Source organism: Halorientalis brevis, from assembly GCF_042678165.1.
Classification (GTDB): Archaea; Halobacteriota; Halobacteria; order Halobacteriales; family Haloarculaceae; genus Halorientalis; species Halorientalis brevis.
Genome location: NZ_JBHUDJ010000009.1, coordinates 27,508 through 119,752, shown reverse-complemented (window position 1 = coordinate 119,752; position 92,245 = coordinate 27,508). Strand labels below are relative to the sequence as shown.

General features: G+C 57.9%; 81 protein-coding genes, 1 pseudogene and 2 CRISPR repeat arrays. Of the genes and pseudogenes, 32 read left to right on the top strand and 50 right to left on the bottom strand.

The features are described 5' to 3' along the window. Window positions 1-589 (bottom strand): helix-turn-helix domain-containing protein (locus ACFR9U_RS14825; RefSeq protein WP_379814643.1); only part of this gene is annotated, 589 nt, incomplete at its 3' end. 89 nt (window positions 590-678) lie between these two features. Here ACFR9U_RS14825 and ACFR9U_RS14820 point away from each other — a divergent pair. After that, window positions 679-1,788, top strand: coding sequence for an MBL fold metallo-hydrolase (locus ACFR9U_RS14820; protein WP_247381547.1), 1,110 nt, complete (start codon window positions 679-681; stop codon window positions 1,786-1,788). Window positions 1,789-1,791: 3 nt separating this feature from the next. Further along, a complete protein-coding gene (locus ACFR9U_RS14815; RefSeq protein ID WP_247381548.1) occupies window positions 1,792-3,081 on the top strand; it encodes an MFS transporter in 1,290 nt (429 codons plus the stop codon). Window positions 3,082-3,439: 358 nt separating this feature from the next. Here ACFR9U_RS14815 and ACFR9U_RS14810 read toward each other — a convergent pair whose 3' ends face one another. The 4 genes from ACFR9U_RS14810 to ACFR9U_RS21395 form a co-directional block, all read right to left on the bottom strand. Further along, complete coding sequence (locus ACFR9U_RS14810) at window positions 3,440-3,673, bottom strand: HalOD1 output domain-containing protein (protein ID WP_247381549.1); 234 nt, start codon at window positions 3,671-3,673, stop codon at window positions 3,440-3,442. Between the two features lie 667 nt (window positions 3,674-4,340). After that, complete coding sequence (locus tag ACFR9U_RS14805) at window positions 4,341-4,739, bottom strand: hypothetical protein (protein ID WP_247381550.1); 399 nt, start codon at window positions 4,737-4,739, stop codon at window positions 4,341-4,343. A 316-nt stretch (window positions 4,740-5,055) separates the two neighbouring features. Beyond that, the gene (locus ACFR9U_RS14800; RefSeq protein WP_247381551.1) at window positions 5,056-5,469 is read right to left on the bottom strand and encodes a TRAM domain-containing protein; all 414 of its coding nucleotides are present in this window, start codon (window positions 5,467-5,469) and stop codon (window positions 5,056-5,058) included. An 84-nt stretch (window positions 5,470-5,553) separates the two neighbouring features. Then, the gene (locus tag ACFR9U_RS21395; RefSeq protein ID WP_465262022.1) at window positions 5,554-5,706 is read right to left on the bottom strand and encodes a DUF7837 family putative zinc-binding protein; all 153 of its coding nucleotides are present in this window, start codon (window positions 5,704-5,706) and stop codon (window positions 5,554-5,556) included. Window positions 5,707-6,332: 626 nt separating this feature from the next. Here ACFR9U_RS21395 and ACFR9U_RS14795 point away from each other — a divergent pair. The 3 genes from ACFR9U_RS14795 (at window position 6,333) to ACFR9U_RS14785 (ending at window position 8,345) form a co-directional block, all read left to right on the top strand. After that, a complete protein-coding gene (locus ACFR9U_RS14795) occupies window positions 6,333-7,052 on the top strand; it encodes a DUF2270 domain-containing protein (protein WP_247381553.1) in 720 nt (239 codons plus the stop codon). A 73-nt stretch (window positions 7,053-7,125) separates the two neighbouring features. After that, window positions 7,126-7,332 (top strand): DUF4177 domain-containing protein, encoded by a 207-nt coding sequence (locus tag ACFR9U_RS14790; RefSeq protein WP_247381555.1) that lies wholly within the window; start codon window positions 7,126-7,128, stop codon window positions 7,330-7,332. Then, complete coding sequence (locus tag ACFR9U_RS14785; RefSeq protein ID WP_247381557.1) at window positions 7,329-8,345, top strand: DUF7972 family membrane protein; 1,017 nt, start codon at window positions 7,329-7,331, stop codon at window positions 8,343-8,345. The genes ACFR9U_RS14790 and ACFR9U_RS14785 overlap by 4 nt, the downstream gene beginning before the upstream one ends. A gap of 72 nt (window positions 8,346-8,417) precedes the next feature. Here the strand turns inward: ACFR9U_RS14785 and ACFR9U_RS14780 are convergent, their stop codons facing one another. Together ACFR9U_RS14780 and ACFR9U_RS14775 are read right to left on the bottom strand one after the other, a co-directional pair. Next, window positions 8,418-9,413 carry a DUF7972 family membrane protein gene (locus ACFR9U_RS14780; protein ID WP_247381559.1) on the bottom strand — a complete coding sequence of 332 codons (996 nt, stop codon included), beginning with the start codon at window positions 9,411-9,413 and terminating at the stop codon, window positions 8,418-8,420. Then, window positions 9,406-9,591, bottom strand: coding sequence for a DUF4177 domain-containing protein (locus ACFR9U_RS14775; RefSeq protein ID WP_247381561.1), 186 nt, complete (start codon window positions 9,589-9,591; stop codon window positions 9,406-9,408). The genes ACFR9U_RS14780 and ACFR9U_RS14775 overlap by 8 nt, the downstream gene beginning before the upstream one ends. A 128-nt stretch (window positions 9,592-9,719) precedes the next feature. Between ACFR9U_RS14775 and ACFR9U_RS14770 the strand changes: the two genes are divergently transcribed. Then, window positions 9,720-10,811, top strand: coding sequence for an AI-2E family transporter (locus tag ACFR9U_RS14770; protein ID WP_247381563.1), 1,092 nt, complete (start codon window positions 9,720-9,722; stop codon window positions 10,809-10,811). 259 nt (window positions 10,812-11,070) lie between these two features. Here the strand turns inward: ACFR9U_RS14770 and ACFR9U_RS21390 are convergent, their stop codons facing one another. After that, the gene (locus ACFR9U_RS21390) at window positions 11,071-11,301 is read right to left on the bottom strand and encodes a DUF8106 domain-containing protein (RefSeq protein ID WP_465262021.1); all 231 of its coding nucleotides are present in this window, start codon (window positions 11,299-11,301) and stop codon (window positions 11,071-11,073) included. A 288-nt stretch (window positions 11,302-11,589) separates the two neighbouring features. Here ACFR9U_RS21390 and ACFR9U_RS14765 point away from each other — a divergent pair, with 288 nt between their 5' ends. Beyond that, window positions 11,590-13,398 (top strand): SLC13 family permease, encoded by a 1,809-nt coding sequence (locus ACFR9U_RS14765; protein ID WP_247381720.1) that lies wholly within the window; start codon window positions 11,590-11,592, stop codon window positions 13,396-13,398. Window positions 13,399-13,480: 82 nt separating this feature from the next. Here the strand turns inward: ACFR9U_RS14765 and ACFR9U_RS14760 are convergent, their stop codons facing one another. Continuing rightward, a complete protein-coding gene (locus tag ACFR9U_RS14760) occupies window positions 13,481-13,723 on the bottom strand; it encodes a hypothetical protein (protein WP_247381565.1) in 243 nt (80 codons plus the stop codon). Between the two features lie 267 nt (window positions 13,724-13,990). Further along, a complete protein-coding gene (locus tag ACFR9U_RS14755; protein WP_247381567.1) occupies window positions 13,991-15,199 on the bottom strand; it encodes a CBS domain-containing protein in 1,209 nt (402 codons plus the stop codon). Window positions 15,200-15,813: 614 nt separating this feature from the next. Here ACFR9U_RS14755 and ACFR9U_RS14750 point away from each other — a divergent pair. Next, a complete protein-coding gene (locus ACFR9U_RS14750) occupies window positions 15,814-16,623 on the top strand; it encodes a formate/nitrite transporter family protein (protein WP_247381570.1) in 810 nt (269 codons plus the stop codon). 910 nt (window positions 16,624-17,533) lie between these two features. Further along, window positions 17,534-17,803: a HalOD1 output domain-containing protein gene (locus tag ACFR9U_RS14745; protein WP_247381572.1), complete on the top strand. Its 270-nt coding sequence runs from the start codon at window positions 17,534-17,536 to the stop codon at window positions 17,801-17,803. A 161-nt stretch (window positions 17,804-17,964) separates the two neighbouring features. Here ACFR9U_RS14745 and ACFR9U_RS14740 read toward each other — a convergent pair whose 3' ends face one another. From ACFR9U_RS14740 to ACFR9U_RS14710, 7 genes are all read right to left on the bottom strand, one after another. After that, entirely contained in the window at window positions 17,965-18,297 is a 333-nt protein-coding gene (locus ACFR9U_RS14740; RefSeq protein WP_247381573.1) for a DUF5789 family protein, read from the bottom strand. 44 nt (window positions 18,298-18,341) lie between these two features. After that, window positions 18,342-18,545, bottom strand: a complete 204-nt coding sequence (locus ACFR9U_RS14735; protein ID WP_247381576.1) for a hypothetical protein — start codon at window positions 18,543-18,545, stop codon at window positions 18,342-18,344. A 186-nt stretch (window positions 18,546-18,731) separates the two neighbouring features. Beyond that, window positions 18,732-19,202: a hypothetical protein gene (locus tag ACFR9U_RS14730; RefSeq protein ID WP_247381579.1), complete on the bottom strand. Its 471-nt coding sequence runs from the start codon at window positions 19,200-19,202 to the stop codon at window positions 18,732-18,734. A gap of 425 nt (window positions 19,203-19,627) precedes the next feature. After that, a complete protein-coding gene (locus ACFR9U_RS14725) occupies window positions 19,628-20,380 on the bottom strand; it encodes a mechanosensitive ion channel family protein (RefSeq protein ID WP_247381582.1) in 753 nt (250 codons plus the stop codon). Window positions 20,381-20,433: 53 nt separating this feature from the next. After that, on the bottom strand, window positions 20,434-21,429 hold the full coding sequence (locus tag ACFR9U_RS14720; RefSeq protein WP_247381584.1) for a hypothetical protein: 996 nt from the start codon (window positions 21,427-21,429) through the stop codon (window positions 20,434-20,436). Window positions 21,430-22,717: 1,288 nt separating this feature from the next. Beyond that, on the bottom strand, window positions 22,718-23,011 hold the full coding sequence (locus tag ACFR9U_RS14715; RefSeq protein WP_247381586.1) for a PadR family transcriptional regulator: 294 nt from the start codon (window positions 23,009-23,011) through the stop codon (window positions 22,718-22,720). Between the two features lie 354 nt (window positions 23,012-23,365). Beyond that, window positions 23,366-24,319 (bottom strand): ImmA/IrrE family metallo-endopeptidase, encoded by a 954-nt coding sequence (locus ACFR9U_RS14710; RefSeq protein ID WP_247381588.1) that lies wholly within the window; start codon window positions 24,317-24,319, stop codon window positions 23,366-23,368. 101 nt (window positions 24,320-24,420) lie between these two features. On the opposite strand from ACFR9U_RS14710, the pseudogene ACFR9U_RS14705 reads away from it, so the two are divergent. Then, window positions 24,421-24,519: pseudogene (locus ACFR9U_RS14705) on the top strand (PadR family transcriptional regulator); the annotation flags it as partial. 31 nt (window positions 24,520-24,550) lie between these two features. Here the strand turns inward: ACFR9U_RS14705 and ACFR9U_RS14700 are convergent. Both ACFR9U_RS14700 and ACFR9U_RS14695 read right to left on the bottom strand, forming a co-directional pair. Continuing rightward, on the bottom strand, window positions 24,551-24,823 hold the full coding sequence (locus ACFR9U_RS14700; RefSeq protein ID WP_247381590.1) for a hypothetical protein: 273 nt from the start codon (window positions 24,821-24,823) through the stop codon (window positions 24,551-24,553). Between the two features lie 96 nt (window positions 24,824-24,919). Beyond that, window positions 24,920-25,768, bottom strand: a complete 849-nt coding sequence (locus ACFR9U_RS14695) for a hypothetical protein (RefSeq protein ID WP_379814635.1) — start codon at window positions 25,766-25,768, stop codon at window positions 24,920-24,922. A 392-nt stretch (window positions 25,769-26,160) separates the two neighbouring features. Between ACFR9U_RS14695 and ACFR9U_RS14690 the strand changes: the two genes are divergently transcribed. From ACFR9U_RS14690 to ACFR9U_RS14670, 6 genes are all read left to right on the top strand, one after another. After that, complete coding sequence (locus ACFR9U_RS14690; protein WP_379814633.1) at window positions 26,161-26,526, top strand: hypothetical protein; 366 nt, start codon at window positions 26,161-26,163, stop codon at window positions 26,524-26,526. A gap of 58 nt (window positions 26,527-26,584) precedes the next feature. Further along, window positions 26,585-28,135, top strand: coding sequence for a hypothetical protein (locus ACFR9U_RS14685; protein ID WP_247381597.1), 1,551 nt, complete (start codon window positions 26,585-26,587; stop codon window positions 28,133-28,135). Between the two features lie 6 nt (window positions 28,136-28,141). Continuing rightward, window positions 28,142-31,453: a VirB4 family type IV secretion system protein gene (locus tag ACFR9U_RS14680; protein WP_247381599.1), complete on the top strand. Its 3,312-nt coding sequence runs from the start codon at window positions 28,142-28,144 to the stop codon at window positions 31,451-31,453. 1,603 nt (window positions 31,454-33,056) lie between these two features. Continuing rightward, entirely contained in the window at window positions 33,057-33,578 is a 522-nt protein-coding gene (locus tag ACFR9U_RS14675; RefSeq protein WP_247381601.1) for a DUF7342 family protein, read from the top strand. 3 nt (window positions 33,579-33,581) lie between these two features. Beyond that, window positions 33,582-34,025, top strand: coding sequence for a toxin-antitoxin system TumE family protein (locus ACFR9U_RS21385; protein WP_465262020.1), 444 nt, complete (start codon window positions 33,582-33,584; stop codon window positions 34,023-34,025). Between the two features lie 858 nt (window positions 34,026-34,883). Beyond that, window positions 34,884-35,879: a methyl-accepting chemotaxis protein gene (locus ACFR9U_RS14670; protein ID WP_247381603.1), complete on the top strand. Its 996-nt coding sequence runs from the start codon at window positions 34,884-34,886 to the stop codon at window positions 35,877-35,879. Between the two features lie 11 nt (window positions 35,880-35,890). Here the strand turns inward: ACFR9U_RS14670 and ACFR9U_RS14665 are convergent, their stop codons facing one another. From ACFR9U_RS14665 to ACFR9U_RS14650, 4 genes are all read right to left on the bottom strand, one after another. Further along, window positions 35,891-37,789, bottom strand: coding sequence for a PAS domain-containing sensor histidine kinase (locus tag ACFR9U_RS14665; protein WP_247381605.1), 1,899 nt, complete (start codon window positions 37,787-37,789; stop codon window positions 35,891-35,893). Next, the gene (locus tag ACFR9U_RS14660; protein WP_247381607.1) at window positions 37,786-39,246 is read right to left on the bottom strand and encodes an ATPase domain-containing protein; all 1,461 of its coding nucleotides are present in this window, start codon (window positions 39,244-39,246) and stop codon (window positions 37,786-37,788) included. Before ACFR9U_RS14660 ends, ACFR9U_RS14665 begins: the two co-directional genes overlap by 4 nt. Before the next feature lie 894 nt (window positions 39,247-40,140). Beyond that, complete coding sequence (locus tag ACFR9U_RS14655; RefSeq protein WP_247381609.1) at window positions 40,141-41,244, bottom strand: single stranded DNA-binding domain-containing protein; 1,104 nt, start codon at window positions 41,242-41,244, stop codon at window positions 40,141-40,143. A gap of 1,031 nt (window positions 41,245-42,275) precedes the next feature. Further along, window positions 42,276-43,139, bottom strand: a complete 864-nt coding sequence (locus tag ACFR9U_RS14650; protein WP_247381610.1) for a hypothetical protein — start codon at window positions 43,137-43,139, stop codon at window positions 42,276-42,278. A gap of 53 nt (window positions 43,140-43,192) precedes the next feature. Between ACFR9U_RS14650 and ACFR9U_RS14645 the strand changes: the two genes are divergently transcribed. Next, the gene (locus ACFR9U_RS14645) at window positions 43,193-44,134 is read left to right on the top strand and encodes a hypothetical protein (RefSeq protein WP_247381611.1); all 942 of its coding nucleotides are present in this window, start codon (window positions 43,193-43,195) and stop codon (window positions 44,132-44,134) included. A 61-nt stretch (window positions 44,135-44,195) separates the two neighbouring features. Here ACFR9U_RS14645 and ACFR9U_RS14640 read toward each other — a convergent pair whose 3' ends face one another. From ACFR9U_RS14640 to ACFR9U_RS14630, 3 genes are all read right to left on the bottom strand, one after another. Further along, entirely contained in the window at window positions 44,196-45,620 is a 1,425-nt protein-coding gene (locus tag ACFR9U_RS14640; RefSeq protein WP_247381612.1) for a hypothetical protein, read from the bottom strand. 399 nt (window positions 45,621-46,019) lie between these two features. Then, on the bottom strand, window positions 46,020-47,012 hold the full coding sequence (locus ACFR9U_RS14635; protein ID WP_247381613.1) for a hypothetical protein: 993 nt from the start codon (window positions 47,010-47,012) through the stop codon (window positions 46,020-46,022). Window positions 47,013-47,429: 417 nt separating this feature from the next. Beyond that, window positions 47,430-48,215: a hypothetical protein gene (locus tag ACFR9U_RS14630; RefSeq protein WP_247381614.1), complete on the bottom strand. Its 786-nt coding sequence runs from the start codon at window positions 48,213-48,215 to the stop codon at window positions 47,430-47,432. Window positions 48,216-48,584: 369 nt separating this feature from the next. On the opposite strand from ACFR9U_RS14630, the gene ACFR9U_RS14625 reads away from it, so the two are divergent. Beyond that, on the top strand, window positions 48,585-48,857 hold the full coding sequence (locus ACFR9U_RS14625) for a winged helix-turn-helix domain-containing protein (protein ID WP_247381615.1): 273 nt from the start codon (window positions 48,585-48,587) through the stop codon (window positions 48,855-48,857). Here ACFR9U_RS14625 and ACFR9U_RS14620 read toward each other — a convergent pair. Next, window positions 48,836-49,063 (bottom strand): winged helix-turn-helix domain-containing protein, encoded by a 228-nt coding sequence (locus ACFR9U_RS14620; protein WP_247381616.1) that lies wholly within the window; start codon window positions 49,061-49,063, stop codon window positions 48,836-48,838. The two genes, ACFR9U_RS14625 and ACFR9U_RS14620, sit on opposite strands and share 22 nt — an antisense overlap. 159 nt (window positions 49,064-49,222) lie before the next feature. Here ACFR9U_RS14620 and ACFR9U_RS14615 point away from each other — a divergent pair, with 159 nt between their 5' ends. Both ACFR9U_RS14615 and ACFR9U_RS14610 read left to right on the top strand, forming a co-directional pair. Continuing rightward, complete coding sequence (locus ACFR9U_RS14615; protein ID WP_247381617.1) at window positions 49,223-49,552, top strand: class-II aminoacyl-tRNA synthetase family protein; 330 nt, start codon at window positions 49,223-49,225, stop codon at window positions 49,550-49,552. After that, entirely contained in the window at window positions 49,549-49,803 is a 255-nt protein-coding gene (locus tag ACFR9U_RS14610) for a hypothetical protein (protein WP_247381618.1), read from the top strand. The genes ACFR9U_RS14615 and ACFR9U_RS14610 overlap by 4 nt, the downstream gene beginning before the upstream one ends. An 80-nt stretch (window positions 49,804-49,883) precedes the next feature. Next, window positions 49,884-50,507: a CRISPR direct-repeat array (repeat unit 37 nt; unit sequence GTTTCAATCCCGTACTGGGTTTTCTGCCCGTCGCGAC). 115 nt (window positions 50,508-50,622) lie between these two features. Here ACFR9U_RS14610 and cas2 read toward each other — a convergent pair. The 9 genes from cas2 to cas6 are packed head-to-tail and all read right to left on the bottom strand — an operon-like array spanning window position 50,623 to window position 60,002. Beyond that, the gene (gene cas2, locus ACFR9U_RS14605) at window positions 50,623-50,895 is read right to left on the bottom strand and encodes a CRISPR-associated endonuclease Cas2 (protein ID WP_247381619.1); all 273 of its coding nucleotides are present in this window, start codon (window positions 50,893-50,895) and stop codon (window positions 50,623-50,625) included. 2 nt (window positions 50,896-50,897) lie between these two features. Next, entirely contained in the window at window positions 50,898-51,893 is a 996-nt protein-coding gene (gene cas1, locus ACFR9U_RS14600; protein ID WP_247381621.1) for a CRISPR-associated endonuclease Cas1, read from the bottom strand. Next, entirely contained in the window at window positions 51,890-52,498 is a 609-nt protein-coding gene (gene cas4, locus ACFR9U_RS14595) for a CRISPR-associated protein Cas4 (RefSeq protein WP_247381623.1), read from the bottom strand. Before cas4 ends, cas1 begins: the two co-directional genes overlap by 4 nt. Beyond that, on the bottom strand, window positions 52,495-54,600 hold the full coding sequence (gene cas3, locus ACFR9U_RS14590) for a type I-D CRISPR-associated helicase Cas3' (RefSeq protein ID WP_247381625.1): 2,106 nt from the start codon (window positions 54,598-54,600) through the stop codon (window positions 52,495-52,497). Before cas3 ends, cas4 begins: the two co-directional genes overlap by 4 nt. After that, a complete protein-coding gene (gene cas5d, locus ACFR9U_RS14585; protein WP_247381627.1) occupies window positions 54,597-55,304 on the bottom strand; it encodes a type I-D CRISPR-associated protein Cas5/Csc1 in 708 nt (235 codons plus the stop codon). The genes cas3 and cas5d overlap by 4 nt, the downstream gene beginning before the upstream one ends. Window positions 55,305-55,308: 4 nt before the next feature. After that, window positions 55,309-56,304 (bottom strand): type I-D CRISPR-associated protein Cas7/Csc2, encoded by a 996-nt coding sequence (gene cas7d, locus ACFR9U_RS14580; protein WP_247381630.1) that lies wholly within the window; start codon window positions 56,302-56,304, stop codon window positions 55,309-55,311. Further along, complete coding sequence (gene cas10d, locus ACFR9U_RS14575) at window positions 56,301-56,744, bottom strand: type I-D CRISPR-associated protein Cas10d/Csc3 (RefSeq protein ID WP_282594422.1); 444 nt, start codon at window positions 56,742-56,744, stop codon at window positions 56,301-56,303. Before cas10d (ACFR9U_RS14575) ends, cas7d begins: the two co-directional genes overlap by 4 nt. Continuing rightward, a complete protein-coding gene (gene cas10d / locus ACFR9U_RS14570) occupies window positions 56,741-59,248 on the bottom strand; it encodes a type I-D CRISPR-associated protein Cas10d/Csc3 (RefSeq protein ID WP_282594423.1) in 2,508 nt (835 codons plus the stop codon). The genes cas10d (ACFR9U_RS14575) and cas10d (ACFR9U_RS14570) overlap by 4 nt, the downstream gene beginning before the upstream one ends. Next, window positions 59,238-60,002, bottom strand: a complete 765-nt coding sequence (cas6, locus tag ACFR9U_RS14565) for a CRISPR system precrRNA processing endoribonuclease RAMP protein Cas6 (protein WP_379814625.1) — start codon at window positions 60,000-60,002, stop codon at window positions 59,238-59,240. The genes cas10d (ACFR9U_RS14570) and cas6 overlap by 11 nt, the downstream gene beginning before the upstream one ends. 274 nt (window positions 60,003-60,276) lie before the next feature. Here cas6 and csa3 point away from each other — a divergent pair, with 274 nt between their 5' ends. After that, window positions 60,277-60,924 (top strand): CRISPR-associated CARF protein Csa3, encoded by a 648-nt coding sequence (gene csa3, locus ACFR9U_RS14560; protein WP_247381634.1) that lies wholly within the window; start codon window positions 60,277-60,279, stop codon window positions 60,922-60,924. Window positions 60,925-61,033: 109 nt separating this feature from the next. Continuing rightward, window positions 61,034-65,016: a CRISPR direct-repeat array (repeat unit 37 nt; unit sequence GTCGAAGCAGGGAGAAAACCCAAGACGGGATTGAAAC). 584 nt (window positions 65,017-65,600) lie between these two features. Here csa3 and ACFR9U_RS14555 read toward each other — a convergent pair. Together ACFR9U_RS14555 and ACFR9U_RS14550 are read right to left on the bottom strand one after the other, a co-directional pair. Then, a complete protein-coding gene (locus ACFR9U_RS14555) occupies window positions 65,601-65,786 on the bottom strand; it encodes a hypothetical protein (RefSeq protein WP_247381636.1) in 186 nt (61 codons plus the stop codon). Continuing rightward, window positions 65,779-66,129 carry a hypothetical protein gene (locus ACFR9U_RS14550; RefSeq protein WP_247381638.1) on the bottom strand — a complete coding sequence of 117 codons (351 nt, stop codon included), beginning with the start codon at window positions 66,127-66,129 and terminating at the stop codon, window positions 65,779-65,781. Before ACFR9U_RS14550 ends, ACFR9U_RS14555 begins: the two co-directional genes overlap by 8 nt. A 1,452-nt stretch (window positions 66,130-67,581) precedes the next feature. On the opposite strand from ACFR9U_RS14550, the gene ACFR9U_RS14545 reads away from it, so the two are divergent. Beyond that, window positions 67,582-68,166: a hypothetical protein gene (locus ACFR9U_RS14545; RefSeq protein WP_247381641.1), complete on the top strand. Its 585-nt coding sequence runs from the start codon at window positions 67,582-67,584 to the stop codon at window positions 68,164-68,166. A gap of 206 nt (window positions 68,167-68,372) precedes the next feature. After that, window positions 68,373-69,020 (top strand): hypothetical protein, encoded by a 648-nt coding sequence (locus tag ACFR9U_RS14540; protein WP_247381643.1) that lies wholly within the window; start codon window positions 68,373-68,375, stop codon window positions 69,018-69,020. Between the two features lie 25 nt (window positions 69,021-69,045). On the opposite strand, the gene ACFR9U_RS14535 is transcribed toward ACFR9U_RS14540, so the two are convergent. After that, on the bottom strand, window positions 69,046-70,002 hold the full coding sequence (locus tag ACFR9U_RS14535; RefSeq protein ID WP_247381645.1) for a hypothetical protein: 957 nt from the start codon (window positions 70,000-70,002) through the stop codon (window positions 69,046-69,048). Window positions 70,003-71,146: 1,144 nt separating this feature from the next. On the opposite strand from ACFR9U_RS14535, the gene ACFR9U_RS14530 reads away from it, so the two are divergent. Both ACFR9U_RS14530 and ACFR9U_RS14525 read left to right on the top strand, forming a co-directional pair. Continuing rightward, window positions 71,147-71,911 carry a histidine kinase gene (locus ACFR9U_RS14530; RefSeq protein ID WP_247381646.1) on the top strand — a complete coding sequence of 255 codons (765 nt, stop codon included), beginning with the start codon at window positions 71,147-71,149 and terminating at the stop codon, window positions 71,909-71,911. A 268-nt stretch (window positions 71,912-72,179) separates the two neighbouring features. Then, on the top strand, window positions 72,180-73,751 hold the full coding sequence (locus ACFR9U_RS14525; RefSeq protein WP_247381647.1) for an ATP-binding protein: 1,572 nt from the start codon (window positions 72,180-72,182) through the stop codon (window positions 73,749-73,751). A 399-nt stretch (window positions 73,752-74,150) separates the two neighbouring features. Here the strand turns inward: ACFR9U_RS14525 and ACFR9U_RS14520 are convergent, their stop codons facing one another. Next, window positions 74,151-75,191 carry an ATP-binding protein gene (locus ACFR9U_RS14520; RefSeq protein WP_247381648.1) on the bottom strand — a complete coding sequence of 347 codons (1,041 nt, stop codon included), beginning with the start codon at window positions 75,189-75,191 and terminating at the stop codon, window positions 74,151-74,153. Window positions 75,192-75,847: 656 nt separating this feature from the next. Here ACFR9U_RS14520 and lrp point away from each other — a divergent pair. Next, window positions 75,848-76,303, top strand: a complete 456-nt coding sequence (gene lrp / locus ACFR9U_RS14515) for an HTH-type transcriptional regulator Lrp (protein ID WP_247381649.1) — start codon at window positions 75,848-75,850, stop codon at window positions 76,301-76,303. Window positions 76,304-76,496: 193 nt separating this feature from the next. Here lrp and ACFR9U_RS14510 read toward each other — a convergent pair whose 3' ends face one another. From ACFR9U_RS14510 to ACFR9U_RS14495, 4 genes are all read right to left on the bottom strand, one after another. After that, on the bottom strand, window positions 76,497-77,846 hold the full coding sequence (locus ACFR9U_RS14510) for a hypothetical protein (RefSeq protein ID WP_247381650.1): 1,350 nt from the start codon (window positions 77,844-77,846) through the stop codon (window positions 76,497-76,499). 1,242 nt (window positions 77,847-79,088) lie between these two features. Beyond that, complete coding sequence (locus ACFR9U_RS14505; RefSeq protein WP_247381651.1) at window positions 79,089-80,345, bottom strand: RNA-guided endonuclease InsQ/TnpB family protein; 1,257 nt, start codon at window positions 80,343-80,345, stop codon at window positions 79,089-79,091. After that, the gene (locus ACFR9U_RS14500) at window positions 80,329-80,463 is read right to left on the bottom strand and encodes a hypothetical protein (protein WP_282594424.1); all 135 of its coding nucleotides are present in this window, start codon (window positions 80,461-80,463) and stop codon (window positions 80,329-80,331) included. Before ACFR9U_RS14500 ends, ACFR9U_RS14505 begins: the two co-directional genes overlap by 17 nt. Window positions 80,464-80,700: 237 nt before the next feature. After that, on the bottom strand, window positions 80,701-81,633 hold the full coding sequence (locus ACFR9U_RS14495; RefSeq protein ID WP_247381652.1) for a transcription initiation factor IIB: 933 nt from the start codon (window positions 81,631-81,633) through the stop codon (window positions 80,701-80,703). 188 nt (window positions 81,634-81,821) lie between these two features. On the opposite strand from ACFR9U_RS14495, the gene ACFR9U_RS21380 reads away from it, so the two are divergent. The 6 genes from ACFR9U_RS21380 (at window position 81,822) to ACFR9U_RS14465 (ending at window position 88,002) form a co-directional block, all read left to right on the top strand. Beyond that, a complete protein-coding gene (locus ACFR9U_RS21380; RefSeq protein ID WP_465262019.1) occupies window positions 81,822-82,457 on the top strand; it encodes a DUF7342 family protein in 636 nt (211 codons plus the stop codon). Between the two features lie 3 nt (window positions 82,458-82,460). Next, the gene (locus ACFR9U_RS14485; protein WP_247381653.1) at window positions 82,461-82,940 is read left to right on the top strand and encodes a toxin-antitoxin system TumE family protein; all 480 of its coding nucleotides are present in this window, start codon (window positions 82,461-82,463) and stop codon (window positions 82,938-82,940) included. A gap of 334 nt (window positions 82,941-83,274) precedes the next feature. Beyond that, window positions 83,275-84,735: an ATP-binding protein gene (locus ACFR9U_RS14480; protein ID WP_247381655.1), complete on the top strand. Its 1,461-nt coding sequence runs from the start codon at window positions 83,275-83,277 to the stop codon at window positions 84,733-84,735. A gap of 74 nt (window positions 84,736-84,809) precedes the next feature. Beyond that, window positions 84,810-85,487, top strand: coding sequence for a hypothetical protein (locus ACFR9U_RS14475; protein ID WP_247381657.1), 678 nt, complete (start codon window positions 84,810-84,812; stop codon window positions 85,485-85,487). Between the two features lie 29 nt (window positions 85,488-85,516). Next, entirely contained in the window at window positions 85,517-86,158 is a 642-nt protein-coding gene (locus tag ACFR9U_RS14470) for a relaxase/mobilization nuclease domain-containing protein (protein ID WP_379814616.1), read from the top strand. 5 nt (window positions 86,159-86,163) lie between these two features. After that, window positions 86,164-88,002 carry a type IV secretory system conjugative DNA transfer family protein gene (locus ACFR9U_RS14465; protein ID WP_247381661.1) on the top strand — a complete coding sequence of 613 codons (1,839 nt, stop codon included), beginning with the start codon at window positions 86,164-86,166 and terminating at the stop codon, window positions 88,000-88,002. A 257-nt stretch (window positions 88,003-88,259) separates the two neighbouring features. On the opposite strand, the gene ACFR9U_RS14460 is transcribed toward ACFR9U_RS14465, so the two are convergent. The 6 genes from ACFR9U_RS14460 to ACFR9U_RS14435 form a co-directional block, all read right to left on the bottom strand. Continuing rightward, the gene (locus ACFR9U_RS14460; protein ID WP_247381663.1) at window positions 88,260-88,718 is read right to left on the bottom strand and encodes a hypothetical protein; all 459 of its coding nucleotides are present in this window, start codon (window positions 88,716-88,718) and stop codon (window positions 88,260-88,262) included. 3 nt (window positions 88,719-88,721) lie between these two features. Beyond that, window positions 88,722-89,261, bottom strand: a complete 540-nt coding sequence (locus tag ACFR9U_RS14455) for a DUF7342 family protein (protein ID WP_345893429.1) — start codon at window positions 89,259-89,261, stop codon at window positions 88,722-88,724. Window positions 89,262-89,564: 303 nt separating this feature from the next. After that, a complete protein-coding gene (locus tag ACFR9U_RS14450; protein WP_247381666.1) occupies window positions 89,565-89,993 on the bottom strand; it encodes a PIN domain-containing protein in 429 nt (142 codons plus the stop codon). Beyond that, window positions 89,990-90,298, bottom strand: a complete 309-nt coding sequence (locus ACFR9U_RS14445; protein ID WP_282594425.1) for an AbrB/MazE/SpoVT family DNA-binding domain-containing protein — start codon at window positions 90,296-90,298, stop codon at window positions 89,990-89,992. The genes ACFR9U_RS14450 and ACFR9U_RS14445 overlap by 4 nt, the downstream gene beginning before the upstream one ends. Window positions 90,299-90,597: 299 nt before the next feature. Continuing rightward, a complete protein-coding gene (locus ACFR9U_RS14440; protein WP_247381670.1) occupies window positions 90,598-91,848 on the bottom strand; it encodes a tyrosine-type recombinase/integrase in 1,251 nt (416 codons plus the stop codon). Continuing rightward, the coding region (locus ACFR9U_RS14435; RefSeq protein WP_379814613.1) for a hypothetical protein at window positions 91,793-92,245 on the bottom strand (453 nt) is incomplete at its 5' end. The genes ACFR9U_RS14440 and ACFR9U_RS14435, both read right to left, overlap by 56 nt.

The window sequence follows — 92,245 nt, the reverse complement described above, 5'->3', positions numbered from 1 at the left end:
GCGCGACGGCAGTTTTGTCGGCCAGATCCCGGAGTGACGTCTTCCGGGGCTGTTCGTAGTAGCCGCTTTCCAAAGCCAGGCGGAGCGCCGCCAGTTGCCGCTCGGTCACGTCCTCGAACAGTTGATCGACCGGGGCGAGCATACTGTGTGGAATCTGCTGTTCGGTGATCGCGGTTTTCGAGAGGACCTCGATGTCACGGTCAGCCTCCAGATCCTGCAGGAGTGCTCGGACGTCGCTCTCGTCGAAGGCGATCACCGAGTAGTGCTCCCATCCCTGGCGGTGAATCGTCGGCGGCTGGTACAGACAGTTGTACTCCTCGAAGCGCTCGATGATAGAGTCCTCCAGCGAACAGAGACAGGACTGGGTGACGACGTGGAGACCGGATTCGTCAACTGACTCGTGGAGAATCGTTCCGAGTTGATCGATTTCGTCGAGGAGTTGGTCGGTCGGCGCTCCTGGTGCTGTGAGTTCGATCACCTGGCAGTCGCTCAGATACCACTCGCGGATCGTGAGATCCGGATAGTGCTCCGAAATCTCCCGATACGGACATTCGTGTTTGACCCGGAACGAGGCCTCGTAGAGACTCATACGCGTGTAGATGGATTAGAGTAAATTAACGGTACCGGCCATGTCCGGCAGCACCTATATTCCCATACTGTTCTTACGAGTGACCACACATGTCGGAGATTAGTCCTGAGACACTCAGCAACCGATTGCAGGACGACGGAGACGACTTGCTCGTGGTCGATATTCGCCACGAAGCGGAGTACGACGACTGGCACGTTCCGGATAGTATCAACGTGGATCTCTACGACGAGTTGAAGGACGATCCTGACACGGCACAGGATGCTCTCGGAGACCTTCCTGAAGAGCAAGAGATCGTAACAGTCTGTGGTGCGGGTGCCGTTGCCGAGACCGCGACCGAACTCCTCGACGAGATGGACTACGACGCGGCGACGCTCGCGGACGGATTGAATGGCTGGAGTCGCGTGCATCGGCACGCGACAGTGCAGGCCGATCTCGACGGGACGCTCGTCCAGGTTGCACGCCCTGGCAAGGGCTGTCTCTCGCACGTCCTCGTTTCGGACGGGGAAGCAGCGATCTTCGACCCCTCTCACTACCTCGAGGAGTACGAGGCGATTCTCGCCGACGACGCTGATCTGGTCGGTGTCTTCGACACGCACGCCCACGCCGACCACGTCTCCGGCGCGGTGGACCTCGCCGAGAAACACGACGTTCCCTACTATCTCCATCCGAAGGATGCACTCGCGCTCGACGCGACCCCTGTCGAAGATGGGCAGACCGTCACGGTCGGCGAACTCGATGTCGAGGTAATCCACACGCCTGGGCACAGCGAAGGGAGCGTCTCGTTCGATGTCGACGGTGCAGCACTGATTACCGGCGATACGCTCTTCCACGAGAGCGTGGGCCGGGTCGAACTCGGCGTCGAAGCTGGCATCGAAGACTCAAACGTCGAACAGAACGCTGCGACGCTCTACGAGACCCTCCAGCGACTGCTCGACCGATCAGACGACGTCGTGGTCCTCCCGGCTCATCATCCGGGCTCGCCCGAACCGCCGGAGGCAGCGACTCTCGGAGAAGTCAGAGACCTGAACGAGGATCTCGAGCGCGACCGCGAGGAATTCGTCCAAGAGCTCGCGGCGGATATTCCGGATCATCCACCGAATTTCGAGCGCGTCAAGCGAACGAACGTGGGTCAGGAATCAGTCCCTACCGACGAACTGGCCGAGTTGGAACTGGGTCCGAACAACTGTGCAGCGGAGTAATCCATGAGTACGGCACCAGACCTCACACAAGGAATCCGTGAACACCTCGGACAGTTCTCGCTGCACGTCCTGCTCGTGTTCGCGACGGGGCTGACCATCGGCTCCGAACGCGCAGTCGTGCCCGTCCTGGGCGAGGAGGTACTTGGTGTCACGTCGTTCCTCGTCATCGGCTCGTTCGTCGTCTCCTTTGGCTTCGTCAAGTCGATCCTCAACCTCTACGCTGGCAAGTGGGGCGAAGAGTACGGCCGCAAGCCGGTGCTCATCCTCGGGTGGGCGACGGCACTGCCGCTGCCCCTCATCCTCATCTTCGCGCCGAGTTGGGGGTGGATCACGGCTGGGAACGTCCTGCTGGGCATCAACCAGGCGCTCACCTGGAGCATGGCGATCAACGCGAAGATCGATCTGGCAGGCCCCGAACAACGCGGGCTCGCGGTTGGAATCGACGAAGCGTTCGGCTACACTGGCGTCGCCGCCGGTGCCTGGATCACGGGCGTCATCGCTGCACGGACGAATCTCCGTCCCGAGCCGTTCTACTTCCTCGCAGCGGTGGTCGTGCTGGCGTTCCTCATCTCGATCTTCCTGATAAAGGAGACCGTTCAGTACGCGGAGGCGGAAGGTGACGACGACCACCACGACGCGAACCTCCCGTTCATGGACGTGCTGAAGCGGGCAACCTACGGCGACAAGACGCTGTTCGCTGCGGCCCAGGCCGGCCACATCGAGAACTTCGTCGACACGCTGTTCTGGATCGCCGTCCCGCTGTATCTCACGAGCCAGGGCCTCGGTATCGAGGCCGTCGGCGTCGTCGTCGGCGTCCACAGTGCGATGTACTTCTCCCAGATCGCGACCGGCGGCCTCGCAGACCGCATCGGTCGCCGCCCACCGGTGATCGCCGGCATGTTCCTCGCAGGTGGCGGTGTGCTCGGGATGGTCCTCGTCGAAGGCTATCTCCAGTGGGCAGCCTTAGCCGCCGCCTCTGGTCTAGGTATGGCGCTCCTCTATCCGAACCTGATGACTGTCCCCGGCGATGCCGCCCACCCGACGTGGCGCTCGGCCGGCATGGGCGTCTACCGCATGTGGCGCGACTCCGGCTATGGCGTCGGTGCAATCTTGATCGGCCTCGCAATGGAGTTCGTGAACGCCGAAGCCGCGTTCTATATGACTGCCATCTTGATGTTCCTCTCCGGAGCCGTCGTGTTCGTCTGGATGGAAGAGACCCATCCCGACTTCGGGACACACGAACCGCCTGAACCTGCTCCGGAGCAATCGGCCCAGACAATTCCACAGGATTAGGGCAGCAGAACCTTCGTGCCGTGGTAGCCGCCTTTATCAGCCGTTCTCGTGCTCTCAATACGAACAAGACCTGAGACAACCGTCTGCTGACCATGCGCTGTGTATGCAGCAACTAGCTCAGACGATTATTCGACTCTGACATAACTTACAGCGGTCAGTTGGTAGGCACAGTGAGCATGTTCCAGATCACATCCGATTCTTGGGCGAGGTCAGTCAGTAAAATAAATTTACAAAGCAGACAATTTGTGAATATTCCCTGTAGAAGAAAAGTACGCATCACGATGCATCTTCCGAGGTCGTGAGTTTTCAGCAGCTTTCATTGGGATAGATCCCACTCGTCTTATTTCTGTTACCGGCGTCATTCACTGGGGGTGATCTCTATGTCCCCATCTCTGGAAGCGGTCACGTCATACCCACAGCAGTGGAATGACACCTGCCCCTCGGTAGTTGCTAGGATTTTATTGAGGGCATCTGGATCAAGCACATCAAAGAGCCGCTGGGGGAGTGCTGACGGTTCGACCCCTTCCCGGCTGGCAATCTCTTGGATAATCTGTGTAGCTGTTGTCTTAGTTGGGTCGGTTCCGAGCGTCATCTCAATCGCAGTATCTAGTTGGGTGCAACCGTATTAAGGGTCGTTATCACGCCAACTGCCCATGTGAGTGAGTATTCTCACCACGTAATATTTGATAGTATAAAATTACGTCTTCTACGGGCCGTATAACAAGGTAAGTCCCCCATACAATTCTATGTGGAAGAGTGACCGAGGCTGGCTCCTACCACCACGCTCCATCGCAGATGGCTCCCCCACTCTTCCGCATGCACTCCGTTCACCCACCTAACTACGCGCCACGCATCCCTCATTCTGTACAGCGTATTTGAAGGGGTTGCTCATGCGACCCCTTCTCCTCCTCATGAGATACGGGATTATCGTGGAACAGAACGGTCTCTTTGGGCGGTAAGCAGTAACATGATCACATTGGTATACATGACTGTGATTAAGAATGGGTGACAACAAGGGTGCGCCAGAGAAGGGACGGATTCTCCACACGGTGGGTCAATGCACAGACTGCGGGAAGGTGTATACAGTCCAGCGATTTGCGGATGATGTGATCCATCCCATCGGCACAGACGGTACTTGTCTCTGTGGCAATGCGGAATTCAAGACACCGACCGGCCACTAAGTTATCTACTTAATTGGAACAGGCAGTCAGGAGAGTGAGTAACCGATTCTCTGCTCACTTTTGATCAGTCCAGGGGACTTAGTCATCAGTCCTTGTCTCAGACGGGAGACGTCTCCGCACCTCAAACTGTGCCTCACGGGTTAGCTCTTCACCAGTTTCGAGGGACCCTGTCACAGTGAATTTATACAGTCCCTCAAAAAGGTCAACAAATACGTACGTTGTCGTGCGGCCATGAGGTGTCGGATGTTCAAAGAGGGCCAGGTGCCAGGTGTGTTTCTCTTCACAGTCAAGCGTGCGTTTCCCATCTGTTCCTACACCGTCCTGTGTTGCAATCTGCTCCCAGCCATCAGATGAGTGTGCCGTGATCTCCCATCCATTCGTCGTCTCAACTGCCACAGCAGACTGGGTCTGATTGTGTAATGTGAACTCAAATCCTTCGTACCTCTCATCGACTGTAAATACTTCACTTTCAGCCATGAGAGACACGTCGCCAGAAGCCGAACACGATGGTTGTGGCGATGATGACGGAGATGTGGAGGTCGTGTCCTGTGTGGTTGTACCGGCCGGTGAACCACCAATACAGCCGGCAACCAACCCACTCCCTAGACTGGCAAGGATGGCACGGCGAGACCGTACAGGGGACATAATTACTAACCCATTACACTTCCATAAGTGTCTTCTGCTCAGTTGGCAAACACATTGAACAACTGGTTCACCATCACTCAACGTGAACGACTTCTTTTTCAGAAGTAGGGAACGTACCTATGTTTGCCAATTCCAGCTTCTGTAAGGCTCAGTCGTAGTAGCTAATGCGTTCAACTACGTCTGCAAAGGCGACGTTTTCACGGACATCAGTAATTTCGATGGTGACTCGTTCTCCCTGCTCGGTATCAGAGACAATGACAACGAAGCCACGTTCGACACGGGTGATCCCGTCGCCCTGATCGCCGATGTCTTCGATTTCGACGGTCCGTTGTTCACCTTCTGTAACCGGTGGTTCCTGTGGGTCTGGTTCGAACTGTGATCGTGTGTCGGTGTCGGCGGTTTCGGTGGTAGATGTCGAGGGAAGCACAGCCACGCGGTATGTCTCGCCCTGGTGGATGTCGCCACGTCGGAGCTCCTGTTTTGGGACTTCAACGACATATGAGCCGTCCCGCTCTTCAAGCGTGGCAGTAAACAGACAGCGAAGTTGATCAGGAATTTCCATCAGTAGTGTCTTCCGCGAAATACGCAACCGAGAACACTTGACTCTGCTGTCCGAATTCGCTCGAACATCGTCGGATTACAACTGTCACTCTGGCGCTACAACATCCTCACACGTCGGGCATTCGGCCCATATTCCATCGGTGCCGTCGTCTTTGGTGTATTCGACGAGCAGCCATGCTTCGGGAATCCGCTTGCTGCAGTCCGGGCACCGACCAAGAGACGATTCGTCGGTATTCATGCAAAGGGATGGAAGGAGCGTGTGACAGTGGTCCTTCCATTCGGTCTTGTGTCGTCATCGGTTGTAAGCTTTCGTCGGTCTTTCAGGGATCGAAATGCCTTATCTCTGGCTGAATGAACTGTCCACTACAGTTAACACACCGTCACCTGTAGCGCAGAGACGATGGGAGTTCACTCGCTCGTCGCGCGACTCCTCCCTGGTGGCGGCTCCGATGTCGTAGTCGAGTGCCGTCACTGCGGGACAAGTGTGTCGCCGAAGACTGAGGAGTGTCCGAATTGTGGGGGCAGTGAGATTTGTCGATATGATATCCCGGAGTAGTCTCGTGGTTTTGTACGAGGAGTGCCATCTCTGATGAGTTCAGAGCGATCAGATTCCGATTTGAGTTCTAATCTACTATGAGACTGTCAAAATCCACGTGCGAGACTTAGAGGCTGAGTTCATCGCTGAGAGTGCGTTCTATTCAGGCGTTTTTGGTTGAATCAGCTGTTAGGTACGCCTGTATATTTCTCGATGGACCATCGGTAAACGCGACATAAATACCACTATACGCGGGATAGTGCTCAATTGGCTGTGTCTCTCACGCCGTCACCGTCGCCGCTTATTGAGCGAGGAGGTGTTTCTCCTCTATGACCGATTCGAGTAGCGACGAGTTCGACCCAACAGCACCAGACCAACGGGAGATTGGCCGCGAAATGGTTGACGACAGTACGGGGCTCGGTTCGGTGATGGCCCACGCCTATCGCGGAGAGGTAGGCCGAGTGGGGACGTGGCGCCAGCGCCTTGACCAGACGACGACGTGGGCGGTGACGCTGATGGCAGCAATCTTGACGTGGGCGTTTTCGAGTCCCGATAACCCACATTATATTTTGCTGACCGGGATCGTTGCCGTCACCATCTTTCTAGGAATCGAAGCACGTCGGTACCGGGACTACGACGTCTTTCGTTCGCGCGTTCGGCTTCTCCAGGAGAACCTGTTTGCAAACGCCCTTGATCCGTCTGAGGGGGTCGAAAGTCACGACTGGCGGGCGGAACTAAGCAGAGACTATCGCAGGCCGACGCTGAAAGTCTCGGTATTCGAAGCACTCGTAAACCGGCTCCGGCGTGTGTATATCGCTCTGCTCGGTGTCCTCTTGGTTGCGTGGGTCTTCAGGATTACTGCGTTCACGCCGCGCAAAGACTGGCTGACAACCGCTGGAATCGCCCGTATCCCTGGGATTGCTGTAGTTGCCGTTGTGGGTGTGTTCTACGTCGTACTGCTGGGCGTCGCCTTCTGGCCCCACGAGCGCCATGCCAAAGGTGAATTCCGTGAAGGAGACACGGACGACTGGAAAGAGACAGACCAATAAATCCGTTCGCCGTATACTGTCCCATCTCGGTAGTGGAACGGGATATAGAGGGCTGCAGTACCTACTAGGAGTGATGCCCGAATCAGAGGCGACCCGCTGGGAGTACGAGACGCTTCGCCCGCCTCGCGATGAAACGAGAAAGGAAGCAGACGACCCGAAAGCAGAGCTGAACCGACTCGGTTCGGACGGCTGGGAACTCGTGGAGACCATCGAGTACGAGGGCGGCGGCACCAAGTATCTCGTTTTCAAACGCCCTGCCCATTCGAGTGATGGTGCATGACGGACGAACCAGACATCAGCACGGCAAATACGATGCGCGAGCGCGCTGGTGAAAGCCGGGTAAAACTCTGGCTACTGTTGCGCTCAAGCCGCCTTCTCGTCGCCAGCGTCCTGACAGTTGCCGTGTTCGCTACGTTCGTGATCGCCGTCGCCACGCTCGATCCGCCGTTCGTGCGGCAACTCGAATCCGGAGACATGATCGATACGATGTTCTCGACGATGATCACTGTCATCGTTACGGGGACGACGGTCGTCGTCACGATCGGCCAACTCGTCCTCTCACAGGAGAATGGTCCCCTCGGCGATCAGCGCGAGCGGATGGCGAGTTCGATGGACTTCCGTGACTACACAGAGGAACTCATCGGCGCACCGAGTCCCGTAGAACCAGCTGCGTTCCTCAGTGATATCGTCGACGTCACCGCGCAGCGAACCACGACACTTCGAGAAGCTATCGACGAGAACGATAACGGGGATCTTCGAACAGAGGTTGACGAGTTTGCCGAGAGCGTCACAGGGAACGCCAATGCGGTGCAAGACCAGCTCGACGGCGCGAAATTTGGTTCGTTCGACGTGTTGTTTGCCGCATTGAACTTCAACTACGCGTGGAAGATCTTCCAGGTCGAGCGGTTCGCGAACGAGTACGAGGACAGTCTTGGTGAGACCGAGCACGACCTACTTGACGATCTGAAAACGGCGCTATCGCTGTTCGGGCCGGCGCGAGAGCACATCAAGACGCTGTACTTCCAATGGGCGCTCATCAATCTATCACAGATTATTCTCTATGCGGCGATTCCAGCACTGGCCATTGCGGGGATTATGGTCGCAATCGTGGACGCGGGAACGTTCCCGGGGAGTACGTTCGGCATCGAGCACATCGTCCTGATCGTCGGTGGTGCGTTTGCAGTGACGCTCGTTCCGTTCATGCTGTTCGTCTCCTACATCCTTCGGATCGTCACCGTGGCGAAACGGACGCTCGCCATCGAACCGTTAATCCTGCGCGACTCACAGCGCTAGGGATCAAGGTCTGCCCGACGAGCGTCGCTCGCTCCGTTCGTGCCACCCCTCCGATGGGACACAGGAGTCCGGTCAGCTGAGAACGAGCGGCCCCATCGAGAGGGTTTGCTTCGCGATCGTGGCGAGTCGCAGGATGTAGGAGGTAAACAGCAGAAACGGCAGTGTCGAGACGGCGAAGGCGGCGCTGACGACCCAGAGAATGCGCTCGATTCCGAGGAAGGTTCCGGGAAACGTCGTCGGGTCGACGAAGACGACCATGCCACCGGCGACGGTGAGTGCGATCACTGCTGCGTACAGGATGGCTCGCGAGAGTTTCACCAGCGCCCACTGGATATAGAGGTCCTTGATGTACTCGCGGACGGGCCCGTACATCGTGAGCGCCTCCAGGAGGTCTCTGAATGCGTCCCGCTCTTCGTCCGTCAGGTCGGCCTCGTGCTCCATCCCGAGCCGGCGCAAGTCGTGCATCTTCCGGTCGTAGTTGTAATCGAGTGACGGTGATATCACGTCGAACGTCCCGAAATCAGCTCCTTCGAGGTGGTCGCGAGCGTGGTCGGCGTTCTCCAACAGGTCATCGACGTACTCGTCTACCTTCTCTTGGAGGTCCTGGTGTCCGGAGTCGGCGAGTGTGTCTCGGAGTGTCCTCGCTCGTTGTTCGCTCGTTTCGACGAGCGCGAGGAGGTACGCCGCAGGGTCGGCTGGCGTGACCGTACCGAGGAGGTCGTCGGTGTTCTGGCGGAAATCCATCGTCGTATCCATCCGACTCCGCTGGCTTCCGAGCGAACCGATTTCCTGGGAGAGCACGAGCTGATTGATCGTCACGACGAGCGTCGTCCCCGTGATGATCGCCCCGACGAGGCCGGCGAACACCGTCTCGACCATGTCGCCGGACTGCATGGTCGAGTGAAGTGGCACCGGCTTCATCACGCCCCAGAGCATGAATACGAGAAATATCAGGCAGGCGATACCACCGGCGACAGCCCACCGATTGGCTCCGAGCAGTATCCAGAAATAGTACTTGTTCACGTCCGTCCGCGCACGCAGCGTGTTGTCCGTCGAGAGATCACTCATGAGGGACAGGCCGTTTGAACACGAGGAGCTTCGTGCCGCCACCGTCGTAGCTGATCGTCTCCGTCAGTTCCCACCCGTCCGCGCCGAGGCGGTTGAGTTCGTCCGTCGGATCGACCGTTTCTCGTTTGGTCAATCCCTTTGGCGGTTCGAGCGTCTTGTACTCCCATTGCTGGGACATACTCAGTACCCATGTGAACAGTTGGCCCCCACGATGATGAGACTGCTGGCGGGGACGCCCGCTCGCAGTTAGTGAAACAGGTCCGGTGCCACCGCCGGACTCAATGAGCTAGCGGTCGATACAAGCCTATGGGACAGTTCGACCGACTCGAGTTCGGCCAAGCTGTCTGGATGCTTCTCGGGATCGCGATCGGGAGTGTGATCGTGGTCGGGTTGACGACCTACATCGGCGCGTTTCTCTTTGCTGTCTTTCTCTACTTCGCCACGCGGCCGCTGTACCACCGATTGAATGCTGCTCTCGACCATCCGAACCTCGCGGTGACACTCACGGTGCTGGTGGTCGTCTTGCCCATGTTACTCGTCGCCGGTTACGCGGTCATCATCGCGCTCCAAGAGTTGAACCAGTTCCTCGCGACGCATCCCCTCGACGGCATTCGGGCGTACCTGCAACCGTACCTCGGCCTCGTGCGTGAGCGGCAGTTCCAGCGGCTCTGGGAATTGCTCGTGACGAACCCCGAACAGCCGCTCCCCCCGGCGGCCAGACGGGTTATCCGACGCGTCCTCGGGCGAGTGAGCACGATCGCTGGGCTCGTCTTCGCCGTGCTCACACAGCTATTTCTGGTGAGTATCTTCCTTTTTTATTTCCTCCGCGACGACTACAAGGTACGCGACTGGTTTTTCGAGAGCGTCGACCACGACAAACGGGTCGTCGAGTTCGTTGCAAAGGTCAGCAACGACCTCGAGACAGTTTTCTTCGGGAACCTCGCTATCATCGCGGTATCGGGGGGTATCGCTGTCCTCACGTACTACACGCTGAACTTCGTCGCTCCTGGTGGCACAGTCGTCTCGATCCCCGTCCTCCTCGGTTTGCTGACCGGAATCGCGACGCTCATCCCGCTTGTCGGCATGAAGATCGTGTATATCCCCTACACCGCGCTCCTCCTCGGGACGACTGCGACGACAGAAACGCCGCTCTGGCATCCGCTCGTCTTCTTTCTCGTCACGCTGGTCATCGTCGATACGATCCCGGATTTCTTCATCCGGTCGTGGCTGGCTGCACGGAGCGGCGTCCACATGGGGCTCGTGCTCCTCGGGTACGCCCTGGGCACCCTGGCGTTTGGCTGGTCAGGACTGTTTCTCGGACCGATTGTTGTGGTGCTCACGGTCCATTTCGGCCACTCGATATTCCCACGACTCGTCAGCAATCTCTCGGCTGACTGACCAACCTCAGGTTACAGCTGGGAGCCGGTGCCGCGACGCTGACAGAGACTACCGCCCGGAGACGATTCCCAAAATAGATGAATCCTGATTGCTGATTACATGCTCGCAGTTTAGCTCAATACTTTTGGTAGATATAGGTAGGATTCAGTAATCCCGCAAGACACAGGGCGCAAATTCAGCGATCCAGTCCAAAGTGAATGAGGAAGATCGGACTGCTCAGTGGGTGGACAGTACTGCGCACAGAAAGACATCCGACATCTCAGTCACCAGGACAGCAGAACTGGTTTCTCGTGATCTGTGCGGCCGAATTGATGTTGGTTCGACGGGAAGTGATTTTTGTCCCGCACTCAGGGCACGTGTAATCGACATGGTCGCCGTGCGCTTGGACTCTCCAGTCCCCCTCAATGGGGCTTTCATGAGCGCAGTTGAGGCAGTAAAGCGTCGCCTTTCGAGACGGCTTAGACTCGCGTTTTTGTTGATAAGATGTCATCAACAACCTTACGGTCTTCACACGGATAACGGTGGGGACATCTGCCTCAGCGAATATCTAGTATCAGCAAGCGAAACCGATAGCCGATCACGTCAGACTGCAAAATCAGAGACAATGAAACTATAGTACTAGACACTCTTTGAATCGCACAAAGCGAGTCTACCAGGGCACAGAGAAGACGGTGACAATACCAGTTCTTTTCCGTTGTTAGCGTCTTTTTTCGGTATGTCTTTCTCGTTGAATCTTCTGGCAGTTCAGGGTCTGGCCTCAACACCGGTAACGGCCGAGATGCTCGTCGTCTTCGCCCTCATTCTCCTCGCACTCGTTCTCTTTGCGACCGAGCGGTTTCCGATCGACGTCACCGCCATCCTGATTATGGTGCTGTTGATGGTACTCGAACCGTGGACGCAGATCTCTCCACGGGAGGGGATCTCGGGGTTCGCGAACCCGGCGACGATCACGGTACTGGCGATGCTCATCCTGAGTACGGGGATCAATCGAACCGGCCTCGTCCAGTTGATCGGCCGGAAGATGGCCGAGTTCGCCGGGACCGACCGGCGCAAGCAGCTCGCCGCGACGGTCGGGGTCACTGGCCCAGTCTCAGGATTCATTAATAACACGCCGGTCGTCGCGATTTTGGTCCCCGTGATCGCCGACCTCGCACACGAGGGGAACACCTCTCCCTCGAAGCTCCTGATGCCGCTGTCGTTCGCGTCGATGCTCGGGGGGACGCTCACGCTCATCGGAACGTCGACAAACATCCTCGCGAGCGATATCGCGGCCCAACTCGGCGCGGAGACACCCGGCCTCGCGCTGGACGCGTTCGGGATGTTCGAGTTCACCAAACTCGGCGTCATCGTCTTCGCCGTCGGTGCGCTCTATCTCATGACGATCGGCGTTCGCCTCCTTCCCGAACGGATTCCGGCTGACGAGGACCTCGTCGAGGAGTACGCCCTCCAGGAGTACCTCGCTGACGTGGTGGTCCCGGCGAACTCGCCACTGGTCGGCCAGACTGTCGGAGAGGCGCTCGGCGACGACGACCTCGATATCGACGTATTACAGCTGATCCGCTACGGTGAGCGGTTCGACGAACCGCTCGCTCGCAAGGAGATCCACGAAAACGACACGCTCCGGCTCAGGACGAACCGAGAGACGCTCGAGTACATCATGGACGCGGAAGGACTTACACTGTCGGGCGGGCCGCCAACCGAGGACGACCTGCATCCGGAGGAGGACGAACCCGTGCTCGTCGAAGTCGTCGTTCCGTCGGGATCGTTCCTCGTCGGCGAAACCCTGGCGAGTTCGACCTTCCGACAGCGGTACGACGCGCACGTTCTGGCCTTTCGCACCCGTGGTGACGTCGTCCGGGATCGCTTCGAGGACATCCGTATTCGCGTCGGCGACACGCTCCTCGTGCAGGCACCGCCCGATAGCCTCACCCGACTCGTCGAGAACGAGGATTTCATCGTCGCCCACGAGTTCGACGAGGTGTCCTACCGGAGCGAGAAGATCCCGTTCGCTGTCGGCATCATCGGCGGCGTGGTCGCATTACCGGCACTGAACGTCCTCCCGATCGTCGTCTCGGCACTTGCCGGCGTCGTGGCGATGATCTTCACCGGCGTCCTCAAGCCGACCGAACTGTATTCGTCCGTCGAGTGGAACGTGATCTTCCTCCTCGCAGGCGTCATCCCGCTTGGGATCGCACTACAGCAGACGGGCGCTGCGGCGCTGCTCGGCGATGCCGTCGCTGCGACGGCGGTATTTCTGCCGCCGATCGGCGTCCTGTGGGTGTTCTATCTCGCGACCGGGCTGTTGACGAGTGTCATCAGCAACAACGCGAGCGTCGTGTTGATGATCCCGGTGGCTGCCAACGCTGCCCAGTCGATCGGGGCGAACGCGTTCGCGTTCGTCCTGGCGGTCACGTTCGCCGCCTCGACGGCGTTCATGACGCCCGTCGGCTACCAGACGAATCTCTTCGTCTACGGGCCTGGCGGCTACCGGTTCTCTGATTTCATTCGCGTCGGCGCTCCGCTACAGTTCCTTCTCTCGATCGTTACCGTCCTCGGGATCGCGTTCTTCTGGGGCGTCCGCGTGTGAGACGAACGGTTCTGCGCGAGTTGAGCTACCCACCGCGAAAGCGGTGTGAGTCAGCGAGGGAATCCCGCCGTCGACAGCGCGCTCAATACCACTCGCTACTGTCGCTCAGACTCGTCATCGGCGTAGCACCGGCAACGATGGTACCTGTTGCCAGTAGCGCGGCCGACAGCACAACGAAGTCGCCACTCGGTGCGTAGCCGGCCAGTCCAGCACCAACCTGCACGATGAACACCGTCACAAAGAAACTGAGAATAGCAAACGCCAGCATGATGAGTGCCGCGATGATACAACTCGCTAATGTCCCAAATGATTCAAGAAATCCCATCTAGTAAGTAACCTCCCTTGAGGAAAGGAGGATACTATGGATATCACTTGGATTCTGTCTACTTCGTAGAATAAGATTATCTGGTCACGACACTGGATGCAGTCATCGGGTGATTTACCACAAATCGTGTGGAATAAAATGAACTCCCGTGCTGAAACGGCTCTTCTGTCTTCAGCATGGGGTTCCTACCAGTCACTGATGTTTCGACGGAGCACACATTTCCAGCGGATAGGGAAGCTATCGGGAGGTGGGCTGGACGTCGTCTAGTCACCCACCGATCCACCAGCCGTAGAGCTGTTCCTGCTCCTCCGTGTCGGGGTGCTTCTTCGATTGGCCGTAGGTCTTCCCCTTGAGAAGCTGGCGTTCAACTGCGTTCGCTGCGAGCCGGAGGGCGTGGGATGCACCGTAGCCTTCCCCGTCGGCCGTGAAATAGCCGCGGTCGGTGACCAGTCGAATTCGAGCCAGCACCAGCGGCACGCCCCGACTTTGTTCTTTGTGCTCCTGCAGTTCGATGCTGGCCTTGATTACGCTCATGTCTCCGTACTTCGAGGTCATGTCCTCGATGAGCGCGGAGACGTCGTCGTAGGTCATCCCCTCTAGCAGGTCGGGCCCGAACACCTGCACGGCGTTCTGGTCGTCGCGCTCCCAGGTGAGCGCCTCGATGACGTCCGTTTTCGTGATGATACCGACCGGCTCATCGGTGTCGTCGGCCGTGACGACGAGAGAGGAGATCTCCCGGTCGAACATCGTCTCGACGACCTCGTCGAGCGGGGCGCTCCGTTCGACCGTCGCGGCCGCGTCGGACATCAGGTTCCGTACCGGAAGATCGAGCATCCGGTCAGCATCGCCCTCGCGCGCGCCGAACCCACCGCGGTTCTGTCCACCACCGCCTCGGCCACCGAACCCGCTCGACGACCCACCCTGGCTCTTGTTGCCGCCTCGCGTCGTGAACTCGATGACGTCGTACAGGCTCAACATTCCCGCGAGGTCCTCGCCGTCGACGACCGGGAGATGGGCGATACCGGCTTCTCGAAGCATATTGAGTGCTTTCCCGATCGTGGTGTCAGGAGTCGCACTGATCAACTCTTCCGTGTAGGCGTCGTCGACGGTCACCGCGTCGAGAAACGGACGCACAGCTTCGAGGACGGAATCGCCGGTCACCACACCGACGACGCGGTCGTCATCGAGCACGGGGAGCGTTTTGGCGTCGCTCCCGATCATGAGCCGTGCAACCTCGCGGACGTCCTCAGTGCGGTCGACAGTCGGGACGTGCTGTACCTGTGAGCCGACCTTCGCAGACGGCTGGTTAGACGAGGACGCCAGCTGTCGGCGACTGACGACGCCGCGATACTCGTCGCCGTCCGTTACGACGACGGCATCGAGTTCCTGATTCTCGAACGACCCTGCGACCTTCGAGAGCGGTGTGCCGATGTCGAACTCCGTGAACTTTGTCGAAAGAACCTCTGAGATGTCCATATGGTACCCTGTACAAGGAGGGGCGCTGGACGGTTATGCTTGTTCCCCTCGAACCTGGAAGCAGCGGTATGCTGAGTACTGCCGGGGTATAAGGCGCGTTTCTGTGACAGACTCGCTATGAATTGAGAGTCCCATTCTCACTGCGTCACAACCTCGGAGGATTGATGGGTATCTATGTTACGCCCGAATTGTGTGAAAATATATTGTCGCTACCAGAAGTGACCTCCTCCACGGCCTGACGGCCGTGGCATCCGGCTACCGGATGATCGGCCTGCGGAAACAGACCGTACCGGTTCCAACCCACACTCAGAGGGAACCGGCAGCATACCGGCGAAACTCTCGTTTTCTCCCTCGCTCTAGGGCTGTGGCCCGGTCACGCAGGTCGTTCGAAAATCGGAGATTTCTGGGGACGATGCTGAAACCCAGCAGGGGGTATGCGTCTTGAAACCAACAGGCCGCAACGCTGGGCCTGAAATCCCGTGGTAGGATTCCTCCGTGTCGCCGGCCTACGGCCGGCTGCCTGAGGGATCTTTGATCCCTCTCTGTTCACGCGGAGGAGGAGGTCAATCGCTTCGGTCACTATGCTTTTGCAGCGACGGACTCAGTGGAAGTGTGTGAAAGAATCAGGACCGGAAAGCAAGGACTCGGTTGATCCAACGCGAGTTACAGAGGTCCTCGATTCGTTGATTGAAAGCGGGTTCCACGAAATCAACCGCGAGACGAACGGATTGTTACTTTCTGGATTGTCTGCTGGTCTGGATATTGGGTTTGGTCCAGTATTGATGGCGGTGATACTCACCCTCTCACCGGGTGGGTATGGTGATCTCGGGACGGAGTTGCTACTTGCGAGTGTCTACTCTATCGGATTCATGTTTGTCATCTTGGGACGATTAGAACTGTTCACCGAACATACGACCGTGGCCGTGATGCCGGTCCTCGACGGACGAGCGTCACTCGCGGAACTCGGCCGTCTCTGGGGCTTGGTCTACGTCAGTAATATCGTCGGCGGTGCAGTGTTCGTCGCACTCATCGTTACGCAGCTGCCCGATCTGGGTGTCGCCTCGCCGGAAGCCTTCGAAACTATCGGTCTCTCACTCGTTACCCACGGTTTCACATGGCTATTCGTCGCTGGCGTGCTTGCGGGGTGGCTGATGGGACTGCTCGCGTGGCTGGTTACCGCTGCCCAGGAGACGACAAGCCGTCTCATTATCATCTTTATTGTCACTGGTGTTATCGCGATCCTCCACCTCCCCCATTCGATTGCCGGTAACGTCGAGGTGCTATTCGGCGTTTTTCTGTCGCCCCAGATATCAGTGATTGACTATGTATCGTTCCTCACGTTAGCCACGATGGGAAACGCGGTTGGCGGGGTTGTGTTCGTTGCCCTATTGAAGTACGGCCACGTTGTCCGGGGCGGGGAGTAGTGGCAAGTGGCCATGCTGAGCTATCGCATAGATGACGGGTATCGGATAGCGTGCTGAATTCCGGAAAACACCGAGTGCGGCACAGCTCGCCCCCCGCATCGAAGATTAGTTGAATCCACGCTACTGACTGATTGACACAAGGTACTTGCGGAGGTCTTTTACCGCGTTTGTGACCCGTCGCCGGCGACGCGAGTTGACATCGACTTCTATGCTGTGACTCTCGATCCATTCCCGCATTTTGCCACGACCGGCTTTCCGCTCGATGCCGACCTGTCGGAGGTGTTTGATCGGGTGTCGCAGCCAACTGTACTCCGTGTGGGCGAAAACGTCGATATAATCCGGCGAGTGGGCGATGAGGATGACGTGAATCTGTCTGTCAGCCAGCAAAGACTGTCGATACGTCCAGCTACCATTTGGTTCCGATCCAACTGCCGGCTGGTGATACCACGCTAGCGGGTCTCACTCGAATCCGTGTTTCTGGAGTGTCCCCGTGAACTCATCCAGCGGCTGCTGGACGGTGCCGACGTATTCGGTATCACGGAGACGGTACTCGGGCTCTCCGAGAGTTCGCCCAAGTCGGGTAATCAAGGGACCGAGCCGCGTTCTCACGCGGTAGGGAACATTGGGTTCGAGAGTCTAAACGATGGACTGCATTTGGTGGCCATTGGGCATCAAGCACCTCGAATGTATTGCAGACCCGGCAAAATGTAAGTAAGTGAGCGACATCCTCCACCGTGTTCTGAGCGGAATCACGCCGTGTTGAGTACAGGTTGAGTAGTCAACGTTAGTGGATGAACCGACCGTTTTCCAGATCTTCCTTTTGGAAGTCGCCTAAAAATAAGGTTAATAATGTGAAATCCCGTCAAATAATAGCAATAGCGGATTTTGCGTTGACTGTCCCACTAGCAGTATGGAAGAAACACAAGAGCTCTACTACGAGCCAGACGAGGACGAGACACTAAGCCTAGCAGTCGTCTCGGCGATTGCAGAGGCTCACGACGAGGATATAATCGACCAGAAATGGTGCATCAGTGAAGATATTAATACAGACGCCCTTGACGGGCTTTTTCAGGAACAGAATCTCAATATGGTCCTCCAGTTTGAGGCTGATACGACGACTGTAACAATTGTTGCCAACAAAAGAGGGAACCCGATTATCACAATCGAGTCACACCGCTAAGTACGCGCCCTGTATGCAGCATGGTCGCCAAACCTACTCGGGTTCTAGTAGCAACAACGTGCGGGATACAGGGAGTGGATTCAGCAGAGAGGTAACCACAGACGGAGTTTATCTCAGCGCGGGCGGTCCAATTTGCGAGCTGTGTATATCGGACCGTTGTGCTATCGCCCTATGAGCCCCAGTATCCGTCTGTGAGCGTCCTCAGCTGAGTCATATGTTTCGTCATTAGCTGAAGCGAGTACGTCCTCCAGGGAGTTCTTGCCGTCCTGAGTTTCGAGTTCATAATCGCCATAGGCCTCAACCAACTCATTTGTCGTGGCTGGATAGTCGTGCGATTTGAGCGCTTCGTCAAGATCACCAAGCCCCTCACCGGAGTTGACGCGCATCGGCTCTTCTTCATCGGCGCGGGTACGTGCTTCCTCTTGCATCCGCTCTCGCTGGCGACGTTTTTGATCATCCGCCTGCTCATCTCGGCCCTGTTCATCATCTGCCATATGCCACTGTAGGGGATTCAGGCGGATAACAGTAGGGCTGCCTGTCAGAGATGTGGGTCGAACTTCCCCTCCCGACTGACCCAGATCTCGAAGCCACTCCCCAAGACCAGGAAAACGACCCAGTCGCCAACGAACCCGGTCCCGGCGGCCCTGGCGCTGTTGCCGGTCTTCGGTTCCCACTGCTGGGTGTAGACCTCTTGGATCGAGAGGTCCTCCTGAGTCGCCAATGGCTCGAGAGCACGACCCATGTAGTTCGCGCCCGGTATTCGGTGGATTTAGCTACGGTTCGGGTTTCATCCCGAATCACCTTCCTAGAGCTTCTTGACCCACCAACGCCCGCCAATCCACCGCCCGGCTCACTACCGTCCGCCACTCCACCCTCCGTCTCACCCACGCCCACCTTACTACCGCCCGCGTTCCTCCGTTACCTCGCTCTACTCCTCGCGCTCGCCAAAGGGTTCCTCGTTCCGGTCGGAGGCGTCGCGGGTCCGCTGGAGGTAGTTCTGGAGTGTCTCGTGGACGGCCCGGCCGAGGTCATGTAATTCGCCGTTGATGGCCGAGACCGAACTCGAATCGAGCGAGTCGGTCACGTCGCGCTCGCGCCAGTCCTCAGGCACCGTCGGGGCGTCGAAGCGGAGGTGGTCGTCCGTTGGATCACGGTAGAAGTCGAAGGCCTGGAATAGGTCGAGGTCGTCGACGACTCGGACCTCCTCCTCGTCGAGATCCGTGTACTCCGCCCACTCCTCGAACCCCTCACGCCACGCGCCTTCCTGGAGGAGGTTCTCGAGATCCTCGCGGTAGAAGTCCTCGGATCCGAGGGTCTCCGATTCTTCCCAGTCGAAACCGCTCGGTCGCCCCCGGTTCGAGAGATCGGGTGGCTCTGGGATGGATACGTCGAGTGCCATACCGATAGTAGAGCGGGCACGACAATAAAGGCCCGTAGCGATTCCACGAGAAGGGAATCCGGGTGAAGTGGTAATCGACAGGTCGCTCCCCGACACGCTCTGCGGACACACCCTCCCGAGCACCGCTCCCAGTCCAGGGACGAACAGTCAAGGTGACTTGCCTGGCTGGCCAACGGACTCCCAATGCACGATTTGCGTTTCTATGTAGCAGACGCTGAAACGAAGTCCCAGGCTATCGTCAGAACAGGCGGTGCCGACTTAGAGCATCTATTCAGCAGAATCCAGTGTTCGTTTCGGGAGAGAAAGCGTGAGCCGAGTCGTTACAACGAGCAGGCATCCAGCCGGGCATGAGAAGTGATCAGCTCCAGGATCGACCTCCGTGACACAGACTTCGATCGGACGAAACCGAGAGGCGACACGCAGAGTCAGCGGTGCTCGGAGTCATGGAGGGGCGCCTCGGGCATTTCGATCCCTTCGCTGGCGAAGGCGGCCATCGAGCGCTCCGTCACGTCCGAGGCGAACGCAAACTCGTCGCGCAGGTCGGCCACATACGCCTTGCCGCGAATCGTCCGATAGTAGGTCTCGTCCTCGACAAAGACCACGAACGGGTGGTCGTCGTCGACGAAGACGTACTTCGAGGTCACCATGGCCTCCTTGACGATCACGCTCGCTCGCTCGACGTCCGCAGAGGCGGTGACCGCGAGTTCGACGACAACCATCATCTCCGGGTCGCCGTCGTTGGCGTTCGAGACGTTCTCGGTGAACATCGTTGCGTTCGGGATACTGACGATGCTGTCGTCGGGCGTCCGCAGTTTCGTCGCGCGGAGGTCGATATCGGTTACCTCGCCGTAGTCGCCGCCGATGGTGACCTTGTCGCCGATCTCGTACGGACGCTCGGAGACGAGCACCAGCCCACCGATTATCCCCCCGAAGAGGTCCTTGAGGCCGAGCCCCAGCGCCGCCCCGAACAGTCCCGATACTGCGAGCAACTGTGAGGGCGATAGTTGGAGCAACGGTCCCAGAATCAGATACGTCGCGGTTCCGTAAATGAGGACCCGCGCGATCGGATTGAAGATCTTGATGCTGAGCCGCCGGCGGGGAACGCGCTCGGCGACCAGCGTGAACAGGTACCCGACCACCCGAGTGGCCAGGTACGCGGCGACGAGCACACCCACCATTCTGGTGATCGTCCCCTGGACTGACCCCAGGTCTATCAGCGCCTGGAGCGCGGTCACATTATCTTCCCCCGTTCGATCGCCGGCGCGGCGGCCGGCACTGCCGCCGGTACCAGTTCCACGATATCGTCCTCGACCGTGACGAGACCGTCGCGCGCGAGGCGCCTGAGGACCCGGTCGAGTCCGTCGACGATTCCCGTGAGCTGTTCCCGGTCGACCCGCTCTTTCGCGAGCACGATCCGCAGACAGAACGCCTCCTCGCGGTCCATGTCCCGGCCGGAGGTGGGAACGGCGATGTCGCTCGGGCGCACCTCCGACCCGTGACGGGTCTCCAAGATGGCCGTGGCGACACCGAGGTTCCCGTTCGAGACCGCAGCAAGCCGGCCGAACGTGACGTCCTTTGGATCCAGATTTCCATCCGAAAACAGGGACTTGACTGCACCTGGACTCAGCGTAGGGACCGGCACCGATACCGACCAGTCCCGCCAGCCAATTTCGTGGCGCGTCGTGACGACCATGCCGCTCCGCTCGGAGTCGTCTGCGACGAACGTCGGCATCTCGTCGTACCGATCGAGCACGAGTTCCGCGATCCGGTCTGCGGAAAGGGGGTGGATCTCGACGGTGACGGGAAACTCCCGGTCGAGGTCCTGCATCGACTCGAGGTACGCCCACGCGTACCGGTTCCAGCCGGTCACCACAGTCGCGTCGACGCCCACCAGCTCGTCGAGAAACGCAGACAGCTCCTCGAAGCCGCCGATACGACGCTCGTACAGGTGGTGGCAGTCCTCTATCACGACTGGTCCCCGGTTGATCCGCGGCCGGATTCGGTCGACCCCGTCGCCCGGGTCAAGGCTAACCCGGGTTGCGTCCAGCTCTCGCACAGCACGGTCGAGGACGGACCTGCGTCCGGAGAAGGGATCGCCCACGACGGCAACCGGCCCGCCCTCCTCGCCCGAGAGGGCCGCCTCGAACGCCTCGTGGTCGGCACCGAGGAGCGTGGAGACATCGACGTCCGGCCACCGTTGTCCCCGTTCGACGGTACTATCCTTCATAGTATCCTCCCCTCAACGTCAAGCTGGTTGATGATACCGGATTCGGATCAATCCCCTCAGACGGTCTTCAGCACCCTCTCAATTCGTCTGGCTCGCGACTCAACACGGCTGTGAGACGATTATCCGAGTCACTGATTATTTGTCCTCCCGGCCCATCCACGGACTGTAGCGCTACCGCCGCTGAATACGCGCTGTGCATCTTGCAGGGTCACTGAAAACTCTCCACTTTCTGTCAGACGTGTCGTGCTGAATTCAGAGGATATAGTCAGCAGTCGGCCATCGTCGGTTTCACACCGATTCGGATGAATCAGCCGGTCAGTAGAACTGCCTACTGACCGTTGAGAAATCTAACAGCTTTCGTATGCTATCACAAAGGCGTTCAAGATATAAAACGCACACCTGGTGCGAGAACCTTTCCCGTTACTGAGTCTCGTGTATGGATAGATAGCAATGGGACCACTACTGCGGACAGAGAGAACACTTCGACGCTATCGTCGGATACAGCCCGATAAGTTGCCAGTCATTTCTGATCTGTTAACTAGATGGTCTCACTCTCTGGAGATCGAATCCACATGGTTTTGAGGTCCTCATCGGTCGCGTCTTTTGAATAAAAAAACGCAGATCGCTCATCCGTAGGTGATTGTTGATACTGCTGAGCGGTCGCTATAGAGTCGAACAAGACAAGCGCACCGCGTCAGCGGTGCCCGACACGAATGATTCCGCTAGATGTGTTCGGGTCGGGGTCGCTCGCAGCGGACCTGTTGCAGCAGGTTCGCTGGCGTGACGGTGTAACGTCGTATAACTTACTTGGCTCGCGTCCATCGTACTGATACACTGCTAATGAGTCCCTGCGAACTATCTGAGCATGAGCCAGAGAGTCCAGCGTCACGGCCACCGATCCACTGTGACGACTGTGCAGCAGCACTGGAATCGCAGGGGTGGGAGACAGTCAGCTACCTGCTCTTCGATCACCTGACAGTCCCGGTTATCGGGTGTGATGACCACCTTGACCAGTTTGCCGAACAATGTGGCTACACCACAGAGGATACCCCACGCATCATCCCACACCGACCAGCGGGCGGCATCGTCTGTCCAGGGTGTCGGCTTGCGCCACACAACCCACCACACCCAGTGCTGTCAGTCGGCGACGGCGTCGTCATCGTGCCAGCCTGTCCCCGCCACCAGTCAGCTATCGTCGACCGCTTCTATACAGGTGGGGACCTGCAACACCAGTTGACAAGCAGCCTCGATATAGCCTAGCCGGTCGTGCCGTCGACGGCTATCTGTCTCAGGCTGGCTGGACGGGGACGTCTTGGCAATACTGTTGTTCCCACTCACGACGATTTTCGAGCTCACGAGTTCCGCGGTCAGTAAGTTTGTAGATGTTGGTCCGCCGATCTTGCTTGCCCTTGTTGACCAGTCCCTTCTCGACCAACTCGTCGAGGTTTGGGTACAGACGGCCGTGGTGAATTTCGTCCTCGTAGTAGGACTCCAATTCGTCTTTGATGGCGAGGCCATGCGGATCGTCAAGGCCAGCGACGAGGTACAGGATATCGCGCTGGAAACCAGTCAGGTCGAACATGCGATACACTGAATCGATTCGTGTCCCTCATCAGTATGAGCTGATTACCGACGCCGAGAGTCCGTGACTGGCCTGTGACGCTGTCCTGCACTCGGTCAAACGGCCGTGGGTCTGGCTCTGATTGGATGCATCCAAGAAGAGTCCCCACTAGAACAATCGTCCGACACCACGACTAATAGCCGATGGAGACTCAAAATCCCTCCGCAGCCAGAGCAGTTCAAGGTTTGTACTGACTGAATCAGACGACCTCGATTCTCGGTGTGCGACGTGCTGCATACGCGCCGTGTATACAGCAGGATGGTCTTGTAGTTTTTCAGGGGTGAATTCAATTACTCAACTGCTGTCTATCTCCCCTCACTCATCGACAGCAGTGATCACTTCCTCGGCAGTCCGGGAAATTCGAGCGAGCCGATCATGGATCGTCTCGGGTGCATCCCCATCCCAGGCAGCCAGGTAGAACCTGGAGTTGTCCGCATCGAGGCCGAAATACCGACAGACGATGTAGGCGATAGCTTCGGCTTCAACTTCCAGTTTTGCTTCGTCTTCGTCGGCATCCGGCTCGAAGTGGAGGATCGCGTGTGCGAACTCGTGAATGAGCGTTCGTGCCAGGTCGGCACTGTTGTCCCGGTCAACCACTTCGATCACTGGACGGGTGGTGGTCGGACTCCGCCGTTCGCAGACCCCGTTGGCGTTCCCGTGTGTCCAGTCAGATGGGTCGACGATCTCGATATCGAATCCGAGCGCCTCGCCGGCGTCGAGCAACGCGTCGACGAGACCATCAGTTTCACCGTGAGTATCTGTGTTTAGCTTGGGCAGTGGCTCACCCTCGGTCTGGGAGATATCGAACACCGACGTCGGCTTGAACCCGACGAGCCCTTCGGACCACTCTTCGGGCTCAGTCTCGTCGTAGTCACAGTCGCTTCCTTCGTGATACGACGGCGAGTTTTCGCATTCGGGACAGCGGTTCGTGATGATCGGTGCCCAGATCCAGATCGCCGACTCGCCCTTCTTGACGGAGCGATCGAACTCGTTTTTCCAGGTCCAGAACCCAGCGACCTTCGTGGCCTCGGGGCACTGCAGCTTGATGAGCAATGTGTTCCGGTGGGAGTAGTCGTGGAACTTGCTCTGGACGTCCAGCCACTCCTGAAACTGGTCGCTCGCGAGTGCCTCGTCGGCGAGATCTGCGAGGTCTTCGACCCAGGCGTCCAGCTGCTCACGCATCTCATCGGCACGCTCGTCAGTATCGTCGAAGGACGTCGTCTGCTGGTGAGCCAGTTCGTCAGTCGTGTCGGTGTTTCTCGTCGACATTGGTAGTCCGCGGAACGCTCACTCTGGAACGCTCCCGCACCCGCAGCGGGGAGAATAAACTCTGCCTGGCGTGCTCTCAAAGCAGTAGTCGACAGCTACACGGTCCGATCGACAACCGAACGACCAGTCAACCGATCACCGGACGGGGTCGCCGCGAACTCGAAGCCCGCCGTGAGTGGGAACAGCAGTACGTCAACGATGGTAAGCTTGGGAAGACATTGACGGCGTCGGTCAGCTATCGCTGTCGTCTGCTGCTTGCCAGCCCCGGTGAAAGTACACCAGAGCACGATCGTCCTCGAACTTCGTTCCTGTTGGGGTGTGGATTAACAGCTGTCCTTCTGGTTGCACGTCGACGATGTGCTGCTCACGGAGGGCACGTACGATCTGTGCGGCCCGCTGCTCGTCGATGGAGAGTACACCCTGCCGTCGACGGTCCCGGTCTTGAGCTAGCTGACGGCGCTCAAATCGTTCGTGGTCGTTCAATGTATCATCGTAGTAGTCCATGCCTGCACCCCACTTGGGGAGAACAAACCGCTGGCTCCCGCTAGGGTTATATGTAATGATGTTGCCGCATTAATAACGATTAGTCCTGTTACGTGGCTAGTTCGGAACGACTGCAGCAAGTCGATCTGAATGATAGTCGACTCGATAGCGGCTGTGTGAGTTTCTGAGTCGGTAGGTCCGAACCGTCGCTACGCATTCGAGTGTGTCGCCCGGGTTTTCCCAGGTAAACTCGTAGCCGGCGATGATAGCGTCGTTGACGCGTTCACCAACCTGGTGAGTTGGCCCGTCCCATTCGACAGAGATCTCTCCAGTGCTGTTCGGTGGTTGAACCATTCGCTCTTGGGCGACTGGAACCGATGCTGGATCGAGTGCGATTCGACCGAGCGTCGCAAGGTCCTCGGCGCTGATCTTCCAGTTGGCACCACCGCCGTGGAAGATATGCATGGTCCGATTACGGATCTGGTCATACTCGGCTTCGAGGATTTCGACACCTTCTGCCTCGGTAAGCAACTCAACGAAGTGGCTGGCGCCGGCCAGAACCAGGGAGTTTTCTTCTTCGATCTCGATTGCTTGGCCAGCTGGCGTGATCGTGCTGGTTCGTCGTTGGTTCTCGTCAGATGGACGGTCGACGGGGAAGCAGCTGCACAACAGCGTCCCCTCTGGGCCCGAGAGAATCCAGGGCTGGCGACCACATGGGATCACAGAATAATCCGATGCATCGTAGCGGCCACCGCCGGTCAACGCACGGAACGCTTTTTCGAGACTCTGGCCGTCGATACCGTAGCCGTACTGCTCAGCCCGTCCGTCGACGTAGGAGACGTACGTCCCAATCTCGCTGAACTGGTCAAAGGTGTCCGGAATCCGCCATACCTCACCGTCGCCGTGGTCGTCGACGTAGGCTGCGACGTTCCCATCGGTGACCCATCGAACCTGCTGAGGACTCACTGGCCCAGCGCCGGTCCTGATCGGTGCGGTCGGTCGGCGGGTGGTGAGCCCCCATTCCTCATCTCCGCTTTCCCATCCGACAGTGTCGCGGTCTGGAACCGAAGTGAGTCGAGAGCACCGGGCGACGGCAACTGCTGAGGGATCAAGGTCGCTGTCGGTCTCGCTGAATTTCGCGAGTGTCGATCGCTTGCTGGTCATTGGACTGCTCCACTCTTCTCGAGGGAAACAAACTCGCTCTCACTCACCTCACGTGAGGCCACTCAACGACATGAACTAATTTTGAGCCACCAAATCGGGGAGAAACTACACTTTGACTGGAGAAATCTGACTTAAAACACAGTGTATAGCCGCGGTGAAAATTAACTAGGCAATTGGATTGAAATAAATACACGATGACAGTCTTGGCTTTGCCATCGATGCTGGGGGAGACAGTTGTCCTACAGTCAGGTGCGGATCAGGCGGGGACAGCAGTCTGTGAGACCGGATTCGGTGAGCTGATCGTGATCGGACTGGGGCTCATCACGATCTTTCTGGTCTTGCTTGCGGTCTACCGGGGGACGCTCGCCTTCAATAAGTATGGCAGCCCGCGGACGGAAAAGAAGCGCGAGGGCCAGGAACAGTTGAAGGGGGCTGGAATCACGCTGGTGGGGGCCTTCATGCCGGGAGTGTTTGCAGCGATCCTCGATCAGGTGGGCCTCGTTACGCTCTCGTGTGTGGACCTCTCGAACGTCCTGGTCCTCGCGCCCGTCATGTTCTGACGGGTGCTGTCCACGGAGCAGTAGCTCCAGAGATGACTTTGCGGAATATCAGTAATTGATGGACAACAATCGTCTGGTGGCTGCATTGCTGGCACTGGTAGTACTGTGTACGACAGTGCCTGGCGTCGCAGTGGCACAGAACGAGAGCGCTGACGGGAGAAGTGATGGCGTACTTAGCTCCATCCTTGACACCCTCGGGGGCATACAGAGCGGTATCTCGGATTTGCCCCAGAATATCTATGATAAATTACCACCAGCTATCACAGATCCGATCGCGACGGGCCATGAGGTGCTGAGTGGGATACTATCGTCGGCTGCCTCGGGATTCGTCGGTCTGTTCGGCGACACCGTTGAGTTGGCGACGTATGTGCCGGCTCCTGGTGACCCGACTGATCCGTCGACGTGGGTCCCCGTCGACAGCAGTGGGAACGCGAAAAACACGCTCTGGGGTGACGTGTACGAGGCGACGCAGATCAATATCGCCCTCGCCGTCATCATGCTGGCGTTCTCCGGGGCGCTCAACTTCCGGTATAGCAACGCCGTGCGACGTCGCCAGGCGTGGAAGACTTGGGGCCTGTCGTTCTCGATGGTCTTTCTCACGTGGTTCATCGCCCCCTTCGGGTTACACGTCGCCAGTACGTTGTCGGACGGGTTAGCGCCCGGTGCCAACGAGTTCCTCGATGTCTTCTCTGGTGGCTTCACCGACTTCGCCAAGTTCGGCTACGGCCTGTTCATCAACGCCGTTATCGTCGTGTTGTTCCCTGCAATCGGCTTCATTGGGTTGCTCGTGATCACGGTGCAGGTGTTCCTGCTGCTACTGGTGATTTACCTCTGGCCGCTCGGGTGGGCCGCAGTCTCGTTCAAAGAGGGGTATCTGCACAGTGTGGGACAGTTCGTCGTCAACCTGTACGGCGGGCTGCTCGTGTTGAACGTGGCTCAGGGGCTCATCCTTCGGTTGTTACTCTCAGTCGACTTCACGCAGGCGTCAGTCCAGGGCACGGTCATGTCGCTGCTGATGATTCCCGGCGGGGTGCTGTTCGCGACGGTTCTGCTCCCGTATGCGATGCTCAAACAGATCACGATGGGTGCCGGGGTCGACCTGGGGATGCGTGACCTGGGCCACAAGGCCGAGTACGCCGGCCGGCACTACAGAAACGCCGAACGGCGGTACGAGAAGCGAAAGGAGCAGGTGAAAAAGACGGGTCGCGATGTCGCGGCGACGCTGTCGGCGGTTAGCTCACGATTCCGGTCCGATGACGATGATCCGGACCCGGAAGGAGGTAGCGGGGGTGGCGGTGGGGTAGTCGCTCGACTCCCCCGAGGCCGCGCGACAGGGCCACCGGCCGAACGGGGGACGGCTGCAAACCCCATTGCGCTCCCGCGAAACAACCGGCTGCCCAGAGGAAGACTGACCGGAGATGACAGCGGTGCCGACGGGCGCGGTGGTGGTGACGATGGCGATGAGACTCCCGCTCAGAGCGGCCGTGCCAGCCGGCCCTACGACGAGCACGGGAATCGATCGCCCTCTCAGCGAATGAGTAGAGAGCGTCGCCGCCGAGAGCAGATTCGCCGTGACCAGATTCTCGACCGCGATGGCCGACGGAGGTAATCACTCATGCCACAGCAACAGATCGATCGCGATCCGACGCAGGTCGTACCGCCATATGTGAATACGGGCATCAAACTCGGTCCGATCCCAGCGGCCGAACTCGTGTTAGTGGTCCCGGGTGTGCTCGTGGCCGTCGCCGGCCTGTTCCTTCTCTCCGGCATGAGCAGCGCTCTCGTCATCGCGCTGGGTGTCCTGCTGGCGCTCACTGCCTTCCTCGTGGTACTCAGCAGTCACGACTTCACGAGTCCGAGGGACAAACTGTACGCACCGCGTCTGAAGCTCAAAAATTGGCTGCAGCTCCCGATGAGTCACGAGACCGCAGCCGAAGAGACGGTCCACGGCGTCGAACAGATCCATAGCAACGGCTTCGTTAAGATGGCTGACGGCCGATTGGTCGGGCTCGTCCGGCTCCACGGCCGGAATACGGACAAGGCCACCGAGTCGGAACTGAACCTGCTCGTCGGGCAACTCGCGAAGGGTATCGACGAAGACATCAAGGACTTCAATTTCGAGTTCTATTCGACGACGTCGCGGGTTGATCCAGCGGAGATCACGGAGCCCTACCGAAAGGCCGCCAATTCCGAGGAACTGGCTGGCCCCGAGTGGTTCGATCTCCGGAACCTGCTGTACGATATCGACCAGTGGCACGAGGAACAGGAGACGGTCTGGCAACCTCGCAAGTGGCGGCATTACGTTCGTGTGGAGGTCAAACCGGAGGAGGTCTCCGTCCGCAAACAGACAGTCCAGTCTCGCGGGCGTCGGCTGCTCGAACTGTTCGTGCCGTTCCTCACGGATGACACGCTCGAAGAACAGAAACGACGGAAAAAGATGGTCGAAACCCTGCACCGTCGCCTCTCCACGCTCGAACACGACGTGTTCTCGCCGATCGACGGTGTCTCCGTCGACCGGGTGTCACCCGAGGAACTGGCAGCGCTGGTCGCCGACAAGTGGACGGGAACGGAACAGTCGAATTCCCTCTCGCAGGAGCAGGTATGCACTGATTCGTCGGTGTCGACGTGGCCCCACATCCGGGAGTGGATGGACACCGGCGACGTCCCTGACCACGTCGAGGGTGACGTGGATCTGGAGTCGACCCAGACCGGGCCGGTCACTGTTCGTTCGAACCAGCCCGGCGGGAAAGCGGCTGACGGTGGCGCTACGCAGGTAGCGCCTGAAGAAGACTCAGATAGTGATGATCAGTCAGAAGATGAGTCTGACACCGCTGAAGGTGGTCCTGACCGCTCACGACTGGCGACGGCTACACAGGTCATGCCTGACCGATTGTTGGCTGCCGTCGAACGAATCCCATCCGTCGGTGACGAGGCTACAACTGCTGACGGCGCCAACCCGGAGGACCTGTACGAGCGTCACCAGTCTGTCGGGCTGCAGGATCGCCTGGCGCCGGAATCGTACGATATCGACACCGGATTCGTGCGTGTCGGCGATCAGTTCTGTAAGACGTTCTGGCTGGCGTCCTGGCCGGCGAACCCCGAGTCGATGCTCCTGCAGGACCTCTACACCATTCAGGGCGTCGACGTGGATGTCAACATCAAGTGCCGCCCACGCGACCGGGCGTCGACCATTCACGAACTCGAACATCTGATCGCCGAGATCGACGCTGAAGCGGTCGAACGCGAGGCCGAGACGGACGTGTCGTCGGTTGCGCTTACGGACGATCTCGACACGTACATGACGATGTACAAGCTTCTGCAGCAGTCCAACACCCAGCCCTGGGACATCAATGCCTACGTCACTGTCCGGGTGGGCAACGAGGCGGCCCTGGACAAAGCTGAGGAACGCATTGACGAACTGCTCGACGATCAGGCTTCGACGATGGACCTGTACAAGATCCGGGCGCTGGACGAGAAAGCCGACCAGGTGCACGATATCCTTGAATCGAAGCCAGCGGACATGATGGCGCTGGCGCCGGCCTCGAAGCAGAAGCTCATGTTCGAGTCCTGTGGACCCGTCGGTCGGGATGTCTACGACGACAACTCGTTCCGTAACCGGTATCGCATGACGCTCGGCGGGACGCCAGCAGCGACGTTCCCACCGGCGACCCGGTACATGCAGGAAGATTCCGGCGTCGAGTACGGGCGCTCTGTCCAGAACGGGACGGTGCTCAAGGCGGACCCGTTCAACCGCGGTGGAGCTCCCCACCAGCTGACGATCGCACCGAGTGGGTCAGGCAAAACCTATGCCGTCGGCAAGCGCGCCCTTCGCTGGTGGGCCGCGGATCCGGGGAACCGGACGCTGATCCTCTGTGATACGATGGGTGGGTTCGACGACATCGTCGACCTGTGTAACGGGGAGCACATCGTCGTCGACGGGGCAGATACGATCAACCCGCTCGATGTCGAAGAACCACCCGAAGCGGTGCTGGAAAACACCGATATCTCGGTTGACCCGTTCCGCATGGCCGTGGATAGTGGGCGGGAGTTCATCGCCAGGATCGTCAGTATCAGCGGACCAGACCCAGACAAATACTCCTCGACCATCGAAGAGTGCATCGAGCACACGTTCATCGACCACGGGATCACGCCCGATGATATCGAGGTCGATGAGCAACCCACCCTGGATGACTTCATCGAGACTGCCAAGGAGATGGCCCGCCACCCGGGGCGATTCACGATGGGTGATACCGAGCGGGAGAAAGAGCACAAAGCTCAGCAGGCTGCCGAGCTGCTCGACTACCTCTCGGGGTTCAAAGAGACGGGCAAGTACAACCATCTCCGGGGTGAGACGGAGGTGTCGATCGATCCGGGCGAGGTCACGTATCTCGACCTCCAGCAGATCGAAGGACAGGGCGACGCCGACAAGTCGGCGATGCTCCATCTGATGCTCACCCAGGCGTACCAGACGGTCAAACGCGCGCCCGGTCAGACGATGTTCGTGATCGACGAGGCGCACTACCTGCTGCACTCCGACGAGATGGTCCAGTGGCTTCAGCGAGCGGCTCGCCACTGGCGTCATCACGACGCGATGATGTGGTTCGTCAGCCAGGATCCCGACGAGTTCGTCGCGACGACTGACCAAGAAGCCGATAGCCATCGGGAGACGATTACCGGCCAGTGTTCAACTGTCGAATTCTTTAACACTCCGAAACTGGATCGGGAAATCGCCCGTGATGGATTCGGCATGAACGAGAAAGATATCACCTTCGTGAAACAGGACGCGACGCCCGGTGAAGCCGGTGTCGGCTACACCGAGGCACTCGTGGACTTCCGTGATGTCGAGGGCTGGCTGCGAACGCTCGTCCAGGCATCCCCGATCGAGGACGAGATCCTCTCGGACGACGACGAAGATGAAGACGAGTAACCTACGTTGGATCCTTCCAGTCTCGGCTGATCACTGAGTTTGGGTCGCAAGTCAGTCGCGTTGTTCTCGATGATAATTTAGCTATAGTGGCTCGACTACCGGCGATCATGGAGCGGGGACTCCACCGTTTGAAACTCCACCTACCAGCAGCCATTGCGAGAGTCATTCAGCCGTGAATCTGCTGGTGTGGAGAGCGGGAATCGACCACCGGAGAATACTGGTGTGGCTTGTGTCTCCAAAATAATCCACTTTTGACACTATGGGGCTGTGTTGCTTACTGTCCGACGGATTACGCGTCCTGCCGAGCGTGCGATCGGATCTCGATCCGGTCTATTTGTCTGCTATATTACGGTGGTGGAATCTAGCACAGATTTTTCGAAAACCGCAGGACTGCACCGGTCTAGCACCCAATCTAGCACAGATTTTGTGGTGTGTGGTAGATTGGATCGACTGCCGTCTTGCGATTTTGACTGTGGTGTGGTACCCCTTTATCTTGCCCTCCAGAATCGGCCCCCGAAATCGGATCTGCCACCTGAAAATCATACGCTCGCTGACCTACCTCTCGTCGATTTTCGATCCTCTCTACGCTGGCCTGGGTGCCCCACTGTCGCACTCACTCTGCCCCACAGCCACGTCTAAACTCACTGTTGGATCCACCGGCTCGCCACACCTGTTTCCCCACCTGCTCGTTGCCTGGCCGCCACAGCAGGTCCGGGTTCGATGCGCCCCGACTCGGATCGGTCGGTCCCAGCCTGACCCTAAGTCGACGCTCTCATCAAGACTAGCGTCGACGTCGACCCTCAAGTGCCGCCGGCGCAACGTCACAGCTGAAACTCGCGGCGCGGGATCGCGCGCAGGTCGGTCGCGACGTGTCGTGAGCGGCCGAGCACGATGGACCGATGCTCGGCGCGCGCAGCGCCGATGCAGCGACCCATCGTCCAGGCGGTGCCTGGACACCGGACACCGACCGCACAGTGGGCGGTGGCCGGTGGCGCCGCGCGCGGAGCACCGCCGTTTGCAACCGGGGAACGGTCGCTCGGCTGCCTGGCCCACTGAACCGCCGACGTACCAGAACTCCATCGTGTCTTCTGCGCAAAAAAAGAGCGGCGAGAGCGGGTTCGTCGAGCATGTCGAGTGCGCGACTGGAGTCGATCCGCGCGACCCACGCGTGGGTGTCTGCGTCGACCTTCCAGGGACTGTTCGATGGCGTGTCTAACTGGTTCCCTGATGGCCCACAGAATAGTCTGGCAACCCCCGCGACACCCGGTCAGAGAACAGTGCTCTCCTGCACGACCGAAGCATCGACGGTGGAACTCGATGCAGGATGACCAGAATGCAGACGTCAGTATCACAGTACTCAGTATCCACCGAATGACTTGCTCTGACCGGGAGGCCTAACTCGACGCACTCCACACACCGATCGAATCCCCCAGCGTCGGACGTCTTCACCGCCCCTCGTGACCAGTGCAGACTGTTACAGTAACTGATTCGTACGGATCCAGGCAGTGTGTTCGCCGTCGGAGAGAGCCGACTGTGGATAAGATATATTTCCGGTCGGAACCATATCTTAGCTACGCACTGGGAACGGAGACAGAGAGGATGCATGAAATCTGACCCAATCGAGGAGTACGACGACGTGAACGAGGCGGCAGTGGCTGACTGGAAGAGCGAGACAACGACACGAGAGCGAATTAAGGCTGTCATCACGCGAACGACCGAGCCCACGCCAGCATCCGAGATCGCCGAGCAAGCACGAGCGAGCAAGCCGGTAGTCCGTGATGAACTCACCGAGCTCACTGAGATCGGACTCGTCGAGAAAATCGAGGGTGGACAGGGCGCACTGTACAAGCGCAACGATCAGATGTATATCTATCAGCAGGTGCTGAAGCTTCACGACGAGTACTCCGAAGACGAGTTGATCGAGACACTGCAGGAACTGAAGCAGACTGTGAGCGAGATCCGGACGACATATGGCGTTGAATCACCGGCAGAACTCGCACAGCAACTCGATCCAGACGACCACGAGGGCTGGGATGACCATACGACGTGGCAGACCGCTCAGAAGAACCTCTATCTCACGAAAGCAGCGATCAGCTTCCATGACGCACGGAAAGTGGTTGTCTGAGAAATGTCGTATTTGACCGGGAATACGGGCCCAATCGACTACGGGGCCCTCCAACGCATCCGTGATATCTTTCTGCAACACGAGCCACTGGTCACCCATCACGATCTCAGTGATCGATTGGATCCGCGGCCGGAACTGAATATCACCGTCGACAAAGGGTTTGGCGAGAGCGCATGTGGTCGATTCGATATCGTCTGGACCGAACGCGACTGCTACAACTTCCACTATACCGAGTCAGATGGCATTGACTTTCGGTTCGACCGTCATCCAGAACCGCATGCTCCGGAGAATCACTTTCACGAACCTCCGACTGCGAACACACGAGTCCCCTCGTGTATCGAGGTCGAACCGGTCGACGTGGTCACGCGAGCGGTTTTGAAATGCTGGCGCACAGCGCTTACCCGTGATGACCCTTCGCTAGTTAATTCCCACTCAAATCCACCGTGAGATCTGCCAGCGAGCAGCGTGTCTCACCGACGCAAAAAAAAGAGCGGCGAGAGGGTTAGTCCGCGAGGTGCTCGAGCGCACGCTCGCTGTCCGCCGTCTCGATCCAGGCGTGGGTATCCGAGTCGACCTTCCAGGGCCCCAGACGGACCCTTGATGGGTTGAAACAGGACAACGTCAGAGAGCAGGACACCATCACGGACGGTTTCAGAGGGAACCTTAGCTGATTGAAGCGACATCCGACAAGGCGACTTTGTCGCCGGCAGTGGCGACAGGTCCTCAGAACAGACTGGCCCGGCACCACCGATCTTACCAAACACAGAAAGAAATCAGGCACGCACTGTTTGGTAAGACCACGCCGGGCTGGCCCAACGGCTGCGTCCCGGCGTGGTGCTCGCGACGAGCCCGCCACGCACACCACCCGACCCGACCCCCACACGTCACGAGTACGGGCCCGACACACACCGCGGTCGCCCGGGACATCTCCGTGTCGAGTGAAACTCCCCGCGACACCCAGCGCTCACGCCCAGGACCCGGGGAGCGTGCCCCCAGACGAGCCGACCGTGCGGGCGATCTCGCACAGCAGCGCGGCTGCCTACCACCGAACACACCCCCAGGGAGACCACCCACAGCGACGCCGCCGGAGAGCCTGAGTACACGACTCGCCACTGCCCAGCCGCCGAAAGAACGCGACTGGCTCACAGCCACTGCACTGCTGGTCCTTTGCGGATGTGAAGTGCCCAGATTGACGCGGTCGTAGTGGTATCACGACAATAGTTCCTAGGAATAACTCCTCACTACACACCGCCGAAGATGTTCGGTCGGTAGTTTATTTTACACATGTCTATAACAGCTAGATGTATGTCCCCTGACACGGGTCCGCGTGACGACACTGCTAATTTAGAACAGGACATCAGTGACAACGTCGGCGGTGATCTCGACACAGACATCGACGATATCGAGGAGAACATTAACAGGAATGAGGGCTACGACCACGAGGCTGCCGACGAGATGCAGACGTCGGTGGCGGAACTGCACGAGTCCGCGATCGAGATCGCGCAGCAACTCGGCGAAATTCGCGAGGGGACCGCCGAACAGTACGAGGGCATGGAGCAGGTGTCTCAGGAAGTGTCGAATCTCTCGGCAGCGGTCGAAGAGATCGCCTCCTCATCGGAGGAAGTGTCCTCGTCGAGTCAGAAAGCGAAGGAACTCGCCGACGACGGGCAGGAGTCGGCGGCCGAAGTCCGTGAGGCGATGGCCGAGATTCAGGACGCCGGCGAGGAAGTCTCCGAGGATGTCGGCCAGATCCAGGAGAGCGTCGCCGAGATCGACGAGGTCGTCGAGGTGATCAACGACATCGCCGAGCAGACGAACATCCTGGCGCTGAACGCCTCGATCGAGGCGGCGCGGGCGGGCGAGGCCGGTGAGGGGTTTGCCGTCGTCGCCGAGGAAGTCAAACAACTCGCCGGCGAGTCACAGAACCACGCGAGCAGAATCGAGTCGATGATCAACGGCATCAAGACGGACACGGCAAACGCCGTCGAGTCGCTGGAAGCGAACAACGACCGGATCGCGAACGGGATCGACTCCGTTGACGAGGCAGCGGACATCCTCGACGACATCCACAGCGCTGTCTCCGAGGTGAACGAAGGAATCAAAGAGGTGGCGACGGCGACCGACCAGCAGGCGGCCTCGACCGAAGAAGTTGCGAGCATGGTCGAACAGACCACGACCGCGGCGGACCAGATCGCCACACAGACCGCCGACATCGCCGACGATATCGACGATCAAACCGACGAGATCGCGACTATCGACCAGCGACTCGATGACCTGGTCAACAGTCGATCCGGATCCTAATCATCCTGATTTTACCGACCCCGCTGTGCCAGCTGGTCGTGCTCGGCCGGCTTTGGTAACTCGATCATGAAGACGGCGCCGTTACTGTCGGTCTCGGTGGCCTCCGGCCCAGCGCTGCCGGTGTCTCCCGCCGCCGCTTTGTCTTCAACCCAGACGTCTCCTCCGTACATATCGACGAGCGTCTGGACGAGGTACAGACCGATCCCGGTTCCCGAACTGTCCAGCCCGGTTTCCCCTTTGCCGAAGATTTCCTCCTTCTGGTTGTCGGGGACACCCGGCCCGTTGTCTGCGATTCGGACCAGAACCATCTGGTCACGTTCTGTGACTGCAACGGTAACCTCGGGGACGTCCTTGTCGTTGTGCTGAATCGCATTCTTCAGCACGTTGTCAAAGACGGAATCCAGCATCTCGGTGGCCTGGACCTTCACCGAAGGAACCGGTGGTTCGATGGTGATCTCGGCGTCAGGATACCCCGCCTGTATCTCATCCACGGCATCTTTGAGCATCCGTCGGAGACGCATGTACTGGGTCTCATCGGCGGTCGTGAGCATCACCTCGGCCATCTCCCGTGCCGTCGTCGTCAGGTCGACTGCGTGGGCCGCGTTCTCGCGGACCGCGTCGAGATACTCTGCTTTTTCCCCGTCGACAGAGTCACTGAGCAACTCTGCGTAGGAGGTCACCATCTGGAGATCGTTTCGGATGTCGTGGCGAAGTACCTGGTTCAGAATGTCCAGATTATCGCGCTGTTCCTCGAGTTGCTGTTCACGCTCTTTCCGCTCGGTGATGTCGTGGTTGATCGCAACGAACAGTTCGATGGCTCCCATCTCGTTGAACACGGGCGCAATCGTCTGGCTGGCGATGAACTGCTCGCCGTTCTTGCATTCGTTGACGATCTCTGCCTGCCAGACCTCGCCGTCGAGAATCGTCTCCCACAACTGCTCGTAGAACGCTTCATCGTGTTCGCCGGATTTGAGAATCCGTGGGGTCTTTCCGAGAGCCTCCGCCTCCGTGTACCCGGTGACCTCCTCGAAGGCTGGGTTCACGTACTGGATCGTCCCGTCGACGTCCGTGATGACGATGGAATGGCCGGCATGTTCGACGGCTCGCTTGAAACTGCGGAGCGTCTTCTCGAGGTCTTTGTGTTCGGTAATATCGCGGCCGATGACGACGACTTTCTGGCCCTCGTTTTCGAGCGGCGAGCAGTGATACTCGGTCGTGATGGAGCCGACTGGCAACGCCAGTTCGAGTTCGACCGTCACTGGATACTCGGTCGACGACTCGTCCTCGTACACTGTCTCCAGTGCCTCTTCGAATCGCGTTGGGTCCTCATCGCTAGCGACCCAGCCTGAGACCAGGTCCATGATCGGCTCGCCTTCGACGGCTCCCAGTGAGGTGTCTGCATAGCTGAGGGCTGTCTCGTTCATGTATGCAAGCGTCCAGTCACTATCGACGACGAGGGCGAAATCGTCCATCTGCTGGACGATCGCCTCGTGACGCGCCAGCCGCCGGTTGGCGTCGGCCAGGGTCTGGACTGTCTCGTGGAGTTCTCTCGACTGGTCACGACGAGCCAGTAACGATTCGATCCGCCGAACGAGACGTTCCCGAGTTACTGGCGCTTCCACGATGTCGTCGACGACCAGCGGTGGCTCACGCTCGTCAGGGTCGTGTACCGATACGTCGACGGCTGATGTCGGATGCCGAATGAGAATAATCGGACAGAATAGGGGATGCTCAGCTTCGACCCGTGCCTGGAGTCTGGCGTGATACGTCGGAAAGGCACGCTCGTCGACCAGCACGATGTCACTCTCGTCGAGGTTCCCGCTCGTCACGACGTCATATCGGGCGGGAAGTAGGTCTCGAACGGCGTCTCTGTCCGCCGGCCGGTCGATGAGCAGAGCAATGCTGTTCATTTGCCGTCCGGTGTCTCTGCGATGGAGGGAGTACCCTGAAGGATACCCGTGACGTTCGTTAACGGGTCACCGACCTGAATGCCGTCGTCCGTGAGCTTGAACTCACGGAGGGTTTGCTCGAACCGTCCGGCACGCTTTTTGAGGACGCCGATCACCTTGTGCAGGGCGCTGTCCATCTCGATGTAACTCAACACCACGATGTTGTCGGCGATATAATTGGCATTGAAGCTGGTCGCTGTGGAGACGCCCGTTATTTCCGGGGTCGTGTCCGTGACCAGCATCGTCACGCCGTTGTTCGTCAAATAGCGGGAGAGACTGTGGAGTTTGGCGATAAGTGGCTCTCGCTCGCCCTGAATGGCCATCGTGTATCCGTCGGTACCGTCGACCATGACCGTCTCAACGCCTTCTTGTTCGACGTCGCGCCGGACCAGACTGGCAAATTCCTCGGCGGAGCGGGCCAGCGGTTCGACTGAGCGAATCACCAGCCTCCCCTCCTGACGTAACTGTGCCACAGGAATGCCGATCGCCTCGGATCGGTGGGTGAACGTCTCGATACTCTCCTCGAACAGGTAGAGCGCTGCAGTTCCACTTTGCGCAACCTCGGCGAGTATCTGCCCACCCAGCGTCGTCTTGCCGACCCCGCTCGGCCCGGTGATGAACGTCACGGTGTTTCGTTCGATCCCACCGCCGAGGAGTCGATCGAGTTCGTCGATGCCGGCCGAGATCTGTGAATCGCCGATCGACTGTTCGTGCTGTTTGGGAACCAGTGCAGGAAACACCTCGATTCCCGCGTCCCGAATCTCCATCCCGTGGCTCCCCTCTATCTGACCGATCGTTCGATGCTTTGTGACCTCTATCCGACGGCCGCCCTCACCCTGGGTTAGTTCGACGATCCCGTCGCTGAGTGACCGCAGTTCAGATTCGTACTCGCGGTCCGGTGTTGCTGTCGCCGTGGCCAGCACGGTGATACCCTCACCCTTGAGGAAGCGCATGAACGAAAGGAGTTGTCGGCGGAACTGTGCGTCGTTCGCCTCGACGTAGCGCAGTTGGGTGATCGGATCGATGACGACTCGATCCGGATCGATCTCGCTGACTGCCTCGTGAATCTCCGGCGTGTATCTGTCGCGTTCGATTTCACTCGGGGCAACCAGGTCGTACGTGCGGTCTTCGATGAAGATGCTCGACTTGGGACCGATGTCCAGGAACTCCGTCCCGTCGATGTCGATGTCGACTGCGGCTGCACTGGTGGCGATCTCTGGCTGTGATTCCTCACCGTGAATGAGCAGGGTCGTCTCACTGTTTTCAAGCCCCTGTTCGAGGAAATGCATGCCGAGTAACGTCTTTCCGGACCCCGGGGGACCGATGGTGAGATACATCCGTCCTGCAGCAAATCCGCCCCGAAGCAGGTCATCGAGACCGGCTACCCCACTACCAATTTGTTGTAAATCCTTGTTCATAGGTATCGAGTTGTTCGCCCCACACATCAGACCACCGACCTATAGATGCGATATAGTATATACACTATCATATTATGGGAGTTGTATTTTCAGCGCAGAGGGGCTTAATCAGACGGCTCAGCCTTTGCACTGTGTATCAGCAGGTAAATCGAAGGATTGGATGATGATAGCTGGACTGGAGAGGCACCCGATGCATCACCAGTGGTCTTACCAAACTGCCAAAAGGTATGATGTGAACGTTCGGTAAGGCTGGAAAGCGCGTTGGTTCCACGCAAACGGAACGACCCGTCACGACGTCATCAGTGTCGCGATGCGAGCGGCGAGTCTGACGCCAAGAGTCGTTTACCGACCACGTTTCACATCACTCCACATGTCCGAGAGTTTGTGAGTCTAAGTTCCAACGGACCACAGCAGCACTCACCCACACGACTCACACTCGGTATCGAGTGACACCCCAGCCGATATATACTGTTCTCACCTGGGAACCGGCTGGGTTAACCACAGGCACGGACCAGACGGCGGGTACACACCGACGCCATCGCGACTGGCAGTACCTGCTCCATACCTGCAGCAACGGATGCAAGACGCTTCCAGCCCCGCCATAGCAGACGGACTCACGGCCCAGAACCGAACTTTCTGTTGCCCACCGCCCAACCACCGCAAGTGTGCGGGCTCGACGCTCAAACTGTTGCATGAACTGGGATCGCGCGCAACGGATGTGAGCACGATGGACCGCTGCGAGACGCGCGCTGCGCCGACGCAGCGCCCCGTTGGCGTCGCGCGCGGGGCGATCGAGTACCAGCCGGGGCGTGTCGCCCATTTGCCTGCCCCACGAGTGGCGGCACTGATTCCCTCACCGACGGAACCCCTTACGAAAAAAGAGCGGCGAGAGGGTTAGTCCGCGAGGTGCTCGAGCGCGCGCTCGCTGTCCGCCGTCTCGATCCAGGCGTGGGTGTCTGAGTCGACTTTCCAGGGCCCGATCGTTGGGGCGTCCGTTCGCGTCCCGCTCCGGTGCGCGGGCCCGTCACCACGCTTGTCGAACGTGATCGCCGTGTCGCCCAGAATGGCCAGGCAGGCCTGCCCGTGCCACACGTTGACCGCCACGTCCTCCAGTCGCACCTCGTCACCCTCTCGCAGCGTGGGCATCCCAGATGCCTTGTGGGACTTCTCCCAGTAGACGAACTTGCGTCGGTCGCCGTTCGCGTCTTCCACGTACCCCGCCTGGTACTGGCTGGGGGCCGGAATCGCGAACAGCTTGTCGACTGTGACGTCGACCGTCGTCTTCCAGGTCGTGAACTGGTCGAGGTCAGTGAACGTCTCAGCGACGTCGGGCAGCCGCTGGAGCGAGCGCTTGACGGCCGTTGCTGCCCCGATCGGGTCTGCCCCACTGCGGACGCGCCGGGCAACCAGCTTGGCGAGCCCGGCCCGTCCCAGCTGGACGTCGTGGCCCAACTCGTCGGCGAGTGACATGGCGACCCGATTGACCGCCGCGAGGTCGTCCTGGGTGAGCCGCTCGCGTGGATCGGCGCTGTCTTCCAGCCCAACGTCCGGGCGCTCGTCGGCCGTCGTCCGCTGGGAGGGTGTGTCGGCCGCGTTCTGGACGCGGCAGGACTGTGCACGGTTCACGCCCGCCTCGTGGGCATCGCGGGCGAGCGTCCGGTGGCGAGTCAGCTCATCCTCGCGCGCCAGCCGCCGTTCCTGCTGGGCCAGGGTTTCGCCGGCGCGGCGAGCGGGCGCCACGTCCGGATCGCGCGTCCAGTTGTAGTCATCTTGGACGTCGTAGTAATTCGCGCGTGAGTCCTTGCCCTTGTTGGGCCGGAAGTCCAACTCGTCACCGGACTGGGTTTTGGCCACCTGCTGGAGCATGTGTTCCGGCCCGCTAACCTTCTGGGCCATCGCGACCGTCAGCTGTTCCTCGCGTGGATCGCGCCGCTTGTCCGCCAGCGCGCCGTAGTTATCCGTCGATACCTTTTTCAGCGAAGTCGTGTTACCTTTCATTGCAATCACCAAATTGCTTCACACAGGGGTGCTCACCGCGCCTCGCTTTCTGCACTCGCGAGCCACGGCTGTCGCCCCACGCCCCGCCCGGTGGCCGACGACACGTCACGAACCGACCAACCGCCGGGATCGCGACCTGCCCCGGACGGGCCACCCCCGTCTATGATCTGGTCGAAGACCAAGGGCGAGCCGCCGGCTCGCCCGCCGTTCGCACGTAGGTGGTCCGTCAGGGAGGGGCCCGCGCCGTGCGCGGGAGGGCCCCTGAGCGCCCGGCACGACGGCGTCACATGGGATGGAATCCGCGCTGTGCGTCGGATGGAATCCCATGTGCGGGAGTCGCGCCCGGCAGCCCGGACCGAGCGCTTTGCGCTCGCGTCCCGGCAGCCCCCGCGCAGCCTCGCCATCGGCGAGCGGGGGCGCGTATCCGAGCACGCCACGCGAGCGCAGGAACCGGGGCACCTACGTGTGAACAGATTACTCTCACGACGCGAGTCGCGCGGTTGGCCCGCACCGCGCGACCGAGCACCGGGCGGGACCCGCACCGACTCAAGGAGGTGCGGGTGGGCCCCGGCGCGCAGTCCGCGCGCCTGAGTGCTGGCAGTCCGTGCGCGTGACTCGACGCGTGCGCGAGTTGTCGGGTTGTCCGAAGGCGCGCGGGATCGCGAGATAGGAAGCGACCCACGCTATCTTACAGCGTCGCTTTTGGAAGCGTCGCCATTCGTCAGATGGCCCACGGGCGGGCCTGGCGGACTGTGAGGGCGAGGCCGGGTCGCGCTTGCGTGGTCGTCTGTGCGGGCCCTATCCCCCGGATATCCCGCACAGCGACCGCGACCCGGCCGAGGGCTCACGGGTTGTTAGTTGACACTGAATCGGTCCCTTGGTTCGTGGTGGCTACGTTGCCAGGGGCTTCCCTGAGTACGACGAGATCGGCACGCAAAGACCGAACCCGAGTTCTCATACTTCGCAATAATGGATTTTACTGCTAAGGTCCTCCACGCAACCGACTGTGTCAAGCGGCTGGTGACCACCAGCTACCACTGAATCGAGATGGACAGATCGAGTTCCTCTAAGACGTCTTGGACAATCGCCGCAAAATCTACATCGGGAACCACGACCTGATAGGTGTCCTCAATAAACGCGTAGAACTCGTCCACGATCGTCTCAACCTTAGCCGCTACCTCACCGATTCCATCGGAAGACTGTTTTTTGAGGATAGTCACAGTCTGGGTGGTCATCTCGACGAGATACGAGTAGAGTTCCTCTGGCTTCCGGAGGCTGGATTTCAGAAGGTTCTGGATAGCGAAATGCACCTCACTCAGGACTAACCGGTAGAGGAACGACGAAACGTTCCGCAGTCGATAGAGATACCGATTGTTCAAAAACCGGGTGCCTTTCCAGGCTGTTTCGAATGTCAGTGGCGTCGTGAAGAGGAAACACTCAACGAGGAACATACCCCCCGCTCGGTAGAAGCGATGGTAGTACTTCTCGTCAATCGCAGCCTGCGACGACACTTTGGCGGCGGCCCCGGTCAACGTATTGGCACTCTCCAGTAGATTCCAGCCCGCGATTGCGAGCGCCAGGGACGAGTTGAGTGTCGCGGCGGTTCCGGCGAGCCGGGCGAACTTGCCGTGAGCTAACTTCACTCCGAGATCGTCTTCGAGCACATCCACGATCTTACGGAGCCGCCTGAGCGAGGCTGTCGAGAGTTGGGATTTGACGTCCTTGAGTTCCGTCTCCGGATTGATTTCCAAATCCATCGCCAGGTCGTGCCCGTTGTCGAGCTGGCGTGCCAGCGCCAGGGCAGGCTCCCGGCTCTGCACAGCGGCGTGTGTCTGGAAGCCCTGTTGCAATCGCTGGCCGGCTAGTTCCGTCCGGGCGGACTCCAGTTCGACCATAGGAATCGGTCTCTGCCGACGAATTTAATTATTGTCACTACGACGAGGCGACAATGGCGAACGGCGACAGCCCAGACCCCGATCGGCGGAAACTGCTCAAGATCGGTGCGATTGGCACAGCTGGTGCTATAGTGCTGTCTACCCAATCGGACAAAGAAGAGTCACCTCCGGATTTCACGACTGCCGAGACGGAGTTCCAGCAGCTTGCGTCATTCATCGATCAGCGCGATCTCGCGGATCCACAACAGCTCCCGGACGTGACCCAGCGTATCAGACGCACTTTACGTAGGGTCGAAGAATCGCTTGAGAAGCAAGGGATTCGTCGGTCAAGGCACACACCAAATAGCCCGACTCCAACGGGACCGAACATCGGGGCGATCAATTCAGCGTTCGATTATTACACCACCCTCCGGACGACTCTTCTGGATGGGTTCGACGTGAGGGTGAAAATTCGTGACCGAGAAAAGCGGGCATTCAACCGGGGTCAGGCAGGCGATACGGACTTACAAAATGTTTCCCTCGACAACTTTGGGAGCGGAATCAGCGACGTTGATGAACTTCAAACTCAGTTGCTTGAATCCTCGGCTGTAGCCCGGCTCCTACCAGCCGCCGAGGAGGTAACCACAGGACTCCGCAAGCAGATGACTGTCTACGAGACGCATCTGGAACTTCAAGAGGCGTTTCGCCGAATCAGTACGGACGTGGAAGCCGGCTCGAAGCTGTTCGAGCAGTCAAATTTCGACCAGGCACGCACACAGTTTGAGTCCGCACAGAAACCCGCTCAAGTCGATATTCCGTCCCCCGTACAGTCGTATGCGCTCGCCTCCTCGTCGCTGGCCATCAGCGACTACGCCACGATCTTCTCGAACTATCGGACGGCACTTTCGCACCTGCGTACCGCCTCCGACCCCGACACCACACAGTCGGCCCGTGACCGGCAGTTCGACAAAGCGCTAGCGTTGCTGTTCGATATTCGAGATGTATTTGCGAAGTAGACTGTCGAGATAGGATACCGGGGACTACGATTTCTCACTGGTTTGGTTCACTGTATCAGACTTAGTTTTGTTTCCACTGATATATGTGATAGCCAGTACCAATGACAATGAGACAGGCCAAGAGGAGGGCTACGCGGCCCTTGTTCGTATAGAGTAATTGCTGCTTTGCTAAGTGCCAGCGGCAGGCCTTCTTGCGGAGGCCTGGCTCTGGATAGGTACTGGTTGTGATATGTGTATCAAGCCAGGAATCGAGTGGGGTGCCCGCTACATCCTTGACGATCTGTTTGAAGTCGGCGTAAGTGACAGTCCCATTGTGCGTGTTCATGCGATAGACGACAGCATCCAGCGTACGTTGTCCGTTAGTCTCGTTCCGGATTCGTTGATCCAGGGCTGACAGCACCACAGCGCCTTTTCTGTATTGGCCCTGCTCGTGCGGTCCCCACCGGCTCTGATTGCTAAGAACGACATTGCCCATCCGTCTGCGACTCAAGTTCCAGAAGTAGTATGTATAGTTACATGGACTCGCGTACACCTGTCGGGTGGTGAGATCGACGGCATAGTATGTCGCACTTGCCTCGGTAAACCACCACATCTTCTCTCCCAGATCGACTGTCGAATGAAAGGTGAATAGCTGGCGTGTATGCGTATATTCGTGCAGCCAGGTATTCGCCAGTATCACACCGCCACGGAATTCGGAACCAAAGTCAAAGGTCGCTGCATCGTGGACCCAGAATTCGTGTGTTTCCGCTGCCCCACCACGACGGATCGGGTCGGTGACTGCATACGCATTGACGTAGGTGTATCGTGGTCCAGCATCGAACTGGCTGGAGGCCGAAGCAAGCGAATTAACGATACTGTCCGGTGATTCGGACAAATTCGCAGCCTGCGGCACAATGAGGCGAATGTCCTGGCACCCCGCCGTTGCCGAATGAACTGTGTTCGGTCCTGCAAGGATGAATTGATCGCCGACAAATCCCTGGCTAGCGAAGCTGAGGTTCGTTGCCTCCGAATGGCTTGGGACTGGAAAGAACCCCCAGCGTGAGGATGCTGCATATTCATGATTCTCTCTCCCAGAGGCCGGCTGACCGACGACGGTCAAGGTCACCTCTGGCCGTGACGTTTTTCCATCCCACCGAAAGGAATACCCAATATCAGACGACAGATTGGCGAATCCAGTCGCATTCACTATTCTAACACCACGGTTGTAATGGGTCGTCGATAGATCGACCCAGAACTCCTCAACCGAGGAAAGATTATGATATGTAATGGTCAGTCTCTGGGTGTTCCTGTTGTAATCAAGTACACCGGTGACATTCGCTTCAGTACGAGGGACTGAAACGCCGTTTTGAAGCGTGATATCGGACTGGGGATCAAGACATGAGTCAGTAGTCGATTGCGCTTGAGCAGTAGCCGTATCGGAAACGACTGTAGAGGTTGCAAGAAACCCACAGAGTACGAGAAGAGCAGCAAAATACGTCCATCTCATCACCTTGGTTTAGTTCAAGGATAAATATAAATTTTCCAGACTAGCAATCCTGATCAGTGACGGCATGGAGAGCCACCGAAAGTGTATTTGATGGGGTATCACCGGGACCAGCTGGATTAAGAAGTGGCATAATCTTCGGATCTCACTGCACCAAAGACGATTGCGCCGTGTTCCCAAGAAAAGCCACGTTACTAGTAGGCGTTCAACGTAATCTCCCCAACTACGTAGCAAAGTCGGCCAACGTCATTTTAGAAGAGAGAGTTTGGCTGATTTAATCCGCTCTCAGACCGGAGGTGACAGTCCGTTGTCCCCGACTACAACCGAGTGGATAAATTACACAATAGGATTCGTACCCAAATTATTAGACCGACGTAGCCAGCCCGCTCGAGAAACACTCACTCATTCACTGAGTTCTCGGGAACACATTAACTGGATAAGATCTTCGTGAAGTGATTCTCCGTCAACTTCGACCTCAGGTGACGACAGAGGACCAGTGCTGAAATCGACTTCGTCCTCATTAATGTAGAAACCGCCGACAGCCAAGTGCTGCTCTCCACCTTGACTCTCTATCGAGAGATACCCACGGATATCGATATGACTGTTGTAAATGTCCCCGTCGACTCCCTCTGTTAGAGACTTCTCTGCACCGTCCCATTCTGCATTGTATGTCCGGTGAGCCATGGCTACACCGCTTTTAGAATAGTCTATTTCCTCATCCTGTGCAACGAACGTCTTTCCCCAATTTTTTCCTGCTCTCATATCCTGCCATAGTCCATCCGAGTATCGAAGATCGTCACACCCTAACTCCAGCAGCAAACTCTCATACGAACTTACGATATGGCCGATTGCGTGAGGCGGGACCAAACTCTCTGACTCACTACTACCTCCTTCCACCGTCTGGTTCTCTATTGTAGTGTTCTTTTTAGTATAGTCTGCGTCCAGTTTAGGACTGAGAATAGGGACGTTGATCTTGAACAAACTCATATCGACATTGTTCGTGTTGCTCAACTCGTAATCCGTTTCGTTCGATACCTCCCCCAGGGAAGCATCGATCTCCCAGGAACCTTCCCAGTCACCGGTCAGTTCCTGTTCAAAGAAAACAGCCCCCGGGCGTTCCACCTCTCCTTCAGACTCTTCCCTGATCTGCTCTGTAACCTCCTTTTTGTGGTAAACTCGGGTATTGTACTCACCTTCCTCGTCAGGAGAACTCCCAGAATCTTGCAACGATTCATACTCCGTGAACCCTCGGTCCTCCAACTCATCCTGGAAACTCTTGACGGACTGCCCTAAACTACCGGACTGTGTTGAGGCAACCGCAGATCCAGGACCGGTGAGAGATAGAGTAGCCGCGCAGCAGCCGAGACCTTTCAGGACAGATCTTCGTGTTGTCATCTATACTCACCAGTTCAATATCGTGACCTATTAGCGCTCCGTCACCAGAGTGAAAGTGAAATAACCAGATCTACGCCTTATAGAATACTGAAGAGATAATTAGATAACTTCTATGAGCTGTAATTCGGTAGAGATCGTTGGCGTCCCAGTTTCAACCCGTCCAAAGTCGACATCACCCGCAGTAACTTCAATCCCACTACGCCGTATCCAGGATCCTGTCACAGACGTTGTGACGCAGGGCACGAGCACCAGACCCGGTCGCATGTAACGAACACGCTCACTAAACCTAGAACGAGTAGGGTCCCGCACAGTCCTGCAGCTAGCCACAGCAGGCACCAGCCGCCTGCAGAGTGGGGAAAACAAGTCGATCAGGATCGCTGGTCGTCGCGACGGTCCTATGCCGGATTCGTCACGGTATCAGCCGGTCACCCCCGTCACAACGGGCGTGACGCCACCCGTCCGTGTTTTCCCAGCGGTCGCCTCCAACAGATCCAACCCGAGATACCGACTGTCCAGCAGCCCCTCGGCCGTTGCCATGTCCATCGTCAGTAGTTCCTTCGGCTCCTGTGACCGGCTGACCTGCCGGCGTTTCACCCGGACGTCGTCACCCCCCAACTCCTGCAACTGATCCCACACCCGGTGGATCGTCTGGCGATGCGGTGACTCCCCCAGGTGCGCCGTGAGAGCCGTTTCGAGGTGGTCCCGCGTGAAGAAGATCCCGCTCCCGTCGGTCCGTCGCTGGGCGAACTCCGGCCAGCGTTTCGCCACACAGATCGCGCGGTAGGTGTTCGACCGATTGCTGTCCTCGACGAACAGCTCCTTCGCCTTCGACTGCCGGCAGTTCGCAAAGAAATCCAGTGGCGACGACGACGGCTCGACGCCCTGGGGGAGTTGCTCGGCATCCTCCTGCTGGTCTGTGTCGGCGGCAACCTGCTCGGCTTTGGCGCTCGCACTCCGGGCGATGTCCCGCGTCTTCTCGCTGTCGGCTTCGAGGTCGGCGACGCGTTCCTCCAGGGCGTTGATCCGGCTGACCTGGTCGGTGATCGTCTGCTGTTGCTTGTCGATGAGTTCCTGTTGTGCTTCGACGGTCTCGCGGAGCTGCTGGCACTCGGCGAGGAGTTGCTTGGTGAGAGATACTTCCTCAGCCGTGAGTGTATCGTCAGGAATGGGGCAACATTCGGGGTCGTCGGATGGCTCTGTCATGATGCCTCCTGACCACCGTGGCTGGCGGGAAGTGTGGCAACACTTCTAACCAACAGAGTCGGGGTAGTAAGTTGGATGTTGGTTAATGGGATCTGGAGATTCTGTGGAGATACTATCGACTGTCGGTGAGAGGTTTCAAGCCCCTCGATATCGTAGGCTGACATGGCTTCTGCCTCGTCGGGAGCCTCACGCGGCGGCCTGTTTAGGGCAGGTCGCCACCGTTTCTGAAGCGTGGCGACGGTGCCACCGCGTCGAGACTATGCTCGATTTTAATCGCGAACCATGTAGTTGTTCCGGAACAATGGGTGATGCGCATCAACTTCTGACAATGCTCAGATATTTATTAAGCTCCGGGCTGCAGTGTAGGTAGTGCCGACAAACGACGGCTCGATCCCCGATGATGAATTTCTTCGCGTAGCTGCTCTGCTCCCTGATCCGGTCTTCACAGCTAAAGAAGTGACTGAGAACTTGCCGATCTCGAACCAGGCAGTCAATAAGCGACTCAACAAACTCGAAGAAAATGATCTGATCGCGTCGAAGCGTGTCGGCGCAGCTGCTGTCGTCTATTGGTTGACTCCGGCTGGGAAGCAGAAAGTAGGAGAAACGCTCTCTGAATGGCGTCAATCATCTGAGAGCCAGTAAACGACAGCCGAGCTGCCGACTCGTTTTCTCCCAACTTCTCCATTCTCGTGGAGTTGCTTCACCCGGTAGTTTGCTGCCTGGGTGGAGATTCCGAATGTCTCTGCAATCTCCGGGGCAGTCAGAACAGGCGTTTCCGAGATGCGAAACAACCGCTTGATATTCTCGTAGCTCAATTCACCCACCTTATCGGGGTCAGTCACGCTCATTATTCCATTGAATGTTGTTCCGCGTCAAAGAGTTTATGGTGGTGGCGGCACATTAATTAGATACGCGAACACGTCGCTCTTGGGCGATTACACTGGATGAATGTGAATTGCCCACCGTGCTAGGGACACGGCGAGCAGGGTTCGCGTAGGAAGCTACGCATGACAGACAACGACACTTCGAGAGAAAAATCTGTTGCACAGCGAGCCGGCGTCATCGGCTACGACCGACGCGGCCGGTGCCACCGCTGGGACCCCGTCCGGGCCACGCTCTACGTCACCGTCGACGGCGACGTCGTCCACACGGAGGAACTCGCCCGGCCGGCCGTCCAGCACTGGATCGACTACGTTCGCGACGACAAGTGCGGCTGGATCGACGAGTGGTGGAACACGGCAACGCCAGCGCACGACCGCCACCAGGCCGCGAAGGCGCAGGCGGCGGACATCCGCTACAACCTGGCGAAGGACTCTGCGCAGGAGGCGACGGCATGAACTGCCGCGTGGAAGCCCGCCACCGTGCCCACAACGCCGTGAACGAACTCGAAGCCGTCCCCGCGGTGATCGGGGTCGACGTTATCGCCCCGAGCGTCGATCCGACTGACCAGTGGACGCTGGAACTGACGCTCCGAACTGACGGGGTTCCAGCCGTCGTGAACAGCATTCTCGGCGAATACGGACTGACGCTCAAACACGCCGGCCCACGCAGCGACTGGTGGCACGGCATGGCTGTGGTTGAGCAGTAAGCTACCATCAGATATTTTTGAACCGGTTTTCTGCCCGTCGCGACGGTTGCGGGCTTCGCGTCGAAGTAGTACGTGACGTTGTTTCAATCCCGTACTGGGTTTTCTGCCCGTCGCGACCCGGTTATTCGGTCGTATCCTCGCCAACAAAAGATGGTGTTTCAATCCCGTACTGGGTTTTCTGCCCGTCGCGACAAGACAGGGTCGCCCTCGATAGTGTGGGGTTTCACGCCGTTTCAATCCCGTACTGGGTTTTCTGCCCGTCGCGACTCTTGAGCGGGACCTTTGAGACGAGCGCAGTCAGCGAGTTTCAATCCCGTACTGGGTTTTCTGCCCGTCGCGACGGAGATCCGCGAGTTTATCGCGACGCGTCCTGATCGTTTCAATCCCGTACTGGGTTTTCTGCCCGTCGCGACAGGTTCGAAGCTTTCACCCTCAATGTCGTTATTGAGTTTCAATCCCGTACTGGGTTTTCTGCCCGTCGCGACCTACGATCGAGATGTGCCGAACGATATCGATCGGCGTTTCAATCCCGTACTGGGTTTTCTGCCCGTCGCGACGGAACTCCGGTACATCAAACAGAAGCGAACGCGTTTCAATCCCGTACTGGGTTTTCTGCCCGTCGCGACCATCGTCCGCCTCGCCGGCGTCAGCAGCGGCGACATCCGCGGTTTCAATCCCGTACTGGGTTTTCTGCCCGTCGCGACAGGGGGTCGAAATACGGCTATATGGCTCAAAAAGCTTTCTCAGTCCCGCAAATTAGCACCCGACTACGTCGACCGGGGCTGTACAGCTACTTCATAAAGGTCCACGTAACCAGCATCAGATCACGTTGGATTGCTCGCTCGGCGGATCCTCGCCAAGGTCCGTCGTATCATCGAGACACGACTGACAGAGGCGATAGATCCGGATCCGGTCACCATCGCTCGGTTCAATATGCGATTCGAGTTCGTCTTCGAGCTCGACTCGCTCAGACTTGGAGACGTCGACTTCGAAGACGCTGTACTGTCGCCACGCCCCATATCGCTGAAGCGTTCGATACACTCGTCGACGGTTCGCATCGTCGCTGATGTCGTACGCAATTGCCAGGCGCATCGTTATTTTGAGAACGTGAGTGCGTGGTACTCGTCCAGTTCGTCAGTAATCGCTTTCCGTAACAGGATCGCCTGCTGTCGAACGGCCTTGCGGCGTGAGACGGTGTACTCAAAGTAGGGGTGTGTGAATTCCTCCTGCATGAACTCGTCAAACTTCGAGCAGTAGGTTTTGAACGCATCATCCGCCAGGTGATTGTCCTGGGTGAATTCGTCGTGCGTGATGACGCCCCGATTCACTAATCGTGTCACGAAGGCATCGCAGAAGATCGGCCTGAACTCTTCTTGAAGATCGAGTGCCAGTGACGGCCGACCGTGTCGGTCGGCATGCAGCACACCCAGGAACGGATCGAGGTTGTACTGCCGGAGCGCACTCAACACCTCGTTTTTCATGAAGACGTAGGTCAGCGACAACAGCGAGTTGATGTGGTCCTCCGGTGGCCGCTTCGTCCGTTTCTCGAACGTCCACCCGTCAGTGAGCGTCTCGTCGAGGCGGGTGAAGTACCGTTCGCTGGCTTCTCCCTCGACACCCCGAAGGTCATCTTTAGAGGTAACGTTGGTCGCTCGAACACCGAGATCCTTCAGCACATCTGTCCCGTGGACGCCTTTGCGGGAAAGCAGTGTTCTGCCGTTGCGGATTTTGGCTGCGATCATCGCCGCCGCGATATCCAGCTCGGTCGTCTCGGAGAGTGCGTACTGTGCCCGTCGAACTTCCGCGATCGTGTTCTTCTCCGGGACGAAGCTCCCTCGATACTGCCCGTTCTCGGTGAAGTAGTTCAGGATGATTCCGTGTTCGTTCGCTTCGGCTACGAACGGCGTCGAAAAGTTCACACCACCGAAGACGTTGATCGTGTCGAGTTTCTCGGTGGGGAAGGTGGCCAGTTCGCCCTCGTCACCGTCGACGTCCCACACGACGATTCGACCGCCGTCTTTGCGAACCTGCGTACCTTGTGTGGTGACGTAGACGACCGACTCGTCGAACATGCCTTCAGTCGCTTTCATACTTCACCCTCCCACCCGGTTCCGCGGGCTTTCTCTGGTTCGAGGATCGCCGTCTCCTCGGGCATGCAATACGAGCGTGCCGAACACGCTTCGCATTTCGATGGGTTGTCAGTGAACGAAGGGATTGTGTCAACGGTCATTGATTGAATCCGGGAAATAATCTCGGTTACCGTGCGGCGGTGTTCGTCTGTAATGTGGATTGCATGACGTTCATCAGTCGAGTAAAGATAGATGTATCCAACATTCACTGATTCGTCGATAGCATCTTCGAGCAGCAGACAATATGCCGCTATCTGTACCTCGTCACTCGGGTAGTAGTCCCCGCTTTCGGCTCGCTTCCGTTCGATTGGGGTGAGTGTCCCTCTGTCGCTCTCTATCAGGTCGATTTTCCCGTGTAACCCCAACTCGTCGGATCGGAAGTATTGTTCAGTAGTCCAGCCGCCACGTTGTGCCTGAGCAGCATGTTTTGAACGTCCATCGGCCAGTTCGTACGGCGTGCCAATCTGATCGTGATACCGTTGGTAGTAGTACCGGCGTGGACAGTACACGTATTCCTGTAACGCACTTACGTGAACGAGTTCGTCTCGAAAGCTGGCTCTCGTCATAGACCACTGAGGAACTCTTGGTCGTCATTACCGGTCAGTTGCTGTTCCTGCTCAAGAACGTGACAATGCAGATAGAGCGCATCGGTGCCAACAGCGAGGCTATGGAGGTCTTCGTTCTGAACGCGAATCGGATAGAGGAAGAAGAAGTCGTCGAGTTCATACTGCCGTTTCACCCGGTTTGGAGTTCCACTAACGGCATAGCACAACAGCCCAGATTCGTCGTCGATAGAGTTCTGTCCACGTTCACGAAGACTCTCGTTAACCTTCGTCACAGACGGGACGCGAGAACCAGTGTCGTTGGGATCGACATCGATTTGCAGCCCGGTTTGGATCTGTGGCTTCCGACTGGTATTCGACGTACCGTCTATCCAGGCGTTCAGCACAGCTCCCGTGAAGTACACGTTTCGGCCAAATCCCTCATCGTTTGTCTCTATCGTTCCGTCATATAGACAGAATCCGTCGACGTAGCGCTCTTGCCGATCGATCTTTGATCTCTGATCCGGTGGAGCACACTGCTCGAAGGTATTTCGATCAACAAACTCTACGTCGCCATATCGAAGCAAGTAGAACAGGTCATAGGTGGTGATGCGATCTCTTGTTCGATCGTAGACCAGTGCCTGAATGTTGTCACCCCGATACCACTGTAAGGCCGTCAGGACACGCCAATCAAGCGCGTCTGTAAACGCTTCCATGTCCCGGAGTGAAAAACCGGCCCCAGAACCGACGCCGAAGTGCCGCTCAATTCGATCAAGCGTCGACTGCTTGATCGCCTGCTGTTCGTCAGGGGGTGCATTCTGGAGGCGATCGTCCAGATGCTCAAACCCCTCGGCCGCCGAATACCGTGCATCGAATGTCTCGGGCTGCCGTGGTTCAGGATAAGCCGCAGCCAAGATATCGTCGAGTTCGCTTCGGGTGACAACACGTTCCCCGTACTCCGACAAGCAGTCAGCGATTGTTCGAGGAACGTAACATCGCGCCTGTTTCCAGTCGGAGGCCGATCGTAGTCGCCCAAGTCGCTGCAGAAAACTATCTCGGTTGTGACCAGCGAACAGAATTTGATCGACCTCAAAATCAATACCCACTTCGACTGCAGAGTTGCTTACCAGTACGTCGAACCGGTCCAGTTTTTCGGCTTTGTTTTCCTCATAGAACCCGTCGATCCGTTCGACGTTCCCATCGATCTCTTCGTCAAGCCACGTATGGATTCGTCCGACTTCGTGAATACCATCCAGCATGACGACTGTCCGGTCTCCTCGACAGAATGCGAGCGTGTCTTCCTGTTCCTCAAGCAGTGTCTCTGCAGTACCGAAAGTTGGAGCAGTACGCACGTCGAGTTTGACCGGTGGCATCACGCCGTACCAGCCATCGTCCGGTGATTCTGTGTACGAAGCCCGTTCTCGGCTGTCGTGCTCGGTCACGCGGAAGTACGGGGCTTCCATCGCATCCTCAAACAATCGCTCCTGACGCTGATCGGGCGTAGCGCTGAGAAACGCTACTTTGCGGAGCGCAACGATTTCCTCGTCTTCTGTTTGCATCTCGTCAAGGAGAAACCGGAGTGTGTTCTGTTCTTTCCGACCAGCGCGATGGAACTCGTCGACGACGGCTACCTCGAAATCCTTGTACTCACGTGATCCCTTTCGGTAGAGACCACGGCGCATCATCACGAAGATGTCTGGATTCGTAAGGAGAATCCGCTGGTCATTGTATCGTCCCGCCTGTCTGAGCCAATCGTCGAGAACTGCACCGTGAGAATTCGGCCCGAAGTCCTTACTTTGTTCGGACAGCGTCGCTGACGTCACTTTCATCACCGTTACGTCGTGATCAACTGCCGTCGTGGCCTGCCGTTGGATAGCCTCTTGCTGATCCGCGATGAGTGCGTTTGTCGGATAGATCGCGATTGCATCGATCTTGTCAGCGAGCACAGGGGCTAGCCATGATGATGTTTTTCCCCCGCCTGTCGGACTGTCATTGACGGCAACGAATCGGTTGGCATCGTCGAACAATTGCTGCAGCTCTCTCTGGTGAGCAAACGGAGATACGTCAAAGGGATAGGCTATGTCGTGGGTCCGTAAGGCAACACCTGCGAGTTCGAGACTCGTCATCGTTTGGTTTCGAGGAATGTGAGACCTGTTGGGAAACAGACCTGGTCGTTGTCCCCTCGATCGATTCTGATGTATTCGCCCGTGTAATCACCCTGGATCACGAGCGGCGTCGGCTTCATCGATTTCGTGATGACGTTTCCCTCAGGAGGATCGGGATAATCGTACGCTCCAATCGGATGGTTCAGTTGAAACTTTCCGGTCTGCTTGCTGGCGGATCGGCGTTGGATGTCGAGTCGAGCTTTACCCCGTTTCTTCCCTAACCTGATGTACCGAGGCAACCGCTCAGCAAGTTTATTAGGAGCGTGGTTACGTGAGATGACGAAAAACCTAAGCGGTGTTCCGTGTGCGAGTGATCGACGCCGCCCGTACGAAGGCAGGTTTTGTTTGGCGTTCGGATCGTCCTGTGCCGAATAATTCACTTCCGCGTACTCGTCACTTGTCGCATTGTAGGTCGTCGTCACGTAGTTCGGTGTCGTTCCCGAAACTGGCGCTGCAGGCGAGACGTACACGCTAGTGACGTCAGCAGTGTCCTCAACATAGGTGGGTTCGTACGATGTATCCACGTAGCGACCGCTTGCCAGCCCCAGAGCGTAGTAGAGGGCCGTGTTGAGGATGTAAGTCCCGGTGTCTGCCAGCCGTCCGACCTCACGCGACGTGAAGGTGACTTCACCCCGCGTCCTGAGAGTCGCTTCGAGAACCTCCATCCCTCTACTCCGCTTGATCGAGGAACGTCGTCGAGTGATCGCGCTGTTCAGTGAGTACCTCGGCAAGGTCGTCGCTGGTTGCGACATCGACGATGCTGTCTACAGTTTCGTTAGAGACCTGCTGCAGATCGAGACCCTCTGTGTCGATCGCCGCGTCGAACGCATCGCTGACATGCTCAGCTGTGCGAGATGGATCCAACGCCTCGGCCATCACGATGTCCGACACTGTTTCATAGTCCGTCTCATCGTCTGCCCGAAGTCGAGCGATCGTTTCCCGGGTGAGGTCGAGGTTCGCCGGTCCTTCTTCGCTCCCAACGTAGACGCCGAGAATGCGGTTCTTGACGCGGCCCAGCCGCGACGTAGTAGCCCCGTAGCGTTTGTTCTTCGCTGTGATTCCAAGTACGAAGGCAAGTTCCGCAGGAGTGGCGTCTCGTAGTGTAACCACACTGGGGAACATCGTTCCTGGCTCGAAGAAGTCTGGTTCCCGGATCGTCGCCTCGGCGGATTTGGCGTAGTCATCACCGGGGGCGTTCTGGAACTTCTCGTCGATCACGACGCTGGCGTCCCGAAGCGAATAGGCCGTATCGTACATCACCCGAGAGGTGATCGACACGTCGTTGCCTTCATCGCTGCTCGCGGCACTCCCATAGAGGATACAGTCAACGCAGTCTTGGCACATCTCGTTGACCTGCATCGTGCACTCGTCCTCATCTTCATCGAAGAGACCTAGATCTCGCTGGAGAGCTTTTCCAAACCGGCGGTCGCTCCCAGTCTGTTTTCGCATGAACATCAATCCAGGGGCGTAGTCCATCGAGCCGTCCTCAGCATCGAGTGCCACTGTCGCGATGTCGGCATCCTCGCCGTTCGTCGTGAAGACGGCGTGGCTTTCGAGTTCGCGCAAGACGAGAATATTTACGAAGTTACTCCGCGGGCGGAGCGTCATCTCGTCTGCGGGAACGGTACCGGGTTCAAGTTCGGGGTAGGTATTCTGGTCGATCATTGGTCGTCAGTATCTTCGGAATCGTTGTCGAACTGTTCACGCTGCAGGCGCAGAGTCGCCGCGTAGAAGCCGTCGGCGAGATTATTGGCTCGGCGTTTCAATCGGGATGGCTTGCCGTCGAACATCCCGATCAGGACTTCATCGACGAAGAACTCGGCGTACCGTTCGACGCGCTCGTCGTAGGTGCCGCTAATGTCACTGTCCTCGTGTGGAACGCGATACACCTGTTCACTCCGTTCTGGAACTTTCCCAACTCGTCCGGCGACAGCGTCGATCGCGTCCTGCCGGGAAATATCCAGTGGGCCAAACTGCTTGACTGCCTTGACGCTCTCACGGAACACGCGTTCGATCGCATATGGTTTGTCGTTGCCCGGGGCGGGGCGGATGACATCAAATGCGCGCACTGCGAGTTCCGAAATCGTATCACTCGTCTCTTTCATTCGTTTGATGTTTGTGTCTCACTGGTTGTCGATTCGATACCGGTTTCCTGGTCCAGCACTCGCGCTTCCTCCAGCAGATAGCGAGCGTCACTGCTATCATCGGCCTGCGCGATGCGCTTGAGCAGATGGGATCCGGGAAGCAACTGGTTCCGAGTCACGCGAAGGAACTTCGCGAACAGCGCGTCATTTCGTTCGGTGCCATAACCGAGTTTGATCAGTGCCGACGCGGCCCGAAGGCGGGATGCTAACTCAGACAGGCGAATCTCGCTCCCGTAGAAGTCGTGGACCTGCGTGAATCCAGCTCCGATGCGAGCGTAACTCCGGAAGTCACGGCCCTTGATATCAGGGATCGGCGATTCGGAGACATACACGCGCAGACCGGCGTAGGCTGCGACTGCGAGACCGACGTAGACTCCGAAGAACTGGAACTCCGTCTCGTTGTCCTCCGGTTTGTAGTACCCGAGCGTACGAGCGCCGAACTGGGAGCCTGGATCAAACCCTTGATCGAGCATTTCAGCCATCTGGCGGCCGGTATCCGTGTCGAACAGCGCACTCTCGAATCCATCGACGTCCGCCACATCAAGGTCGCCGGTGAGCCATAGTACCGCTTCAGCCAACCGTCCGAGTTCGATTTTGCTTTCTCCACTGAACTGACTCATCACGTCGCTGTAAGAGCGCCACGATAGCGGGGTGTAGAAATAGTCCGGAACCAAGTGGACGAACAGTCTCCCGCCTTCCCTTTCAGACGCCCCGGTCTCCCGCAGGGAGAGTTCGATCTGGCAGGGAATGCATGCGAGAAGATCATCAGGCTTCCCGGCATTCACGGGTACGTGATTTGAATACCCGGCCTGGAGCGTCGTCAGCGACTTCGGGGCCTCGAGGTCGCTTTTTCGCGTACTCGTGGTACCCCTGTTACAGAGGACGCACGTCTTTCCCCGCCTGGTTGAGTGGTACTCTTCGAAGGGATCACTGAGTTCATTATCACTCGCTGGCAGCGGTCGTCCGTCGATCGACACCACATCAGAGACATACGCTGCGAGTTCCGATCGAAGATTCCCCGCATGGGATTCCTCGACGATATCAGCCCAATTTTCATCATATCGACTAAGACCTGAACTAGCCCTCTTTTTCAAATCAACAGGATCAGTCAGACCCTCATCTAGCAAAAATTGCCCAATCCCATAGGCGTAGTCCCATCTCCCTCCAGCAGTCAATGATAGATCCACCTCATCGTCTTCATCGTCCTCAGAAGCGGCTAGCAACCCCTCCAAGATTTCATCAGAGACAGATAAGATATCACATGTCGCTTCCAGTCGAGACTCCGAGTCTGAAATTATGGGATCAACGAAAGAACGGCGTACAGTATATACAAACCTTGCAAGCCCGACTGGTCGACGGGAACGCTCAATATCAGATGGGATGTACTTCTCAAGCTCCTGCATTGTTTCTGCCATATTCTCTGTTGGCTCATCATTTGGATCAGCATCTGAGATAGATTCCTGAGCCACAGCAGCGAGAACAGTGTCAGAACCCGCATAAAAGAAGTCCTGATCATTGATTCCGTAGAAATCCTTGGCATAACGTGTAGACAGGTTCGATCTTAGATCACTCGGCGATGAAAAGGCAGGATGTGATTGTTGTACGTTTTCCTTAAGCTGATCTATAATCTCCTTGACGAGGTTCTGATCGAGTTCAGGTCGTTCCGCCTCCTCAGAAGCGAGATACACACACCCATCCTGATAGATAGCCAGCGGGTGGTATTCGAACGCACCGAGACATTCGGAAATCGCGCTGTTGAGGAGGTTCGTCAGGATTCCTTTCACATCGTCGAGGACGTGGCGGCGAAGTTCGAAGTCCGACTTGAGATATGCACGGTCTATCGCTGTCTGAACTGAGCCGTCTGTCGCCGCTTCTGGAGTATCACATGAGGCCAGGCCGTCTGCCACGCGTACGAACGGGCGCAGATCGTCAAACCGACGCGTCGTTTGATCGTGATTGGCCGTCCAGTCGTCGTGATGATCAATCGCACACGAGCGGAAGTCTTTGGGGGTGAGATCCGGTGCGAAATCGGCGAGCCCGAACTTATCGACATACCGTTGGACTTCCTCGGTGGGAATGTCGAAGCGGCTGTTTGGATCTGCGTCTCGCTCAGGGTCTAGTTTGTGTATATCATGGATGGTGAACAACGCGATTGCAGCCCGAAGATCCGCTTCGTCAAGAGTGTAGCCCCCAAGCGACCGAACGACATCGTTCATCTGCGCCAGAACGAATACGCCGTTTCGGACGTGATTGAGGAGCGATTGATCTGTCTTCCCGTGTTCAACGCTTTTGGCGGTCTCGAAGCCCCATCCAGCGTCGACGATCTTTGGATCTACTGACGTCCGGAAGTCCTCCAAGATGGATTCTTCTATCGAGCCTTCGATTCCGGCCTCATCACCAGTCTGAGAGTGAAGATTTCCGAGAATCGAGTCTAACACCTCTTCTTCCGAGCGGTTATCCGCCATTAGTAACTGTCACCTCCACATTGCCACAGCCTCTCGCAACTGAACTCCCCACACCAGAGTATTCCCCGAACAGTGCCACCGCAACCAACGCGTTCCGCAAGCTCTCATCCGCGTTTTTGAACTCGTACGCGCAGGTCCCCGTGAATCCCTGGCTAAAGAGATTTCGGGTCTTTCCGTCGTCGTTTTCGACGCGATTAACGAGCAGGCTGTGCGTGTCGAAACAGTATCCGTCCTGCTGTTCCGGATCAGGTTTTTCGATCGCCTGGGACTCGACCGCTGATTTCTCCACGTCCAGCTGCAGTTCCTCGGGACACGATCGATTCCACTTCCCTAGCAGTGAGTTGAACACCGCCCATCTGGAGGGGAACATTGTCGTAACGTCACCCGCCAACTCGATGCACGTCGGCGTCTGAAAACACAACTCGATCGTGGGGTCCTCGTACTCGCCGGCTGCTGCAACCAGCTCTTCGTGCGTCGTATTCGAGCTCTCGAAACTATCGACCTGGAGGCTGCCGTGACTGAGCTCGATCGTATCTCCCTGCAAGACGAGCGCGTTCACGAGCGTCTGGAAGATCTCGGAATCGGCCGGGTCGACGATGCCCAGCGTCAACTGGTACTCTTCATCAGGAAGCAGCGTCTTGTGGAAGTCCCGGTCGCTATCCGCGAACACACCTTGAAGCCCGCTGTTGTGCAGGCTCCCGAGCGGTGAGTCGTGGACGTGGGCACTCACCTCCGCATCGACGTCTTCCAACACACCAAGGAGGGCCGAATACACGGAATAGCCGTCGGACACGGGAACGGGGAACCGTGACCTGGGATGCGCCGTCACGTCGATCCGGCGCAACGCATTAGTCGACTGGACTGCTTGGTCGGATATCACGTCTCTGTTACACCTGTTGTCCCACCCATCCAATAAATATTGCCCATCAGTGGGATGATTTCAATTTCATGCAATCAAAATTTTACGTGTGTTAATCCCAGTTCTGTGCAACAGTACTACTTAGGTGGGTCAGCACAATAACCGGGTAATGCGGACGTACATCTCACCGATCGGCTTCAACAGCACCAGTGTCACGCGACCGCTGTTGAGCCGCGGCATCGACTCCGGTGATCAGGTCGTGTTGATACGACCGGACGTGGCGGAAGATCACGAACGGGCAGTCGAAGCAATACACGACGTCGAGCGGCTGGTTCAGGAGATCGAACCGGACATTTCGTTGACCACGGAACGGATTTCCCATACGGAGTTTTCGACGGCTGTGCTGGAGTGCAGTGATCTCATTCAGGCTGCAGAGGGGGAGTGTATCGTCACGCTCGGTGGTGGTGCCAGGGACGTGCTAGTGCCGTTCGTCGTGGCTGCAATCACGCACGTTCGATTGCTCTCTGCTGCGCTCTTCTTCAGCGATCTCGATGGGACGGTGCAGGAGTGGTCGCTGCCCCGGTTGACGGCAACCACTCCTGACCCGACGGTCGAGACCTTGGAGACGATCGCGGCCGTAGACGGTGGGCTCTCGATTCCGGAAGTCACTGCGCGAACAGGACACTCGAAGAGTACTGTCACCCGGCACGTCGGAGCACTTGCAGACGAGGGGATCGTCGAGACCTGGAAAGAAGGGAAAACGAAGTATGCTGCGGTGACGCTGACCGGACAATTGCTGTTGCGGGACGGGTCGTAACTACGTGGACCTTTTTGAAGTCCGTGTACAGCCCAGGTCGACGTAGTCGGCTGGCAAAATGCGCAGGTGAGAAAGGTTTTTGACCGCTATAGCTGTATTTCAACCCCCTGTCGAAGCAGGGAGAAAACCCAAGACGGGATTGAAACTTTTTGACCGGCGCGATGGTGCTCTTTACGAGTATGTCGAAGCAGGGAGAAAACCCAAGACGGGATTGAAACCCGCCACGCGTGCGACTCAACAGTCCGCCAGCGGTCAGGTCGAAGCAGGGAGAAAACCCAAGACGGGATTGAAACTCAGATGACGGCGATACTCGTTGGGAAGGATACAGCGGTCGAAGCAGGGAGAAAACCCAAGACGGGATTGAAACAGGTAATTGCTGAATGGGCCGACAGGCTGGGGGGTGACGTCGAAGCAGGGAGAAAACCCAAGACGGGATTGAAACTCGCTGAAGTTTGCGAGGACCCAGTCTCGCGAGAGGTCGAAGCAGGGAGAAAACCCAAGACGGGATTGAAACATAGCGAACATGCCGGTGACGGCGGCCGTGACGAACGCGTCGAAGCAGGGAGAAAACCCAAGACGGGATTGAAACTCCACGACCATGCCCTTCCGGTCGGCCTGGAGCAGTCGAAGCAGGGAGAAAACCCAAGACGGGATTGAAACAGTGGACACAGGATACGGTGGCCGACGCCGCGGGCGTGACGTCGAAGCAGGGAGAAAACCCAAGACGGGATTGAAACATCGAGGCGGTCGCCCACGACGTGAAGATGGATACGTCGAAGCAGGGAGAAAACCCAAGACGGGATTGAAACCTGACTGGCCGACCGTCGCGAAGTCTTCCTGCGTCGTCGAAGCAGGGAGAAAACCCAAGACGGGATTGAAACACGGCCAGGGTGACGACACGCTGACGCAAGTCCTCGTCGAAGCAGGGAGAAAACCCAAGACGGGATTGAAACCGCGTAGGTGGTACTCCTCGGTCGTCTGGTCTGGGTTGTCGAAGCAGGGAGAAAACCCAAGACGGGATTGAAACAAGGGTTCGTCCCGACCGAGGGCACGCGCCGCCGGAGGTCGAAGCAGGGAGAAAACCCAAGACGGGATTGAAACACGCCGACTTTGTGACTCGTGGCCGCGAGGACGGGTGTCGAAGCAGGGAGAAAACCCAAGACGGGATTGAAACGCCTCGACGACACCGGGAAGATGCTCATCCGCGTCGTCGAAGCAGGGAGAAAACCCAAGACGGGATTGAAACGATGCGGACCCGCCTGAGAGCGACGACGTCGAGGGGCGTCGAAGCAGGGAGAAAACCCAAGACGGGATTGAAACCTGACACTCTCCCGCGGCGCTGACGACCAGCCACGAAGTCGAAGCAGGGAGAAAACCCAAGACGGGATTGAAACACCTCGTGCGCGAGCACGAAGAGATGGACGTCGTCCCGTCGAAGCAGGGAGAAAACCCAAGACGGGATTGAAACTAAGCGAAAGACTGGTCAGCGACCTCGGCAGGCGTCGAAGCAGGGAGAAAACCCAAGACGGGATTGAAACACATCAGCAATTTTTCGTATGAGTTCTGAATCGCCTTGTCGAAGCAGGGAGAAAACCCAAGACGGGATTGAAACCGTGCTCGGGGGTCGAGTCGCGCGTCGGCACGTAGCGTCGAAGCAGGGAGAAAACCCAAGACGGGATTGAAACGTTTCCTGGACCAAGGCCAAGAACAGCGGTTGCAGGTCGAAGCAGGGAGAAAACCCAAGACGGGATTGAAACAGATCGGGTGGGCGCGTCAGCGTGATCGATCGATCGTGTCGAAGCAGGGAGAAAACCCAAGACGGGATTGAAACCATCCTCGTCGCCGACAGCGAGAACGACCGTGTCGGTCGAAGCAGGGAGAAAACCCAAGACGGGATTGAAACGAGTTGTACGGGTTCACGGCGCCGCCGCTCGCCTACGTCGAAGCAGGGAGAAAACCCAAGACGGGATTGAAACGATTCGTATCGGCGTATCAGTGGCGTCCGGAACCTAAGGTCGAAGCAGGGAGAAAACCCAAGACGGGATTGAAACAGTTCGACGCGCCAGTGAACCGTCTCGGCCAAGTCGAAGCAGGGAGAAAACCCAAGACGGGATTGAAACTCGACCTTCCGGGCCGTGACTGGAACGGGGCTGTCGTCGAAGCAGGGAGAAAACCCAAGACGGGATTGAAACCGATCGAGCAGCTCGTCGAGGTCAGCTCCGCAGGCGGGTCGAAGCAGGGAGAAAACCCAAGACGGGATTGAAACAGTACGTCGAAGCCGGCGACGGCCCCGCGTTCCAGCCGTCGAAGCAGGGAGAAAACCCAAGACGGGATTGAAACAGATTCCCGAGGACGGCGTCTCAGCGTTTGCGGTCGTCGAAGCAGGGAGAAAACCCAAGACGGGATTGAAACAACGTGGCTTACAGCAGAACCCACCGTCACTGTATCGTCGAAGCAGGGAGAAAACCCAAGACGGGATTGAAACGGCTGTTGAGACGTGAGCGCACCTCGTCGCCGAAGTCGTCGAAGCAGGGAGAAAACCCAAGACGGGATTGAAACCCGATCTCGTCGAGAAAGAAGCGTGTGCTCCGAGATTGTCGAAGCAGGGAGAAAACCCAAGACGGGATTGAAACTGTGACCAGCCTGCCGTGAATGTCTGTCAGGTCGAAGTCGAAGCAGGGAGAAAAACCAAGACGGGATTGAAACTGTGCTACTCGCGCCCGCGCTCGTCGGCCTGCTCGGTCGAAGCAGGGAGAAAACCCAAGACGGGATTGAAACAACGCTAATGCAGTTCCCGATTCTCATGTGTGCCGAGGTCGAAGCAGGGAGAAAACCCAAGACGGGATTGAAACCTGTCCCCGCATTCGCGTCTCGTTGACCCAGAGATGTCGAAGCAGGGAGAAAACCCAAGACGGGATTGAAACACGTCGAGGACGGTGTCCAGCCCCTTCGCTCGGGTCGAAGCAGGGAGAAAACCCAAGACGGGATTGAAACTCCATCGTCGCCGACGTCAGGCGCAGTCCCGTCAGGGTCGAAGCAGGGAGAAAACCCAAGACGGGATTGAAACTTTGATCTTTTGCTCATACCGGCCAGTGATCGACGAGGTCGAAGCAGGGAGAAAACCCAAGACGGGATTGAAACTCTTTCAGGTCGTCGACGGAGCCGGGCAGTTGTTTGGTCGAAGCAGGGAGAAAACCCAAGACGGGATTGAAACAGCAACACTGGCTGCCCGTGGACGTCCAGGACGGTGATGTCGAAGCAGGGAGAAAACCCAAGACGGGATTGAAACAGACCGAGGTCACGTTCCAGTGCGCTATCGCTGCGTCGAAGCAGGGAGAAAACCCAAGACGGGATTGAAACTACCCGGCGATGACACCCTGATCGTCGATCAGGTCCGTCGAAGCAGGGAGAAAACCCAAGACGGGATTGAAACCTCCAGTTCGTCTTCGAGGATCATGCGGTACTCGACGGTCGAAGCAGGGAGAAAACCCAAGACGGGATTGAAACTGCAAAGCGTGTGGTTCGGAGGAAAATGTTGAGGTCCAGTCGAAGCAGGGAGAAAACCCAAGACGGGATTGAAACTTCAACTCGCCGGTCCCGGACGTGCCGTACGTCGTCGAAGCAGGGAGAAAACCCACGACGGGATTGAAACGTCCAGCGCGAAGCGCGCTTCGGATGCGAGCACTCGTCGAAGCAGGGAGAAAACCCACGACGGGATTGAAACATCGTCGAGGCTGGACCGCAACCACACACGCAAGAAAGTCGAAGCAGGGAGAAAACCCAAGACGGGATTGAAACTCGCATTAAGACGAATTTCCAGAAGAATTTGCAAATGTCGAAGCAGGGAGAAAACCCAAGACGGGATTGAAACAGCATTACTCGATCCCTTCCTCGGCGTCACGAAACTGTCGAAGCAGGGAGAAAACCCAAGACGGGATTGAAACGTATCGGCGACGGACACGTGTTACTGTGGCGTTATCTCCTGTCGAAGCAGGGAGAAAACCCAAGACGGGATTGAAACGGGATGCAGCCCAGACAGGTCAAGGCGCAACTCGGTCGAAGCAGGGAGAAAACCCACGACGGGATTGAAACAACACGGCATGTCGGGAAATTTTTGGGGGAGGGTGGATCGAGACTCCACAACTCGGACACCGACCCCCTGATCGTCGGCAAATTACTCTTAGAGGTCATCACACACTCCCGCTGACCCCAATTCGAGCCGCCACCAGCAAGCGACGGCTCCCCAGACCAGACGAGCCCGGCACTACCGATCTTACCAAACACGACAGGGGACTCCCCACGGCTTGTTTGGTAAGACCACACCGGGCTGACCCAACGGGGACGTCCCGATGCACTGCTCGCGCCGGACCCGCCAGGCACACACCACCCCCCACATTTCACGAGAGTCAGTGGTCCCGAAACACACCGACCAGAACACCCCCCGTACCGAGTGAAACTCCGAGGCCGGCTCACACACGGATGCCAGCGACGGCACTCACGGACGGCCGTCACACCAACAGCACCCAGCCAACGGGCCAGCGCCGTGCCCGCAGCCACGGACAGCGATCACATGCAGCCCTGCCACAGCCGGCGGGACGCACGGTATCGAGCACGCTGGTGCCCACCCACCCGTCGAGTGAGCGCGGAATGCAGACGCCGGTGGTCACTGCGTGTGCTTACTCTTCAGACGTGACGAACAAGACGATGAGTGCAAGTCCAATAGATATCGCGGACAGCGGTTCCCAGTTCCCAGTCTTTCCCACGTAGTAGGTGGCTGCACAGACCGCTAGAATTCCCATCAAGGACACAGCTATCTCGACTTTCTCGTCGACAACTAGCTTCGGCACTGAGCCCTCACTCATGGTCTGAATAAGTGACGAATTTGGTTGTAATCGTTATGATTTCTCGGTCACGGGCACTGAATTCCTCTTCTGTACTGACCGGCCTCGCCCATGAACCGGATGTGATCTGGAACATGCTCACTGCGCCAGCGAACTGAACGTCTTTCTCACCTAATCCCTCTCCCGCAAGGAAACCCGAGGCAAGTTCGATGATGATCCACAGCGGGAGGAGAAGGATCAGTGATACTGCGAAGATTCCGATAGCTTCTCGGATCTGATTGTCTGGGGCCCCAGATCCTGTCTGAATGAAAATCAACACCACAAACCAGAGGGTAAGGACTTGGACCAATTCGTTTCTTTCCATCGTCATACGGAGGAGGAATTGTTGCACAAGTGTACTTTGTGATTGGTCGACAGTCTGCACTGACCGACTCCGATACGACTGACGGTCCCGGCGGAGCTGTACGCTGCCAGTCGCACCTGCCCCACCCGACCACGCCAGCATCGGGGGCACACCACAGCGCGGCCCTCAGAAGTGACACCCCATACCGATGCCCACTGCTCAGCCACTGGGAGGGAGCGCGATCTCGATTTGCGCGAGGGCCGCCGGACCGGGCCGAGCGCAGCGCGACCGTCAGAGGGACGACCGCCCGGGAGGACCGCCCCTCCTGCTGCGGGGCGGCAGGGCGGTCGGTTGTCATTGACGTGGTGCAGGGGAATCGAACCGTCGCTGCTCACTGTGCATGCTTACTTAGCGAAACTCATTTTTGACAGAGATCTATCTACTATTGTATGCGGAATGTCTTGGTTGGAAAACTACTCGGTTCCAAGACGTGGAACAATAGGTGGTACGTCTATGTAGGGTCTCCAGTTTTTGCGTTCCTCGGTGCCCTTTTTTACTGGCTTTTTGGCGTTCACCTAATTTCAGAACCATTGGCAGAAACCGTATTAATGGTCCTATTTCCAGGGGTGACAGTCATAATTGGCTGCGCGATACTCGCTGTAATTGACGAGATGTGATTCAAACGCGAGATATTCTGATGTGTATCTCACCTGTACTGACCGACTCCGATACGACTGACGGTCCCGGCGGAGCTGTGCGCTTCCAGTCGCACCTGCCCCGTCCGACCTCGCCAGCATCGGGGCCCACCACAGCGCGAACCTCCGAAGCGACACCCCACACTACTCCCCACCGCCCAACCGCCGACAGAGTGCGGGCTCGACGCCCGCGAGGGCCGTGAGACCGACCCAAGGGATCGACCTCCTGCTGCGGGCGGTGGGGACGGGTTGCCGGCAGCTGTCACCCACATGGCGCAGGACGTGCAGACCAGCGCTGCTCACTGTGCCTGCGGATTGACCACCGAGAAATGCACTGTGCCGACGGTTAGAAAAACATCACATAGCAGGTGTTTTTGCGCGTATTTGGTTAGAGCAATACATGGAGAGAGATACGAGCATGGTCCGAGCATTTGGTAAGAACATACTGTCTCTCCTCATTTCGCTCATTGTCGCCACTATCGCGATCGTGCCCTTCGAAGAGAGTCCTGAACCAGGGAGCCTACCGAGGCTAATTCAGGTTATTGTATTCTTTTCTGTATATACTCTTCTCTACTTGTGGGATTCCGGGCACCTGTAATCATAAATCAAAATCGTCTACTGATACGAACTCACCTGTCTGCTGGATTGATGGCCTGTACTGACCGGTCGGGCAGCATACTCGGTGCTCACTGTGCATGCGTAGTTACCATCAGTTGCCACAGAGGTAGACCAAAAGCGCCCAAGTCCATTTTTACAGGAAGACCTGTTTGGTGTCTCTATGAAACGACGGACGTACCTCGCGTCAATATGCAGTGCTGGAATTATGGCAACATCAGGCTGTAATACGATAGCAGGAAACCAAACCCTCTCGGACCCGACTGTGCATACTGAGTCACCTGGAAAGAAGGGTCTCATTTTTACGTCGAATGATGAAGAGGTAGGCGATTTCGGTGTCGATGGAAGCGTAGTATCCAATCGAATCGACCTCTCAACAGAAATTCCACACCGAGACGGAACAAATATAAAATCCATCAAGCTGAGAATATGGATGCCAGAAATAGCAACGGAATCTCCCGCAAAGGTCGCTGTCATTTCGCCAGTTGAAGGAGATAGCTCTCCACCACCATCGCTCTCACTCTATACGCCTGACCAAGCTCTCGGAACGGTGATTGAGATCACCGATTTGGACGACCTGGCCGATGAAACGATTAGCACACTCGATCTTATTGTCATACCAGAATCAGAAACGGCTACACAGCTCAATATCCACGTGACAATTGACCTCGCAGGCAGTGAATTTCTCAGCAGTGACTACACGCTCGATGGTGAGCTCCAGTTAGAGTATCCGGAACTCGCCAACTAATAGTCGACCTCATTTTACTGAGCTATATGTCTATCTCCTGTACTGATCAACGGAGAGCGGAACATCGGGTACTCAATCCGGCCATCCCGCATTCTACCAGATTAAGCCGATTCACGGCATCAGTGATGAGGCGAACAGGGAACTGGGCCGCATCTTCCCACCCCCCACGACCGCAGATTTATCCGAGAACGTGTTGAAGTGCAGGCATGTCCCTCGCTAGATACCGATCGGACGAGATCGAGATCTGGACCGGCCGGCTCCTGGCAATTGCAGGTGCCGTCCTCATCGTCGAGGCCGTGAGCGGGCTCTACGGGGCGAGTCTGGGCGGCGTGCCGCTTTCCTGGCTGGTCACGTCGATCCCGTTCGGAATCGGGTTCGCCCTGGTCCCGCTGGTGGTGCTCGGATCGTATCGCTACCTCGTTGCCCGCACCCCGACGTCGGCGCTCGTCGGCATTACGTTCGTGGCGGCGCTCCCGGTCGGGACCGTCGTCCTGGTCGCGTGGGGTGGCCTGGCGCTCGCTGGGGCGCCGATCCCCCAGGTGACCGTCCTCCCAGTCAGTGTCGACGTCGTCTTCTTCACGCTACTGGCTGCCTTCGCGGTAGGCGTCGCGACGTTCGGTGCCGCATTCCTCCAGTCTGCTCGAACGCGGCTGCTCGGTGGGTCGCTGTTGGCCTTTGCGATGAGCTGGGTCGTCCCGCTGAGCGCCGTGAAACTGACAGGCGTGTATCCGGGGTGGCTCGCGGATCTCCTCGTCGTCTCGGTGGCGACGACCATGATCGCAATCGGCTACTACTACCCGCCGGTCGCATCCGAAGGAGGCAGTGACTCAGCCATCGGTTCCCAACGTGATTAGAGAGCGTTGCCCTTTATCGAGCGAATCACACGACGGCCAATCCAAGTGTGGCTTCCACCAAGACGATCGCGTGGACTGCGACTTGATAGGCCACGAGTGAGAGGACGGCCACCCACACCGACCGCGTCCGAGCGTAGCCGAGAACAGCAAGGCCGAGGACTGGAATCCAGAGGAGATGGTGAACGTTGTGCGGGAACGTGGTCAGACGAGACGTGACACTAAGGATGCTGACGAAGGCAACCCCGAAAACGGGGATGTGACGGCGAGACAGTGTGTTCGTTTGGTGGGTGTCAGCCAGTGTCTGATACAGGACGCCCACGGCCACCCCGAACGCAACGGTGAGCAGGACTGTCATCGCGAAGACGATGCTGTCGGTGAGACTCGGTGGGATGGTGTCGATCGGTGCCCAGGGCATGAGCCAATAGTAGCCGATACACAAGGCTGCTAAGCCGGTCGCGTCGTCGTCTCCAACCAAACTGCGAACAGACTCGTAGATGACCCCACAGATCAGGAGGCCTTCCCCGATCCCGCGGAAGACGTCCGGTTGGACGAGGTGCAGCAGCACGAACTCTGCGGAGACCTGCGGGCTAACCCATTGTTGTGTGATCGCACTCAGCGACACGCCGAACATGGCGTTCCCCACGGCAGAGACGGCAGCAGCGAGTAGCGCCGGCGCGAAGATCACCGCCAGGGCAATCGGCCACGTCCCGTTCCGAGGCCTCGACGTTCCGAGGTCGAGCTTTCGATACCGAACGTACACGAGTGCCCCTAGTCCAGGTCCGACGAGCGATACCAGCGCCGACGTGGTGCCCATCGGGACTGAACCCAAGCCAAAGCCATCTACAATGACCTGTACAGTCTCCATGACCAGCAGCTTCCAGAGTTGAATACCCACGAGCGCCACGAACAGCACCCCAAAGCCGAGCGTGGTCGCCTCCCACCTGTGGTGGAGATCAGTCCGCAGTTCACGGAGGACAGTCATGGTCCTGATACGCTAATTACACGCATGTGACAAAAGTATTCACCACAACACCGAGGGACAGGCCTGAACGGTCTTTGCCACCACCCAGCCGCCGACAGAGTGCGGTCTCGACTTGCGCGAGGCCCGTTGGACCTGGCCGAGCGCCGCGCGACCGTCAGAGGGACGACCGCCCGGGAGGACCGCCCCTCTTGCTGCGGGGCGGGTGCGTCGGGAATTCCGGTCGCACGCGTCGGGTCTCACGATCCACGTATCGGCGTCGACCCGGGGACACTCACACGACGCGTCGGTCGACGGGGATCGCCCGCCACACAGCACTGGCGGCCCGACAACCCGCTCTCGCGACCCGAACTGCGACACAGTCATACTCGGTTTTCATACCCGATTTCGCCAGTACTGGCGGACCCAAAACCGAATATGAAATCCGACGACAGGGCCAGAGCCGCTCGAAACCACCGAAATCGGGGGTGAACCACAGCGAGGAAGACGACCACGAGACTGGACGCTCTTACACACCGATCAGCCGTCGGAAGAGAGAAGTCGGCGTCCACGACGGACCGCTGGTCCAGCAGCTCTCGAAACACGAGGGAGACGTCACAGTCGAGTCGGTTGGGGTGGCAACCGACCCCATGACCTGGCAACGAACAGCAGTCGAACCCAGTCAGGGAACGTGTATTATGATTGGTTCGATTCCCAGAGAGCGAGAACACACCGCATGCTTTCATCATCCCTTCCCCTAGCGGGTCGTGTCACGGGACGACATCGCCAACCATCACAGCACCTGTATCTATCCACCAACACCGGTCTTCCGTGGGTGCTCCCGTGACCAAGGCTCCTTTCCCCACCCGTCTGCGATCCGTGCTGTCTCCGCCCACACAGTCGACGGCAATGTGGGCGGCCGACTAAGTGGTCTGTCACCCGTCTGGATGGGGCCTGCTGACGCGGCCGCAGTCAGTCACCTCTCTGTGCGAGATCGCCGTGCCTGCCCAACGAGGACGCCGGTCACTCCGATTCACGGCCTACGTGACAGCGAGGGAGACTACACTACGTACAAGCAACCGATGACACGCTGTGAGATCGAACCGTGGCCCAGCCGCTAGCACTATATGGTCAGCCAGACTGATCATACATACCTGGACCAGATCGGATGTCGCTGGAACGATTTCTCACAGAGCTCGATGCGCCGTCACGCACACTCCTCGTCGCCAACCGCGACGCGCCACGACAGTTACAGACGATACTCGAAGAGACGTTCCAGGACCAGCGCGTTGACGTCACCGACGCGACGCTCCCGGACACTGACGCCGATACCGTCGTGTTGGTCGACGACGACAGCGGCAAGATTCTGGCGTCGTCACCGCTCTCGCAACTCGAACGGACGATTCTCCTGGTCAACTCCGACCTGTACAAAACCGGGACGAAGACGCTCGACACGTTCGAACTGCCCGACGTCCTCGCCGGCCTCGATGAGATTCCGTTTCGACTGCAGGGCTATCCTGAATCCAACAACGAGAAGCTCCTCCTGATCGTCATCTCCAGATATATCGAACGCCTGGCCTGGCAGACTAACGCTGGGCGACACCGGGCCTCGTTCCAGCACCTCTCACGGATCAACGACGAGAGCGGCACTCACTCCGTCTATCAGACGCTGGGGGCATCGGGTGTGCAGACCCACGTCTACGGCGTCCCGGATTGGATACCGTCGGAAGACCTGGGCCTCATCACACATGGCGGCTATACGGACGAGTTCACAGACGCGTGGTTTGTGGTCCACGCACCACCAGAAGCACACGCAGAGCAGGCAGCCGCGCTGGTCGCGCTTGAAATCGAACCCAGACTCTGGGATGGCTTCTGGACGTTCGATCCAGACCGGGTCGACGAGATCAACCGCTACATCGCACACAATCTGTGACAGCCGCTCACCGCTGAATGTCACACCTAACCACTAGGCTGTTTGTGCAGGCGATTAGGTGTTCAACCGGAAGATCATCCCAGAGTGATGGACAGCAACTCGCCTATCCTGTTCGGTAGTACCCTCAACGTAGTTCGCCCCATTTGTCCCTAGATCACCGTGAGAGCTGCCGTGATTAAAACTAATCAGCCAGATTATCCTTACTAAATTTTAATCAATTCTTTTATACTTGTGTCGGTGCTAGCAGACTGTAATAAGGACAGCACGGATGAACGATCGTTTCCCCCGAATCCTCGGATCTGCGATCATTCTTTGCGTTGGCCTCGCTTCGATTGCGTCTGCAGCGGCACACATCCCGAACGAACCGGCCCGGGGTGTCCTGTTTGGTGTTGTTCCACCGCTCATCCTCTCCCTGGGAATCGTTAGTGTGGGTGGCATGCTTGGTTCCGGCAACCTGCCAGTCGATTCTGTCTGGCGGCTCGTCGGATGGATGGTGTTAGGAATGCTCAGCGCAGCAGGGATGGCAGTCCTCGTCATTGAATATGAAGCGGCGCACGGCGTGACTATTATCCACTCATTCAATGTGATCGTGAATTCACTGGCAGGTGGAGCGACTGGTGGACTCGTTGTTGGGTATTATGACGACCGCCGACGCCGGTGGCTTGAAAAACACGAGACCACGAAACGGATTCTCGAAACTGTCCGACAGATCAACGAACACGTCGTCAAAGCCCCGGACCGGGAGGCACTTTTCGATGCTATTTGTGCCGAGTTTGCAGCGTCTGAGATCTACACGTTTGCGTGGGTCGGTGTGTTGGACCCTGACACCGAGACGGTGATCCCAGTGACGTCCGCTGGCGTCGCTAACTCGTATCTAGATGCGATCGAGATCTCGATGGATGATGAGACGCTATCCAAGGGACCAACGGCACAGGCGATTCAGTCAGGAGAGATCCAAACCATTCAACAGATTCGGACAGATCCCCAGTATGATCCATGGCGATCAACAGCATTGGAGTACGGGTTTCGCTCGAGTGCTGCGATCCCGATCCAACTTGTCGAGGAACGATATGGGGTGTTAAATATCTACTCGGACCGCCCGGCCGCATTTCAAGCGCGCGAACAGGCAGTGCTTAGTGAACTCGGCGACACGATTGCCCATGCGATTTACGGACTCAACGTTGAGCAGCAACAGCAGGAACAGTATCAGAAACTCGAACGTGAAAACGAGCGCTTAGACCGCTTTACGAGCATTGTGTCCCACGACCTGCGTAATCCGCTCAACGTCGCTCAGATGTACACCGAGACAGTCTCCGAGACTGAGGATCTCTCATATACTGATAAAATTGCAGATGCGCACGAGCGGATGGAGACGATGATCGATGATACATTGACGCTGGCCCGCGATGGTCGGGTCGTCACCGACCTCCAACGCGTGGATCTGCCGTCTCTCGTCGATCAATGTTGGGACGTGGTAGACACAGGAGAGGCGACGTTCGAGAATCTGCTTGAAACAGCGATTCAAGCGGATAACAGACGAACACGACATCTCTTTGAGAACTTGATCCGGAATGCCGTCGAACATACTGGGGAGGCGGTCACGATTCGTGTTGGGCCGCTCGATGATGGGTTCTACGTCGAAGATACGGGGCCCGGCATTCCCGAAGCCAAACGCGATGACGTGTTTGCACCTGGCCACACGACTGCCGACGATGGGACTGGGTTCGGACTGAGTATTGTCAAGGAGATCGTTGAGGCCCACGGCTGGGATATCCGGATCACAGACGGCGAAAACGGGGGAGCACGGTTCGAGATTACGAACGTCGAAACCGTCGAGTGACAACCACAACCTCTAGATACTGCTGCCACAGCCCAGTGCAAATCGGGACACTGTCCCACAAACCGTCAGACGCGCATCTGACGTGGTATTAAGTCTACTAGCCGCCCGCTTCGAGATGGAGTGCCAGTGATCTGCTGTGAAGGCTCCACCCCAAGTTCTATCCTGTGGCACTCCCCTCCCACTATAGTGTTGGAGGCACCCACTCACATCGATATCGTACCTGCAGTCACACGTGCGGGTACCGGGTAGTCTCCACGCGAGTCACGCGTAGGAGGCGACACGCCCGACGACGTTGGCAAAGACGACGGTCTCCCGAACATCCGTGATTGAATTAGCCCGAATGTGCATATCTGCCGCTATTTTTCGATCCGGTACCCCCGATGGGCGACGCCAGGGCCGTCACGTCGGTGGCTCGGTTGTTGGCAGATGAAACGAGATGACATTTCCTCGCGGCTCGTTCGCTTCAAACGAAAGCTCTCCACCGAGCGATTCCATCGCCCACTCCATCACCCAGAGGCCGATCCCACTCCCGTGGTAGGTGCTCGTCGTGTCGAGGGTCGGATCGAGTGCGTCAATTTCCATTTGCGGGATTGGTGGCCCATTATCCGCTACTTGGACGGCTACGCCTGCAGTATCCGGCTGAGCAGACACAGAGACAGTCACTGTCGGGCTGTCGGCGTCATTATGTTCGATTGCGTTTTCGATGGCGTGTTCCAGCGCGTACTGAACCTCCATATCAGTGGTGACCCACACCTCGCAGTCGCAGTCAGCGGAGAGTTCAACAGTCGGATATCGGTCGCAAAACTCCGACACCACTGAATCAACGAGGACACAGAGACCCTTGGGTTCTCGATCGAGGGAATCACCATCGACGACCGTTTCGATCTGCTGAATCGTCTCGTTGAGTGAGCCGACATCGTCCGCGACGTCGACGATCAACGCTGCCTTTCGTTCGAGAGTTTCTGCTTCGAGAGCGGCACTGAGATGTTCGGCGTGTCCCATCACGACGTTCATCTGGTTGCGAAGGTTATGCCGGATGACGCGGTTGACTAGCCGGAGCTGTCGTTCTCGCGTTTTGTATCTCGTGATATCACGCAATTCAGCGAACACGTGGTCGGAGTCGGTAAGAACACCTTGCGTCAGTCGTACCTGGACCCATCGTATTTCTCCGTTTGCTCGTTGAATTTGCCATTCAAACCGCTGGGGAGCATCCGCAGCAGCTCTGATGCGTTGGAGCGCTTCGTCCTGAGAATAGTGAGCTGCGTCAGCACTGAAATCGTCCACCGTCATCTGCCGAAATTCATCGCGCGTGTAGCCGATGAGTTCCACTGCTCGGTCATTTACATCTAGAATCCGGCCTGATTGTAGATGATGCATCAGCAACCCAGCATCGATATTGTCAAGAAGTGTGGGTATCTGGGCCCCACTAAAAGAGTCCATGCCTCACATTGCCACATGTGATATTTAAATAATTTGTGTGTGATTTAGCAGTAAAACCGTTTCTGATGGGGGTAAAGCAGACCATGTCACTGCTTAGGCAGGGGTAGAATGTGGCATCAAACCTACAGGGGTTCCGTTGGACCCAGTCAGAGGCGATGCGGGAAGTGTAGTGACTGAGCATCCCAGTTGATTTTGATTGCATGTCCCAAAACCCCATTCAGGCGTAATTTTCATACAAGTATCGTCTGGAGCCCTGAGTGCGCCGCGATGGCGCGTTCCCACTAGCGGAAGTCGGTTCATCACTTGGCACTGCCCGACTGCTGCCACCGCTTCCACCCCCCAGCCGAGACGTCCACACGCCGAGTTTCGAGTGAAAACACCGGTCTCAGTTCGTCTATGAGCAGGTCGCACCACTTCGGACCAGACATACCCCAAAGAGCCGCATAGATCAGCGGGAGATCGCGCGTCACGTTCTATGAACCGTACGCGCAGCCCTGCCGCGTTCTGATTTATTCTCTTACTCGAGATACGCTTCACGGAGGATGTCACTTCAGACCGGTAACAGCAACAGGTGATCGGAAGGCAGGCGGATGCCCCACTACCATAGTAAGCCCCTTTCACAAGCTTATAATATTGATGTTAGTTATAGGAGACTTATGACGTATGAAAACCTAGATCGGAAGTTGGTGAATGCGCTCCTCGGCGACGGGCGGGCAAGTCTCCGCAGCCTTGCTGCTGATCTTGACGTGTCTGTGACTACCATCTCGAATCACCTCACTGAACTCGAAGACACTGGCGTTATTCAGGGCTATTCGCCACAGGTCGACTACGAACAGCTTGGGTATGATGTGACGGCAATCTTGCAATTGAAAGTGGAGGGCTCAGCACTCGTGGACGTCACCCAGACGCTTTGCAACCACCAGCAGATGACGAGCGTCTATGAGGTGACTGGCGACCATGATATCATTGCTATCGGGAAGTTCACAGATACAGATGACATGAACGCGACGATTAAAGACCTGCTCAGTGACCCCGAGATCAACGAATCAAACACGAGTGTCGTTCTTGACGCCCCAAACGAACATGATCAGTTCCCGCTTGATATCGAATGAAACCAGCGGACAAGGGGGCAACGCCATTTGCAATTTCCCCTGTGAACGTCGATTCGACGTCCAGGAGAATCCATTCCGACAGTGACGATATCACTGTACCTCTGCCGTCGGCTGATCAGACCGATGAGGTCCACCGCTAGTAGTCTCCTCCGTGACCATTTTTCCCGGAAACCGGCGCGGGCATGTGTCTTTGCTAATGAGACGAAGGGAATACTTTTCGGGCGACTTCGAATGTCTCTCCATCCACAGTGACAGTCACGACGACTTCGTCACCGTCAGGTGCGAGATAGACGTTGAGATAGGAGACTGGGTCCGGCGTCGTAGTCGAGGCTTCACTGTCAGATTCGACGGCTTTGACCGTCACCTTGTCCGCATCGAATTTCTTAGCGAAAGTAACGCGAACTGTCCCTTTGTCCTCGTCGTGGGAAAACTCGAATGCGTTATCTGGTATCGCGTCGGCCGCAGCTTCAGACGGGCTTTTCTGGGGAGTCTCTGTGGTCTCCGGAGTGGGTTCCGTGCGTTCGAAATACTCGATGTCGAGATCATCGTCCGTGTATGAGGTCGTTGCAGACAACCGCGTTCCGTCGATTGCCATCTCGGTTTCGGTACCTGAGATGCCGAGTTTCGTCTGCAGTTGACGTTCTGTCAGACTGGCTATGCCATCATCTTGGAGCGCCAGTTCTGCAGTTATCCTGCGACCTTCGGGGGAAAAAGTTACAGATGAAAGGACATCGTCCTTTTGTGAGACGATCTCGGTCGCCGGCTCCGCGTCCATACGTTCCCAGTAGAAATCTTGGAGGTGGACCGGCCCCAGCCAGCCGACGACCATGTCTCCAGATCTGATCGTATCGAACAACCACTTCACCGTGTCGTTCTCCTCAACAGCACGATCGTGGGTACCTTGCCACGTCTCGATGACAGTCTGAACCTTTCGTTGAGAATCAGACACCAGGACAGCTGACTCGCTCACTGCAACGGCCCCGGTGACATCTAGTGTTGGTTGGTAAATTGTATAGTTGCCACCCTCGCTCACGACATCGTATTTCATTTCACCGAGGAAATCCTCGCGGCCAGCACGGAGGGACTCGTCGGCTTTGGAAACGTCGATAGTTCCCGTTCCAACGACGGTGTCATTCACTCGGAACAGTTCCGTGACTCCCTCTGTTGGCTGCGTCGGATCGACTAGATAGCTGAGGCCGGACGCAGTCAGTGAGAGACCTGACACCCCAATGAGCTGTCCACCCGTTTGGAGCGGTAACCTGAGCAATGGCTCGTCGATCTGATTGAGTGCAGAGAAGTCCGGAGCAACTCCAGTGGCGCTTGAGCTGTCCTTCGATGGGAGAAATAAGGGCAGTAGTGGATCAATCTGTGATGATTTCTGGGAAATCGTAAGATCGAGATATGCGGTCAGTATGCTACCATCCGTTGCCGGAATCCAGTCAGCATAGGTCAAGCTGTCTGTTGTACCCCAGCAGCCTGCAAGGGCTGTGGCCACTGTTGTGGTGCCGAGCGTGAGGAATCGACGACGGTTGCATGGAGGCATGGTGGAGGGAGTCGGGTGGGCTTACCCGTGAACTGCAATGCTCAGTAAGTATATTATATTGGTATATTCTTAAAAAGCATCGTCCTGGGTTGCAAAACCCCACGAAACCCCGTTCACAGGTGGTACGGGGTGGACGCCACGGGGCTTGACCCCGTGGAGGAAGCGGACACTCGGAAAACCAAACTACACATACAGCCAAAGTGAACTCCCCTGCCTACTCTCCGCCATCGGCAATTCCTTGAGGGAAAGGCTGAGCACCTGAATTGACATCCTCCTCCGCGTAAACGCGGAGGAATCCCGAGCGGTGGGAGTTTCAGGTGTGCAGTCCAGTCACCGGACTACCACATCTTTCGGGCACGGGTAGTCCCACAACGTCGATGTGGTGGACTGCTGGCAGTGCCAAGCCGCCGGTACCCCTATCCTCGGCCGTCTACGGCGTCCCAGTGTTGTTTGTGCCACGGGGGCGCCAGCAGGCGTCAGCAGAGTCGGGGGTATCGTCGTTCGTGTGTTGAGCAGTTGGCACAGACACACTCTTCTGGAATGTGCGTTCACTGACTGCCATTTCGGATATTGTCTCATTACGCGGGTGGACAGGCCACCTCCGAAGGACGGGACGGAATCCGATCCGTGCCACCCGATTCCTACGCTCTAATACGGCGGCCTGTCACTTAAACGGCACCATGGGAAACTCGGGGTGGGCATTTGAGCGGTGGTCTCTTCCACGGAGTGACGGCGCGTATCCACGCCGTGAACGGCGTGGTATTGCACCTGTTCCGCACATAAGCTAACCCAGGATCCAGCGTGGGACTCCTAACTGGAACTACACGGAGTCAAACAAGTCAGAGGCGTAGGAGAACTACCACTACTCGCTTCCCATGGGACAGGGGGTACTCAAGACGGGAAGATGTCAAAAGGTACCACGGAAGCGAGCGTTGACAGCGTCGGAAAGGTCAAAGATCTGGACGTCGCCAAGCGAACGCACCAACGCTGCCCTACCGGGTCTGGCTCGGAGCAGCGATGCCCCGTATGCCTCACAGCGCCGGCAGACGTGGTACTTGACCGTCGTATCGTATGCACGCCGGGAGCGTGACGCGACGGCATCACCGCGGCCACAGGCGCGACACGCAGCCCCATCGTGACATCCTCCGCGTCGTCAACGGAGAGGGATCGAAGATCCCTCAAGCAGCCGGGCGAAGCCCGGCGACGGCGCGGCTTCCCATCATGGGAATGCCAGCGAAGCAGTTACTCGAAGCTGGCAGTGGGTTCCGACCCGGTGGACTGGTAGGCCGAGAGACTCATCTGCTGTGGTAAGCTCGTCTCGTGGTGGGTCCTGGCGCTGTCACAGGCGCTCCCATCCCGAAGGATGTCATCGCCCGCCGGTTTCAGCGGCAGGCTCTCACCCCACGGGTCATGGCGGTCAGCGATGTTGACCGCCGCGTTGATGTCTGCGTGGTACTCCGTGACCCAACACTCGTCGTTCGTACACCGAAACTCGTCGCCGTTCCGATACCCGACGTGGCCGCACTCGTGGCAGATCTGACTCGTGTAGGCTGGTTCGACGTATTCGACCAGGATACCAGCCTCTCGTGCCTTGTCCTCGATACGCTGTTGGAGCCGAGCGAACGCCCAGGCGTGTAACCGGCGGTTCATCCATACTCCGTAATCGAGGTCTTCACGGATGTCTGCGAGGTCTTCCAGCACAACGACTGGCTTCTCGAAGCGTTGAGCGTACTCGACAGCCTGCCGAGACGCTTTCTCGATGATGTCAGTGAGTGCGTTCAGGTAGTGGTCGAATCGGTCGTCAATCCGCCACTGGGCTGCATCGCGCTCCTGGAGGCGCTTGAGTGTCGTGAACATCTCTTTGCGGAGGTGGCGAGCGCGGCCACCGTTGATAAGCAATGGGTCGGTCGGAGCGCCCTGCTCGCAGGCACAGCCCGCGAGCAGGTGTGCTTCGCCAATGTCGAAGCCGACTGGTGTTACTTCTTTGTCAGTAGCTTCATAGTCCGATTCCGCCACCTCGGAGTCGACTGTGACGTGCAATTCCCAGGTCGTTCCATGACGCTGGAGGCGAAACTGTCCCACGTCGGCAGTTTCGTCGAGTAGATCGTGCCACAGCTCTTGTTGTGCAGGGTTGATCCGCACAGGAAGCCAGAGGTGGTAGTCTTCGTGATGTGGAATTTTGACGTACCACTCGATAGTGTTCTTTGGGTTGTGATCCAGGCTGAAGCCCCGCTCGGTGAATCGGGCGGGGTGGTCGTCGTCGAGTTCGTCGGCGTCATCGACCAGTCCAGGGACGTAGTTTTTGAGCGCGTCTTTGGCGTAGCTGCTAAGATTGTAGGACGTTACGATATCGTTAACCGCATTTTGCGTTTCACAGCCGGCGTTGAACGACTCGTGTAGTGCCTTCCGGTAGGCCGATAGCGTCTCCTGAAGCTTGTGCTCTTTGTGGGCTGTCGGGGGCGCAAGCGTAGCCTGGAGTGTTTTAGTCGCTGTTGCCATCGGCTGCGAGTCCTTTCTCGATCAGTTCGCGGTAGGCGCGGAGGTGGCGAATGCTGTTCTCCTGCGAATACGCTTTGACGCGCTGGTAAAGGTCACTTCCGCGTTCGATAGTATACATCTTTCTCCACAGTAATAGTTATGTTTTGTTAAAGTGAAAAATATGTTTTTGGTATTTAAGAATAGCTAAAAGTGCAGTTGATTCCCAGCCAGACGCGCTTCCTCCCCGCCCTGTTCGTTCCTCGGTTCCGACAGGTGTCGGAATACTCCTCACTCACGGAAAGGCGGGGTTTCCGCGCTGAATTAAGATGATCAAATCCTCCACTCGACTGGGGAGGAACAAACTGCCCTGTCGTGATCACCGATCCAGCATCGCCTGAATCGCCCGTTGGCCAGCGCGGACAGTGGGAATACAGACGTCCGCCGCGTCGGCGACCGTCGCCTGGGTCACGGACAGGCCCTGCTCGTCGGCCGCAACCTTCAGACAGGCCGCCGCCACCCCACATGGATCTTTGCCACAGGCGACGCCCTGGTCGTCGGCCTCGGCGGCGATCTGGCTCGCCTGGCGCTCGACCGTCATCGGCAGCCCAACCGCCGACGCGAGACTCGGAACGAACTCCTCTGCCCGTCGTGGTGGGACCGGAAGATCAAGTTCCTGATTCAACACGTTATAGCAGTTTGCGACCTGTCCACGCTGTCTCTGGGCGACTGCAACGACCTCATCAAGTGACCGGGAGAGGCCGGTAAGCCGACACACCGCGTACACGGAGGCCGCTGCGACCCCTTCGATGGACCGCCCGACCAGGAGATTCTCGCGCTGTGCTGTCCGAAAGAGCTGACTGGCCTGCTCGCGAGCACTGCGAGCGAGGCCCAGTGCCGAGACAATCCGCGCGATCTCGCCGAGTCCACTTCTGAGGTTCCGGTCGGCCTTCGACGCGGCCTGCGCTCGTGCGTGTTCGCGCCGCAGCCGAGCGAGCTGTCGTCGCTTCCGGGCGGACAGTGAGTTGTCCGTTGCATTGTGCCCGCGCCCGATCGTCGTCGAGAGCCCGCGGTCGTGCCGAGCCTGCGTAAGCGGTGCCCCAATTCGAGCCCGGTCATCACCGTCCTCGAACGACCGCCACTCCGGCCCGTAGTCGATCTGCTGCTCGTCGACGACTAACCCACATTCTTGACACCGTGTTTCGCTACCATCGGTAACGAGCGAGCCCCGACACTCGGGACAATCGTACTCTCCCTGCAGATCAGTTGTCTTCGAGACGCTTCGGTGCCGCTGCGATGGGCTGTGACTCATGGATGCCTCAGCCACCTGGGGGCACAAACTATCACAATCGAAATGTTTAACCAACACATGAAGCCTGGAAGATCCTCTGTTGGTTAATGAAAATCCCACGTCCAGACATGCGTTCTGACGTTACGATACCATGTACACGTCTATCTGAAGTAACTTGAAAATGAAATCAGCATTCACTCTTCCGTAATATGGTACTCTACCAAAGACCTATATTTCTGAGCGATGTAGAGGAAATCATGACTGACGCACCTCCTCCAGAGCCATTCGATGACGTCAATGAACAGGTCGGGACGGAGTGGGAGGCTCAGACGACACCATACGAGCGAGTCCGAACGGTAATCAGTCGAACGTACACCCCAGTCTCAGCCGAGACTGTGGCAGACACCGCTCGGACATCCCCCAAAACTGCTCGAAAGCATCTCGAAACACTCCGTGACGAAGGGTTCGTGACGACGTCGACGGGTGACACCGGCGGGACACACTATCGGCGGTCGTCGGAGTCACTCGTCGTCGAGCAGGCTGCCGACATCCTGTCGGAAGTCCCGCCCGATGAACTGCGCGAGCGCATTACAGAACTGCGCAAGGACGTTCGATCCTATCAAGAGCAGTTCGGCGTCGAGTCACCAGACGAACTCTCAGTCGCCCGCACGAATGAGGTACTGTCCGAGACAGGCGATCACGCGGCGGTCGACGAGGAGGCCCTACAAGACTGGAAAACGACGCGTCGCAATCTCGCGTTCGCGAACGCTGCCCTCTCGATCGCAAATGCGCAGAAATTCGTCACTGACGACTCTCAGTCGCCCCCAGAAGCGTCACCATCGTAATTTATGGGTGGAACACAGGCATCTGAGTCGCATTCACTCCGAGGTGCAATCGACAGACCGGCACTGATCGCGATTCGTGATCTGATTACCGATGAAGAACCGCTTGCCTCAGCACACCTCGATGACGTGCTGAGTCCATCAGTTCTCGAAGTGGAACTTGCCGATGGCTTGGTGGATGCAGAGTCAGCTCGGCTCGACGTGCAGTGGACCACACAAAATGACTACAAGTACCACTACACCGACTCGCTCGACGTGAACGTCCGATGGGGCCGGCATCCACACGATGACGATTTCATCCATGTTCCCGGTCTTGAGCACTATCATCCACCGCCGGACGCATCATCCGACCCAAACGACGTCGAAGAATCGTGCATCAAGCAGTCGCCAGAAATACTCGTTACCAGAGCCGTCCTCAAACTGTGGCGGACAGCCTATCAAAGTCACTCTCTGACCCCACTCAATGCGAGCAGTAACCCACCATGAACACCTTAACGTGTCTGTTTCTGCCAGCGTCCGCTGGTTGACTCGCTCGCCACAGCGAGGGAATACACGTCTTTCGAGACCATATTTAGCCGCCGATAACATTTTTATTTACTAAGATAGAACTATGGGAATAAATCGGGGAAGAGAGCGTATTTCTCGAATTGCCATGGTCCATCACCGCCACCTCGTACGTCGTCTCGTCGCGTACCTCAGTCTGATTCCCCTGTCGAGCCACTTCGGGGCAGTCCTCCTGGCCGGGCTCGCTCTCTGTGTTGGAACATACGTACTCGTTCACCTTGGATTGTTAGTCCTCGTACTGATTGCCGGCATTGGCATGCTGCTCGGACAGCAAGCAATCGGCATCGGCCTTGGGAGCGTTGTCCTCCTGCTTGGCGGGCCACTCGCACTCCTCTACGCCACCGAGCGTAGCTTTCGTAAGATCGCTGCCTACCACTTCCAGACACGTGTCTGGACAACACAGCCGGTCACCTTCCTCGCAGGGATGGGCCTCGGGAGTCTGCTGTATCTCCCCTGGGTCTCGCTGCCAGCGGTGTCCTATGGTGCACCCATCGAGACCATCTACACGATAGTCGCGCCGATCGACGCCACGCCGGACACGATGGCCCCGGCGTTGATCCTGCCAGTTCTCGCTCTACCGGCACTCGTCGCCCTGGCGCTCCCCCTTGAAGCCAAACTTGTGCCTTCGTATTTCGACCCACGATATGATGCCCAGCACCGCTCCATTCGGGAGCGAGTCGGGTACGTCGGCCAGATGCTCCCAACAGCATCTAATTCCAACGAGAGCGAACAGTCTGACCGTTCGAGCCACTCGCGAAGCAGTACATCGAGCGAGCCGCAGTCACAACCCGCTCATACGAGCGAATCCCGCGACAGCCACCAGACGCAGACCACCGGCAAAACCGACTCACACACTGGCACCCAGCCCCAGCAGGAGGAGCAGTCGCCAGACACTGGCACGGACTACGAGTTCGACTGGCAATTCGGCTCGTCGGTCACCTACGCCGATGTCGGCGGCTTCACACACGAGAAGAAAGAGCTGTCACGCAAGGTTCTCCGACCGCTCGTCGGCAACGCCGAGCAGTACGAGAAGCTTGACCTCACGCCGTCGAACGTCCTCCTCTATGGGCCACCGGGCACCGGCAAGTCCCACCTCGCGAAGGCCATGATGGGCCAGACCGACCTGCCATCGCTCTCGATCTCGGGAGGGAATCTCCTCTCAAAGTGGATTAATCAATCTGCTGAGCAAGTCGCCCAACTGTTTACGGAAGCCCACCATCTCTCCCGCGAGCATGGCGGTGCCATCGTCTTCATCGACGAGATCGACTCGGTACTTCCCACCCGTGGGGCGAGTCTCAGCCAACACCGCGAGGACGACAAGGTCGTCAACGAGTTCCTCCGCTATCTGGAACTCTCCACCGCAGAGATGTACGACGACCCGTCGATCCCCTCGACAACCGACGTGGTCGTCATCGGGGCAACCAACAACGTCACGGAGCTTGACGATGCTGCAACCCGGAGTGGTCGGATCGACCTCAAGTTGGAGATTGGAATGCCCGACCAAACCCAGCGCCGGGCTGTCCTCGTAGCACAGCTCTCCCAGCGACAGCACAGCGTGCAGGAAGCGACACTCGATCGGGTTGCGGCCGCGACCGACGGGTACTCGGCCGCCGATATCGGCGCGACCGTCGACGAAGCTGCGTACAATGCCGCAGCCAACGGCCGTGATACGATCACAGAGACTGACCTGCGCACCGCGTTGACGAGCGATACCTGACACCCAGCAGTCGCCGTCTGCTGCATTAGTTAATTTCTTGTCTGTTACTGCCCGAAATAATAGGCAAAGACAGCATGGCGAAGAAAGATACCCGGATCGCGATTTATGCCACGGCGGAACAGAAAGAGCGCCTCCAGCAGCGGGCAGACGATGCGGAGATGACGCTCTCAGCCTACTGCCAGGATATTCTCAGTCAGCATCTCCAGGGGGAGTTGTTCGCCGACAAAAACGAGGAACTCGCGGTCGAACAACGGCTCGAAGAACTGGTCGGACTCGCTCGCGACGAGATCGAAGACGCGGCCGAGGATATCAGACAGACCCAACAGAAAACGGCCCTGCACACCATCGCGCTCTGGGAGCTACTGAAAACCGACGCTGGCGCTGCCCAGCGCAAAGAAGCAATGACTGACGCCGCACGCCGGCTCCGTGAAGACCTCGTCAAAGCTGGGATCGACCCTGATGCGCTCGGTGAGCCAGCGACGCAGCAGGCAAAGGCCACGCAGACGGACGACACCAGCACAGCAACCCAGTCCGACTCGGCTGCAGAGACTGCCAAGCCAGCGGACGACACTTGGAAGACCGACGACGACACCGAGACGCAGGCTGATGACTCTGTGTCAGCTGACTCACCGGCAGCGGACGCCGACGACGAGGCCGGCGACGAGCCGTGGTGGAAGCCAACCGACGACGAGGAAGAAGAAGAGAGCGACGACGACGATGACGTCTACATCGACCGTGACTGGGACATTTGAGCACCATACCCTGTACCTGCATATCCATGATGGCGAAAACCGATTTTCAGCGCGGGGGCGCACAGGATCTCGTCGAGTACATGAGTCGGGACAACGACGAGAAGGTCGCACTCAAAGATCACACCGGTCGGGAACTCGAACCCGAGCAGATCACCGCCTTCGTCGAACGCAGTGAGGAACACGGGATGGAACGGCATCTCATTCTCTCGCCAGATCCCGACGCCGCATACAACGAGCAAGAACTTGACCGGGGGACTCGCAGAACGATGAGCGCCTTCCGCTCGGATGACCGTCTCGCGACGGAGTACGTCTACGCGATCCATGCCGACCACGAAAATCCGCACGCACACGTCGCCATGACCGGGCCGGAACAGGATCTCGGGATGGATAAACACGACATCACCTACCTCCGGGAAATCGCTCGCGAGCAATTCCAAGAACCGACGATGCTGCAAGCGCGCGCCCCTGAGAAGGCTGCCGGGCGTGAGACCCTTGCAGAGTCCGAACAGGAACGCGAACAGCGAGCCCTCCAGATCGCTCTCGACCCCGAACAACAGAGCCAGCGCGAACAGACCCCCCAGCGAGACCACACAGGCACGACGTCCTCGACCGACCGGGAACAGCATCCCGACCGGGACCGTGGCCATGACCGGAGCCGTGGTGGTCGGTAACACACATGAGCACCGACAAGTCCGCAGAGTCCCAAGAAGACCTCCTCCATCGAAAAATCACGCCGGTCCTGGTGGTTCTTTGCTGGCTGTTCGTGCCGGCGCAGTTCATCAACCGGGAACTCCCCTGGCGCCAGCGGTACTGGCGCTGGCGGTGGGTGTATGCTGCCTACCTGGTGATCGGGGTGATGGTGTTCGCACCGGCAGTGCTGGCCGGGGCGTATTGGACGCTCGCGCTAATTCCGTTTGCACACCTCGCCGCGCCGGCGATGACTGGTGTGGCGGTCGTGCTGGGTGCGATCCCGGGGCTCTCGTTTCCGATCGTGTCCGATCTCGGTGGGTCCGGGATCTATCTCGGTGTCACAGTCTTGATCCTCTGTAGTGAATATCTCCGTCGCGGTGCGCCGGAACTGCTCGGCGTCCGCGGCGTCTACAGCTGTGGCGACGACGAGTTTCTGGTCCCGTTTGCGAACACCGAAGACAAAGATCCGAACGCAGAACTTCCACCGCGGTTCGAGCAAGACGTCTCGACGGCGCTGATCGGCGAGACTGGCAGCGGGAAGACCTCAGCAATGGAACTGCTCGCGTATCAACTCCCCTACGATCGGGGCACGGCCGTTATCGCCCATGACTACGCCGATGACTTCCAGCAGTTCTACGACGAACTGGGCTTTGAGGTCCTCCGGATCGGCGTCGAGGACAGTGACGTCCACTGGAACCTGTTCGAGGACATCGAGAACGAACGGGAGTTCACGGAGATTGCCAGCGCGTTGTTCGGCGAGCCGTCGGGGCACAACCCATTCCACGGTCCTGCACAGCACGTCTTCGAAGCTTCGTTACGCTACCTCTATCGTGAGGCCCAGGAACACGACGACATCGAGACGCCCGGCCACGACGATATCGTCTCGTTTCTGCAGCAGGACCCCGAAGACATCTATCACGTCCTGCGCCGACGGCCGGAACTCCATTCGAAAGCGACGCATCTCGACCCCGAGAGCGGGAAGACAGCCCCGAACGTCTATCAGACGCTCCAGGAACACGTCGACCCGGTATTTGTCGGCGACTTCGCCGAGAACGGGGACTTCTCACTCCGCGAGTACATCGCAAATCCGGACGGTCGGGCACTGATCATCGACTCTAACCCCACGGAGATGGAGACACTCGGACCGATGTTCCAGCTCCTGCTCGACTGGGGCATCCGGTATGCGCTCGACAGCGACAATCGAGCAGTGTGGCTGCTGGACGAGATCGATCAGCTTCCCGAACTGACACAGTTACCGAACCTCACCGCCAGGGGCCGTGCCGAGCGGACCCAGGCGATTATCGGCGTCCAGACCATCGGCCAGCTCGAAGAGACGTACAGCAAGCCCTCCGGCGTCCTCGGGAACTGTCCCCAGGGGATCTACTTCTCACCTGGTGATAGCGATACCGCCGAGTTCATCCAGGACGAGGTCGGCGAAGTACGCGAGTCGGTCGTCCGAGAATCCTACACCCGGTCGGGCAAAGAACACGAGGGCCGACGCGCCTCGAAACGACGAGCCTACGAAGAGAAGGATCGCACCCCGTTCACTTCCGGGACGCTCAAAGAGTTCGACACGGGCGACTGCATCGTCAAATCCCGCACGAAGTGGTGGCAGGGGAAGATTGAGCACCTCGATACCGTCCGGGAGCGCCTGGACAACGCTATCGGTCATCGGCATCGACTCGACGAGGACCTCAACGACGCTGACGAGACTGACGCAGATGCCGACAGTGAGGGCATGGAGATTCGCACGCGCGAAGATGTCCTTCCCGATGAGGTCTTCGACGATGATGACGAAGGAATGGCCGCCTCGGATGCGTGGTAGGAGGAGGACTATAGTAGTCCTGCAGGTCCCCCGTCGAACACCTCACCTGACTCCTGTGCGTGTCGATGTTGCCTCGCGATGTCTTCGGTTTGGATCGGGGATTGCTTGTCGGACTGGTCCTCGGGCGGAGTGTCGTCAGTACTCATGATTGGTTGCCTCACCCGCCTCGGGGGAGACAAACAGGCAGTTCAGTACCTGTACTCGCAGAAGATGTGGATCTAGCGTAGCTTACGCTGTTACTGCCTAATTTCCAAGCGTCATGGTTCCTCGTTTGCGTATTGATAGGTCAGACGAACGTCCTCGAGGAGTTCTTCGACGATTTCCCAGAGGATCAGAGAAGGAGTCTCGTGTTCGAACGTGATGCCCCACCGGTCCTCGGTATCGGCGACTGCGTACTGGAAATGCGCCCGTCCCAGATCGGGATGATCCTCGTCCTGATGCCAGCCAGCGTGAAAGCCCGTGTTCGGGTCAGTGTAGTTGATTCGGAACCAATCGTGTGGCTGCTGCCGATACCACTTGACGGTCAGTTCCGGTGAATCAGGGCCTGTAGGAGGGTCAAGGCGGGCCGGATCGAAAACTGCTCGCAGCTGCTTCGCCTCGATATCGTCAGGAACGTACTCTACTGCCGTAATCTGTGGCACACGATCAAGGACGTCCCGCTTCAGCTGGGCGTAGAGATTCGCGTTCGGGTCACCACCGGGATGCGGGACCGACATCTGTTATCCACTGGCCTCAACGGGTTCGTTCGTCGGGGCGAGGAAGTCCCATTCACGGATTGCGAAGCCAACAATCTGGAGACGCCGTTGAAGGTGCTCCCACTCGTGGGCAATCTCACGGCGACGGTCTTCCTCGTCTGCGTCAAGAGACTCGTCAGCGAGCGTCCCGCGAAGCTGGTTCGGTGACTCAACGTCGAATTCGTCCTCCCAGTCGCGGATCTGCGTCTTCATATCGGCGAGACGATCCGTGAGCTCCTCGACAGTGTGCCCGCTGTCTCGAAGACGCATCGCCTCCTGCATCGCCTGGCGTCGGTAATCAGGGTAATACGTCGTGTGGGTGCCAGTTTCGTCGCGATGGAGGATTCCATCGTCGACGAGACGTTCGAGGACGCGTTTGGTTGGTTCGTGTGACCAGCCCGCTTCAGAGGCGATCCAGTTTGCCGTCTGCGGCTCCGATAGCTGCCGGGCGACCATCCGCACGCGGTCTTCCCCCGTCGTCTGGCGTTCCATCAGGCCCTCTGAGTTCGATTCGTCTTCGGTCATACAACACAGTTCGCGCTGTATCTTAATATAAGTTGAGGCGATTGGCTTTATATCGAAATGTCGTATTTCCTTGTCCTGCAGGACCGCCGTCGAACACCTCGCCTGGCTCCTGCGCGTGTCGATGCTGCTCCGCGATCTCTCCACTTGGGGTCGGAGATTGTTTGTCGGCCTGTTCTCCAGTTGTTGCATCGTCGGTACTCATGATCGGTTGCCTCACCCGCCTCGGTGAAGACAAACAGACAGCATAGGACCAGTACTAACAACAGAGACGTCTCTGCGATATCTTCCGCTGGTATTGCAAAATTACGCTGGGTTCGTTCGGAACCGGACAATCTGAACATCCGTCACATCGTCATAATCGTCGTCGGCACCGACGAGAAGTGTCCCGTCGACGTGGGCCGCGGTCGCAAGTGCAAATGCATCGCCGAGCGCCGGAGAGTAGCGAAACTTGAAATCAGCAGCCATGGGCCACGTTTGTTCGGTATCGACGCGCCGGATGCCGCTCTCTTCGAGGATATCGACGACAGCATCCGCACGTTCCTCTCCATCAATGGCACGGACGATATAATGGATTTCAGCGAGATTGATCGCAGAGATGTACCCCTCGGCCGCCCCTTCGACGGCTTCAAGGTACGCTTCGACGGTGTTACTCCCTGGTTCGTTACAGAAGTACGCAACAAGTGGTTCGGTGTCAAAGATGACCGTCTCAGGAAGGGCGTCCCCATCTGTCATGCATCATCCTCATCATCACTGCCGTAGCGCTGGCGCAACTTTTCTTCGCTGGCTTTGTCCTGTTTGCGTTCGTCCCGAAGCCGCTCGACTGCCGAGCGATCCTGCTCGTCGGTCTTGCCTTCCAAGACCCCACGCAGGTCTGTAACGGACTGAATGGGACGGACGACGATCTCGCCCTCCTCTGTCTGGACGAACTTCACCCGTCCCGGTGTGTCGATACCTAGGTGCTCTCGGAACTCCTTGGGGATCGTCGCCTGGCCCCGTGACGAGACAGACACCACTTTTTCAGACTCTGATTTACTCATACTTTCTTAGTGTATTACTTCGAGTCAGTAATACAAAAGGGTGTTGCGGACTGTCTATGAAGCAACCTCTGGAGTCAGAGCTGTCCCGCAGTTCCCCCATCGAACACCTTGCCTGACTCCTGTGCGTGTCGGTGTTGCTCCGCGATGGCTTCGATCTGGGTCGGAGATTGCTTGTCAGCCTGTTTTCTAGTCATTGTGTCGTCAGTACTCACAATCGAGTCCTCCCCCGACCTAGGAACGAACAAACCAGCGCACAAGCGCAGACGTCACCAGACAGTCCTCGTCAAAGTCAGAAGAATCTACTGCTGGACGAGACTATCGACCTCTTCGAGCGCCTCCGTCGCAACGTCGCCTAGCTCACCAGCCTCAATGTGCGAATAGCGCTCACGAACCATCTCCTCCGAGTTGTCGAGATAACGGGCTGCAACGGTATACCCGAACGCGCGGACGAGCACCTCACCCATTCCTCGTCGCCCGCCATGGGGAGCAAGATAGTCGTGCTTCTGGTGGTTGATATCGATCTCCGCTGCATCAGAGAGTCGCTGGAGGATCGACCGTGCACCGTCCGTTGTGACCGACGGCGGTCGGAAGTCCGCGTCGAGCGCCAACAAGAGGTCGCGAGCGTATTCCTCACGTCGCTCGTCGATTGTATCCGGACGTGTTCCTCGATCCGCCAGTCCATCCTGCACCAGTGTCGCAAGCGTGCGCTGGTCGAACGTCGGGAACACCGGCCAGCGCTCAGTCGGCGGATCCATGAGTCTCCGGTAACTCCGGAGTGGCGAAATCACCGGATCAGGCAGGCTGGCTGCGTCCCACTGCTGTTTCTTCCGGTAAACGTCCATACTGCCGTCCTCGAGCGATATCTCTTCCCAGCGGACGCCACGCCGGCGCGGGTCGTTCGGGTCCCGGAGCAGTTCGCCAACGCGGACAGCCGTATACGCGAGTACGAACACAAGCGCCCGGTCACGCGCGGCTTTCAGGGCCTTGTACCGTGCTCGCTGCCGGTCCTGAGCGTCTGTATCCGCTGGGAGCGTCGTGAACGCCTCGATAGCGGTGCGGGCCTCCTCGTTGACGTGACGAGTGAGCGTATGGCGCTGTTCGGACGTCCAAGCCTGCTGGTCGCCGGGTTTCCGACCGTCGTCCTCGGGGAGCGGCGCCGTCGCGCTCGCTCGCTGGGCGTAGTGTGCTTCGAGGTACCCCTCGTTGACGCACCACCCGCACCACGCAGAGATATAGCGATAATAGGTTTGTACAGTGTTCTGCTTGAGCCCACGATCACCGGCGAGGTGGCGGGCGTACTCGCGAAACACGCGCTCGTCAAGGTCCGCAAACACGGGTTCCCGGTCGACGTCGTCGGGAGTAATACCTGTCCAGTCGTCGCGACCGCGGTCGCCAGTAGCCCACTCAGCAAATCGTTCGAGCTCGCGCGCCGCATTGCGTCGGTAATTCCCGCCGTCGCCTCCACGGCCTTTCCCCTTGTCCTGGAGGTAGCGCTCAAAGCTGTCGTCGAGGGCGCTTTCGGGACGGGAAACAGCACGATCGTCGCTCATCGGCCTTCACCTCGGGGCCGCGTAATCGAAACTCGTTGGCCGTGATCGTCTCGAGATACGCGACACTGACGTACCGGAATTCGATTCGGTCGCTGAAGCCGTGTTGAGGGAGGAGTGTCTCGGCCGCCCGTCCCGCTGGTTTGTCGGTCGTCAAGAGAACAACGTGGTCTGCCTGCCCAGTATCGAGCACCTGTGCAGCAAGCCCCACGAGTGCCGTGTCCGCTTTTTCGGTGATGTCCTCGTCGCGATCCGTCTCGTTGGCGATGAACCGTCGTGCCTCGTCCATCACTGTCGAGACGAGCGGATTGGTGTAATCCAGTTCGTCGGCGACGACGATCCATCCTTCCTCGAATCCATCGGGATAGGGAATGTTTCCCGAAGGGTATGCGTCTGCCGC

Excerpts from the sequence above, each read along its gene's own strand:
- ACFR9U_RS14820 (WP_247381547.1), top strand. The coding sequence starts at position 679 with ATGTCGGAGATTAGTCCTGAGACACTCAGCAACCGATTGCAGGACGAC.
- ACFR9U_RS14815 (WP_247381548.1), top strand. The coding sequence starts at position 1,792 with ATGAGTACGGCACCAGACCTCACACAAGGAATCCGTGAACACCTCGGA.
- ACFR9U_RS14810 (WP_247381549.1), bottom strand. The coding sequence starts at position 3,673 with ATGACGCTCGGAACCGACCCAACTAAGACAACAGCTACACAGATTATC.
- ACFR9U_RS14805 (WP_247381550.1), bottom strand. The coding sequence starts at position 4,739 with ATGGCTGAAAGTGAAGTATTTACAGTCGATGAGAGGTACGAAGGATTT.
- ACFR9U_RS14800 (WP_247381551.1), bottom strand. The coding sequence starts at position 5,469 with ATGGAAATTCCTGATCAACTTCGCTGTCTGTTTACTGCCACGCTTGAA.
- ACFR9U_RS21395 (WP_465262022.1), bottom strand. The coding sequence starts at position 5,706 with ATGAATACCGACGAATCGTCTCTTGGTCGGTGCCCGGACTGCAGCAAG.
- ACFR9U_RS14795 (WP_247381553.1), top strand. The coding sequence starts at position 6,333 with ATGACCGATTCGAGTAGCGACGAGTTCGACCCAACAGCACCAGACCAA.
- ACFR9U_RS14790 (WP_247381555.1), top strand. The coding sequence starts at position 7,126 with ATGCCCGAATCAGAGGCGACCCGCTGGGAGTACGAGACGCTTCGCCCG.
- ACFR9U_RS14785 (WP_247381557.1), top strand. The coding sequence starts at position 7,329 with ATGACGGACGAACCAGACATCAGCACGGCAAATACGATGCGCGAGCGC.
- ACFR9U_RS14780 (WP_247381559.1), bottom strand. The coding sequence starts at position 9,413 with ATGAGTGATCTCTCGACGGACAACACGCTGCGTGCGCGGACGGACGTG.
- ACFR9U_RS14775 (WP_247381561.1), bottom strand. The coding sequence starts at position 9,591 with ATGTCCCAGCAATGGGAGTACAAGACGCTCGAACCGCCAAAGGGATTG.
- ACFR9U_RS14770 (WP_247381563.1), top strand. The coding sequence starts at position 9,720 with ATGGGACAGTTCGACCGACTCGAGTTCGGCCAAGCTGTCTGGATGCTT.
- ACFR9U_RS21390 (WP_465262021.1), bottom strand. The coding sequence starts at position 11,301 with ATGACATCTTATCAACAAAAACGCGAGTCTAAGCCGTCTCGAAAGGCG.
- ACFR9U_RS14765 (WP_247381720.1), top strand. The coding sequence starts at position 11,590 with ATGCTCGTCGTCTTCGCCCTCATTCTCCTCGCACTCGTTCTCTTTGCG.
- ACFR9U_RS14760 (WP_247381565.1), bottom strand. The coding sequence starts at position 13,723 with ATGGGATTTCTTGAATCATTTGGGACATTAGCGAGTTGTATCATCGCG.
- ACFR9U_RS14755 (WP_247381567.1), bottom strand. The coding sequence starts at position 15,199 with ATGGACATCTCAGAGGTTCTTTCGACAAAGTTCACGGAGTTCGACATC.
- ACFR9U_RS14745 (WP_247381572.1), top strand. The coding sequence starts at position 17,534 with ATGGAAGAAACACAAGAGCTCTACTACGAGCCAGACGAGGACGAGACA.
- ACFR9U_RS14740 (WP_247381573.1), bottom strand. The coding sequence starts at position 18,297 with ATGGCAGATGATGAACAGGGCCGAGATGAGCAGGCGGATGATCAAAAA.
- ACFR9U_RS14735 (WP_247381576.1), bottom strand. The coding sequence starts at position 18,545 with ATGGGTCGTGCTCTCGAGCCATTGGCGACTCAGGAGGACCTCTCGATC.
- ACFR9U_RS14730 (WP_247381579.1), bottom strand. The coding sequence starts at position 19,202 with ATGGCACTCGACGTATCCATCCCAGAGCCACCCGATCTCTCGAACCGG.
- ACFR9U_RS14725 (WP_247381582.1), bottom strand. The coding sequence starts at position 20,380 with ATGGTGGGTGTGCTCGTCGCCGCGTACCTGGCCACTCGGGTGGTCGGG.
- ACFR9U_RS14720 (WP_247381584.1), bottom strand. The coding sequence starts at position 21,429 with ATGAAGGATAGTACCGTCGAACGGGGACAACGGTGGCCGGACGTCGAT.
- ACFR9U_RS14715 (WP_247381586.1), bottom strand. The coding sequence starts at position 23,011 with ATGTTCGACCTGACTGGTTTCCAGCGCGATATCCTGTACCTCGTCGCT.
- ACFR9U_RS14710 (WP_247381588.1), bottom strand. The coding sequence starts at position 24,319 with ATGTCGACGAGAAACACCGACACGACTGACGAACTGGCTCACCAGCAG.
- ACFR9U_RS14700 (WP_247381590.1), bottom strand. The coding sequence starts at position 24,823 with ATGGACTACTACGATGATACATTGAACGACCACGAACGATTTGAGCGC.
- ACFR9U_RS14690 (WP_379814633.1), top strand. The coding sequence starts at position 26,161 with ATGACAGTCTTGGCTTTGCCATCGATGCTGGGGGAGACAGTTGTCCTA.
- ACFR9U_RS14685 (WP_247381597.1), top strand. The coding sequence starts at position 26,585 with ATGGACAACAATCGTCTGGTGGCTGCATTGCTGGCACTGGTAGTACTG.
- ACFR9U_RS14680 (WP_247381599.1), top strand. The coding sequence starts at position 28,142 with ATGCCACAGCAACAGATCGATCGCGATCCGACGCAGGTCGTACCGCCA.
- ACFR9U_RS14675 (WP_247381601.1), top strand. The coding sequence starts at position 33,057 with ATGAAATCTGACCCAATCGAGGAGTACGACGACGTGAACGAGGCGGCA.
- ACFR9U_RS21385 (WP_465262020.1), top strand. The coding sequence starts at position 33,582 with ATGTCGTATTTGACCGGGAATACGGGCCCAATCGACTACGGGGCCCTC.
- ACFR9U_RS14670 (WP_247381603.1), top strand. The coding sequence starts at position 34,884 with ATGTCCCCTGACACGGGTCCGCGTGACGACACTGCTAATTTAGAACAG.
- ACFR9U_RS14665 (WP_247381605.1), bottom strand. The coding sequence starts at position 37,789 with ATGAACAGCATTGCTCTGCTCATCGACCGGCCGGCGGACAGAGACGCC.
- ACFR9U_RS14660 (WP_247381607.1), bottom strand. The coding sequence starts at position 39,246 with ATGAACAAGGATTTACAACAAATTGGTAGTGGGGTAGCCGGTCTCGAT.
- ACFR9U_RS14655 (WP_247381609.1), bottom strand. The coding sequence starts at position 41,244 with ATGAAAGGTAACACGACTTCGCTGAAAAAGGTATCGACGGATAACTAC.
- ACFR9U_RS14650 (WP_247381610.1), bottom strand. The coding sequence starts at position 43,139 with ATGGTCGAACTGGAGTCCGCCCGGACGGAACTAGCCGGCCAGCGATTG.
- ACFR9U_RS14645 (WP_247381611.1), top strand. The coding sequence starts at position 43,193 with ATGGCGAACGGCGACAGCCCAGACCCCGATCGGCGGAAACTGCTCAAG.
- ACFR9U_RS14640 (WP_247381612.1), bottom strand. The coding sequence starts at position 45,620 with ATGAGATGGACGTATTTTGCTGCTCTTCTCGTACTCTGTGGGTTTCTT.
- ACFR9U_RS14635 (WP_247381613.1), bottom strand. The coding sequence starts at position 47,012 with ATGACAACACGAAGATCTGTCCTGAAAGGTCTCGGCTGCTGCGCGGCT.
- ACFR9U_RS14630 (WP_247381614.1), bottom strand. The coding sequence starts at position 48,215 with ATGACAGAGCCATCCGACGACCCCGAATGTTGCCCCATTCCTGACGAT.
- ACFR9U_RS14620 (WP_247381616.1), bottom strand. The coding sequence starts at position 49,063 with ATGAGCGTGACTGACCCCGATAAGGTGGGTGAATTGAGCTACGAGAAT.
- ACFR9U_RS14615 (WP_247381617.1), top strand. The coding sequence starts at position 49,223 with ATGACAGACAACGACACTTCGAGAGAAAAATCTGTTGCACAGCGAGCC.
- ACFR9U_RS14610 (WP_247381618.1), top strand. The coding sequence starts at position 49,549 with ATGAACTGCCGCGTGGAAGCCCGCCACCGTGCCCACAACGCCGTGAAC.
- cas2 (WP_247381619.1), bottom strand. The coding sequence starts at position 50,895 with ATGCGCCTGGCAATTGCGTACGACATCAGCGACGATGCGAACCGTCGA.
- cas1 (WP_247381621.1), bottom strand. The coding sequence starts at position 51,893 with ATGAAAGCGACTGAAGGCATGTTCGACGAGTCGGTCGTCTACGTCACC.
- cas4 (WP_247381623.1), bottom strand. The coding sequence starts at position 52,498 with ATGACGAGAGCCAGCTTTCGAGACGAACTCGTTCACGTAAGTGCGTTA.
- cas3 (WP_247381625.1), bottom strand. The coding sequence starts at position 54,600 with ATGACGAGTCTCGAACTCGCAGGTGTTGCCTTACGGACCCACGACATA.
- cas5d (WP_247381627.1), bottom strand. The coding sequence starts at position 55,304 with ATGGAGGTTCTCGAAGCGACTCTCAGGACGCGGGGTGAAGTCACCTTC.
- cas7d (WP_247381630.1), bottom strand. The coding sequence starts at position 56,304 with ATGATCGACCAGAATACCTACCCCGAACTTGAACCCGGTACCGTTCCC.
- cas10d (WP_282594422.1), bottom strand. The coding sequence starts at position 56,744 with ATGAAAGAGACGAGTGATACGATTTCGGAACTCGCAGTGCGCGCATTT.
- cas10d (WP_282594423.1), bottom strand. The coding sequence starts at position 59,248 with ATGGCGGATAACCGCTCGGAAGAAGAGGTGTTAGACTCGATTCTCGGA.
- csa3 (WP_247381634.1), top strand. The coding sequence starts at position 60,277 with ATGCGGACGTACATCTCACCGATCGGCTTCAACAGCACCAGTGTCACG.
- ACFR9U_RS14555 (WP_247381636.1), bottom strand. The coding sequence starts at position 65,786 with ATGAGTGAGGGCTCAGTGCCGAAGCTAGTTGTCGACGAGAAAGTCGAG.
- ACFR9U_RS14550 (WP_247381638.1), bottom strand. The coding sequence starts at position 66,129 with ATGGAAAGAAACGAATTGGTCCAAGTCCTTACCCTCTGGTTTGTGGTG.
- ACFR9U_RS14545 (WP_247381641.1), top strand. The coding sequence starts at position 67,582 with ATGAAACGACGGACGTACCTCGCGTCAATATGCAGTGCTGGAATTATG.
- ACFR9U_RS14540 (WP_247381643.1), top strand. The coding sequence starts at position 68,373 with ATGTCCCTCGCTAGATACCGATCGGACGAGATCGAGATCTGGACCGGC.
- ACFR9U_RS14535 (WP_247381645.1), bottom strand. The coding sequence starts at position 70,002 with ATGACTGTCCTCCGTGAACTGCGGACTGATCTCCACCACAGGTGGGAG.
- ACFR9U_RS14530 (WP_247381646.1), top strand. The coding sequence starts at position 71,147 with ATGTCGCTGGAACGATTTCTCACAGAGCTCGATGCGCCGTCACGCACA.
- ACFR9U_RS14525 (WP_247381647.1), top strand. The coding sequence starts at position 72,180 with ATGAACGATCGTTTCCCCCGAATCCTCGGATCTGCGATCATTCTTTGC.
- ACFR9U_RS14520 (WP_247381648.1), bottom strand. The coding sequence starts at position 75,191 with ATGGACTCTTTTAGTGGGGCCCAGATACCCACACTTCTTGACAATATC.
- lrp (WP_247381649.1), top strand. The coding sequence starts at position 75,848 with ATGACGTATGAAAACCTAGATCGGAAGTTGGTGAATGCGCTCCTCGGC.
- ACFR9U_RS14510 (WP_247381650.1), bottom strand. The coding sequence starts at position 77,846 with ATGCCTCCATGCAACCGTCGTCGATTCCTCACGCTCGGCACCACAACA.
- ACFR9U_RS14505 (WP_247381651.1), bottom strand. The coding sequence starts at position 80,345 with ATGGCAACAGCGACTAAAACACTCCAGGCTACGCTTGCGCCCCCGACA.
- ACFR9U_RS14500 (WP_282594424.1), bottom strand. The coding sequence starts at position 80,463 with ATGTATACTATCGAACGCGGAAGTGACCTTTACCAGCGCGTCAAAGCG.
- ACFR9U_RS14495 (WP_247381652.1), bottom strand. The coding sequence starts at position 81,633 with ATGAGTCACAGCCCATCGCAGCGGCACCGAAGCGTCTCGAAGACAACT.
- ACFR9U_RS21380 (WP_465262019.1), top strand. The coding sequence starts at position 81,822 with ATGGTACTCTACCAAAGACCTATATTTCTGAGCGATGTAGAGGAAATC.
- ACFR9U_RS14485 (WP_247381653.1), top strand. The coding sequence starts at position 82,461 with ATGGGTGGAACACAGGCATCTGAGTCGCATTCACTCCGAGGTGCAATC.
- ACFR9U_RS14480 (WP_247381655.1), top strand. The coding sequence starts at position 83,275 with ATGCTGCTCGGACAGCAAGCAATCGGCATCGGCCTTGGGAGCGTTGTC.
- ACFR9U_RS14475 (WP_247381657.1), top strand. The coding sequence starts at position 84,810 with ATGGCGAAGAAAGATACCCGGATCGCGATTTATGCCACGGCGGAACAG.
- ACFR9U_RS14470 (WP_379814616.1), top strand. The coding sequence starts at position 85,517 with ATGGCGAAAACCGATTTTCAGCGCGGGGGCGCACAGGATCTCGTCGAG.
- ACFR9U_RS14465 (WP_247381661.1), top strand. The coding sequence starts at position 86,164 with ATGAGCACCGACAAGTCCGCAGAGTCCCAAGAAGACCTCCTCCATCGA.
- ACFR9U_RS14460 (WP_247381663.1), bottom strand. The coding sequence starts at position 88,718 with ATGTCGGTCCCGCATCCCGGTGGTGACCCGAACGCGAATCTCTACGCC.
- ACFR9U_RS14455 (WP_345893429.1), bottom strand. The coding sequence starts at position 89,261 with ATGACCGAAGACGAATCGAACTCAGAGGGCCTGATGGAACGCCAGACG.
- ACFR9U_RS14450 (WP_247381666.1), bottom strand. The coding sequence starts at position 89,993 with ATGACAGATGGGGACGCCCTTCCTGAGACGGTCATCTTTGACACCGAA.
- ACFR9U_RS14445 (WP_282594425.1), bottom strand. The coding sequence starts at position 90,298 with ATGAGTAAATCAGAGTCTGAAAAAGTGGTGTCTGTCTCGTCACGGGGC.
- ACFR9U_RS14440 (WP_247381670.1), bottom strand. The coding sequence starts at position 91,848 with ATGAGCGACGATCGTGCTGTTTCCCGTCCCGAAAGCGCCCTCGACGAC.